Here is a 114,439-nt window from a genome sequence, read left to right as displayed (position 1 = left end):
CGGGCATTTTCATGGTGGCGGCCTGATGCCTCTTTAATGGCTTTTCCACTGCCATTGCCTGATCGTGAGCATCAGGACCGTCGTAACGAGTCTGGCTGTGCTCGCCGTATTGGAGATGATGAGGAGGATTTTTCTCATCTTGGAGAGTACCGGCCGGGGGATACACCACGGCAGATCGCCTGGAGTGTGCTGGCCCGGCGTGATGTATTGGCCAGCAAACGTTTTGCCAACCAGCCACGCGGTCAGGCCTTGCATCAACTGGCATGGCAGGACTATCCGGCAACGCTGGATGTGGAAAGCCGGCTTTCACGATTGTGCTGGCGGGTATTGCAGTGCGAAAAAACCGGCCAGCATTACCGCTTGCAATTGCCCGGTTACAAGGTGGAACCACAGCCGGGGCAGCGCGAGCAAGCATTGGCGGCATTGGCTGAGTTCAGGTTGCCGGTATGAGGCTGGCCCGGTTCCGGCAGGGGGAAATGGCGGTATTGCTGGCGCTCGCGCTGGTGATGCTGCCATTGTTGCTGCATCTCCCCCTTTGGCTGCCTTTGCTGGTGCTGACCATGCTGCTGGTTCGTGGCTTCTTGCTGCAGCGCCAGTACCAGCTGCCATCGTTGTGGCTGTTATTGCCGCTGCTGGGTTTGTCGATAGGCGGCTTATGGCTGAATCTGAACACCCTGATCGGACGTGAGGGCGGGGCTGCCTTGCTGATTCTGTTGCTGGGATTCAAGAGTTTCGAATCGCGTCAGCAACGCGATTGGCAAGTACTGTTGGCACTGGGTTTTTTCCTGGCTGCCATTCCACTGCTGTTTGACCAGTCCCCGTTGTCCGCACTGTGGCTGATTGTCAGTCTGTTGGCACTGACCTGGGCCATGCTGCGACTGGCCGGAGGTGTAGTACAAGGGACTGCTGGCATGGCAGTGCAGGCTTTGCTGCTGTCCCTACCGTTGATGCTGGTCCTGTTTGTGGTGATGCCGCGCCTGCCTGGGCCGCTGTGGAGCATGCCGCATGAACAGCATATTGCCAGCACCGGGCTGTCTGACAGCATGGAGCCTGGCAGTATCAGTCAGTTGGTACAGCAACAAGAGCCAGCATTCTCCGTGGTGTTTGACGGCCAGCCACCGGCACATGAGCAGCTGTATTGGCGCATCATGATTTTTGATGATTTTGATGGCCGACGCTGGCAAAGCGTACACGGCCAGACGCGGGAGCAAATACAGCTGGCAGGGGGAGAAAAGGTACGGTATCGCCTTACCGGCAAGCCTTCCCGATCACGCTTACCCCTGCTGGATTACCCGCTGGCGGCACCTGCAGAAGGAAGACTGGAGCCGGGGGGGCTGTTCAAGCTGGCTAATGATCGGGACGATGTGTTGCGTGTTTCGGGCGAGAGCCTGGTAGGCAGCCGTTACCTGAGTGAGTTGAGTCGCAGTGATCAGGACTTCTACCGTCATCTTCCCCCTGGAAACTTTGCCAGCCGACAACTTGCCATGCAGTGGCGTAGCCAAAGTAGTGACAGTGCCGGTTTTGTGCGCGAGGCCCTGTTGCACTTCCGCCTGGGGGGCTTTGCCTATACTTTGAACCCGCCTTTGCTGGAGGGTGACAACAGTATCGATGCTTTCATGTTTTCCACGCGGCAGGGTTTTTGTGAACACTACGCATCGGCCTTGGCATTCATGGCACGGGCTGCCGGCATTCCCGCCCGGGTGGTAACCGGCTATCAGGGAGGGCAGTTCAACCCGCTTGGCCGTTTCTGGCAGGTGCGCTCTTCCGATGCTCATGCCTGGGTTGAAGTCTGGCTGGCTGAACGCGGGGAATGGCTACGGGTTGACCCAACTGCGGCAGTCGCACCGGAGCGGGTCAGCCAGGATCTTGGGCGGAGTATTCCTGCAATGCAGGCCCAATTACCGGTATTTGGGAGTCGCATGCCGGCATGGATCGTGCGTGTGCAGCAGGGATGGCAAGCTGCCGGTTTTGCCTGGCAGCAGTGGATTGTTGGTTACGATGCCTCGCGGCAATTAAGTCTATACCGCTGGTTGGGACTGGGCGAGACCGTCGACAGTGCATCTGTTGTGCGAGCGCTGTTATGCGGTGTGTTGTTGGCTGGTTTGCCATTGCTGTGGTGGTGGCGCAGGGGCCCGGAAAGTTTGCCCTTGCAGGAAGGGCGTGCACGGCTGGAGCGTGCTTTGCAGCAGCAGGGTATTACCCTGTTACCCAGTGATGGCCCGCTGGATATGCTGAACAAGGCCCGGGGGCTGCCAGCGCCTGCCTATCGCGAACTCAAGCAGCTGTGCAAGGAATACGCGGTAATGCGCTATCAGAACCCGGCGTTGTCACCACAACAGGCTCGCCGATGGCTGCGCAGGGTCAGGATTTTCTCTACCAATCTGGCCAGGGGGAAATTGCGCCATGGTGGCTGAAGCATTGGTAGCCCCGGCATACCTTTGCTATTAATTGCTGGCCATCACATGAGTGGCCTACACTGCCTAAACAGAAACCCCGCCTGGTGGCGGGGTTGTTTTCCTGCATCACTGGTTCCGATGCTATAGCAGGAAGTCGCGGGAGATACCCTTGCGACGTAGAATACGACGCAGTTGCTCCAGGCCTTCGATCTGGATCTGGCGCACTCGCTCCCGGGTCAGGTTCAGCGCAGCTGCCAGTTCTTCCAGCGTGCAGATTTCATGGCCATTCAAACCATAACGGCGCTCAATCACCATACACTGCTTGTCATTCAACTGGGCCAACCAGTCTTTGACAAACTTTTCCAGCTGGTTGTTGTGGAGCTGAATTTCCGGTTCTTCATGCTGCTCATCCGGAATCGACTCACCAATCGACAGCATAGGGTCGATATCCAGCGGTGCATCCAGCGAAGCCATGCGTTCGTTCAGGTTCATCACCTTGCGCACATCTTCCACCGGTTTGCCCACCTGATGAGCAATTTCGTCCAGAGTAGGTTCACGTCCCATCTGGCTTTCCAGAAAGCGTGATGCTCGCAGATAGACGTTCAGTTCCTTGATGACATGGACCGGCAGGCGGATAGTGCGCGACTGGTTCATGATGGCGCGTTCAATGCTCTGGCGAATCCACCATGTGGCGTAGGTTGAGAAACGGAAACCTCGCTCGGGGTCAAATTTTTCCAGCGCATGCATCAGGCCGATATTGCCTTCTTCGATCAGATCGAGCAGGGCGAGGCCACGGTTGATGTAATGTTTGGCAATGTTCACGACCAAGCGCAGATTGTGCTCGATCATTTTTTGCCGGGCGTCGAAATCGCCTGTGACAACCCGACGAGCCAGTTCCAGCTCCTGGGCCGGGGTCAGCAGGGCGTTGTTTCCGATATCGTTCAGATAGATCTGAGTGACATCGGCAACTTCTTCCGTGACGCTCTGGCGCTCGGTAGCCTCTTCGGTTTCTGCTTCTGCAGCAGCCTCTTCGGCAACTTCTTCTTCAAGAACTTCCTCTTCTTCGAGGATATCGCTGTCTTGGTTCATAACTCCCCCCGCTACGGTGGCTCCTGGCAGGGGGAGATACCCCTGTTCAGGACTTGTTGTCTAGGTACTGCATCGGATCAACCGGTTTCCCGAAGCGGCGGATCTCGAAGTGCAGTTTTACCTGATCAGCATCAGTATTGCCCATTTCGGCAATCTTCTGCCCTTTCTTGACACTCTGTCCCTCCTTAACTAGTAATTGACTGTTGTGGGCATACGCTGAAAGGAATGTTTTGTTGTGCTTGATGATGATCAGCTTGCCATATCCTCTCAAGCCATTCCCGCTGTAAACAACCTTGCCATCTCCGGCTGCAATCACGCTTTGACCTGCGCGCCCGCTGATATCAACCCCTTTATTGCTGTCCGAATAACCTCGGATCACCTTGCCTTCTGTTGGCCAGGCCCAAGCAACAGCATCTTCGCTGGTTGTTGCTTGGGATTTTTCTTCAATTTTGTTCTTATTTTCCGATATTGCCGCTGGTGTACTACTGTCCTTTTTGTCGGCCTGAACTGCAGGAGCGGATGCATTGCCAGTTTTTACCGGGGCAGTTTTCTTATTGGCACTCCCTTCACTCTGCTGTGCCAATGTCTTTGCTGCGTCTTCCGTATAAGGCAGTTTCAGTGCTTTCGGGTAGTTCTTGCTACCGGTGGCAACCGGAGTTGCACTCTCAATAACTACTTTCTGTTTTGCTGGCTCCACCGCAGCACTTTCCGGCGGCTTGGCCGTAGCCAGCGGTGCCTGGCCATCCTGCGCCCCTGGAGGCGTCAGGCGTAATACCTGGCCTACCTTGATATTACTGTCCGGCAAGTTATTCCAGGCGGCAACATCTTTGTATTTCAGCCCGTTATTGAGCGAAATACGGAACAGGTTTTCGCCAGGCTGAACAATATGCGTCTTTTCTCCACTAACACTTGTTGCAGGCTTGGCAACAATGCTGCCACTACTTTTGTACGGGGTAGCCACCGCCACATCTGCAGGTGGCGTTATCGTGGTCTTGTTTGCAGTGGTGACTGCGGCAACGGGGGCCGGGCGGGCGGACTCAACCGGTGCGGCTTGTTGCGCCATACTGCTGCAGCCAGCCAGAAGGGCGGTTGTCAGCGTTGCGGCAAACCAGTGCTTTGAATGCTGTTTATGCATGCCTGTAGATTTTATATGTCAGTTAGTTGGGTTTTGTAAATTGTCAGACAGGGTATGTGTTGTGTTTTTGCAAGACTTAGTTACGACCGGGTAAGAGTGGGACGAATTTCACCGGGTCCAGCCGTGTTTTCTGCAGGCCCTGAGATGTTTTTTCCAGCAGCCATAAATACTGTTCTGTTTCACCAACCGGCATGATCAGTCTGCCACCTTCTGCCAGTTGTTCAACTAGCGCTTCCGGAATATTTCGTGCTGCTGCCGTCATGATGATGCCTTCGAATGGGGCCGCTTCTGGTAGGCCGAAATGGCCATCTCCATGTACCAGCCGGGCATGGACCAGCTTGGCGGCCCGCAAATTGCGTCTTGCTTTGTCAAGAAGCGCGCCGAGTCGTTCAATGGAATAGACTTCGGCTCCGGTCTTCAGCAGTACGGCTGTCTGATAACCACATCCGGTTCCGATTTCCAGCACCTTGCCCGGTTTACGGCCTGCCAACAGAATTTCTGTCATCTTGGCGACTGTCAGTGGTTGGGAAATGGTTTGAGCATGGCCGATGGGTAGTGACACATCGTCATAGGCACGGGTGGCCAGTGCCTGATCGACAAATAGATGGCGCGGCACGTCTGACATGGCAGTCAGCACACGTTCATCCTGTACGCCTGCCTGGCGCAGGCGTTCCACCATGCGCTTGCGGGTTCGGTCAGACAGCATGCCGTAAGCCTGGTTGTCTTGTGTCACGGATGAAGCCATGTAGTGATTCCGTCCAGTTGGCCGTATGCGGTTAAATCCAGCATCAGCGGGGTGACCGAAACATGTTTGCCAGCAATGGCGGCAAAGTCGGTGCCGGGGCCTGCATCCTGTGCACTGCCGACCGGGCCTACCCAGTATATCGTTTCCCCGCGAGGATTCTTGGCTTTGATAACTGGTTCAGCATGATGTCTGCGTCCCAGTCGTGTGACTTGCATGGATTGCAGCTGATCGACCGGGATGTCCGGGACGTTAATATTCAGCAGCACGGGTTGGGTAAGCGGCTGCAGCTGATGTCGTGCCAGCAATGCCTCAACTACGTGAGCCGCTGTGCCGAAGTGCTGGCCGCTGTAGCCTGCCAGCGAGATGGCAATGGACGGAATGCCGAGCAGAAAACCTTCGGTAGCGGCAGCCACGGTACCTGAGTAGATGGTGTCATCCCCCATATTAGGGCCATGGTTGATGCCGCTGAATATCATGTCTGGACGAAAATCCAGCAAGCCGGTTACCGCCAGATGGACACAGTCGGTTGGCGTACCGTTGACATAATGAAAGCCATTGGCCGCCTGACGTACGGTAAGTGGCCGGTCCAGGGTCAGCGAGTTGCTGGCACCACTGCGATCGCGCTCGGGTGCCACGACGACGACTTCACCATGACGTGCCAGCGTTTCTGCCAGAGTGCGGATACCGGGAGAGAAATAGCCATCGTCATTGCTGATCAGGAACTTCATGCTGTGCTTCCAGGTTGGACGCATGATTGTATCGCTGCCAAGCGGTGCTGGAAAACCTTCATGGCATGGCAGACAAAGAAAAACCCGCCGTGGCGGGTTGGTTTCGTCAGGCGTAATAGCGCTGGCTGAATTCCAGCATCCGTTCGATGGGAATGCGGGCAGCATCCATCTGCTCGGTGCTCAGATAGTCGATGCGCAGGCCTTCACCCTGTTGGGCGCGCGTTACGGCATCGATGGTGTTCATCTTCATATATGGACAGGAGTTGCACTGGCAGCCGGCATAGATCGGTGCCTGGCGCAGGTCCAGATCGGGGCGGGCCAGGCCCATGTTGTAGAGGATGCCATCTTCGGTGGCAACAAAGATCACTGCGTTGCTATCGCCCTTGAAGGCTTTCACCCAGTTGAGCATGCCGGAGGTGGAGCCGACGTAATCGGCCTTCTTCAGCACGGGTAGCGGGCTTTCTGGGTGGGCGATCAGGTATTTTTCACCGGCAGCTGCCGCGAAAGCCTCTTCCAGTGCCGCTTCGTTGAATTTGTCGTGAACTTCGCACACGGCAGACCACAAGGGCATGTCGTAGCCGTATTGGTCGTTCAGATAACCACCCATATTGCGGTCGGGCGAGAAGATGACTTTTTTGCCTTCGGCATATAGGTGGGCAATGATGTCGTCCACATTGCGACTGGTGACGATCCAGTCGGATAGTGCCTTGTGTTCTGCGCTGGAGTTGATGTACGACACATGGACGTGGTCGGGGTGGCTTTCGCGCCATGCCTTGAGCGCAGTGACGTCAGTCTGGGTGACCAGCGAACAGGTGGATCCGGCGTCCGGCAGGATCACCTCGGCCTGCGGATTGAGGATCTTGGCGGTTTCAGCCATGAAACGCACACCGGCAAACACGATGATGTCGGCATTGGCTTCTTTGGCAAACAGCGACAATTCCAGGCTATCGCCCACCTTGTCGGCCATTTGCTGGATTTCAGGCTGGGTATAGTAGTGGGCAAGGGTGACGACACGCTTCGTCATGATGGGCTGACTCCTGCTCGCCCTGCATAAGGTTGCAGGCGGCTGAATGAATATATTGCAATGCAACGTACTAGGGTTGCCAACGCGCAAGATTAGCAATATTGCAGTGCGATTACCACCTGCAAGCATGGTTACCCTCGGCGGGGGGGCGTCCGTTTTGCTATAAAATTCATTTGGTACAGGCTTGCCCGAGGTCAACATGACAATACGATGGCTGCGGCAGCATTGTGATGGCGTGTAGTTGGATACGCAATGGCAGCAGCAGCCCGTTCATGGGAAGACCGAGAGTTTTACCTTGTTGTGCATTGCACAATACTGTCGCAACATGCCGGAGTGAAAATAAATTTTCCGTGGCAAATACGTATTTGCCATACCAAATACAGCCAGCAGGCCGATGCTTGTACGGGCAGCCGGCAGCCTGTCGACACCTTGTCGCTTGAATTAACAGAACGGGAACCGCTTCCATGAGGCCTCATTACCTAACTCCGCTCTTTTCGCCGCGCACTGTTGCGGTTGTTGGTGCCAGTGATACGCCGGGGTCGATCGGCCAAGCCGTGTTTGCCAATCTGCTGGCGGGCAACTTTCAAGGCAAGCTGTTTCCAGTCAATTTGAATCACAAGGTGGTGGGGGGCATTCCTGCCGTCCCTTCGGTACGCCTGATCGAACCCGCAGTTGACATGGCGGTGGTGTGCACTGCCATTCGCACATTGCCGGCCATCATCAAGGACTGCGGCAAGAAGGGCATCAAGGCAGTCCTGCTGGCCAAGGAGTTTTCCGACAGCGAACAGCTGGAACGGGAAATCCTCAACGAATCGGTCTCGATTGCCCGGCATTATGGTATCCGTGTGCTGGGACCGAATGTATTGGGCCTGATGCGACCGGTAGCCGGTTTTAACGCGACCAATTACACCAGTAAGGTGCGGCCGGGAAACATGGCGCTGGTGTCGCAGTCCTCCGCTTTGTGTACGGCAATGCTGGATTGGGCGGACAGCAAGGGGATCGGATTTTCCAGTGTTATTTCTGTTGGTGACGCACTGGATGTCGATTTCGGTGAAATTCTGGATTACCTGGTAGCGGATAATTTTACCCAGGGTATTTTGTTGCATGTACACCACATTCACCATGCGCGCCGCTTTATGAGTGCGCTGCGGGCGGCTGCGCGTACCAAGCCGGTGGTGGTGATCAAGTCCGGTCGCTATCAGGATGATGTCACCGGGGTAACGCATTCGAGCAACCTGATTGAAAGCGGCGACGTATTTGATGCCGCATTGTCCCGCGCCGGTGTGCTGCGTGTGTCATCCATTGCCCAGTTGTTTACTGCGGCCAAGGTGTTAGCGGCCAACTTTCGGGTGAATGGCAAGCGGCTGGCCATTGTCACCAACGGCATCGGCCCGGGTGTGCTGGCCGCTGACAGCGCCTACACCAACGGGGTGGAGCTGGCCAAGCTGAGCGACGCCACGATGGAGCTGCTCAATAACGCGCTGCCGCGTAACTGGTCACATGGCAACCCGATCGACCTGATCGGTGATGCCAGCCCGGTCCGTTTCCGTACGGCGGTAAAGGCCTGTATTGATGACCCCAATGTCGATGGCGTGCTGGTGATCTTTACTCCGCAGGCTGGCACGGATCATTTGACTACCGCACAGTTGATGATTGGTTTGCAGCGCGAATCCAGCAAGCCGATGTTCCTGTCCTGGCTGGGCGATGCCAAGGTATCGGAAAGTCGTGATCTGTTTTCTAAAGCCAAATGTGCCCACTTCCGTGCCCCTGAGTACGGCATTGAAGTGTTCCGCAACCTTGCGTCTTATCAGTACAACCAGCAATTGCTGCTGCAGACGCCTGGACCGCTGGAAGGCAAGCGTGCGGCACCGGACTTGCTGCGTGCCCGGGCGGTCATTGCTGGGGCGATGGCTGAAGGGCGGACTATTTTGTCCGAACGGGAATCGAAAGAGGTACTGGCTGCCTTCCGCATTCCGGTCAATCCCACCCTGCTGGCTCGTACGGAAGACGAGGCCGTGGTGCTGGCCGAGCAAATTCACTACCCAGTCGTGCTGAAAATCGACTCACCGGACATCATCTACAAGTCCGATGTGGGTGGGGTGGAACTCAATATCAGCAATGAAGCCACCTTGCGTGCCGCCTTTCGCGGCATTCTGGAACGGGCGCACCAGGCTATGCCGGAGGCGCGTATCGACGGTATCTCTGTGCAGCCAATGCGTAAGCGCCGTTTTGCGCGCGAGGTGATGGTGGGGGTGACGCATGACAGTTCTTTCGGCCCGGTGATTACCTTTGGTGCCGGCGGTATTGCGGTGGAGGTGATGCACGACCGTGCACTGTCACTCCCGCCGCTCAACCAGTATCTGGTGGGCAGCATGATACGCAAGACGCGTATCGGACAATTGCTGGGCGCATTCAAGAATCTGCCGGCAGTGGACATGGAAGAACTGGTGGATGTGCTGCTGCATGTGTCGGAAATGGTATGCGAGCTGCCAGAACTACGCGAAATGGACATCAACCCGCTGGTAGCGGACGAGAAGGGCGTGATTGCACTGGATGCGCGCATCATCGTCGAGCCCTTGAAGCCGGATGTGAAACGCTACGGTCATATGGCCATCATGCCTTACCCCATGCATATGGTGCGTAGCGCCACGCTGACGGATGGCATGAAGGTAACTATTCGCCCGGTGCGGCCGGAAGATGCGGAAATGCAGCAGGAATTTGTCCGTACGCTGTCGGACGAAAGCCGCTACAACCGCTATATGTCCAGTATCAAGCAGCTATCCCAAACCATGCTGGTGCGCTTCACCCAACTGGACTACGACCGCGAAATGGCACTGGCCATGACGTGCGAGACAGAGAATGGTGAAGAGCAGCAAGCCGTGGCCCGCTTCATTACCGATCCGGACAACGAAGGTTGCGAGTTTGCGCTGGAAGTGGCGGACAAATGGCAGGGCAAGGGTATTGGCTACATCCTGATGAATGCCTTGTTTGATGCCGCCCGTGAGCAAGGGCTGACCGTGATGCGCGGTGAAGTGCTGGCCGGCAACAAGGGCATGCTCAAGCTGATGCACAAACTGGGCTTTACCGTGGAAACCCATCCGGAAGACCGGGCGCTGACCATCGTGACCAAAATCCTCTAAGCCAGCGGGATGTTCGTCGCAGGCAGATTGCAGACACACGGTGTGGTTTTTTTCGTCAAACTAAGCGGCTTCGGCTGGCTGATAATGGATGGCCGGGGCAGCGGGCGTATTAAGCGCTTGCAAGATAAGGGAAAAGTGCCATAGAATCGTGGGCTTTTCTACGATACCGTATTTATCTAAGGACAATCGACAATGGTAGTGATTCGTCTGGCACGTGGCGGCGCCAAGAACCGTCCGTTCTACAACATCGTGGTGACCGATTCCCGTAACCGTCGTGACGGTCGCTTCATCGAGCGCGTTGGCTTCTACAACCCGGTAGCTAACGAGAAGGAAGAGCGCGTGCGCCTGACTTCCGATCGTCTGAACTACTGGATCGGCGTTGGTGCTCAGGTTACCGACGCTGTAGCCAAGCTGCTGAAAGAGCAGAAGGTTGCTGCCTAATCGTTCGTTGACTCAACTAACGGACTAAGGCGCATGCGCAAAGAAGATCTCGTCATGATGGGGTTTGTGCGTGGCGCCTTCGGTATCAAGGGTTGGATCAAGGTCCAGGCCGATACCGAATACGCTGACGGTCTGTTTGACTACCCGGTCTGGTGGCTGGGCAAGGATGACAGCTGGAAGCCGTACACATTTGAAAACGGGGCAGTGCAGCCCAAGGGCTTGTCCGTCAAGCTGCAGGGCATTGAAGATCGCGACACGGCGGAAGCCCTGCGTGGTTTGCAAGTTGCCGTTCCCCGTAGTGAATTGCCGGAAGCTGGCACTGACGAATATTACTGGTCCGATCTGATCGGCCTGTCTGTCGTCAACCAGCAAGGCGTGGTGCTTGGCAAGGTGACCGAATTGATGGAAACCGGTGCCAACGACGTATTGGTGGTAGAAGGTGAACACGGCCAGCGGCTGATTCCCTTCGTTGGCCAGTTCGTACTGGATGTCAGTCTGGCCGAGGCCCGCATTTCAGTCGACTGGGGCCTGGATTACTGATGCATATCGATGCTATCACGCTGTTTCCGGAAATGTTCGATGCCATCGCCCGCTTTGGTGTAAGCCAGCGGGCGCTTGATCTGGGCATTTGGGATTTCCAGAAATGGAATCCACGCGATTTCACCCATGACAACTACCGCCGTGTGGACGACCGTCCTTATGGTGGTGGGCCTGGCATGCTGATGCTGATCGAACCGCTGGAAGCTGCCATTACGGCAGCCAAGGCACGTCAGCAGGCAGCAGGTGTCAATGAGAGCCATGTGATCTATCTGTCACCGCAAGGGCGTGCCTTGTCGCACGAGAAAGCGGTTGAGCTATCCCGTCGTCCCGGTCTGATTGTGCTGTGCGGCCGTTACGAAGGGGTGGATGAGCGCTTGATCGAGCGCCAGGTGGATGAGGAAGTTTCCATTGGCGACTACGTGTTGTCCGGTGGCGAGCTGCCGGCCATGGTGCTGATGGATGCAGTCATCAGGCTGCTTCCTGGTGTTCTCAATGACGCCCAGTCTGCTTATGAAGATTCATTTGTGAACGGACTCCTTGATTGTCCGCACTATACCCGACCCGAAGACTATCAGGGCATGCGGGTGCCGGATGTGCTTATGTCCGGAAATCATGCACTGATTGCTAAATGGCGACTCAAGCAGGCACTGGGAAGGACGTGGCAACGTCGCCCGGAGCTGTTGCAGGGCCGCACTTTGACAAAACAGGAATCTCGGCTGCTGGCAGAGTACCAGCAGGAACAAGATATCCGTAAAAAACCGGAGTAACACATGGATCTGATCCAGAAACTCGAGCAAGAAGAAATCGCCCGCCTGGGCAAAACCATCCCGGAATTCGCTCCTGGCGATACCGTTGTGGTGAATGTCAAGGTAAAGGAAGGTAACCGCGAACGTCTGCAGGCTTACGAAGGCGTTGTTATCGCCAAGCGTAACCGTGGTCTGAACAGCTCTTTCATCGTGCGCAAGATGTCCGCCGGTGAAGGTGTTGAGCGTACTTTCCAAACCTACTCCCCGCTGGTGGCTTCCGTTGAAGTGAAGCGCCGTGGTGACGTACGTCGCGCCAAGCTGTACTACCTGCGTGGTCGTACCGGCAAGTCCGCACGTATCAAGGAAAAACTGCCGGCTCGCAAGCAAGGCTGATCCTGATACCGTCAGGTATGATGAAAGCGCAAGGTTTACGCCTTGCGCTTTTTTTATGTCCTCCGCCAGGAAATGCAGCATGAGCACCGAAAGCATAGACCGGTTTCTGGATCACCTGTGGCTGACCGACGGCCTGTCTGCCAATACGCTTGCAGCCTATCGGCGGGATCTGGCCAAGCTGCAAAAACAGCTGCAGATCGGGGACTGTACGCTGGAGGAGGCAAATCACGCCCAGCTGCAGCAGGCGCTGCTGGAGGGCGTGGAGCGGGAGAAGCCAGCCACGCGCGCCAGGCAGCTGTCCTGTCTGCGGCGCTATTACCAGTATTTGCTCAGTAGTGGCCAGCGCACTGACGACCCCAGCCTGCATCTGGATAATCCCAGGCTTGGGCAACGCTTGCCCAAAACCCTGTCAGAAGGGCAGGTCGAGCTATTGCTGCAGGCACCCGATGTTGAAACGCCGCTGGGTTTGCGCGATCGGGCCATGTTCGAAGTGCTGTACGCAACCGGCTTGCGCGTGTCCGAACTGGTGGGGCTGACGCTGCAGCAACTGGACATGGTGACGGGCCTGATCATCACCCGAGGCAAGGGCAATAAGGAGCGGATGGTGCCGCTGGGCGAGATTGCCCTGGACTGGCTGGAGCGCTACTTTCGAGAAGCCCGCGCCTTGCTGCTGGCCGGAGCGCAATGCGATGCGGTATTTGTCACCCAGCGCAAAGCTGGCATGAGCCGGCAGATGGCCTGGCGTCTGATTGCCGGCTATGCCCGTCAGCAGGGCTTGCCACCGGTTGGGCCGCACATGCTGCGGCATGCTTTTGCCACGCACTTGGTCAATCATGGTGCCGATTTGCGCGTGGTGCAGCTATTACTGGGCCACTCGGATATCTCCACCACACAAATCTACACCCATGTCGCCCGCGAACGGCTCAAGCAGCTGCACGCCCAGCATCATCCACGTGGTTGATGTTGTACTTGGCAAAAGAAAACGCCCGCATCTGCGGGCGTTGTACGCTAAGGCGCGCTATACGTCTTATGCCGGTTCTGCGGCCAGGGGCTCGGTATCAAACTGAAGCTCGACGACATCCTGATCATTGATGTCGACAGTGACTTCGCCACCATTGGCCAGGCGGCCAAACAACAGCTCATCTGCCAGCGCCTTGCGGATGGTGTCCTGAATCAGCCGTGCCATCGGACGAGCTCCCATCAGCGGGTCGAAGCCGCGCTTGGCGAGGTAGGCGCGCAGCGCATCGGTAAAGTGGATTTCCACTTTCTTGTCGCTGAGCTGGTGCTCAAGCTGCATCAGGAACTTGTCCACCACCTGCATGATGATCTGCTCATCCAGCATCTTGAAGGAGATGGTGGCATCCAGCCGGTTGCGGAATTCCGGGCTGAACAGGCGTTTGATATCCGCCATTTCATCACCGGTTTCCTTGGACTGGGTAAAGCCCAGCGTCGGCTTGGACATGGTCTCGGCCCCGGCGTTGGTGGTCATGATGATCACCACATTGCGGAAATCCGCCTTGCGCCCGTTGTTGTCCGTCAGTGTGCCGTGGTCCATTACCTGCAGCAGTACGTTGTAGATGTCCGGATGCGCTTTCTCGATTTCGTCCAACAGCAACACCGCATACGGATGCTTGTTGATGGCCTCGGTCATCTGGCCACCCTGTTCAAAGCCGACATAGCCCGGTGGTGCGCCGATCAGACGGCTTACTGCATGGCGTTCCATGTACTCCGACATGTCGAAGCGGAGCAGCTCCACACCCAGTACATAGGCTAACTGCTTGGCCACTTCGGTCTTGCCCACCCCGGTGGGCCCGGAGAACAGGAAGGAGCCGATGGGCTTGTGCGGATTACCCAGTCCGGAGCGCGTCATCTTGATGGCAGTGGCCAGGCTTTCAATTGCCTTGTCCTGACCGAACACCACGTTCTTCAGATCACGCTCAAGATTCTTCAGCACATTCTTGTCGTCGCTAGAGACAGTTTTTGGCGGAATGCGTGCAATCTTGGCAACAATCTCTTCAATTTCTGACTTATTGATCACCTTTTTCTGTCTGGATTTAGGCAGAATCTTCTGTGCCGCTCCAGCTTCATCAATCACGTCAATTGCCTTGTCTGGCAGGTGGCGGTCATTGATATAGCGGGCGGACAGCTCGGCAGCGGTAGTCAGTGCCGACTGGGTGTACTTCACGCCATGGTGTGCCTCGAAACGTGATTTCAGACCCTTGAGAATTTCGATGGTCTGCTCCACCGTCGGCTCGGCAACGTCGATTTTCTGGAAGCGCCGCGACAGGGCGTTATCTTTCTCGAAAATGCCGCGATATTCGTTATACGTGGTGGCACCAATGCAGCGCAGGCTGCCGTTAGATAGCGCCGGCTTCAGCAGGTTGGACGCATCCAGCGTGCCGCCAGAGGCTGCACCAGCACCGATGAGAGTGTGAATCTCATCGATAAACAGGATGGCGTGCTCGTCCTCGGTCAACTGCTTGATAACAGCCTTCAGGCGTTGTTCGAAGTCGCCACGGTATTTGGTACCCGCCAGCAGGGCACCCATGTCCAGCGCATACACGGTTGCCTTGGACAAGACATCGGGTACCTCGTTGTTGACGATGCGACGCGCCAGACCTTCAGCAATGGCCGTCTTGCCCACACCGGCCTCACCCACCAGCAAGGGGTTATTCTTGCGGCGGCGGCACAGGATCTGCACGGTACGTTCCAACTCAAGCTCACGGCCGATCAGTGGGTCGATCTTGCCGTCACGGGCTTGCTGGTTGAGGTTCTGGGTGTAGTTCTCCAGAGCCCCACCCGGTCCGGTAGCCTGTTCCTCACCATCGGACTCATTATGTTGGTCGCGCGGTTCCGGCGGATGCTGGGGCGAGCGCTGCTTGGTGATGCCGTGCGAAATGAAATTGACTACATCCAGCCGCGAAATACCCTGCTGATGCAGGTAGTAGACAGCATGGGAGTCTTTTTCACCGAAAATAGCCACCAAAATGTTGGCGCCGGTCACTTCTTTCTTGCCAGAGGACTGGACGTGCAGGATGGCACGCTGAATAACACGCTGGAATCCCAGCGTGGGCTGGGTTTCGACTTCGGTTTCCCCCGGAACGGTCGGCGTGTGTTCGTCGATGAAGTCGCCCAGCTGTTTTTTCAGCTGGTCGAGATTGGCCCCGCAGGCCCTTAAGACATCGGCGGCGGAGGGATTGTCTATCATGGCAAGCAGCAGATGCTCCACGCTGATGAACTCGTGGCGCTTGCGCCTGGCGTCCATGAATGCCATATGCAGGCTTACTTCAAGCTCCTGGGCAATCATCAGTTTTCCTCCATTACGCACTGAAGCGGATGCTGGTGTGCTTTGGCAAATTGCGACACCTGTTCAACCTTGGTGGCAGCCACGTCTTTGGTATAAACGCCACACACGCCGTGACCTTGCGTATGGACTTGTAGCATGACCTGAGTAGCCTTTTCCCGGTTCATGTGGAACAACTGTTGCAACACTTCCACCACAAATTCCATTGGGGTGAAATCATCGTTCAATAACAATACCTTATACATTGGGGGAGGGGTGGTCCTCACCCGAGACACCTCTTTGACGGCGTCATCGCTGAACTGCGTGGACATGTCGACTTTCAGTTAAACCACGGTTTACTTCAATTTTGGCTCCCCCCGACTTTTTTTCAAGGGGCATGTGTGAATTCCTTTTGCACTTGACGCTATCACAATGGTTGCGTAGAAATGCAGTCAGGTGCTTGGCTTAGCTGTTTGGCATTTGCGGATGAGCCGCAATGGGCAGCAAGCTTTAAGTTAGTCGGCCTCACCAGCCATCGTCAATCAAGGAAGTAACATGTCAATTGGTACCGTTAAGTGGTTCAACGACGCTAAAGGCTTTGGCTTTATTACCCCGGACGAGGGTGGTGAAGACCTGTTTGCCCATTTCTCCGCCATCAATATGCAAGGCTTCAAGACCCTGAAAGAGGGTCAACGTGTAAGCTTTGACATCGTTAGTGGCCCGAAAGGCAAGCAAGCGTCGAACATCCAAGCAGCCTAATCAGGCTGAGGATGTGCCAGGATTGCCAGGTACGCTGACCTGACCGGTCAACATACCGACAGCTTCAAACAGAATCCCGCCAATCGGCGGGTTTTGTTTTTTCAGGCACTGTTGCTGACACAGGATGTTGCTGTGGCAGGGCGCAGCAGTTGCATCCAAAGTGCCAGCAGAGTTACTCCCCCCACCAGTGACAGGCACAGCCAGGGCAATGCCGGCCATTGCCACTGGCGTGATATGTCCAGCAGCCAGCCCCCGCCGACATAGCCCAGCGCCCCCCCTAGTGCCAGCCCGAGCCTGCTGCAACCCAGATAACTGGCACGTGCCTGCGGGCGGGCCAAGCTGGCAACATAGGTTTCCCGTGCGGGCTCCATGATGATGGAGCCAAGAAAGAACAGGCCTAGCACGGTAAATGCCGCCAGCGGATGTGCCACATTGCTCATGATGGCCAGGCTCAGGCTCATCAGGCCAAGCCCGATCAGCATGCGCTGTTCGCGGCGCAGATGACGTTCCCCCCAGCGTGCCAGTGGGTAGAGCAGGCTCAGCGACAAGCAGGTTTCTAGTGTGTACATCCAGCCTACGGCCTGGTAGCTGCCGGTGAGCTGCTTGATGGTGACCGGAACCAGCAGCATGACTTGTACGGCCAGCATGTAATAGCCACTCAGGGTCAGGACAAAGCGCATGTAGCTGCGATCTTGCAATACCACGCGCATGGATTGCCAAGGTGAGGATTTGCCACTGGCAACCCGGTAGGGAGGCAGTAACAGGGCATTGACCAGCGCGGCCAGCACAAACATCGCCGTACCTGCCAGGCCAACCCAACGGAAGTCGAACTGTAAGAGCCAGGAGCCCAGCAACGCTGCGGCCACGGCGCCGGCACTGTCTTGCATCATCAGGATGGCGTAGAAGTGTGGACGCTCACGCGCCAGTACCAGTTTGGCCACCAGGGCGGTGCGCGGTGGGTCGAACAGGGTGCCACCCAGCCCGGATAGCAGGCAGGATAGGTAGAGCAGCCAGGGTGAATGAGCGAGTGCCATGCAGGCAAAGCCAGCAGCGCGCATCAGCATGCCGCAGACAATCAGCGGTTTGGCCCCAAAGTGGTCTGCCAGCGACCCGCCAAACAGTCCCAGTCCCTGTTGCATGAACTGTCGCAGGGCCAGGGCCAGCCCGACGATGCTGGCGCTCCATCCTAGCTGATCGACAAAATGCAGGCTGATCAGTGGGAAAACCATGAAGAAACCGAATATCACCAGCAGGTTGTCCAGCAGGATGAATGCCTTGCCCAGTCGGCGTGCACGCTGTGCGGATGCCATGTTATCTCCTCATTCGAACAGCATTCTAGGAAGGCATCCTGCTATTATGTAAGTCTATTTCTCGTAATATTTCATATGTGATTTTATTATGTCTGTTGCCTTGTCTGATCTGGAATTGCTGCTGGATGTGGCCGAGCTGGGCAGCTTCAGCCAGGCTGCTGCCAAGCGAGGCTGGTCACAGCCGCAGGTTAGTCAGCGTATTGGTTTGCTGGAGCAGCACTGGGGTGTCAGCCTGTTTACCAGGCACCGGCGCGGGGCGGTGGCGACCAACGCCTGCCAGGCCTTTCTGGATGCGGCCCGTCAGTCGGTAACCGCTTACCGGCAAGGACTGGAAACCATGCAGGGGACGCCTGCGGTGCCACGTATCCGTCTGTCCTGCCTGCCATCACTCACCTCACCGGTATTCGGTCCTTTGCTGATGAAGCTGGCGGATGCAGCCATGGAAATTCGCTGTGGAACCGATCACTCTCAGCAGATCATGCAGGATTTGCTGACCGGCCAGGTTGAGGTGGGGTTTGTGCTGAAATGTCCGGCAATGGCAGGGATTCAGATGGAATTGCTGTGGCGTTCGCCAATTGTTCCGGTGGTGGCTGCCAACCACCCGCTAGCGAGCTGCGCCGGGGCATTGGCACTGGCTGATATCGCCAGGCATCGCATTGCGCCCCAGTTTTGGGGGGATGAGTGCGAGAGCCTGATCCAGCAGATTCGCATGTTGCGGCAGCTGCCCAGCCCGATACACGCGGTGCAACCGGCATCTGCCGCACGCGAGCTGGTGTTGCGTCATGGTTTTGTGTCGTTCATGCCGGAGTTGTCGATCAAGGCTGATTTGCAGGATGGCACGCTGGTTCGCCTGTGTGTACCAGAACTGCCGGCCTGGCATTGGGAGGTGATGATGGCCTGGCGAGCGGGCAAACGGGTGGATGCGGCCAAGGCGCAGGTGCTGGAGGCGGCGCGGGCACTGGTGGTTGGTTGAGGCGAACAAGGCCCGCTTAGCGGGCCTTGCTGGGTTGTCGCGAGCTGAGGGTTTACATGCGGGCAATCATGGCATCGCCGAACTCCGAGCAGGACACTTCGGTAGCGCCGTCCATCAGGCGGGCAAAGTCGTAAGTCACCTGCTTGTCGGCAATGGCCGCTTCCATGGATCTGATCACCAGATCCGCCGCTTCCACCCAGCCCAGATGGCGCAACATCATTTCCGCCGACAGAATCAGCGAGCCCGGGTTGACCTTGTCCAGCCCCGCATACTTGGGTGCCGTGCCGTGGGTGGCTTCAAAGCAGGCGTAGTGGTCGGAGATATTGGCACCTGGTGCAATGCCGATGCCGCCGACTTGCGCGGCCAGGGCATCGGAGATGTAGTCGCCGTTGAGGTTGGTGGTGGCAATCACATCGTATTCTGCCGGGCGCAGCAGGATTTGTTGCAGGAAGGCATCGGCAATGGCGTCCTTGACGATGATTTCGCGACCGGTTTTCGGATTATTGAAGCGGCACCACGGGCCACCATCAATCGGCTCGGCACCGAATTCACGCCGGGCCAGTGCGTAGGCAGTATCCCGGAAGTTGCCTTCGGTAAACTTCATGATATTGCCCTTGTGGACGATGGTGAGGCTCTTGCGGTCGTTGTCTATGGCGTATTGCAGCGCCGCACGCACCAGCCGTTCTGTCCCCTCTACCGAGATGGGCTTGATGCCGATGCCGGAGCTGTCTGGGAAGCGGATTTTCTTTACGCCCATTTCATTCTGCAGAAAGGCAATTACCTTTTTGACGGCATCGGAACCCGCCTGCCATTCGATACCGGCGTAGATGTCTTCGGTGTTCTCACGAAAGATCACCATATTGACCAGTTCTGGCTGCTTGAGCGGTGAGGGAACACCCTGGAAGTACTGCACCGGGCGTACGCATTGGTACAAATCCAGCTCCTGGCGCAGGGCGACGTTGAGTGAGCGGATGCCACCGCCAACCGGCGTGGTCATCGGCCCCTTGATCGATACCGAATATTCTTTCAGCGCGTCGAACGTTTCCTTGGGCAGCCATTCATCCGGGCCATACAGGCGGGTGGACTTTTCCCCGGCATACACTTCCATCCAGTGAATCTTGCGGGCCCCGCCATAGGCTTTGTCTACTGCGGCATCAATCACCTTGATCATCACCGGGGTGATGTCGATGCCGATGCCGTCGCCTTCGATGAAGGGAATGATGGGGTTGTTTGGAATGGGCTGGCCGGGGATGATTTTCTGTCCTGCTGCTGGAACCTTGATATGGGACTCACTCATTGTTGTTCGCTCCTTGTCTCAGGGAAGGGGACTGCCGTGATCCGCAGTACATGCCACTTACTCAGCCTAGACCGAAGTGGCATGCTTGCCGCAGAGGATCTGACAATTATTTTTGTAAATCGTTGATTTGAGGCGGGGAGAACAAAAAAAGCGCCAGGACGAATCCTGGCGCTCTGGTGGTAAGGCTGGTTTGTGCAAGCTGCTGCTGGTTTAGGCCTGGGCGGCTTTCAGAGCGGCATTGAAGGTGCTGCTCGGGCACATTACCGCCTGGCACTTGGCGGCATCCGGCAGGTAGTAGCCGCCGATATCGGCCGGCTGGCCCTGTACTGCTTTCAGTTCGCTAATGATTTGCGCTTCGCTGTCGGCCAGTTGCTTGGCCAGCGGGGCAAACTGAGCTTGCAGTTCGGCATCTTCAGTTTGCTCGGCCAGTGCTTCTGCCCAGTAGCTGGCCAGGTAGTACTGGCTGCCACGGTTGTCCAGCTCGCCAGTGCGGCGTGACGGCGACTTGTCGTTGTCCAGCAGCTTGCCAGTGGCGGCATCCAGCGTCTTGGCCAGAATCTTGGCCTTGTTGTTGCCGGTCTTGATGCCCAGTTCTTCCAGCGACACGGCCAGGGCCAGGAATTCGCCCAGCGAATCCCAACGCAGGTGGTTTTCTTCCAGCAGTTGCTGTACGTGTTTCGGAGCCGAACCACCAGCACCGGTTTCGTACATGCCACCACCGGCCATCAGCGGCACGATGGACAGCATCTTGGCCGAGGTGCCCAGTTCCATGATGGGGAACAGATCGGTCAGGTAGTCACGCAGGATGTTGCCGGTGACCGAGATGGTGTCCAGACCACGGGCAACGCGTTCCAGGGTGAAACGCATGGCGCGGACTTGCGACATGATGTGGATTTCCAGGCCGCTGGTGTCGTAATCCTGCAGATAGGTTTCCACCTTCTTGATCAGCTCGTTTTCGTGCGGACGGTACGGGTCCAGCCAGAAGACTGCCGGCATGCCGGAGTTACGGGCGCGGGTTACTGCCAGCTTCACCCAGTCGCGGATCGGTGCGTCTTTCACCTGGCACATGCGCCAGATGTCGCCAGCTTCCACGTTCTGGCTCAGCAGGATTTCGCCGGTAGCCAGGTCAACGATATTGGCCACGCCGTCTTCGGCGATTTCAAAGGTTTTGTCGTGCGAGCCGTATTCTTCAGCCTTCTGCGCCATCAGGCCAACGTTAGGCACGGTACCCATGGTTTTCGGATCGAAGTTGCCATGCCATTTGCAGAAGTTGATCATCTCCTGATAGATACGGGCAAAGGTGGATTCCGGCATCACGGCCTTGCAGTCGGCCGGTTTGCCATCGGCACCCCACATCTTGCCGCCGTTACGGATCATGGCCGGCATGGAGGCATCGACAATCACGTCGTTGGGCGAGTGGAAGTTGGTAATGCCCTTGGCGGAGTCCACCATGGCCAGACGCGGACGGTGTTCCTGGCAGGCGTGCAGGTCGCGGATGATTTCTTCGCGCTTGGTGGCAGGCAGGGTCTCAATCTTTTCGTACAGATTGGCCATGCCGTTGTTGACGTTGACGCCCAGCTCTTCAAACAGTTTGCCGTGTTTCTCAAAGGCATCCTTGTAGTAGATCTTGACGCAGTGGCCAAACACGATGGGGTGGGACACCTTCATCATGGTGGCTTTTACGTGCAGCGAGAACAGGATGCCGGATTCGCGGCAGTCTTCCATTTCCTGCTCGTAGAAGTCGCACAGCGCCTTCTTGCTCATGAACATGGAGTCGATGATCTCGCCAGCTTGCAGGGTAAGCTTGGGCTTGAGCACGATGGTTTTGCCACTCTTGGTGGTCAGTTCCATCTTCACGTCACGTGCCTGGTCCAGCGTCATGGACTTTTCGCCATGGTAGAAGTCGCCATGGTGCATGTGGGAAACATGGGTTTGCGACCATTGCTTCCATTCACCCATGGAGTGCGGGTGCTTCTTGGCGTAGTTCTTCACCGCCAGCGGGGCGCGACGGTCGGAGTTGCCTTCGCGCAGCACCGGGTTTACTGCAGAACCCAGACACTTGGCATAGCGGGCCTTGAGCGCATTGTCGGCGTCCGAGGAGGGCAGTTCCGGGTAGTCAGGCAGGGCGTAGCCCTTGGATTGCAGTTCCTTGATGCAGGCGATCAGTTGCGAAACCGAAGCACTGATGTTCGGCAGCTTGATGATGTTGGTGTCCGGGTCCTGGGTCAGCTTGCCCAGGGTGCTCAGCGTATCCGGTACTTTTTGTGCATCAGTCAGGTATTCGGGAAATTCAGCCAGTACGCGGGCTGCTACGGAGATATCTGCCGTTTCAACATGGATGCCGGCGGTGCCGGTAAAGGTGCGGATGACTGGCAGGAAGGCGCTGGTGGCCAGCGCAGGTGCTTCGTCGGTCAGGGTGTAGATGATGGTCGGCTGTTCCGAAGGCATTGCTCTATCTCCAATGATTATTTTGACGTCAGAACGACTGCGCGAGGCGGCTTTCGCACACCGGGGGATGTTCCGCTAGGCGCGTGTAAAGGCACTGCATAAGGCGGGCGGCTTGCCGAACTGCATTAAGCAGCCTGTGCGTGGCAGCGCGGCCCGTAGACTTGCGGGTGACTTTTCGGAAGTGAATTATACCCCTCAAATGTTCGTACTGTTTGTAAGTATCCGAACTTTGCCATCCCGGCGAGATAAACAAGTGTTCGAATGTGAATTTTTCGCACCGGTGCTGTGAGCTGCAGTCCACAGCATAGTTCCAGCCGCTGTGCTTTGCTGTCCTCCTTTATTGCAGCAGATGGCCAGCAGCGGGCATGTGGTGGCATGACCGCAACCTTCACTCCTTGTTATCATCTGGCGCATTATATTTTTCTGCATGGTCTGCCTGAAATGCCCGAGCTTATTCTGTTCAACAAGCCCTATGGGGTGATTTGCCAGTTTTCCCGGCATGAGCTGCACCCGACATTGAAGGATCACATTACCATTCCCGGCATTTATCCGGCAGGCAGGCTGGATACGGACAGTGAAGGCTTGTTGCTGCTGACCGGGGAAGGTGCTTTGCAGCACCGTATCAGTGATCCGCGCTGGAAACTGCCTAAAACCTACTGGGTACAAGTGGAAGGCCGGGTGACTGAAGAGCAGCTGGCCGCATTGCGTGCAGGTGTCGATCTGGGTGACTTCATCACCCGCCCGGCGCAGGTACGTCAGATAGACCCGCCGGCCCTGTGGGAGCGCAAGCCGCCGGTGCGGTTTCGCAAGACCGTGCCGGATTGCTGGCTGGAAATCATCATCAGTGAAGGCAAGAACCGTCAGGTGCGCCGCATGACCGCCAAGGTGGGGCTGCCTACCCTGCGGCTGGTACGTGCAGCCATCGGGCCGTGGCAGCTGGGTGACATGCAGCCGGGCGAATTGCGCAGCCTTGAAGTGCGTCTTGAAGATTTACCGGCACTGTCCCATGCTGAGCGTCTGGGCAAACCCTCAGCAGTGGCAACGGCAAAAACGGCGTCCACAGCAGGCAAGCCGCGCCCGCAGGCCTCTTTCCGTTTTGCGCGCAAGAACAAGCCATGATGCATGCCGGCCTGTTCTGTCGCTAAGGGGGCGGGTGCAACTGAGCGTGGCAAATATGAGGCCGCAGCATGCAGATTCCCGAGTACTACAACCCGGTAGCCCGCGATATGGCACAGGCGCTGGTCGATGGCTTTGACAAGCACTACCGCCTGTTTCGGGCCTGTAACCAACAGGCCAAGGCCCTGTTTGAACAGGCAGACTGGCAGGGCGTGCAGCAAGCCATCCGCGACCGTATCCAGTTTTACGATGAGCGGGTGCTGGAAACCGTTGCCCGCCTGCACCACGAGTTTCATGCTGATCTGCTGGATGATGAAATCTGGCAACAGGCCAAGCTCTACTTCATTGGCCTGCTGACCAATCACAAGCAACCGGAGCTGGCGGAAACCTTCTTCAACTCGGTGTTCACCCGTATGCTGCACCGGGATTACTTCAACAACGATTTCATCTTTATCCGGCCAGCCATTTCCACCGAGTATATTGAGTCCGACCCGCCCTGTTACCGCAGCTATTACCCTGCCAGTCGCAGCATGCGGGCGGTAATGCGCAACATCATTCTGGATTTTGGCTGGCGTCGACCCTTTGCCCATCTGCGGCACGATCTGGCGCTGCTTATGCGCAGTATCGCTACCTTTTTTGATGGCCATTGGCCTGTGGCAGAAGCCAACCTGCAAATCCAGGTACTGTCGTCTGCTTTTTATCGTAACAAGACCGCCTATATTTTTGGCAAGGTGATCAACGGAGGCATCAGCTATCCGTTTGCCATTCCGGTATTGCACGATGCGGCCGGGCGCTTGTATCTGGATACCGTGCTGCTGGAACCATGGCGTATTGGCGTGCTGTTTTCCTTCAGCCGGGCTTATTTCCTGGTGGAGATGGAGGTTCCTTCCGCGTATGTGCAGTTTCTGCGCAGCATGCTGCCCACCAAGACCAAGGCAGAGCTGTATACCATGCTGGGTTTGCAGAAACAGGGTAAAAACACGTTTTACCGTGATTTCATGCAGCATCTGCAGCATTCCAATGACCAGTTCATCATCGCCCCGGGTATCCGTGGCCTGGTGATGCTGGTATTTACCCTGCCGTCCTATCCCTATGTGTTCAAGTTGATCAAGGACGTGTTTGGCGGCCCCAAGGAAGTCGACCGCGAGACGGTAAAGCGCAAATACTGGCTGGTGAAACAGCATGACCGTGTCGGGAGAATGTCGGATACGCTGGAGTTTTCCAATGTGGCTTTTCCGCGCAGCCGGTTTACTGCCGAGCTGATCGAGGAACTACGCACGCTGGCTCCATCCATGATGGAGGAGGGAGAGGACAGCATTATCATTCGCCACCTGTATATCGAACGGCACATGAAGCCGCTGAACATGTATTTGATGCAGTGCGACGATGCGGAAAAGGAGCGGGTGATTCGCGATTACGGCCTGGCAATCAAGGAGCTGGCCTCCGCCAATATCTTCCCTGGAGACATGCTGTTCAAGAACTTTGGCGTGACGCGCTACGGGCGGGTGATTTTCTATGATTACGATGAAATCGAGTACATGACCGACTGCAATTTCCGCAGCATTCCGCCGGCCCCCAATCCGGAGATGGAGATGTCGGGCGAGGTATGGTATCCGGTGGCCCGCAATGATGTGTTTCCCGAGGAGTTCGGCACCTTCCTGTTGGGCGATCCACTCGTGCGCAAGACCTTCCTCAAATATCACCGGGAACTGCTGGAGCCAGGCTTCTGGCAACAGCGTCAACAGCGCATCAGGGACGGGGTGATCGAGGACTTTTACCCCTATCCCGAGGAAATGCGTTTTGCCAATATATGCACAGCTACACAGCGGAAAAGTTGATTGTCCAAGGACATGACCAGACTGCGGTTAAATGTCTTGGCAGAATACAGAAAGGGAAGCCGAAGCTTCCCTTTTGCTTTGCGTGGTGGCGAGAGACAGACCCCGGGGTTAATGGGCTGCAGCAAGAGGCAGGGCTGGCAGTTGGGACTCGAAATAGGCCAGTGGCCCGGCGGATGTAATGCCGATACAGAAACAGTCGTCATTCCAGCGCGGGGAGGGCGACTCGCAGGTGTGCAGCAGTTCGAACAGGGTTTTTGCCTCGTTGAACAGGCTGCGCAGCGCCGGACTGTTGTTCAGCCACAGCTGGATCTGCTTGGCCTGCGGGTGCCGCCCGCGCAATTGCAGCCTGCCTGTGGCATCGCTAGCCAGGCAGATGGCAGGCGGAATGTGGATGCCGCGTGTTTGCAGATCCTGCTGGACGAGCAACCCGACGTTGCCCAGCAGGGTACGCGCCTGCAATGACAGATTATCGGCAAGGGTAGGGTTGCGTGCGCTGGCCATGGTGGGCTGGATGTAAGGTTGTGCGCTGGGGGACTCGGTCAGTGGCATGGTTTTACTCCCTGTAAAGTGAATACCTTGATGGTAGAAGGCGATACGGGAATGGGAGTCTGATGATTGGCTGGGAATTTTCATTTTGATTGATGGTAAATTCCTTGCCGCATGCCGAGACGACAGCGCGATGCTCAATAGCAAACAGGGAGACCGAAGTCTCCCTGTTCTGGTTTTGCACGGGGTACTACTGATCAGGAAGAGCGCGTACTGCAAATGTGGTCCTCGAAATACGCAATCGGACCGGCACTGGTCAATCCAATATGGAAGCAGGATGATTCGGGGAAGGTTTCACCTGCGGATTCCGTGGCACGAATGATTTCAAACAAAACTTCAACTTCTTTGAACAGGCTGGAAACGCTGGCATTACTGGCAAGCCAGGTCAGGATGTCATCGGCCTGCGGATGATTGTTTTCCAGTGTCAGGCTACAGCCGGGGCAGCTGACCAGACTGATGGCCGGGGGCATGCTGATCTGACGGACTGCCAGTTCTTCTTCCGCCAGGGTGGCGAAACGCGACAGTTGCTTTGAAGCTCTTTCACGAATGGCTTGAAGGGATATGCTGCCATCATCTCCAGTATGACCAAACAGACGAATCAAGCCCGGATTGCTGGCAGTGCTCTGCGACGACATGATTGTTACTCCTGTTCTCTGGTTGTCATGATTTTTTCATCATAGAAGACAGCGGGGATTTTGCTGAATCATTTCAGCACTTTTTTCACTTGATAGAGAAAGTCGAGCGCCTGGCGCGGTGTCAGCGCGTCCGGGTCCATCTCCTCCAGCATGTCTAGTGCCGGATGGGGCTCTATTTCCACTGCCGCAGTCATGGTGGCCGGGGCGGCAAACAGGTCGGGTTGAACACGTGCGGCAGACTGGTTTTCCAGCTCCACCAGGTAGCGTTTTGCTTCGCGGATGACCTTGGGCGGCACGCCTGCCAGCTGGGCTACAGCCAGGCCGTAACTCTGGCTGGCCGGGCCTTCGTCCACATGGTGCATGAAGACGATGCGGTCCTTGTGCTCGACGGCGGACAGGTGGACATTGGCCACCGCCGGGTATTGTTCTGCCAGGGTGGTCAGCTCGAAATAATGAGTGGCAAACAGGGTATAGGCCTGGCTCTTTTCAATCAGCGCCTTGGCAATGGCCCATGCTAGGGCAAGGCCGTCGAAGGTGGAGGTTCCCCGGCCCACTTCGTCCATCAGCACCAATGACTGGGCGCTGGCGTTGTTTAAGATATTCGCCGTTTCCGTCATCTCTACCATGAAGGTGGAGCGGCCACTGGCGAGGTCGTCGGAGGCACCGATACGGGTGAAAATGCGGTCGATCTGGCCGATGACGGCACGGTTGGCGGGGACAAAGCTGCCAATATGCGCCAGCAGGGTGATGAGTGCATTCTGCCGCATATAGGTGGATTTACCGCCCATATTGGGGCCGGTAATCAGCAACAGTTTGCGGCTGTCGCTCAGACGGGTGTCGTTGGCAATGAAGCGTTCCACTTCGGCTTCCACTACCGGGTGGCGACCTTCGATGATTTCCAGCCGGGTGTCGTTGACGAATTCGGGCTCGACATAATTATTGCTGCTGGCGCGTTCGGCAAAAGCGGCCAATACGTCCAGCCCGGCCACGGCCTGGGCAATCAGCTTGAGGTCGGGAATGGACGGCGCCAACTGATCCAGCAATTGCTCATAAAGCTGTTTTTCCAGCGCCAGCGAGCGGTCTTGTGCGGACAGTGCCTTGTCTTCGAACGCTTTCAGCTCTGGCGTGATGTAGCGCTCGGCATTTTTCAGGGTCTGGCGACGGCGGTAGTCGTCCGGCACCTTGTCGCCCTGGGCGCGGGATACCTCGATGTAAAAGCCGTGCACGCGGTTGAATTCCACCTTGAGGGTGGTGATGCCGGTGCGTTCTTTTTCCCGGGCCTCCAGCGCCAGCAGGAAGTCGCCACAGTCGGTCTGGATGGCGCGCAACTCGTCCAGGTCAGCATTCAGGCCGTGGTTGATCACGCCGCCATCACGCAGGAAGGTGGCGGGTTCGGGCAGAATGCTGGCGCTCAGCAGGGCTTCAACCGGGGAGTTATCTGGCAGCAGGCGTGCCAGTTCGCCCAGTAGCGGGGCATCCAGACTGGCAGCCAGCTGCTTGGCTCCTGTCAGGGCCTTGAGTGAGTCGCGCAGGGCGGCCAGGTCGCGCGGGCGGGCGCTGCGCAAGGCAATGCGGGCGGTGATGCGTTCGATGTCGGCCACTTCGCGCAGCTGGGCGTGGATATCCTGATGTACCGGCAGCAGTGCGCGCACTGATTCCAGACGGCGTTGCAGCTTGCCGTGCTGGCGGATGGGGTGGTGCAGCCAGTGGCGCAGCAGGCGGCTGCCCATGCTGGTGGCGCAGGTGTCCAGCAAGGACGCCAGGGTGGGCGACGGCTCGCCGCGTATGGTTTCGGTCAGTTCCAGATTACGGCGGGTGGCGGCGTCCATGCGGATCAGCTCGCCAGCGTCTTCCACCGCCAGTTGGGCAATGTGGGCCGGGTTCACGCTTTGGGTGGATTTGACGTATTCCAGCAGCGCACCGGCGGCACCCACTGCCACTGGCAGGGTGTCGGCACCAAAACCGGCCAGATCATGCGTGCCAAAATGGCGGGTGAGCGCCAGTTGGGCGGAGTCGTGGTCAAACTGCCAGGGCGGCAATTTTTTGCGCGGGCAGCTCACCTGCTCGAAGATATTCAGGCCGTTGTTGTCCGGGAATACCAGCTCGGCTGGTTTCAGGCGTTCCAGTTCGCTGGCAAATTCTTCCACGCTGGTTTGCATGATCTTGAATTCACCGCTGGCCATGGATAGCCAGGCCAGGCCCAGCGTGCCCTTGTGCATGTTGACCGCCAGCACCAGGTTGTCGCGCTTGTCGTCCAGCAAGGCGGCATCGGTCAGCGTGCCGGGCGTGACGATGCGCACCACCTTGCGCTCCACCGGGCCTTTGGCCAGCGCCGGGTCGCCAATCTGTTCGGCAATGGCAACTGACTCACCCATTTTTACCAGCCGGGCCAGATACCCTTCGGCAGCGTGGTAAGGCACACCGGCCATTTTGATGGGGTTACCGCCGCTGCTACCACGGGTGGTCAGGGTGATATCCAGCAGGCGGGCCGCTTTTTCCGCATCCTCATAGAACAGCTCGTAGAAGTCGCCCATGCGGTAGAACAGCAGCTTGTCGGCATGCTGACTTTTAAGGGAGAAATACTGGGCCATCATTGGCGTGTGCTGGGGCGTGCTCATGCGCGTGGTGCTCTTGTTGGTGCCGTGGGTGTACAGATGACAACGCCCCGCAAGGCGGGGCGTTGAAGCAAGCCGCCGATTTTACCGTAGCCGTGGGGCGGTGTCAGGACGCTGTTGCCCGCGCACATGCTGCAGTCGTGGTGGTATTGGCCGTTTTTGGCAGCCCTTGTCGTTGTTGCGCCTAGTGCATGGCGGTTTTTGTCATGCTTGCGTCACTTGGGCTCAGGATAATTTGCCGGTTTTGCCTTCTGATGGAGGCCCGCATGACTATTTCACGCGGCTGATGAAAAAACTGCAAACAAGGGCTGGCGCAGCCTGCGGCGCAAGCTAGTATGTTGGATGGATCTGCTGCCTGATGGTGATCCTGCCCCATGTAGCGCTGCCCGCTTACTCACTCTGATGGAGATAACCGATGTCCCAACTGCAAGCCCGTCCTGGCTGGCCTTATCCTGCACTGCTTGCCCACCGTGGCGGTGGTGTGCTGGCACCGGAAAATACCGTGGCCGGCTTTCGTACCGGATTGGCCTATGGATATCGGGCGGCGGAATGTGATGTGAAACTGTCGGCCGATAATGTGTGCTTCCTGCTGCATGATGACAGTGTGGATCGCACCAGCAATGGCCGGGGCCTGGCCGCCGAGCTCAATATGGCACAGCTGGCATTGCTTGATGCCGGTAGCTGGAAGGGCGCGGCATTTGCTGGCGAGGCATTGCCCAGCTTTGCCAATGCGGCGGCCTGTTGTCGGGCGCATGGCATGCTGTTGAATGTGGAAATCAAGCCCTGTCCGGGGCGGGACGCAGAAACCGGTCGCATTGTCGCGCAAGAGGCCGCGCGCTTGTGGGCCGGTGCGGCGGTGCCGCCGCTGTTGTCATCCTTCAGCTTCGAAGCCTTGCAGGCTGCGCAGCAGGCAGAACCGGGACTGCCCCGCGCCTGGCTGGTGGAGGAGATTCCGGCCGATTGGCAGGACAGATTGCAGCAGCTGGACTGCATTGCCCTGCATTGTGATCACACCGCCCTGAGCCCGGCGTTGGCTGCAGCGATCAAGGCGGCAGGTTACCAACTGCTGTGTTACACGGTAAATAACGCGGCAAGGGCGCGTGAAATCATGGCCTGGGGGGTGGACAGCGTGTGTACCGACCGGCTGGATTTGCTGCAGCCAGCGCAATGGCTGGTGGAGTGACACGGCATGGCTGCTGATCTGGTGGAGTGGCTGGGCCTGTTGGCCGGGTGTCTGACAACCGTGTCCTTTTTGCCGCAGGTTTGGCTGGTATGGCGCAAGCGCTCGGCCAGCGATATCTCGCTGGGCATGTATCTGCTGATGTGCAGCGGCGTGGCCATGTGGCTGGGCTATGGCTTGCTGATTCATTCCCGACCGGTGGTATTGGCCAATGGCCTGACCCTGTTGCTTAGCGGTGCGGTATTGGTGATGAAGCTGCTGTTTGACTGGCGTCGGCGTGATCTGTTGGCAAAGCAGCCGGGGACGATCTAGAAGCTGGTCATTTGCAGGGCTTCTTCACGGCTGAAGTACTTGCGGAAAATTTTCAGCAGCGTGCCATCCCGGCGCATGTTGTTAATCAGTTCGCGCCAGCGTTCCTGTTGTTCCGGGGAAATGGTTTTTTTCGACATGATCAGCCCGTGCGGAGTTGGCTGGTCGTTGGTTTCCAGAATGCGGACCAGTTTGCTGACCTGGTATTTTTCCAGGTCGGAATAATCAAAAGGCTCGATGATGATGGCCTGGGTACGGTCCTGGCGCAGGTTCTGGTAGAGCATGTCGTAATCGTAACTCCCCACCAGGCGGCCGTTACGGTCCAGCTTGTCCACCAACTGGTTGATGGTGTCGCTGTAGCGGAAGCTGAGGATGCCCCCCAGCTTTATATCGCTGCGGCTGTCGAACTCGCTCAGGCTCTGGATGCCACTATCCTTGCGCACGATCAGGCTGAACTTGTCGGCAAAATACCAGGCAAAGGCGGCGTAGCGTTCCCGTTCTTCATTGGTGATGCCGGACAGGCTGAAATCAAGGCTGCCGACTTCCAGCAATTTCCAAATGCGCGAGCGTGGCAGCAGGCTGACTTCCACCCGGCAACCACTGCGTTTGATAAGTTCATCCGCGACATCCTTGTCGATACCGGTACGCGTGCTGGCGTTGTACAGCAGGCCGTGTTCGTGCAGCGCCAACGTGTAGCTGCGGCTGCAGTCAGGGCCGGCAGCCAGCACCATGGCGGGAAGGCTCAATAACACGAGCAGGCAGTAGCGCAGGGACGGTAAAAACATAGGAACTCCGCTGGCATAAACTGTTGTCAGAATAGCAGATCAACAGAATATCCGGATGTTTGACGACTAAACGGCGTGAAGCGCGCAAAAAGTGGCGTCAGTGCCGGGCATATGCCAATCAGTGTGACAAAACCGTGCAGCTATTGCCTTGAGGCAGGGAAGGGCAAACCTGGGTAGAGCAGCGGTTGTCACCATGAAAAACGGCAGCCTGTGGGCTGCCGTTTTACGTGTGCTCAATTCCAGATTACTTGTTCAGGTGCGGCGCGATGGTAGCCAGCAGCTGGGCCAGAACCTTGGGGTTGGCGGCCACGATGTCGCCGGATTCCATCCATTCTTGCTCGCCAGTCAGGTCGGTGACGATACCACCGGCTTCCTGCACGATCAGGCTGCCCGCTGCAATATCCCACGGCTTCAGGTTCATTTCCCAGAAACCATCCACACGACCGCAAGCCACATTGCACAGGTCGAGCGAGGCAGCGCCTTCGCGACGTACGCCGGCAGTTTTGCCCAGCACGTCTTTGAGCATGCCCAAGTATTGGTCGATATAGCTTTGGTCGGATACCGGGAAACCGGTGGCGATCACGCATTCATTCATCATGAAGCGCTTGGAAACACGGATGCGGCGGTCGTTGAGGAAAGCGCCAACACCGCGCGAGGCGGTAAACAGATCGTTACGGCTAGGGTCGTACACCACGGCTTGCTGCACTTGGCCCTTGTGTGCCAGCGCGATGGAGATGGCGTATTGCTGGTGGCCATGCAGGAAGTTGGTGGTGCCGTCGATGGGGTCGATGATCCATTCGTATTCGGAGGAGCCCACGCCTTTGGCACCGGACTCTTCTGCTAGAATGGCATGCTTGGGATACGCCTCGAGAATCATGTCCACGATGGCCTGTTCGGCAGCGCGGTCCACGTCGGTCACAAAGTCATTGTGCTTTTTCTTCTCAACACGAATGGTATCGAGGTTAAGCGACGCACGCTGGATTACGCTGCCAGCGCGGCGGGCGGCTTTAACCGCGATATTGAGCATCGGATGCATTGACGGCCTCTAGAACGGATAGCAGATGCCAGCCAACATGGCTCGACATCTGTCAGTAACAATCTGGGTTAAGGAACAAAAAAAGCCGGCGCGAGCGCGCGGGCTTTTTGATATGCCCGCCATTTTAATGTGAAACTGCTGATGAATAAACCCCAAGTACCTGATTTTCTGAAAAACATTCGCGTGGTGTTGGCCAGACCCAACCATCCGGGCAATATCGGCTCGGCCGCACGGGCGATGAAAACCATGGGTTTGACCCGTTTGTATCTGGTTGAGCCCAAAGTGTTTCCCAGCGACGAAGCCAATGCGCTGGCCTCTGGCGCGGTGGATGTATTGGAACAGGCCACCGTGGTATCCAGCCTGGCCGAAGCGCTTAGCGACGTGACCGTGGCCTGTGCGCTCACCAGCCGCCGTCGCGAGCTGACCACGCCGCTGTCCACCCCGCGCGAAACCACGCCGGAACTGGTGGCCCGCGCCCGTGATGGCGAACAGGTGGCGCTGGTGTTTGGCAATGAAACCTTCGGCTTGTCGATTGAAGAAGTGGAGCAGTGCAACCGGCTGGTCACCATTCCGGGCAATCCGGATTACTTCTCGCTCAACCTGGCCATGGCGGTGCAGGTGATGACCTACGAGCTGTTCAGTCATACCGGCGTTGACGTGGAATACCTGCGGCCGGAAAGTGAAACCGCCAGCCTGGGCGAGGTGGAAGGCTTCTGCCAGCATCTGGACCAAACCATGGATGCCATCGGCTACTACCGCCGCCGCAACAGCGAACGGCTGATGCGCCGCATGCGCGCACTGTTCAACCGGTCCGGCATGTTGCGCGACGAGGTGGACATCCTGCGCGGCCTGATGAAGCAGATTCAGCGCGTGGCAGACGGCCATGAGCACGACGGCGAGTCCTGAGCGCAGTTTTTATCTGCCTTACACGCAGCCGGCGCTGCGTGATCTGGCGTTTTTGCTGACCGCCCCGGCCCCCTGGGATAGCGGCAGCAATCTTGCGCCGCAGCGGCTGCTGGGCCCGGATGGCCTGGCAATGCTGGCGGCGCTGGAGCACGACCCCGCTCCGCTGCATGCCTGGCTGGTCGCCCAGCCCAGCCGCCGTTTGGGTCACTATGCCGAACGGCTGCTGGCCTTCTGGTTTCATCTGGCACCCCATATCGAGCTGGTGGCAGCCAATTTGCCGGTGTGCGATGCCGGTGGCCGTACGGTGGGAGAGTTCGATTTCCTGATTCGGCTGGATGGCGAACCCCTGCACGTGGAAACCGCCAGCAAATTCTATTTACAGCTTGGGCGTGGCCCGGACACCCTGATTGGCCCCAGCCTGCGGGATGCCTGGCTGCTCAAGGCTGCCAAATTACAGGCGCAGCTGCGCCTGGCACATCACCCCGCTGCCAAACGGGTGCTGCCCGCCGATTTTGCCAACTGTGCCAGTCAGGCCAGGCTGGCCGGCTGGTTCTTCTACTCACAAACATGGGCACCGCAGCCGCCACTGGCTGTTGATCAGCTGCAAGGCTGGGTCAGCCCGGTGTGGCAGGACTGGCCCAGTTGCAGCCCAGCCTCGCGCTGGATATGGCTGCCCCGCTTGCAGTGGCTGGCTCCGGCACGTGTAAGGGAAGATGCCGTGCGCGAGCAGCACAGTCTGCGCCAGGAGCTGTTGCAGGCCGTGGTGCCGCAATTGGTGGCCGAGCTGCTGCCGGTGGGGGATGGTTACTGGGAAGAGGTTGCGCGCGGCTTTGTGGTGCCAACCGGCTGGCCGGAGCAGGCTGGCTTGCAGCAGCTCCTGGCCAGCATTGCCGGGTGCAGCCTCACATGAAGCAGTTGCTGATTGTGCATGCCAGCCAGACTGGCCACACCCTGCAGCTGGTTGAGGCCTTGTGTCGGCCCTTGCTTACGCTGTCGGCAGTGTTGCAGCTGCGCAGCATGCCGGCACAAGAGGCCACGCTGGATGACTTGCTGAGTGCCGATGGCATCGTGCTGGCAACGCCGGAAAATTTTGGCTATATGGCGGGCAAAATGAAGGATTTTTTCGACCGCACCTTTTACCCGGCACAGGAGCTTACTGCGGGCTTGCCCTACTTGATGCTGGTGTCGGCGGGGACGGATGGGCAGGGAGCAATTCAGTCCATGCGCCGCATTGCCACCGGCTATGGCTGGAAAGAGGTATTACCGCCGGTGCTGGCCTGCGGCGAAATCACGGCAGAGCATGTGGCGGCGGCGGAGCAGCAGGGGGAATACCTGGCTGCCGGCATGCTGATTGGCACGCTGGTAGGTGCGGTCAGCACACTGTCGCCAAAAGGTGTAGGTCTTCCGGTGAATGGTCGGTTCTTGCCCGAAGAGGCAAGATGCAAAAAGGGCGATGCGCCGCTTGCCGCAGCCATCGCCCCTGGAATGCACTGCCTGCTTACACGCCGTTGGCGTGGGTGCAGCCGGAAATCAGGTCTTTCAGTGCATCTGCCTTGATCAGCTGGATGTGCTTGTGGTCCACGCTCAGCCAACCTTGCTGCTGGAATTTCGACAGGGTACGGCCGACGGTTTCCAGCTTGAGGCCCAGGAAGCTGCCGATTTCTTCACGGCTCATCCGCAGGATGAAGTCATTGGCAGCAAAGCCACGGGTGGACAGGCGCTGGGACAGGTTCAGCAAGAAGGCAGCCAGACGTTCCTCTGCCTTCATGTTGCCCAAGAGCAGCATGACGTTCTGGTCACGCACGATTTCGCGGCTCATCAAGCGGAAAAAGTGATGCTGCAGGCTGGGGATGTCACGGCCCAGGCTTTCCATGCGGCCAAATGGCAGTTCGCATACTTCGCTGTCTTCCAGCGCGATCGCATCGCAACCGTGGACATTGGAGGAAATACCGTCCAGGCCCATGAGTTCGCCTGACATCAAAAAGCCGGTTACCTGCTCGCGGCCATCCTGGCTGGCGACGCTGGTCTTGAAGAAACCAGTGCGCACGGCAAACAGCGATTTGAATGTCTCGCCGCTGCGAAACAGGTACTCGCCGCGCTTAAGGCGGCGGCTCTGACGGATCACGGCATCCAGCTGCGTCATTTCGTCGCGGTTCAGCCCGATGGGCAGGCAGAGTTCGCGCAGGCTGCAGTTGGAGCAGGACACCTTCAGTGCGTGCAGAGTGTGTTGGTTTTGGTCTGACATCGAGTGTTTTGTACAACCCTGTAAAGAAGCTTGACCCTTGTCAAAGCGGAATTCACACGTTTTCCGCAAATTTACCAGTCCACCTGACGTTTGACTATCAATACCCGACGACATGCACACCACCCATCCGTTTTCGCCTACCCACTGTGAGTTCGACCGAGAGTTGATCGAACGTCTTGATGGCTCAGGCCCAAGATACACTTCTTACCCGACCGCAGACCGGTTTACCCCGGCGTTTGGCGAGAAGGACTATAAACACTGGCTGAAGCAACGCCACCTTGGCATGCATCAGAACGCAATATCATTGTACGTTCACATACCGTTCTGTAACACGGTTTGTTACTACTGCGGCTGTAACAAAATCATCACCAAGGATAAAACCCGCGCCGACCGCTATCTCGACTATCTGGAAAAAGAGATCAAGCTGGTTGCCGCCGCGCTTGGCTGCCGGGAAAAACTCATTCAGCTGCACTTTGGTGGCGGCACCCCCACCTTCCTGTCCGACGAGCAGCTGGACCGGTTGATGGCCATGCTGCGCGCGCACTTCGATTTTTTGCCGGAGGGAGAATATTCCATTGAGATCGACCCGCGCAAGGTCGGTCGCGAAACCGTGCATCATCTGGCGCGCCTGGGTTTCAACCGCATGAGTGTGGGCATTCAGGACTTTGATCCGCAGGTGCAGCAGGCGGTTAACCGGGTGCAGAGCGAAGAGGAAACGGTAGCGGTAATCGATGCCGCTCGCGAGGCCGGTTTCAAATCGGTCAGCGTGGACCTGATCTACGGCCTGCCACTGCAAACCCGTGAATCGCTCAAACGCACGCTGGACAAGGTGATTGCCATTGGTCCGGATCGTCTGGCGCTGTACAACTATGCCCACCTGCCCACCGTATTCATGCCGCAACGGCGTATCAACGAAGCTGATCTGCCGCTGCCCAGCACCAAGCTGGATATCCTGCAGGATGCGGTGAAGAGCCTCGCCGATGCTGGCTATGTCTTTATTGGCATGGATCACTTTGCCAAACCGGAAGACGATCTGGCCATTGCGCTGCGTCAGGCCCGTCTACAGCGCAATTTCCAGGGGTATTCCACCCATGCTGATTGCGACATGATTGGCTTGGGCGTGTCCTCCATCGGTAAGGTTGGCCCCTGTTACAGCCAGAACGAAAAAGACGTGGACAGCTATTACGCTGCCCTGGATGAAGGCCGTTTGCCGGTGATGCGCGGCATGGTGCTGGATCAGGATGACATCCTGCGCCGTGGCATCATCCAGGCGCTGATGTGTCGTTTCTCCTTGTCGGTAGAGGCAATCGAACAGGTGCACGGCATTAATTTCGCCGATTATTTTGCGGCCGAATTGCCTGCCATCCGTGAATTCCACAAGCAGGGTCTGCTGACTTTTGATGGTGACTTCCTGATGGTGGAACCCAAGGGGCGCTTCCTGATCCGCAATATCGCCATGCTGTTTGATCGCCACTTGCGCGAGCGGGAAACCAAGGCACGTTATTCGAAGACAATTTGATGTAGTGGTCCCTGTTTTCCAAGGGGAATCCCTTAAAAAAAACAGGAAAAAAAGCCCGCTTCTAGCGGGCTTTTTGTTTGGAAAGTGATGGTTTTTTACAACACATTACGATTGATGACCAATGTCATCGATAGGGCTTGGCTGCGATGGCTGTTCTTTAGGCTGGCGATGCAGGCGAATGATGGCCTCGCCGGTGGGGCTGGCGATGATGTGGCGCAGGGTGTAGCCGTCCAGGGTGCTGAAAAATGCCTGCATTCCTACATCCAGCAGCGCTTTCAACTGGCAATCCTGCCGTAGCGCGCAAGGCGGCTCGGCGCAGTCGATCAGCGGCGCATTGCCTTCCAGCACCCGGATGATCTGCCCCAGGCGGTAATGCTCCGGGGGCTGGGCCAGTGCCAGGCCGCCACCCTTGCCACGGCTGTTGTTCAGCCAGCCTTGCTGGCCCATGAAATGCACCACCTTCACCAGATGATTGCGCGATACGGCAAAGCGTTCGGCAATCTCGCTGATGGTGACCGGCTGGGCACGGTCGCGGTGCGTCAGATACATCAGCACGCGCAGGCCAAGATCGGTAAATCGGTTCAGTTGCATGGGGCGAAAAGGAGGGGTGGACAGTGCCGCGCAGGATACTCCGCACGGCGCTGCCTCACAATGCGCGATGACAAGCAAATTGTCATGCAGGCCAGTTGCCTGGCGTGGTTGGCTCAGTCGGCTGCCATGGCGTTGGAGCCGAATACTTCCATATGAATGCGGTTGGCCTGTACCCCGGCATCACGCAACTGGCGGCGTTGCTGCTGCATGAAAGCCACCGGGCCGCACAGGTAGTAGTCGGCATCCTGCTGCAGCGCGTGCGCCTGAATGGCGGCGGCATCGATACGGCCAGCGCGGTCGAAATCCTGGCCGGCTTTTTCGCTGGCCGACGGGCTTTCATAGAACACGGCCTGTTGCAGCTGCGGGTAGCGCTGTACCAGCTCGCTGACTTCCTGTTTCATGGCATGTACCTGGCCATGCCGCGCGGCGTGCAGATAGCGGATGGGACGCTGGCTGCCGCTTTCCACCAGATGCTTGAGCATGGACAACAGCGGGGTTTGGCCTACCCCGGCGCTGATCAGCACCACCGGGGTATCGCGATCCTGATGCAGCACAAAGTCACCGAACGGCGGCGAAACCTGCAGGATGTCGCCTTCCGCCAGCTCGGCATGCAGCTGGCCGGATACCTTGCCCGCCGGTGCATCCCCCTGGGCGACTTCACGTTTTACCGAAATGCGCAGCCAGTCCTTGCCCGGTGCGTCGGACAGGCTGTATTGACGCGGCTGGCTCAGGCCCCACTCGGGAATGAAGCGCTGCACCGACACATACTGGCCCGGCTGGAAGTCGGGTAGGGCTCCACCATCAGCGGCCTGCAGGTAAAACGAGGTGATCTCAGTGCTTTCCTGCTGCTTTTTCACCACGCGGAACGGACGCCATCCGCTCCAGCCGCCTGGCTGGGTGGCTGCGCGCTGATACAGGCTGTTTTCCAGATTGATCAGCAGCTCAGCCAGTTGCTGATATGCGGCAGCCCAGGCATTGAGCAGGCTGTCCGGGGCGGCTTCTTCACCCAGCACTTCGCGGATGGACGCCAGCAGATGCTTGCCAACGATGGGGTAGTGCTCGGCACGGATGCCCAGGCTGACATGCTTGTGTGCCACGCGCTCCAGCACTGGCAGCAGTACTTCAGGGGCGTCGATATGCTCGGCATAGGCAGCCACGGCCATGGCCAGTGCCTGCTGTTGCTGACCGGCATGCTGGTGACCCTGGTTGAAGATGTTTTTCAGTTCCGGGTTGTGCTGGAACATGCGCTGGTAGAAGTGGCTGGTTAGCAGCACGCCATGCTGCTTCAGGACGGGGGCGGTGGATTTGACGAGCTGGCGGATTTCGCTACTGAGCATGGTTGATCCTTAATGTGTATGTAAAATACATTTTATTGGACGAATTTGATGTGTCGTCACAATGCGTTGGGGAAATTAAAGTGTATTTTTAATACATTTTATACGGTGTGAAGTCACACTGGCAAGTACTGCTTATTAACCCTACGGCAGGGCTGGATTTGTCTGTTGCGATGCGAAATCGTGCCGCTATAAACAAACAGTGCGCTTTACCGAATGACCGCTGTTTTGCTTGTTGCCAAGGAGTTTTGCATGCTTCGCTATTGTTCACGCCGGATGCAGCGTTTGAGCTATCCCGCTCGTTTTGCCCTGATTGGTGCCGTATTTGTTGTTGCGCTGGCTTATCTCACTTACGGGCTGTATCGCAGCAATCAGGACAGCGTGGACTTTTCCAGCAAGGAGCGTTTGGGTGTGCAGTATCTGCAACCAGCCATGTCCTTGCTGCTGGCTATTGAGCAAGCACAGACATCCGCAGCGAGCGGGGCAAAGGTAGCCGACGCCTTGCAACAGCAATGGCAGACGCTGCAGCAGACACATCGCGCATTGAATGCGCAGTTACAGCTGGATACCGGCTGGTCGGCCCTGGAGGCGGCCTGGCAAAAGCTGCAGGCCGCGCCACAGCCGGCAAATTATCAAGCCATGGCCAGCCGCCTGTTGGAGCTGAGCAGCATGGCCAGCGACCAGTCCAATCTGACGCTGGACCCGGATATCGATACCTTTTACCTGATGGATATCCTGACCGTGCAGTGGCCTGTCTGGCTTACCCATACCACGCAGGCCAACGGTTTGCTGCAAGTGTCAGCCGGGCAAGCCCTGCCTGCCGCCGCACGGGACCAAGCCCTGGGACTGGCACCGCAGATCAGCGAGAGCCTGAAGAACATGCAGCATGATCTGGCAAAGGCCATCGCGTATAACGCCAGCCTGAAATCCGTCTTTGCCGGCCTGGATGACAAGCTGACCGCACAGGCCGGGGTGAATGCGGCAGAACTGGCCAAGGCCATCGGTGGACAGGCTTACCGCCCCGCCGGTTTGCAGGCAGCCAGCCTGGATGTTGCCGGGCAGTTTCAGCAATTGGCGCTGACCCAGCTGGGCAGCCTGCTGGATGCGCGGATTGCAGGCATCCAGTGGCAGAGAGATCGGTATCTGATTTGTGCCGGTCTGGCCTTGCTGGTGTCGAGCGGTCTTTTCATCGCGCTATACATGTCGATTACCGCACAACTGGGTGGCGAGCCATTTTATGTGCAGGAAATCGTGGAGCAGATTGCCATCGGGCGGCTGGATACCAGCATTACCCTGCAGGAGAATGACGACTCCAGCCTGCTGGCTGCCATCCGCAAGATGCGCAATCAACTGCGCGCAACCGTGAGCCAGCTGGTGCAGACCTCGCAGCAACTGGACGGTGCTGCCCGCGACGTAGCGGAGGGGGCCAGCCTGGTAGCCAGCAGCAGCGACCGCCAGTCCGAAGCGGCTTCCAGCATGGCTGCTGCGGTGGAACAACTAAGCACCAGTCTGTCGATGAGTGCCGAGCGTTCTGTTGAGGCCAATGCCCTGTCGCGCTCGGCGGTGGCCGAATCAGGTAGTGGTACCCAGGTTATCCAGGGTGCCGGGCGCAGCATGCAAAGCATTGTGCGTGAAATCTCGACCGTATCGGAAACCATCCAGGAACTGGGTAAACAGTCGGAATCCATTGTCGGCATTGTGGATGTGATTCGTGATGTGGCGGATCAGACCAATCTGCTGGCCCTTAATGCCGCCATTGAGGCGGCACGGGCGGGGGAGCAGGGGCGCGGCTTTGCCGTGGTGGCCGACGAAGTACGCAAGCTGGCCGAGCGCACGGCCCACTCCACCACCGAAATAGGTGGCATCGTGCAGCAAATCCAGCACACGGCGCGGCAGGCGGCGGGCAATATGCAAACCGGCATGCAGACGGTGGAAACCGGCCAGCAACATGCACAGGAGGCGGGCGTGGCCATTGTGTCCATCCAGCAGCAGATTGATCAGGTACAGCAGGCGGTGGCAGAAATCCAGATGGCGTTGAATGAGCAAAGTCATACCAGTCAGGTGCTGGCAAAAAATGTGGAGCAGGTGGCGCAGATGTCGGAGGAGAACAGCCGGGCAATGAAGGGAACGGCACAAACCGTGGGGCAGTTGAAGGGCTTGTCCGAACAGCTAAGTACGCTGGCCGGGAGCTTTACCGTGTAATCAGGCTGGGCTGAACAAAGTGAAAGGCCGCTGGGAAGCGGCCTTTGTCATGCTGGGGTGGCAAGAAAAACTGCCCGGTGCATCATCATCATCCCGGATGGATTCGGCAGCCAGGGCTGGCGGGTACTGATCAATCCAGTCCAGCTCATCCAGTTCGGCCAACATGGCCTGACGTGCGTTCTGGCGCAGGCCGGAACGGCTGCTGCGGTGGGCGCCGCCCTTTTTCAGCAAGGGCGAGCAGGCGTAGGGATTACGCGGTTTCAGAGTGTGCATATTCAATCTCCTTGAAGGCGACTGCAGTGCAGCCACTGCATGGCATTGTAGAAACTGCGGCGGCACAGTCAAGCGCCGCATTAGCTTTTCACGCTATCAATGTGCGGCAGGCACGCTGGCAGTCGGCCAGGGAAAATCCGCCGTCCCCATCAGCCGTACCGCTTGCTGGCCCGCAGTGAAATAGGCCGCTTGCGAGCGTGGTAATGGTGCGCGGCCACGAATGGCATCGGCCAGCTTCTCCGCCATCATGATGACCGGCGCATTGAGGTTGCCGGTGGTAACGCGCGGCATGATGGAGGCGTCCACCACCCGCAGGCCCTCCACGCCATGCACCAGCCCGTCCTTGTCCACCACCGCCATGTCGTCGTAGCCCATCTTGCAGGTACAGGACGGGTGCAGTGCGGTTTCGGCATGTTCGCGCACAAAGGCGTCGATTTCGGCATCGCTCTGAATCTTCATGCCCGGCTTGATTTCCTCGCCACGGAATTCGTCAAACGCTTGCTGGGCGATGATTTCGCGGGTCAGCCGCACCCCGGCGCGGAATTCCTGCCAGTCCACCGCATGCGCCATGTAATTGAATTGCAGCAGCGGTTTGACGCGCGGGTCGCGGCTGGCCAGCCGCACAAAGCCGGTGCTGGGCGAGCGCATGGAGCCGACATGGCATTGGAAGCCGTGTGCCTTCACCGGATTGCTGCCGTCGTAATTCATGGCCAGCGGAATAAAGTGGTATTGCAGATTGGGCCAGGCAAACTCGGTGCTGCTGCGGATGAAACCGCCCGCCTCAAAGTGGTTGGTGGCCCCCAGGCCGGTGCCGTTGAGATACCACTCCACGCCGATGGGCGGCTTGTTCCACCATTGCAGTGCCGGGTAGATCGACACCGGCTTGGTGCAGTGGTATTGCAGATACATTTCCAGATGGTCTTGCAGGTTCTCGCCCACACCGGGCAGGTGTACCACGCTGCTGATGCCATGCTGCTTGAGCTGGTCGGCATTGCCCACGCCGGAGCGCTGCAGCAGCTGCGGGCTGGCAATCGCCCCGTTACAGACAATCACCTCGCGTCGCGCCTCGGCCTGCTGCAAGTTGCCGCCTTGCAGATAGCTCACGCCTACTGCGCGGTTACCGGCAAAGCGGATCTGGTCGGCCAGCGCGCGGGTTTTGACGGTCAGATTGGCGCGGGGCCGGGCCTGATCCAGATAGGCCAAGGAGGTACTGCACCGCCTGCCGTCTGGCGTGGTGGTGCGGTCCATCGGCCCGAAGCCTTCCTGACGATAGCCGTTGAGGTCGTCGGTGCGCGGGTAACCAGCCTGCTCGCCCGCCGCGATAAAGGCCTGATACAGCGGGTTGTTGTCCGGTCGTGGCGTGGTGACATGCAGCGGGCCACCTGCGCCGTGAAAGTCATTCGCCCCCTTGTCGTAACTTTCCGCCTTGCGGAAATAGGGCAGGCAGTCCAGATAGCTCCAGTTTTCCAGCCCCGCATTTTCCGCCCAGCCGTCAAAGTCCAGCGCATTGCCACGGATATACACCATGCCGTTAATCAAGGACGAGCCTCCCAGCCCCATGCCCCGGCCCTGGGTCATCACGCGGTTGCCCATGTGCGGCTCCGGCAGCGTGGTGTAGGCCCAGTTATAGGTGGTGCCTTGCAGTGGGTAGGCTAGCGCGGCGGGCATCTGGGTGCGCCAGTCCAGCCGCCAGTCCGGCCCGCCGGCTTCCAGCAGCAGCACGCTGACATCGGCATCTTCGGTGAGGCGGGCAGCCAGCACACAACCGGCAGAACCGGCCCCGACGATGATGTAATCGAACTGTTGCGACATGGGTGCTCCTTACGACGGAAGGTTCAGACAAGACAAGGGCAGGCCGTGAGGTCTGCCGTTATCGTGTGGATGACAGGGTGAGCCGCCTGGCGTGTTAGCGCGGCGAACAAAATAGCGCAGCGTCCCTGGTGCAACGCAGCAACAGGGTTTTTGTTAGCCGCGCTTGCTCAGGCGTAAGGACTGGCCACCCCGGTCAACTCCACATACACGCTCTTGCGCTGGGTGTAGCAATCGATGGCGGTGAGGCTGTTTTCATAGCCCAGGCCCGATTCCTTATAGCCGCCAAACGGCATTTCAATCGGCGTGATGTTGTAGTTGTTGATCCAGCACACCCCGGCTTGCAGCTTGGCCACCACGCGGTGCGCACGCGCCAGGTCGCGGGTGAACACCCCTGCCGCCAGCCCCAGCCGGGTGGCATTGGCGCGCTGAATCACTTCGGCCTCGTCGTCGAATACCAGTACCGACATCACCGGGCCAAAGATTTCCTCGCTGACAATGCGCATATCGTCGCGGCACTGGTCAAAAATGGTTGGGGCGATGAACCAGCCAGCCTCACAACCCGGCACGATCACGCGCTGGCCACCAGCGGCCAGCACCGCGCCTTCGCTCTGGCCGATGTCGATGTACTTGAGCACGCTTTGTGCATGGCTGGGCGAAACCTGCGCACCCACCTGGGTGTCCGGGTGCATCGGGTTGCCAATCTTCAACAGCGCGGTGCGCTCCTTCAGCCGCTGCATGAAGGCGGCGTGAATGCCGCGCGCCACAAACACGCGGGTGCCGTTGGTGCAGATTTCGCCCTGGGTGTAGAAGTTGGCCAGCATGGCGGCGGACACTGCCTGTTCGATGTCGGCATCGTCAAAGATGATCAGCGGCGACTTGCCGCCCAGCTCCATGGTGACGCGCTTGAGCGTGCTGGCGGCGTCTTTCATGATGGCTTTGCCGGTATCCACCGAGCCGGTAATCGACACCTTGGCCACGCGTTCGTCGGCAATCAACTGCCGCGCCACGGCAGAGCTGCCCTGAATCACGTTGAACACGCCATCCGGCACGCCTGCTTCGCTGTAGATTTCCGCCAGCAGGGCTGCGCTCATCGGCGTCATGCCCGAGGGCTTGTAGATCATGGCATTGCCACAGGCCAGCGCCGGGGCGGATTTCCAGCAGGCAATCTGGATGGGGTAGTTCCACGCGCCAATGCCCAGGCACACGCCCAGCGGCTCGCGCCGGGTATAGGCAAATGCGCCCTTGAGCTGAAAGTGCTCGCCGTGAATCCCGGCGGCCATGCCGGCAAAGTATTCGATGCAATCCGCGCCGGACAGCACATCCACTGCCTCGGCTTCCTGAATCGGCTTGCCGTTATCACGCACTTCCAGTTCGGCCAGCTCGCGGTTACGCGCCCGCAAAATGCCTACCGCCTTGTTCATGATGCGGCCGCGTTCGGCACCGGTCATCTCGCTCCATACGGCAAAACCGGCCTCGGCGCTCTTGACTGCCAGTTCGGCCTCGGCGGCACCAGCCTGCTGCACCTTGCACAGCAGTTCGCCATTGGCCGGGTTGAAATTGTCGGCCAGCGGCAGCGCCGGGTTATCCAGGTAACGACCGCCGATATAGCTTTTCAGGATGCCATCTTGCACGTTGTCTTCCTTGTATTCTGGGTGGGGCATTGCCCGTGATGCCGCTTATTGAGCCACGACGGCAGACGCCTTGCGTGTCAAAAGCCGACATGGGGGCAGATTGTGGCGACATGCCATCGCCGGTACTCGGGTGGATTGATGATGGATGGATAGGGCGAGCGCGGTCAATGCGCGCTGCAAACCCCGCGTTGAGCATTGGCTGTCGGTGACATCAGGCGGTCGGGTTGGCGCGTGGCTGCTCCGCCGCCTCTGCCCGCCACGCCTGTTTCTCCGCTCGTTTTGCCAGTTGCTGGTGGCAGGCCGCCGCCAGGCGCAGCAGCTCGCCATTACGGCTGGCACTGCCGTCCGGCCCGGCAATGTGTTGCGCCAATGCCTGCAAGGGCGTGGCGCTGCTATTGAGTACCACCAGACGGCCATGGGCATGGCGGCGCGGGTGGGTGGCGGTGTAGTTGAGTGTCAGCAGCCAATGGCTGTGTTGCCAGTCGCTGCCGTGTTCCAGCACCGCTTGCAGTACGGCATGGCTGATTTGTTGTCCGGCCTCGGCGGCCATGGCCAGCGCCTGTTCCCAGCGCGGGGCATTGGGTGGCAGTTGCTGCAGGGCGGGTAGCACCTGTTGTTGCAGCCAGTGTTGCAGTTGGCGGGCGGCGGGACGTTTGCTTTGTTGCAATGCGCGTTGCAGGGCGGGTGCTGGCCAGCCGCATTGCGGGCTGTCGTGTTGCGGTAGGGTGAGGGCGCAGCCGGGGTAGTCGGCCAGTTGCTGTTGCAGCTGGTGGCGCAGGCGGGGTGGGGTGAGGGCGAGGATGTCGTCGGCCAACAGGCAGCAGTGGCCGTGGTGCAGCAGCACCCGGACGGGTTTGCCTTGGTAGTACAGCGTCAGGTGCGGGGGTGATTGGGGAGTGGTCATGATTCAGGCTCCAGTTGATATTAGAGGCTGCATCACCGACGTCGCCAAACGCGGGTGGCAGGCCAAAGCAGGGTTGGCGAACCGGAACTGGCACCGGCAGACCGATGAGGTCTCCCCACTTGGCCCGCCATAAACATTACGGACACAAGCTAAAGAAGCCGCGTAATGCGGCCTCTTAATGCCAGTTACAAGACAGGTCGCTAAACCTGGAAGCGTTTGAAAACGCAACTGGTCAAGGCTAATCAGCAGCACTGGCGCCAGCAAGACTAGAGGGGAGAGGAAACACTGGCAAGAGGTGCAGGTAAGGGGATTGAATCCGCTGCGCGGATGATGTTTTGTGTTGCCGCTTCCGCGCGGCAGGCGGGAAAGAGGGCTTGCGTGGCCAAGCCCTCCTTCACCTCCCAGGCCACCCCGGCAAGCATGGCCTGCGGCTACCCGACAGGCCCCGACCGGGCCGAGGCGCGCCTGAACTCGCGATTTGCTAACGTCAAATCGCTCAAACAGGGCAGGCGCTTAATACCTCGCCCCGGCCACCCGTCGGCATGCTTGATGGGGACAGGGGTGGTATCGGTACCGTGGTTGATTTTTGAAAGACAAACGGCATCGTTGCTGTTTTAAATCAGCAATAGAAACAGCATGTGGTAGCAGCAGCTGGCAAGTTGCAGCAACAAACTCAGCGTGGCCCCACTCCCGTCAGCGCGAGCCGACGCAGACGTGCCGCCCAAGGTGTTAAGCGGTCGGCTGTTCGCAGCGGCGCGACGTTAGCGCGCCGCAAGTTCCGGCCGCGCCCATGATGTGTAAAAAATTGTGGTGCGGCTGTGGCGGGAGTTCGACGTGCTAAAGATGGTTACAGCAGGTTTTCTTCGTGTTCGGTGTATCTGTTCTTGGTAGGACTAAGTGCAGGTATGACATTTCTTGCTGTATAGACTTTTCGTTTATTTCGCTTGTTTCGTTTATTTCGTTTTTGTATAGTTGATATGTAGTGGCTCAGCCTTGGTCAGGGTCAGACATGACCCATGTGGTGGCAACTGAGCGCGCCGTGCTACTCATGGTTTTCCAAGCCATATGTCAATCCTGCAAACCGCTCACCCGAGGAGTCTTTATCATGAACACAATGGTGGTAAGCACTCTGCCTAACGAGACCGATACTTTGCTGGCCAAGGAAAGTGCTCGCCAGCTTTCCCAATACCTTGGCAGTCTGGAAGAAGCCCGGATGATTCGGGTTATCGACCAGGCTGGTGAGCATGAGGCGGTGCAGATACCCACGGTAGCTTATCGTCTGCTGGTCGATATCCTGGAGCAAATGGCACAGGGGCATGCTGTCAGCCTTATCCCGGTTCATGCGGTGCTGAGTACGCAGGAGGCTGCGGATTTGCTCAATGTGTCTCGTCCGTATTTGGTCAAATTGCTTGATGCCGGGACAATTCCTAGCCACAAAGTGGGTAAGCATCGGCGAGTGCACTATCAGGATCTGTTGCAGTACAAAAGACAGAATCAAGCCTTACGTTTACAGGTATTGGATGCGCTGGTGGCCCAGGCGCAAGAGCTGGATATGGGTTATTGATGTGAGTGGTTTTGCTGCGGTTTATGATGCATGCGTCCTGTATCCGGCTCCTTTGCGAGATTTGCTGATGCAGTTGGCACAAACGGATGTGTTCCAGGCGAAGTGGTCAGAGCAGATTCATGAAGAATGGACCAGAAACCTGCTGGCCAGACGACCAGACATCCAGCCTGCCCAATTGCAGCGTACCTGCATGCTGATGAATCAGGCTGTGCAGGATTGTCTGGTTACTGGCCATGAATATCTGGTGGATGGCCTGACCTTACCGGATGTTGATGACCGCCATGTACTGGCGGCCGCGATACATAGCCGCAGCCGTGTCATCGTGACATTCAATCTGAAAGATTTTCCTGTCGATGCCTTGGTTGAGCATGATGTGGAAGCACAGCATCCTGATACATTCATCATGCAATTATTCGATTTGAATCCGACCTTGGTATTGGCTTGCGTCATGGCGTGCAGGGCGCGTCTGAAGAACCCGCCAAAATCAGTAGAGGCCTATCTGGACATTTTGCTTCAGCAGGGCTTGCCGCAGACAGTCGCGCGTTTGTCCCATTACAAGCATGTGCTTTAGCCCAGATCAGCGTTTCCATCTTTAGCATGGGTGGTGATACGTACATCCGGAAACCACAGCGCGGTCCAGCGGGCGGTTTTGTCGCTGCTCTCCAGCCGCTTGGGTGATACGGATACGGGAGTGCCAAGTGCTTCTGCCTGCTGTAGCACCGCGCAATTCACCGTGCCATACAGGCGCTTGCCATCCTGATACAACACGCCAATCAGCACGCCGCAGCGGGTGCACAACAGGAAGTTGGCCATCTGGCTGCCGTGGCGGTATTTGCCCATGCAGGCTGTGTCGCGTACATCTATTTGCAAGCGGCCATGCGGGTCGGACAGGTAGGACGCGCCGTGCTTGCGGCAGAAGTCGCAATCACATGCTCTGGGCGCATAGCTGTCAGGCGGTTGTGTCAGATCAATGGAAACGTGGATGTTGCCGCAATGGCAGGCACCGGTCAGTTGAACCATGGTTTCCTCCGTCAAATACCGGGTTTGTCCTGTTGGCGTGTTTGCGTTGTACGCCGGTTTCAGTGCTTGTTCATCATGTTGCGCAGGTATTCATTTACATCACGCAAGTCCTGCACCGTCCACGCGTGCGGGGCGAGTTTGATGCCATTTTCCCGCAGGGTTCTGGGAATCAGATCGCCATTGGGACGCAGGACAATGGAGGAGACAATCAGGCCGGGATAATTGGCCAGGCGCTGCTGAAAGGCTGTTGTTGTCAGATCCGGGGTGGGCGGTGTGCTTTTGTGGGCCAAGGGCCCGTTGCCTTTGGCGTTTTCGCCATGGCAAATGGCACAGCGGCTCTGGTAAAGGTTTTTTCCGTTCCGGATATCGGCAAAGGCGGATGCGGTTAGCAGTGACAGCATGGCTGCCAACGCCATTAGGTATTTTTTGCTGGGCACCGGGCATCCCTCACGGGGTGTTTTGCTGGTTTGCATGGCGGCGTGTTGCGGGCGGGGAGGGGCATTATCGTGCGGAGTCCGGCTTAAGCAAGAAGGTTTTCTTGTGCCGGGCGTCGCGTTCTTCCACTTCGGCATTCTGCATCAGGGCGGATGATTGCAGGATGGGGCCAACCACGGCAAACAGCCGTTCTGCATCCGGGCCAAGCAGGTAAAGAAAGCCTTCGTTGCCATCCAGATGAAATTCGGTTTCGCCGAGTTCTCCCACCTGGGCGCGCTGTAGCGCCCGTTGCAGTTTCTTTTCCAGCTGGTGCATCCGTGTGCTGTCTTCAGGATAGAAATCAAACCTGACTGTGATGGCCAGTGGCGGGCTGGCGGTGTGCGCTGTTGCGGCATGGGCCATGCCTGCAGAGAGCAGGGCTGTGGCAAGCAGGGTGCGCCATCGCTGTTTCAATAGGTTTGCCATAAAGTCCGCATGATCAAAATGAATGCAATACCGCGCAGCGCCACCGGGGGATGGGGCGATGCACGGGTGAAGCGCTCATTTTAGCACAATGTCATTTGTGATGTGCCTGCGTGCCGTGGCAGTGATGCTGGGGAAAACGGCGGCGGTAGCCGGTGTGCGTGTATTGCACCGGATGGCCGCCGTCTTTTGCTTCTGCTTGCTCAGCGGGTGCCTGGCCTGGGCTGTCGCTATTGTGCCGCTATCCAGCCAGGCGGATTTTTAGCGCAACACCACCGTGCGGTTGTCATTGAGGAACACCCGGCGTTCCAGGTGGTAGCGCACCGCGCGGGCCAGCGCCTGGCATTCCATGTCGCGGCCAGTGGCTTGCAGGTCTTCCGGGGTGTAGGCGTGGTCTACCCGGTCCACCACTTGTTCGATGATGGGGCCTTCGTCCAGGTCGTCGGTGATGTAGTGGGCGGTGGCACCAATCAGTTTCACCCCGCGCTCGTGTGCTTGCAGATACGGGCGTGCGCCCTTGAAGCCGGGCAGGAAGGAGTGGTGGATGTTGATGGCGCGGCCGGACAGGCGGGCGCAGGTGGCGCTGGTGAGCACTTGCATGTAGCGCGCCAGAATCACCAGCTCCGAGCCGGTTTCCTCGATCAGCGCCAACAGCGCGGCTTCCTGCGCGGCCTTGTTGGCCGGGTCTAGCGGCAGATGGTGGAAGGGCAGGCCGTAGGCTTCGGCAATCGGGGCCAGATCGCGGTGGTTGGACACTACGGCGGTGACGCTCATGTCCAGGTCGCCCATTTTCTGGCGGTATAGCAAGTCGTTCAGGCAGTGGTCCAGCTTGGACACCATGATCATCACCCGCGCCTGTTCGCGCCGGTCCTGCAGTTGCCAGCGCAGGTCCTGGTAGTGGCTGCGCATGTCCTGCATGCCTTGGTGCAGGCGCGCCGGGTCGAATATTTCGGTTTGCGGGTGAAACACACAACGTACAAAAAAACGCTGGCTGACGGCATCGTCAAACACGGCCAGTTCGTCGATATAACAGCCTTGCGATTCCAGCAGGGCGGAGAAGCGGGCCACCTGACCGGAGGCGCTGTGGCAGGTGAAGCTGAGGATGTAGGACGGTGCGGTGGCTTTCATGAGCGGTCTTCCCTTGTAGTACGGCGGGCGTGTTGCCTGCGGTGTGTGCGCTAACCCTAAGGCCTGGCTGCTTGGCTGACTGGCCCTAAAACGTCTGCTTTACGTCCATTTCAGACATGTGACGGAGTGTCGTGTCTGGGCAAGTGCTTGTCCTTTTCAGCCAAACGGCTTGGGGCTCAGGTCTGGAGAATGGGCCTTGTCCGAATACATCCACCCCGCTGGAGCCGCAGATGGCAAACCGATACTCCCTGTGGAGCCTGATCAAGAACGGGCTCAAGCATCATGAAAGCTGGCAGCCGGCCTGGAAGAGCCCGCAGCCGAAGAAAAACTACGACGTGATTATCGTCGGCGGTGGCGGCCACGGCCTGGCCACGGCGTACTACCTGGCCAAGGAGCACGGCATCAAGAATGTGGCGGTGCTGGAGAAGGGCTATCTGGGCGGCGGCAACACCGCACGTAACACCACCATCATCCGTTCCAATTATCTGTGGGATGAGGCGGCGCACTTGTACGAACACGGCCTGAAGTTGTGGGAAGGGCTGTCGCAGGACCTCAACTTCAACGTGATGTTCAGCCAGCGTGGTGTGATGAACGTGGGCCACACCCTGCAGGACATGCGCGACATCGAACGCCGCGCCAATGCCAACCTGCTCAACGGCGTGGACGCGGTGGTGATGACGCCGCAGGAAATCAAGGACATGGTGCCGCTGATCGACATCAGCAACCGCACCCGCTACCCCATCATGGGGGCCAGCTTCCAGCCGCGTGGCGGCGTGGCGCGGCACGATGCAGTGGCCTGGGGTTTTGCCCGTGGCGCGTCCGAGCTGGGCGTGGACATTATCGAGCAGTGCGAAGTCACCGGCCTGATCATTGAAGGTGGCCGCATCAAGGGCGTGAATACCAGCCGGGGCGACATCATGGCCGATCGCGTGGGCTGTGTGGCGGCAGGTAACTCCTCGGTACTGGCCAAGATGGCCGGGCTGCGCCTGCCGCTGGAAAGCCACCCCTTGCAGGCCTTTGTGTCCGAATCCATGAAGCCCTGTATCGACACCGTGGTGATGTCCAACGCCGTGCACGGCTATGTCAGCCAGTCCGACAAGGGCGAGCTGGTGATCGGTGCCGGTATCGATAGCTATCTGGGCTATGGCCAGCGCGGCAGCCCGCATGTGATCGAGCACACCGCCGCCGCCATCATCGAGATGTTCCCGTCCTTCTCCCGCGTGCGGATGAACCGCCAGTGGGGCGGCATTGTGGATGTGTCGCCGGACGCCTGCCCCATCATCAGCAAAACCCGCATCCAGGGCCTGTATTTCAACTGTGGCTGGGGCACCGGCGGCTTCAAGGCCACGCCGGGCTCGGGCAATGTGTTTGCCCACACCATCGCCCATGACGATCCGCACCCGCTGAACCGCGCGTTCTCGCTGGACCGTTTTGCCACCGGACATCTGATCGACGAGCACGGCGCAGCAGCCGTGGCTCACTAGGGAGAGGCTCATGTTGATCATTACCTGCCCGTACTGCCAAGAGGCGCGGGAAGAAGAAGAATTCAGCTATGCCGGGGAAGCCTTTATCGCCCGCCCGGCGGTGCCGGAAGAAGCAGACGACGCCACCTGGGGCGATTATGTGTTCCACCGCAAAAACCCGCGTGGCTGGCACTGGGAGCAATGGCAGCACGTGGCTGGCTGCCGCAAGGTGTTTGCGGTAAAGCGTCACACCGTCAGCTATGAAATTGCCGGTTCGTGGACGCTGGCCGACGGCAAGGCACTGTATCTGGAGGAACAAGCATGAGCGGCTATCGCATTCATCGCCCCGGCGAGCGCATCAATCGTCAGAAACCGCTGAGCTTTGTCTTCGACAATGTGCAGTACAAGGCATTTTCCGGTGACACCCTGGCCTCGGCCCTGCTGGCCAACGGCGTGCGCCTGATTGGCCGCAGCTTCAAGTATGGCCGTCCGCGCGGCATCGTCGGCTTTGGTGCCGAAGAGCCCAATGCGCTGATCCAGCTGGAAACCGGCGCCCATACCGTGCCCGACCTCAAGGCCACGCAAGTGGAGCTGTACCAGGGCCTGCTGGCGGGCAGCACCACCGGCTACCCCTCGCTGGATTTCGACCTCAAGGGCCTGTTGGGCAAGTTTGGCCGCTTCATGCCGCCGGGCTTTTACTACAAGACCTTCATGGAGCCGGTGAAAGCCTGGCCCTTCTATGAAAAATTCATCCGCAAGGCCGCTGGCTATGGCCACGCCCCGACCGAAGCCGACCCGGAAAGCTACGACCACCTGCATCATCATATTGATGTGCTGGTAGTGGGCGGCGGTGCGGCTGGCCTGTGGGCGGCCACGCTGGCAGGCCGTGCCGGGCTGAAAACCCTGCTGGTGGATGAGCAGGCCGAAATGGGCGGCTGGCTGCTGACCGAGCGGCGCAGCCGCATCGACGGCCTGTCCGGCATGGACTGGGCAGCCCAGCGTCTGGCCGAGCTGGCCAGCCTGCCGAATGTCACCGTGCTGCCGCGTACCACTGCTTTTGCCCTGCACGATCTCAATCTGGTACAGGCGGTAGAACTGCTGCAAGACCACCTGCCGCTGACCGAGCGCAATGCCGCGCTGCCGCGCCAGCGTTTGCACAAGATCCGCGCCCATCAGGTGATTCTGGCCAGCGGTGCCATCGAACGCCCGCTGGTGTTCGGTTACAACGACGTGCCGGGCGTGATGACTGCCGCCGCCGGTCACAGCTATCTCAACCGCTACGGCGTGGCCGTGGGCCGCGAAGTACTGGTGCAAACCCAAAACGATGCCGCTTACGAAGCTGCGCTGGACCTGGTGCTGTCCGGCGTCAAGGTAACGCTGGCCGATGCCCGTCAGGGCGGGGCGGCGGCATGGCGTCAGCAAGCGCTGAAGAGCGCCGGTGCCGAACTGCTGCTGGGCCATGGCATTGTCAAGGTGCTGGGCGACAAGAGCGTCAGCGGCGTACAGCTGGTGAAGCTGGATGGTCGCAATAATCAGGTAGTCGGCTCCGGCCCGCGCCTGAGTGTGGATACCGTGCTGTCTTCCGGCGGCCTCACCTCCACCGTGCATCTGTTCTGCCACAACGGTGGCCGACCGGTGTGGAATCAGCAGCAGCTGTCCTTTGTCTGCCCGGATGAAGGCCGCGAAAACATTGCCTGCGTCGGTGCCATCACTGGCCGCTGGGAGTTGTCCGACGCACTGAGCCAGACCCACGCTGCCGTGGCTACCCTGCTGCTGGGCCATGGCCGTGGCAGCACCGGCAAGGCCCCGGCTGTCGCCCATGAAGAAGTGGCCGCGCCGCGTGCCATCTTCCGCCTGCCGGACGGCAAGCCGGAAGGCCATGGTGCCAAGGCCTTTGTCGATTACCAGAACGATGTGGCGGCTGCGGACATTCACACTGCCATCCGCGAAAACTACCGCTCCATCGAGCACGTCAAGCGCTATACCGCGCTGGGCTTTGGTACCGATCAGGGCAAGCTGTCCAATATCAACGGCTTTGCCATTGCCGCCGAAGCACTGGGCAAACCCATCGCCGAAGTAGGCACCACCACCTACCGTCCGTCCTACACCCCGGTCACCTTCGGGGCGCTGGCCGGGCCCCACGTGGGCGAAACCTTCGATGCCCGTCGCTACACCGCCATGCATGCCAGCCATGATGCGCGCAAGGCCGAGTACGAAGTGGTGGGCCAGTGGCTGCGCCCGTGGTACTTCCCCAAGGCGGGCGAGGACCTGCACGCTGCGGTGAACCGCGAATGCCTGGCCACCCGTAACAGCGTGGGCGTGATGGATGCCTCCACCCTGGGCAAGATCGACGTCAAGGGCCCGGACGCACGTGAATTCCTCAACCGCATCTACAGCAATGCCTGGAGCAAGCTGGACCCGGGCAAGTGCCGCTACGGCCTGATGCTGGACGAAAACGGCATGGTGATGGACGACGGTGTGACCGCCTGCCTGGCAGACGACCACTTCCACATGACCACCACCACCGGCGGCGCGGCGCGGGTGTACAGCTGGCTGGAACGCTGGCACCAAACCGAATGGCCGGAGCTGAAAGTCCGCTTCACCACCACCACCGACCACTGGGCCACCGTGGCCGTGGTGGGGCCGAACAGCCGCAAGGTGCTGCAAAAGCTGTGCAGCGACATCGATTTCGACAAGGACGCCTTCAAGTTCATGGATGGCCGCAGCGGCACCGTGGCCGGGCTGCCAGCACGGGTGTTCCGCATCAGCTTCTCTGGTGAGCTGGCCTACGAAATCAACGTGGATGCCAACTACGGACGTTATATGTGGGAAGAAGTGATGAAGGCGGGTGCCGAGTTCGACATTACCCCCTACGGCACCGAAACCATGCACGTGTTGCGCGCCGAGAAGGGCTTCATCATTGTGGGTCAGGACACCGACGGCTCGATGAGCCCGAACGATCTGGCCATGAGCTGGGCGGTGGGCATGAAAAAGCCGTTCAGCTTCCTCGGCAAGCGTTCGCTGCTGCGTGCACACACTGCCGGTGAGGGCCGCAAACAGCTGGTGGGCCTGCTGCCGCTGGACCCGAAAGTGGTACTGGCCGAAGGCGCGCAGATTCTCAGCAATACCGATGACACGGTGCCGGCTGCCATGCAGGGCCATGTCACCTCCAGTTATCACAGTGCCTTCCTGGGCCGCTCCATTGCCATGGCGGTGTTGAAGGATGGCAGCAAGCGTGAGGGCGACACGGTGTTCGTCTGGGCGCATGGCAAGAGTGTGCCAGCGCAGGTGGTGTCGTCAGTGTTCGTGGACAAGGAAGGGGTGCGTCAACATGCCTAAGCAAGGTTTCCAACCATTCATGGAGTCGCCGCTCCAACACTTCAAGCTGGATGCCGAGGCGCAACCGCGCCGTGCCGATGGCCGCATCTGGTGTAACGAACTGCCGCACCTGGGCTATGCCGTGCTGCGTGGCGATACCGCCGAAGCCGGTTTTGCCGAACTGGTGCAGCAAGTCACCGGCTTGGCCCTGCCGCTGCAGGCCGGGGCAGTCAGCCAAGGCCCGCAAGGCGTACTGATGTGGACCTCGCCGGACGAATGGCTGCTGGTGAGTCACCGTCAGCGTCTGGCCGACTGGACTGCACAGCTGGATGCCGGTTTTGCCGCGCAACAGCTGTTTGCCCAGACGGTGGATTCCAGCGGCGGCCTGACCCTGGCCTGGCTGGGTGGCACCGAGCACATCACCGTGCTGCGCCACCTGGGGGTGTACGACTTTGAATCCATCCCGCAAGGCCACATGGTGAGCACCGTGCTGGGCAAGGCCACGGTACAGGTGATTCGCCTGGATACCGACGGCGTGTTTGTGGTGTTCCGCCGCAGCTTTGCCGACTATGTGTGGCGTCTGCTGCGCCGCGCCGCCCAGCCTTACGGCTTTGCCGTGTGCCAGCTGGAAGCGCGTAGTGACCATCCGCTGTTTGCCCAGCTGGCTGCGCCCAGGCCCAGTCTGATTCTGGCCTGATTCTGGCCTGAAACCACGCCGGTTCCTGCCCCACGGGCAGGGCCGGTTTTTGTTGTCAGCCCGGTCCCCGTCCTTATGTTTCCTTCAGGCATCTTTGCTTAGCCAGTGTGGCGGCGGTGTTTGTCCTGTGCCGACCGGCTGGTCGGTATGGGGCAAATACCTGTCGCAAGCGCTGAACAGCAGCGGCAGCGTCTCCGGCACCATGCATGCAATGGCGGACAGACTTGGCCATTTTGCTCAGGAGAGAAGCATGCACTTCAAATCATATCGAAGTCGATCCGGCTTGATCGGGAGCCAGCATGACTGATCGTGCCGAGCAGCAAGTGTTGTTCAAGGTGATTCTGGCCGCCTCGGTTGGCAATTTTGTCGAGTGGTTCGACTTTGCCGTCTATGGTTTCCTGGCTACGGTAATTGCCCAGCACTTTTTTCCGGGTAGCAGCGCCGACATCAGCCTGCTGAAAACCTTTGCCGTATTCGCGGTGGCGTTTGCCTTCCGGCCACTGGGCGGCATTGTGTTTGGCATGCTGGGCGACCGCATTGGCCGCAAGCGCACGCTGGCCATCACCATCTTGCTGATGGCCGGTGCCACCACGCTGATCGGCCTGCTGCCGGACTACGCCCGCATCGGGCTGGCCGCGCCCGTGCTGCTGACGCTGGCGCGCTGCGTGCAGGGTTTTTCTGCCGGTGGCGAATATGCCGGGGCCTGCGCCTATGTGATGGAACATGCGCCCAGCCATCACCGCGCCCGTTATGGCAGCTTTTTGCCGGTGTCCACTTTTTCCGCCTTTGCCTGCGCCGCCGTGCTGGTGTACGGGCTTAACCAGTGGCTTAGCCCGCAGGCGCTGGCGGAATGGGGCTGGCGGTTGCCTTTTCTGATTGCCGCGCCGCTGGGGCTGGTGGGCTGGTATCTGCGTAACCGGCTGGCGGAAACCCCGGCCTTCCAGGCGCTGGAGCAGCGTCAGCAAACCGAGCACGCGCCGCTGCGCCAGGCCTTTGCCAGCCATGGCCGATCCATTGCCTGGCTGTCGGCTTTTATCTCGGTGACGGCGCTGTCGTTTTATACCTTCACCACTTATCTGAGCACCTATTTGCAGCAGGTGGCGGGCATGAGCCGTGGCAATGCCCTGCTGGTGTCGGTGCTGTCCCTGCTGTTTGCCGCCGTGTTGTGTCCGCTGGCCGGGCGCTACTCGGACCGGGTAGGGCGGCGGCGCAGCATGGGTACGGTGTGCGTGTTGATTGTGCTCACCATCTTTCCCTCGTTCTGGCTGGCACAAAGCGGCCAGCTGTGGCTGGCGGTGCTGGGCGGCATGTTGCAGGCCTTGCCAGCGGTGCTGTCCGGCGTGGTGACGGCGCCTTTGCTGTCGGAAAGTTTTCCTACCCGCATCCGTTATACCGCCGGGGCCATCAGCTACAACCTGGCCTACACCATTTTTGGTGGTACTGCGCCGCTGATGGCGACCTGGCTGATTGATGTGTCCGGCAGCCATCTGGCACCCGCCGTTTATCTGATGCTGATTGCCTTGTTTGCGCTGGCAGGCGGCTTGCGCCTGCCGGAAACCGTGCACGTGCGGCTGGCCGAGGTGTCCTGAGCCGCTGGTTGTTAATTCATCTTTTTCGGGAGTATTTGCATGACGACGCTACATCAGGACGCCCTGGTCATCGACGGGCTGATCATCGCCAAATGGAGCCGCGAGGTATTTGACGACATGCGCCGTGGCGGCCTGTCGGCGGCCAACTGTACCGTGTCGGTATGGGAAGGCTTTCAGGATACCGTGGGCAATATCGCGGACATGAAAAAGCAGATTCGCGATTACAGCGACATCCTCACCCTGGTGCGCACCACGGAAGACGTGCGCCGCGCCAAGGCCGAGGGCAAGACCGGCATCATCCTGGGTTTCCAGAATGCCCACGCCTTCGAGGACAACCTGGGTTATATCGAAGCCTTTGCCGACATGGGCGTGCGCGTGGTGCAGCTGTGCTACAACACGCAAAACCTGGTGGGCACCGGCTGCTACGAGCGCGATGGCGGCCTGTCCGGCTTTGGCCGCGAAGTGATTAATGAGATGAACCGCGTGGGCATCATGGTGGATTTGTCCCATGTGGGCGGCAACACCTCGCGCGAGGCCATTCTGGAATCCAAAAAGCCGGTGTGCTACTCGCACTGCCTGCCCTCCGGCCTGAAAGAACACCCGCGCAACAAGAGCGATGAAGAACTGCGCTTTATTGCCGACCATGGCGGTTTCATCGGCGTCACCATGTTCCCGCCCTTCCTCAAGCGCGGTATTGAAGCCACGGTGGACGACTATGTCGAAGCCATGGACTACATCATCAACCTGGTGGGTGAAGACTGCGTGGGCTACGGCACCGACTTCACCCAGGGCTACGACAAGGGCTTTTTCGACTGGATTACCCACGACAAGGGCCGTCATCGCCGCCTGACCAACTTTGGCACCATTCTTAATCCGGAAGGCATCCGCACCATCGGCGAAACGCCCAATCTGACCGCTGCCATGGAAAAGGCGGGTTGGTCCGAAGGCAAGATCCGCAAGGTGCTGGGTGAAAACTGGCTCCGTGTATTTGCAGACGTCTGGGGGTGTTGAGCCTTGAGCGGGGTTGCAAGACCCCGCTTTTTTATTCTTTTGCCACATGGTGCCCGGCCTGTGCCGGGCTGCCGTTTACAACGAGAACGCCGGGCTGCCTCATGCCGACCCAGGTGCCGTGCTGTAACGGAAGCGGGCTGACAACACGGTGCCATGATGGCACCGCACCCGCTCTGTGATGTTCATCCTTGATTCAACCTGTCTATCTTTGGAGAACGCAATGCTGAAACGTCATTTTCTTGCCCTGCTGCTGGCCGGTGTGGCCCTGCCATTCTGTAGCCAGGCGGCTGACAAGCCCACCATCAAGATCGGCTATGTAGAGGGTTGGTCTGATAGCGTAGCCACCACCAATGTGGCCGCCAACATCATCCGTAACAAGCTGGGCTATCCGGTGGAAATCGTGCCGGTGGCAGCGGGCATCATGTGGCAGGGGGTGGCGCGTGGCGACCTGGACGCCACCCTGTCGGCCTGGCTGCCCACCACCCACGAGGCGTATTACAGCCAGTTCAAGGACAAGGTGGTGGACCTGGGGGTGAATTATCCCGGTGCCAAGATCGGCCTGATCGTGCCTGATTATGTAGCCGCCCATTCCATTGCCGACCTCAACGCCAACAAGGCCGCTTTCCAGGGCCGTATCGTCGGCATTGACGCTGGTGCCGGGGTGATGAAGAAAACCGAAGAAGCCATCAAGAAATACCAGCTGGACTACACCCTGCTGCCCAGCTCCGGTACCGGCATGGCAGCTGAGCTGGCCCGCTCCATCAACAGCAAGAAGTCCATTGCCGTCACCGGCTGGATTCCGCACTGGATGTTTGCCAAATGGAAGCTGCGCTTCCTGGAAGACCCGCAGAAGGTGTACGGCGATGCCGAGCATGTGGATAGCGTGATCAACCCCGGCCTGACCGCCAAGGCGCCGGATGTGGTGGCCTTCTTCAAGAAATTCCGCTGGAAGCCGGAGGAAATCGGCAAGGTGATGCTGGATGTGGAAAACGGTGCCAAACCGGCAGCCGCAGCCGACAGCTGGGTAAAGGCCAACGGTGCCAAGGTAAACGAGTGGACGCACTGATAACGGCCTGAATGGCGACAGCCCGCTGCCTGGTTCATGGCGGCGGGCTGTTGGCTTCTGTACTGCGGTTAAAGCTGCTGTTGCAAATCAGTGTCATCAACGTTGAGGTGTGCTGGTGGCTGCCCGTCTGGCGGGTACAGAAAGGGGGCTTCCTGATCGGATGCCGGCGCTTGGGACTGATGAGCATGCTGGTGCAGCCAGTTTTCCAGCAGGGGCCAGATTTCGTTCTTGGCATTTTTTGATAGCAGCAGCCGTTCGTGGCTGTAATCTTCCACAAAGCCTTGTGCCTGACTGCACAGCACATAGCGCTTGCTGGTGCTGCCAAAGCTTTCCAGCAAACGGCGGCAGCCATCTGGCGGTGAAATGAAGTCATCGCCGCCACCGGCCAGCGCCAGCACCGGCAGGTTCTGCCTGTCTAGTGCGGCCAGGTAATCAAAACCATCCTTGCCCTGCATCAGGCCTTGCAGATTCCACTTGCACCATTGACGCAGCAGGCGGCTGCTTTCCGCTTCGGTAGCCAGTGGCATCCAGCCACTGGCAATTTGCCGGCGCAAGGGTAACAGCCAGGAAATCAGGCGAATCTTTTGCTGCATGACCCAGCTGCGCTGCTGGCTGCTTGCCTGGGCGGCCAGCATCAGCAAACCAGCCAGCCGGGTGCAGCTTGCCGGCTGTCTGGCCAGCCACATGCTGGCGATCACCGCACCGGCAGAATGCCCAAGCCAGAATGGCCGCAGTGGCCCGCAGTTTTCCTCCACCACCCGCATGATGGCCGGGACATCCTGACTGGCCAGGGTTTCAAAGTCGAAGGCAGTACGGGGCTGATCGCTGTGGCCATGGCCGCGCCAGTCAAACAACCAGCACTGCCAGCCACGTGCCGCCAGGTGGCTGGCCAGCGGGGCGCAGCTGCGCTGCGTGGTAAAGGTGCCATGGGCAAGAATCAGGGGCGGGCTACCCCTGTCCCCCATGCGGCTGAGAAACAGGCGGGTGCCGTCGTTGGTAATGGTATGCATGGTGATGGACCGGGTTAGTGACAAAGAGAAGGACGGCGGCGAGCCGCCCGGTTTTCATGACCGTTGAATATGCCCCGATTGGCAGCCAGCTTGGACTGGCCGAATTTGCAGGCAGCGGGCCGGTCTGCAGCACACGGCGCAGCGCTGCGGCGATACAGCCTCAGCGCAATGGCCAACCCGCAGCCAAGCGCAGTAAACAGGATGGCGTCGGACCGCGCGACACCGGCAATACCACAGGCTGCCAAGCCATGTCTGGTGGTGTTTGCTGCTTTCCTGTCATTTGGAAGCGTTGGGCCATGGTGTATTGCTTAGCGCTACGGTCATGGCTTGTCCGGGAGCGACCGCCTGGTCGGTATGGGGCAAATACCTGTCGCAAGCGCTGAACAGCGGATAAAGGGTGTCCGGCAACATGCATGCAATGGCGGACAGACTCGCCCATCTTGCTCAGGAGAGTGGCATGCAACCTCAACTTCCCATCGACGTAGACGCAGACACCGGCGTCTGGAGTACCAACGGCCTGCCCATGCTGTATGTGCCGCGCCATTTCTTCATCAACAACCATCTGGCCATCGAAGCGGCACTGGGCCGCCGCGTATATGCCGATTCGCTGTACGAAGCCGGTTATCGTTCCGCCCACTTCTGGTGTGGCAGCGAAGCGCAAACCCACGGCCTGAAGGGCATGGAAGTGTTCGAACACTATCTGTCGCGCCTGTCGCAGCGCGGCTGGGGCCAGTTCAGCTTTATCGAGGCGGACGAAGTGACCGGCAATGCCAGCATCCGCCTGGACAACTCCTGTTTTGTGCTGGCCCAGGGCGTGGCCGGTGCGCCGCAGAGCGAACACATGGCTTGTTATCTGTTTGCTGGCTGGTTTGCCGGTGCCATGGACTGGGTGGGCGAAAACCTGGGCCATGACTACCGCACCGTCAGCCGCGAAAGCCAGTGTGCCGGCCTGGGTGCCGACTACTGCATTTTCACCGTTCATCCCTTGTAAGCCGGGAGTCGTCCCATGCGCTATCCGCACCTGTTTGCGCCCATTACCCTGAACAAGCTGACGCTGCGCAACCGCGTGGTGAGCACCGCGCATGCCGAGGTGTATGCCGAGCCGGGCGGCCTGCCCGGCGACCGTTACATCCGTTATTACGAAGAAAAGGCCAAGGGCGGCCTGGGCCTGGCTATTTGTGGCGGTTCCAGCCCGGTGTCCATCGACAGCCCGCAAAGCTGGTGGAAATCGGTGAATCTGGCCACCGACGCCATCATCGACCCGCTGGCGCGGCTGGCCGAGGCCATGCACCGCCACGGTGCCAAGATCATGATCCAGGCCACCCACATGGGCCGCCGCTCCAGTTATTACGGCGAGCACTGGCCGCATCTGGTCAGCCCGTCCGGCATTCGCGAGCCGGTACACCGTGGCAATGCCAAGGTGATCGAGCAACATGAAATCCGCCGCATCATTGCCGACTTTGCCCAGGCTGCGCGCCGGGTAAAAGCCGCCGGGATGGACGGCATCGAGATTTCCGCCGCCCACCAGCATCTGATCGACCAGTTCTGGAGCCCGCGTACCAACTTCCGCACCGACGAATGGGGCGGCAGCTTTGAAAACCGTCTGCGCTTTGGCGTGGAAGTGCTCAATGCCGTGCGTGAGGAAGTGGGGCCGGACTTTTGCGTCGGTCTGCGCATGTGCGGCGACGAATTCCACGAAGATGGCCTCAGCCACGACATGTTGAAGGACATTGCGGCGGCCATGTCGGAAACCGGCCTGATCGACTACCTGTCGGTAGTGGGTTCCGGGGCGGATACCCATAACACCCTGGCCAACTGCATGCCGCCGATGGCCTTGCCACCGGAGCCGTTTGTGCATCTGGCTGCTGGTATCAAGTCGGTATCGAAAGTGCCGGTGATGCACGCACAAAGCATTCGCGACCCGGTGCAGGCCGAGCGCATTCTGGCCAGCGGCATGGTGGACATGGTGGGCATGACCCGCGCCCATATTGCCGACCCGCATCTGGTGATCAAGATTCGCGATGGCAAGGAAGACCAGATCCGCCAGTGCGTAGGTGCCAACTACTGCATCGACCGCCAGTATCACGGCCAGGACGTGCTGTGCATCCAGAATGCCGCCACCAGCCGCGAAGCCACCATGCCGCACGACATTGCCAAGGCGGACAAGCTGCGCAAGGTGGTGGTGGTAGGTGCTGGCCCGGCAGGCTTGGAAGCCGCCCGCGTGGCGCGCGAGCGTGGCCATGAGGTGGTGCTGTTCGAGAAGCAGCCGCAGGTGGGCGGGCAGATCGTACTCGCGGCCAAGGCCCCGCAGCGTGAGCAGATGGCGGGCATCGTTCGCTGGCTGGACATGGAAACCCAGCGTCTGGGCGTGGATCGCCGTCTGGGCGTGGCTGCTGACAAGGCGATGATTCTGGCGGAAAAGCCCGACATCGTGGTGCTGGCCACCGGCGGTATTCCCTATACCAGCCAGGTGCCGGACTGGGGCGTGGCAGAGGGCGTGGCGGTCAGCAGCTGGGACATCCTGTCCGGCAAGGTGGAGCCGGGCAAGAATGTGCTGGTGTATGACGCCGTCAGCACCCAGGCCGGTTTCGGCGTGGCCGACTTCCTGTCCAGCCGTGGCAGCACGGTGGAAATTGTCACCCCGGACGTAAAAGTGGGCGACGACACCGGCGGCACGACTTTCCCGATCTTCTATCGCCGCCTGTACGCACAAGGCATCATCCCCACCCCCAATTTCTGGCTGGACAAGGTGTATGCCGAGGGCGACAAGAAAATCGCCGTGCTGCGCAACGAATACACCGAAGCGCTGGAAGAACGGGCGGTGGATCAGGTGGTGATTGAAAACGGCATCCTGCCCAATGACAGCCTGTACTGGGACATGAAGGAGCAGTCGAAAAACCAGGGTCAGACCGACGTCCACACCCTGTTTGCCTCGCAGCCGCAGCCGTCCTTGTCGCAGCCGCTGGCGGCGGGCGAGTTTTTGCTGTTCCGCGTGGGTGACTGCATTTCCATGCACAACATCCACGGTGCCATCTACGACGCCCTGCGTCTGGTGAAGGATTTCTGACATGAGCTTCTCCCTTGCCCATGCCCTGACCGGACTGTTCTGGCTGGGTGCTCTCCTGCTGCTGGGTGGCCTGGCCAGACGCGCCAGCCTGTGGCAGCAGGGGCGCAGCGCCAGCGTGTCCTGGCTTGGCCTGTTTGCCATGCCCAAGCGCTATTTTGTCGATATCCACCACGTGGTGGCGCGCGAGCCCGCCGTGGCCCGCGCCCACGTGGCGGCCGCCGGTGGCGGCGTGGCCATCCTGCTGCTGTCGGCGCTCAACTACGGCCTGATGCTGTACCAGGGCTGGCTGGATGTACTGCTGGTGCTGATGGCGGCGGTGATGCTGCTGGGCGCGCGCATGATGCAGGCGCGTCGCCTGCAAGCGCCGCCACGTCTGTCGCAAGGCCGCTGGCAAGTGCTGCCCGCCCGTCTGCGCCTGTTTGCGCTGGGCAGTCTGCTGGCCGCCGGTTTGCTGTTTGCCGGTCCGCAGCTGGGCATGGCCGGGCAGCTGATTGCGGTGGTGGCGCTGCTGATGCTGGCGCTGGGCGGTGCCGAACTGGCACTGGGCATTGGCCTCGGTTGGCCGATGAAACATGCGGTGGCCGGTTTGCTGCATCTGGCCTTTCACCCGCGTGCCGAACGCTTTGCCGGTAAATCCTCCGACCTCAAGCCGCTGAATCTGGCCGCTGGCGAGCTGGGCGTGGCCAAGGTGGAGGACTTTGCCTGGAACCGCCTGCTGTCCTTTGATGCCTGTGTGCAGTGCGGCAAGTGCGAGGCCGCCTGTCCGGCCTATGCTGCCGGTCAGCCGCTCAACCCGAAAAAGCTGATCCAGGACATGGTGGCGGCGCAAAGCCGTGGCACCGACCCGGCCTATGCTGGCAAACCGCATCCGGGCCGTGAGTCCGCCGTAGTGGTGAAGCCGGGCGAGGACATCGTCGGCAGCGTGCTGGCGGCGGAGACGCTGTGGTCCTGCACCACCTGCCGCGCTTGTGTGGAAAACTGCCCGATGCTGATCGAGCATGTGGACACCGTGGTGAGCCTGCGTCGTCACGTCACCCTCAGCCGTGGCGAAGTGCCGGGCAAGGGCAGCGAGGCGCTGGCCAATCTGCGCAATACCGACACCGTGGGCGGCTACCCGCTGGCGGTGCGTTACCACTGGGCGATTGATCTGGACCTGCCGGTATTGCAGCCGGGCGAACAAACCGAATGGCTGCTGCTGGCGGGTGAGGGCGCATTCGACATGCGTTACCAGCGTGCGCTGCGCGCCCTGGTGAAAGTGCTGAAAGCTGCTGGCGTGAAAGTGGCGGTACTGGGCGCAGCCGAGCGCGACTGCGGCGACGTGGCGCGCCGTCTGGGCGACGAAGCCGGTTTCCAGCGGCTGGCCCAGGCCAATATCGCCACGCTGGCGCAATACCGTTTTGAGCGCATCGTCACGCCGGACCCGCATGTATTCCACTGCCTGGCCAATGAATACCCGGCCTTCGGTGGCCAGTTTGAGGTATGGCACCACAGCAAGCTGCTGGAACACCTGCTGGCACGGCGTGCCATTCCGCTGAAGGCCGATGCCACGCCGCTGCCTGCGCTGACCTTCCACGACCCCTGCTATCTGGGCCGTTACAACGATGGCTTCAATGCGCCGCGCAATGTGCTGAAGGGCATTGGCATCAAAGTTGTCGATATGCAGCGCTCTGGCCGCGACGCCCGCTGCTGCGGCTGGGGTGGTGGCGCGGCCTTTACCGATATTCCCGGTCAGCGTCGTATTCCCGACATGCGCATGGACGACATCCGTGAAACCGGCACCGGCCGGGTAGCGGTGGCCTGCCCCAATTGTACGGCCATGCTGGAAGGCGTGGTGGGTGAGCGGGCCGATGTGATCGAACTGGCCGAACTGGTGGCCGAACGCCTGGCCTGAGGCGGGCCGGGGCCGAAGCACAGGCTTCGCCCCGTCCGCTGCTGCTTACAAGGAGAAAGTGATGGATTTTTCTACCCAGGCCATTCCGCGCATTGACCCGCGTCGCCCGTGGGTGCTGGGGCCCAGCGGCCTCAAGCGCATTGTGCTGGGCGATGACAGCGGCAGCCGCGATGCCGCCATGCTGGCCCACGGCCCGGCCCACAAGCCGCTGCGCAGTAACGGGCCGTTCAGCCAGCGCCTGCTGGTGGTGGCCCATGCCGAACGTGGCCAGTTGGATGATGCGGCGCGCGAAGCCATTGCCGCCGCCGCCATTCTGGCGGGCAAGGATGGCGAAGTGCTGGCCTTGCTGTACGGCATGGAAGGCGCTGCGCCGGAAGCGCTGGCCGAACTGGCAGTGGACCGCGCGCTGACCATGGCCGACCCCGGCTACGCACCGGAACAAAAACTGGCCCTGCTGCAACAACTGTTGCAGCAGGAAGGCCCGCACACGGTGCTGTTTGCCGACCGTGGCGAGGACGCCGACCTGGGCCGCCGCTTTGCCTGTCGCGCCCGGCTGTCGGTGGTGACCGATGTGGTGGAAATCGCCGCCGATGGCGTACGCCGCCGCCAGCCCGGTGCCGGTTTCAGCCTGCGCGAACGCGCACAAGTGCTGTTGCTGGCGCGTGGTGTGGCCGAAGCCAAACTGCCCTTTGTCGGCAAGGGCGAACCGCTGCAAACCGCTGCCCTGCCTTCCATCCGCGAGCAGGTGCAGGACCTGGGCAGTGCCGCCAGTCCGGCTTCCGAGCTGGCGCTGGAAGAGGCCGATCTGATTGTCTCGGCTGGTAATGGCGTCAGCAATGTGCCGGGCTTTCTTGCGCTGGCCGAGGCATTGGGCGCTGCGGTGGGGGCTTCCCGCGTGGCGGTGGACGATGGCCGCTTTACCCGCGACAAGCAGGTGGGCGCCACCGGCAAAACAGTACAGGCCAGTGCTTATATCGCGCTGGGCATTTCCGGTGCGGTACAGCATCTGCAGGGCATCAAGTCCTGCCGCCATGTGATTGCGGTGAATCTGGATGCCGCCGCGCCGATGATCAAACGGGCCGACCTCAGCATCATCGACGACTGTCAGTCCTTCATCAGTGCGTTTGAACAACTGGTGCGGCGCGAGCGTAAGGAGAAGCAGCAATGAAAATAGCCGTTCTGGTCACCCCCGCCGTCCATCCGGTCAGTGGCCGTCCCTGTGCCGGTGAGGCCGATCTGGCCGCCCTGGCCTTGGCGCAGCGCCTGCCCGGTCAGCTGCAAGTCTGGTATGCCGGTGCCGCCGACGATGCCGCGCTGGCCGATTATCTGGCACGCGGTGCTGACAATATCCACAGCCTGAGCCTGCGCCCGGACAGTGATGTGCTGTCTGCGCTGGGCACGGCCTTGCAGGGTGTGGACATGGTGTTGTGTGGCGCGCGTTCCGGTGGGGGTGATGGTTCCGGCCTGCTGCCTTACCAATTGGCCGAGCAACTGGGCGCAGCCTTGCTGCCGGATGTGCTGGATCTGTCCAAATCCGACCAGCAATGGCAGGCGGTGCAGGCGCTGCCCAAGGGCGTGCGGCGCAGCTTGCAGGCCAGCCTGCCGCTGGTGGCCAGTGTCAACCCGCGCGCGGCCGCCGCGCCGGGCTGGAGCTATGCCCGGCTGCAACAGGGCAAGATCAAGCGCAAAGCCGCCACTGGCGCGGCTTTGGCCCCGGTGGTGCTGGAACCTGCCCGTCGCGCACGCGCGCTGGTGGCCGCCAGCAAGGTCAGCGGTCATGCCCGTATGCAGGGGGCGATTGCCGGGGGCGATGGCAAGGCTGCCGGGGTGGTCGTAAAACAGGGTGATTCTGTCGAGAAAGCGCAAGTTGTGCTGGATTACCTCAGGCAACATCAGCTCGTCGATTTCTGACAACAACCCCGCAGCATCCGACCAGCACCCCACCCACCGGCTAGCAGGATGCCTGAGCAAAAACTTGTTTTGGAGATGAGTGAAATGCAAGAGAGCGCCATTAGCTTCCAGCCGGTACACAAACTGCGCGAGCTGGTTGCCCGCCGCCAGCCGGGGCATAGTCTGGAAGCCCCGTTTTACAATTCGCAGGAAGTGTTTGATGCCGACCTCAAATACATCTTCCAGCGCCATTGGCTCTACGTGGCGGTGGCGGCGGAGATCCCGGAGCCGGGCGACTACGTCACTGTGGAAATCGGCAAGGAACCCATTCTGATCCTGCGTGACGACGACATGCAGATCAAGGCTTTCCACAATGTCTGCCGCCACCGTGGCTCGCGCCTGTGCGCCGATGAAAAAGGCTCGGTGGGCAATCTGGTCTGTCCGTATCACCAGTGGACCTACAACCTGGCCGGCAAGCTGATTTTTGCCGACCACATGCCCGAAGGCTTCGACCTGACGCACCACAGCCTGAAGCCGGTGCATCTGAAGAATCTGGAAGGTCTGCTGTTTGTTTGCCTGGCCGATGAGCCGCCCGCCGACATCGACCAGATGCTGGAACAGATGGGCCCCTATATCGCCCCGCACCAGATTGAAAACACCAAGGTTGCCGCCCAGATCGACATCATCGAGGCGGGCAACTGGAAGCTGACGATGGAAAACAACCGTGAGTGCTATCACTGCACCGGCAACCATCCCGAGCTCACCATCTCGCTGTATGCCTACAGCTATGGCTTTGCCCCCAAGGCGGAACTGGCGGCGGGCCTGGCCAATTACGAAAACATCGTCAAAGACAGCCATGCGCGCTGGGAGTCCTGTGGCCTGCCGTCGGCGGAAATCGAAAAGCTGTCCGACGTATCGGGCTTTCGTACCATGCGTATGCCGCTGGACCGCAAGGGCCAGTCGCAAACCATGGACACCGGCGCAGCCTGTAAAAAGCTGCTGGGCGACATCAAGGATGCCGATTCGGGTGGCCTGTCCTTCTGGACTCAGCCCAACTCCTGGCACCATTTCATGGCCGACCACATCGTCACCTTCACCGTCTTGCCGCTAAGCCCGGACACCACGCTGGTACGCACCAAGTGGCTGGTGCACAAAGACGCGGTGGAAGGCGTGGATTACGACGTAGCCAACCTCACCCACGTGTGGAACGCCACCAACGGTCAGGACCGCCATCTGGTGGAAGAGTCGCAGGTGGGGGTGAATAGCTCCTCCTACCGTCCTGGCCCGTACTCGCCGTATACCGAAGAACTGGTGGAAAAATTCACCAGCTGGTATGTCGGCCGCCTGGAAGCGGGGCTGGAGCAGGGTTGATCCGGTTTTCAGCTTAGTAAAACGTAGTAAACGGCAGGCTGCCTGGCGCAGCCTGCCACTTATAGACGCGTTAACAAAACCGTGTAGAGAACCCGAGCCAAGGCGCGCCGTTGCAGACAGTACATGAAGTACGGCAAGGCAGCGCAACGCTTGCGCGGGGTTTTGTTATAGGGTCTTACAGCAACAGCCCGCCAACGGGCGATCAGCCAGCCAGCAAAGGAATCGCCATGAGCAGCGCCAGCACACATCCGCATATCCACCCCCAAGCGGACACCCACCCCCAGCCCGCCGATCTGCCGTGGTGGCAGCCGGGTGAAGACAGCACGCTGGAGTGCGTGCAGGTGCGTGAGGAAACCCACGACGTCAAAACCTTTGTGTTCCGTGCCGATCCGCCGCGCCGTTTTCATTACCAGCCCGGCCAGTTCATCACGCTGGAACTGGACATCGGTGGTGAGAGCGTCAACCGCTGCTATACCCTGTCCTCCAGCCCCACCCGGCCAGACCGGGTCAGCATCACGGTCAAGCGCATTCCCGGCGGCGTGGTTTCCGGCTGGTTGCACGAGGTGCTTCGTCCCGGCATGCAGCTGAACGTGCTGGGGCCGTCCGGTGAATTTACCTATGTACGCCATGCCAGCACGCCGTATCTGTTCTTGTCCGCTGGCAGCGGCATCACGCCGTTGATGTCGATGAGCCGGGCGCTGACCGACCTGTCCAGCGGTGCTGATATCGTATTCGTGCATAGCGCGCGCTCGCCGCGCGACATCATTTTCCGCAAGGAACTGGCGCAGCTGGCCAGCAGCCATCCCACCTTCAGTCAGGCGATTGTCTGTGAAAACCGTCAGGGCGAGCCGGAATGGCCGGGTTTTACCGGCCGACTGGACGCCTCGCGTCTGCTGCACATGGTGCCGGACTTGATGGCGCGCCAGGTGTTCTGCTGCGGCCCGGCCCCGTATATGGCCTCGGTGCGGCAAATGCTGCAGGACTGCGGCTTTGACATGCAGCACTACCACGAAGAAAGCTTCAATTTTGCCGAGCTGGCCGCCGCCGCGCCGGATGAGGCGGTGGACGAAATATCCGCCAGCTGCGAGGGCGGCGGTTTCAATGTGCACTTTGCCAAGATGGGTGACGATTTGTCGGTCGCACCGGGGCAAACCGTACTGGCCGCCGCGCTGGCCAAGGGCATGCGCCTGCCCGCCTCCTGCACCCGTGGGGTATGTGGCACCTGCAAGACCAAATTGCTGGAAGGCAAGGTGGACATGCAGCACGAAGGCGGTATCCGCCAGCGTGAAGTCGACCAGGGCTATTTTCTGCCTTGCTGCAGCAAACCGCTGAGCGATCTGGTGGTGGACCGCTGATTGTCCGAGCGCTGATTTCCCCTCGGCCTGCTTCCCCGGCAGGCTGCTCGTGTGGCTCCCTTGATGCCTGCTTGTCGTTTCGGCAACAGGCATTTTTCTTGCTTTATATCTTTTAAGTAGGGAAAAAGCCTGCGCTTATGCGATTGGTGCGCTGCATCAGGAAAATACACTGTATTAACAGAATGAGCTGATTGTTTATTGCTGTTTTTTTACGACAGCCATGAACGGTGCTCAGGCTGTCGCAAGGGGTGGCTAAAGGCCTGATTTTACTGAGGGGGATGAAGAATTGTCATTTTTCGACCGGATGTCGTTTCAAGACAGCTTGGCGTCGGAATGTAGTTATTTTCAATACCACTAACTCCCTATCGTAATCCTTGATTTACATTAAATATTCTTCGAAAGCGTTGGCGGTGAAACGGGTGGTTGTTGTTGCAGCGCAAGGTGCTGCCTGCCACGTCCGGACCGGTGGGCAACGGCCATGGGGAATAGATGACCGCAGTCTGCCAGCGATGCCTGGCACGCATGTTTAGATGTCCCGGAACAACGCACGTCGTATCTGGGTAGACCACAGTCCCGGCCCGGCAGCATGGCTGCCATGCCGGACACGATGGAAGACAGCCAGCCGCACCAGATTTCAGCACTGCCGGACAGCGCAGGGAATGAAGCAGGCGACAGGATTGGTCCAGCGTGCGATCGCTACGAAGGAGAAGAGACAATGCAGTCGGCCAAGATAGTGGTGAAGAACCTCTACAAGGTTTTTGGAGGCAAGTCCTCGGATGTCATGCGCATGCTGAAGTCTGGCACGCACAAAGATGAAGTCTTCAAGCAGACCGGCAGTGTGGTCGGCGTGAACGATGTGTCGTTTTCCGTGCAGGAGGGTGAAATCTTCGTATTGATGGGCCTGTCCGGTTCCGGCAAATCCACGCTGATCCGCCTGATCAACCGCCTGATGGACCCCACCGACGGCCAGATCATCCTGGATGGCCAGGACATCACCAAGCTCAATCACAAGCAACTGGTGGATTTGCGCCGCCGCGACATGAGCATGGTGTTTCAGAGCTTTGCCCTGATGCCACACCGCTCGGTGCTGGATAACGCGGCTTTCGGGCTGGAAATTTCCGGGGTAGACCGCAAGACCCGCGAAGCCCGTGGCATGGAAGTCCTGGAACAAGTGGGCCTGGCCCCGTTTGCCCACAAATATCCGCACGAACTGTCCGGTGGCATGCAGCAGCGTGTCGGCCTGGTGCGTGCGCTGGCGGTCAACCCCTCGCTGATGCTGATGGACGAAGCGTTCTCGGCGCTGGACCCGCTCAAGCGCTCGGAAATGCAGGACATCCTGCTTAAGCTGCAGCGCGAGCAGCGCCGCACCATTTTCTTTGTGTCGCACGATCTGGAAGAGGCGCTGCGCATCGGCACCCGCATCGCCATCATGGAAGGCGGACGGCTGGTACAGGTGGGTACGCCGCAGGAAATCATCGAAAACCCGGCGGACGACTACGTGCGCAACTTCTTCAAGAGCGTGGATACCTCGCGTTATCTGCAAGCCAAGGACCTGATCGAAGTGGCCAATCCGCCGCACTCGGGCCGCCCCGGCCTGCATGTGCCGCCGTCCTGCAGCCTGCCGGATGTGTTGCAGCAGTTGCTGGGCCAGACCGAACCCTTGCAGGTGCGTGACGATCAGGGCCAGTGCCTGGGCCTGATTACGCCCAGCAGCGTGCTGAGCAAGATCTCCCAGCACCGCCTGCAAAGCACCGCCACCAACTGAACCGGACAACTGGCAAACCGTGCCGTCCCTGGGCCGCCGTGTCGGGATGGTGCGTGAGCCGCACCGAAGGAGTACGCCGTCATGGCTGATATCAGCACGCAAGACATGTTGCCGATTGGCGACTGGGTCAACAAGGTCATTCATTTCATGCTGGACCACAACGCCGGGGCCTTTGACGCCATCGGCAACACCATCGACTGGTTTGCCACCATGGTGGAATTCCTGTTGCTGGGCATTCCGCCGCTGGCCATGGGCGCAATTTTTGCTTGTGTAGGTTTCTGGCGGCTGGGCTGGAAGTTTGCCCTGTTTGTCTGCGCCGCGCTGGGCTTGATCTGGGCCACCGGCTTTTGGGGGCAAACCATCGCCACGCTGGCGCTGACCCTGTCTGCCACCTGCGTCAGCCTGATGCTGGGGGTGCCGGTGGGCATCTGGTGTGCGCGCAACAAGCTGGTGGGCATGCTGGTGCGCCCGGTGCTGGATTTCATGCAAACCATGCCAGCCTTTGTTTACCTGATTCCGGCCGCCATGTTCTTTGGCCTGGGCCGGGTACCGGGGATTCTGGCCACCGTGGTGTTTGCCGTGCCACCTGCTGTGCGCCTCACCAGCCTGGGCATCCGCATGGTGAACAAGGAGCAGGTAGAGGCGGGCAACGCCTTTGGCTGTACCTCCTGGCAGCTGTTGTTCAAGGTGCAGCTGCCCATCGCGCTGCCATCCATCATGGCCGGGGTCAACCAGACCATCATGATGGCGCTGTCCATGGTGATCATTGCCTCCATGGTGGGGGCCGGTGGCCTGGGTAACGATGTACTGGCCAGTATCCAGCGGCTGGATGTGGGCCTGGGCTTTGAAAGCGGCCTGGCGGTGGTGCTCTTGGCCATCATTCTGGACCGCATTACCGAGAGTTTCGGCCACACGCCCACCACGCGTGCGGCAGAGCAGGGCAGTTAGACCCTGCAACAGCAAACAGGCCGGATGGCAAGCATCATCCGGCCGATGCAAGACAACACAAAACCATTCAACACACATCACCTACCGAGGTCACCATGGGTCCACAACAAATCGCTTCGTTGTCGCATATTGGTTTCCTGCTGCTGGACAAGTTCTCCATGATTGCGTTTTCCAATGCCGTGGAACCGCTGCGCATGGCCAACTATCTGTCACGCAAGAAGCTGTACCGCTGGAGCCTGCTGTCGGCCGATGGCCAACCGGTGGCCGCCAGCAACGGGCTGGAGCTATCGCCCATTACCGCCCCCGAAGCCCCGCAGCAATACGACATGCTGATTGTCTGTGGCGGCTGGCAGGTACGTGATGCTGTGGACGACAAGGTGTTGTCCATCATCCGCCGCTTTGCCGCCCAGGGCGTGCCGCTGGGGGCCATCTGTACCGGCACGTTTGCCTTGGCCAAGGCCGGGGTTCTCAATGGCTACCGCTGTGCCATCCACTGGGAAAACCTGCTGTCCATCAGCGAGGAATTCCCCAAGACCAAGTTCACCTCCGACCTGTTTGTACTGGATCGCGACCGCTTTACCTGTAGTGGCGGCACGGCGCCGCTGGATTTCATGTGTCACCTGATTCGCCACAAGGGCGGCAAGAGCCTGGCGGCGGATGTGTCCGAGCAGTTTATCGTTGACCGCCTGCGCGACAATGGCGACCGCCAGCACATCCCCTTGCTGGCGCGCATCGGCACCGGCCACGAAACCCTGGTGGATGCGGCGCTGTCGATGGAAAGCAATATCGAAAACCCGCGCTCGCTGGAAAACCTGGCCGACGAACTGGGCGTGTCGCTGCGCCATCTGGAGCGCCTGTTCAAGCGCTATCTGAATACCACCCCGGCGCAGTATTACCTGGACTTGCGCCTGCGCCGCGCGCGCGAATTGCTGCTGCAAACCAATATGAGCGTGATGGAAGTCACCGTAGCCTGTGGTTTTCTGTCCTCATCGCATTTCTCCAAATCCTATCGTGGCTTGTTCGGCTATCCGCCCAGCCGCGAGCGGCAGCAGTATCTGGTGGACTCTGCTGTCATCGCCTGAGCCTGGTGGCTGCCGGGCGGCAAAACCGGCAGCCGGCCATGGCGGCCAGTGCTGTTACTCCTTGCAGTGCTGGTTTTTTTTCTACGGCGCTTTCTTGCAAATCGCGGTCGTGCTGGCGCAAGTCCGGTTACGGCTTCATGGCACTCTTGCCATGTGTCAGATCCTGGTTATCCACACATTCATGGCTGTTCTGCCTGCGGCACGGCGCGGCAATCCTGTCGATGGCTTCATCAAAATATTTATACGGGAGTGGTGTAATGAAAATTCGCAAGCTGATGCTGGGTACGGTATTGCTGGCTGCCTGTGGCAGCGCGCTGGCCAATGACCCGGCGCAATGCCGCAATGTCCGTTTTGCCGATGTAGGCTGGACCGACATCGCCGCCACCACCGGCATGGCCAGCGTGGTGCTGGAAGGCCTGGGCTACAAGCCCACTACCACCATCGCCTCGGTGCCGATTACCTTTTCCGGCATCAAGAGCAAGCAGATCGACGTGTTTCTGGGTTACTGGAACCCGTCCATGACCCCGGTGATCGAGCCCTTCGTCAAGGCCGGCCAGATCAAGGTGCTGGACACCCCCAACCTGGTGGGTGCCAAGTACACGCTGGCGGTGCCGGACTATGTGGCAGCCGGTGGCCTGAAGGATTTCAAGGACATTGCCAAGTTCAAGGACAAGCTGGACGGCAAGATCTACGGCATCGAACCGGGTAATGACGGCAATTTGCTGATTGACGGCATGATCAAGAAAAACCAGTTCAATCTGGCTGGTTTCAAGATGGTGGAATCCAGCGAAGCCGGCATGCTGGCCGAAGTGGAACGCTCCATCCGTCAGAAAAAGTGGATTGTGTTCCTAGGCTGGGAACCGCACCCGATGAACGTGAAATACAAGATGGCCTACCTGACCGGCGGCGACGACGTGTTCGGCCCCAATCTGGGTGAGGCCAAGGTGTTTACCGCCATCAGCCCGGATTACGAAACCCGCTGTCCCAATGTGGGCAAGCTGCTGCATAACCTGCGCTTTACCACCTCCGTGGAAAACCGTGTGATGGGCCCGATCATGGACAAGGTGAAGCCGGAAATCGCCGCGCGTGACTATCTGAAAAAGAACCCGGACATCCTGAAAACCTGGCTGGCCGGTGTCACCACCCTGGATGGCAAGCCTGGCCTTGCCGCAGTGAACAAGGCACTGGGTCACTGATTTAATCGGTAGCGCACCTTTGAAAGCCCCGGCTCCGGTCGGGGCTTTTTGCTGGGGAGGCTGGTGTGCGGCCTATGGCAGCTCCGACCTTTGTTCTTATCATCCCGTTCGCCGCGCGGAAGCGGCATGTGAATCATCATTCGCGCGAGCGGATTTAACTTTTAAAATCAAAGGAAAAGGCAACTTCGCGGGTCTCGTCCCGCCGTCGAGGTACTTTACTTTTGCTTCGCCAAAAGAAAGTACCCAAAGAAAAGGCTACCCGCAGCGCGTCGAATTCCCGCCGCAGCCGCACCGCCCAAGGCGCGGCTGAACTCGCACCGTGCTAGCGTCACGGTGCTCAAACATGCAGCCGCTTAACACCTTGGGCGGCACGTCTGCGTCGGCTCGCGCTGACGGGAGCAGGTTTCGTTGGTACGGTCTTGCGATAACGGATCACTGTTTGGACCGTCACCAATACAGGTCAAGATTTTCTCCATGCCAACGTGCTAGCATGACTGGTATCGGCCAGGAGCGGACATGCATAACTTTCAACTACTCGGCAGCTGAATGGCCGGTATTTATCGAAGAGCTGCCATGAACGATAGCATCAGGCGCGCGCGGCAACGCACGTCGGCTGCATTTGATGTTAGATCGCGTCTAAGAGCCACGGGCCTTTGCGCTCCTACGGTTTTTGAATTTTGCTTTCTATGCAGAATGATAAATTAATTATTGGGGAAGGGTTTCCAAACATAGGGATTTTTGGAGAACTGGAATGTTTCAATTATGTTAATGCGACTTTTCTCAAGGACTAAAAATGTTTGCCCATGACTCGGCTTGGTTCCTTCATAGGTAACGATGGCGAGTATCCCAACTTTTCTAAGCTCGTCTGCGGCCGGTTTGTCGCCGAGTTTGTTTCTGAGGGTCTGGTAGATTACATGTGCATCAAATGCGCTTTCAATTTTTTGGAAGATTTTGCTGATGCGCAATTTGGTGCATTGATTCATTTTTGAAACGGGTACATCAAGGTGAAGGATTTCCTCTTCGGTCAGTTCTAGTTTCACCTCATAAAGATATCCGGCACCATCGCGGAAGTTAATATATTCTGAAAAATATTCACCACCTTTTCTATGTTCTGCAAAATAAAATCCCCAGCCTAATGAATCACCCTCGCCGGATTTTATTTCATTTTCAGAGAATTCTGTAAAATAAGATCTTCCACCATGCCATGCATGCACTGTTTATCCTCTTTTAAGTCCGTGGCAATGCTATGAATTTTCTCGGTGTTTAACGCATAGAGTCAGGTGCGCGCGGCAACGCGCGTCACCTGCATTTAAATGTTAGGCCGCGCCCAAGAATCACAGGCCTTTTATCCTAATTTTGTGTTAGCGTTTTTTGCTAAGTGCAATAGATTTTAATTCAACAGAAACTGTGTCGCCAAAGCTTGATGCATATGCATGACAAACTTCAGTCCACTGGTCGTTTTTAAAGAAAGACAGAATGATTAATTTTAACCTCTGATAGGAAATATGTAATTTATCATCAAACTCTCTCTCAAATTCATGCCAATTTATTTTTTCTGATTTTTGGAGTTTTTCGTCAAATTTCTCAAAAATATCATGAGCTAAGTCTAGATTTTCCTCAGACCAGTTGAAACTTACAACTAAAGATGCAATTGGATTCTCGTTAAAGTCAATGGATTCGGCAAGAAGTTTTACATGAAACTCAAGTTTGCTAAGCCGGTTCGCAATATTTTCCATTATGCTTTCCCATCAAGTTTGAATACTTTTGAATTGACCTCGGAGAGGACTTCCTGAATCAAGGACTGTGCCTGGAACGGATCAACCGGAGGTGTTGATTTTTTAATTTCGTAGGATTTTAGAAGATTTTGAGCATCTACGACCTTTTGTCGAATAACAGAATTATTACCGTTGAGAACATGTGAGCTGAGCACGTGATCGAAGTGCGGCCAAATCCTTTCTAAGGCCTCATTGATTCTAAAGCCGCGTGGAATATTAGTGAGATCACGGGGAAGTTTTCGCACTTCTTCCTGGCATCTATATAGTGATTCTGTGACCCGCATGAGTGAAACCTTCTCTACGTCAACCTTTATCTGGTCTGAGTAATTTTTCGCTTTCTTTGCCTGCTCTAGAGTAAATATGGCACCCCCAATGGTTATGATGGCACCGCAAATTGTAATTATACTATCTGGTGTCAAGATATTTCCTTTGTGAACGCTAAATCTGGTGATACACCGAGAAAGTGCTGTCGTCTAACAGTGTTTATACGGACCGCGACGTCCGAATAAAAATTGATATTGCGACCAGCCATTATTATATCCAAACAGCATGTTTTTCAAGCGATTTTACATGCCCATGTCCGTATAACAACCCTCAACTTCCCTGGCGTCATTGCCATTCCTGGCCCGCTCGGTCACTAGCTCACTCGATAGCAGCAGACGTAGCCGATTCATAGGAAGGAATCGCCTCCAAGCGGCAGCTTCGTTACTGAATGCGGTTGTTTCGTAGTTGTGAAAGTGAAGAGCCGCAGTGGGTCGTAAGCAGAAATCTATTTGGTAGCATCCGAAATCGTCTTATCTACTGAATTCCCCACCGCACCAACGCGCCAACCGGTCCCGTCAAGCATGCCGACGGGTGGCCGGGGCGAGGTCTTAAGCGCCTGCTTTGTTTGAGCGATTTGACGTTAGCAAATCGCGAGTTCAGGCGCGCCTCGCACCGGACGGGACCTGTCGGGCAGCCGCAGGCCATACGATGCGGCTAGCTTTTCCCGTAGTGGGGATCTTTGGCCAAGCAAAGATCCCTTTCCCGTCCGCTGCGCGGAAGCGGCAACACAAAACATCATTCGCACAGCGGATTCAAACCCCTTACCTGCACCACATGCCAGTGTTTCCGTGCCCCTCTACCCTTGCTGCTGCCAACAACGCTGATTAGCCTTACCCGGTTGCGCCACTAGGCGCAATCAGGTTTGGCGACCTGTATATCTAGTTGGTGAAATTGGAGATCAGCCCCATGACACAAAACTCACCATCAGCCATTCCCCCACCCCTTACCCTGTCCTACCTCGGCAAACTCATCCGCCTCCACATCCACCACCACACCTGCTGCCTGCACGGCGATGACATCCTCCAGCTATTCGGCCCACGCCTGCGCCATCGCCTGCAACACATCCTCCAACAACATCCCTGCTGTAAACACCCACCACACGACAGCCCGCCACAATATTGGCCGGAAAACACCCTGCAACAGGCCCTGCGCCAAATCCATCGCCCCGCTACACAACGGCTGTACCACTGGCTGAACCGCCAAATCCTCCCCGCGCTGCAACAACGGCCAAGCGACGCACCACGCCACGACCAGGCATTGGCAATGGCCGCCGAGGCCGGGCAGCAGATCAGCCATGCGGTATTACGTGCGGTACTGGAACAGGGACAAGGCTGGCAGCACGGCCATTGGCTGCTGAAACTGCATTTCACCCCCAACCACGCCAGCCGCCATGCCCATGGCCGACTGGTGGCGCTCAACAGTCAGGCCACGCCTTTGCAGGCATTGGCCCAGCACATTGCCGCGCCGGATGGTTTGCCCAGCAGCAATGCCGAGCTATTGCGACTGGCGGAAGCTTGCCATCAGCTATTGGCCAGACGGATGAACAAACAGGCGTGGCGGGTGGAGGCGGCAGAGGGCAGGGGACCAACGCCAAACTGAAACCGGGCAGCTGCAGGCCATGCTTGTTGGTGGCCTTCGCGGTGAAGGAGGGCTTGGCCACGCAAGCCCTCTTTCCCGTTCGCCGCGCGGAAGCGGCAATGCAAAACATCATCCGCGTGAGCGGATGCTTGTCCTTTGTGCATCAAGAAAACCATCGAAAAGCAAAGACAAAAACAACTTCGCGGGTCTCGCCCCGCCGTCGAGGTACTTTACTTTTGCTTCGCCAAAAGAAAGTTCCCAAAGAAAAGGCGACCCGCAGCGCGTCGAATTCCCGCCCCAGCCGCACCACTCAGGGCGCGGCCGGAACTTGCGGCGCGCTAACGTCGCGCCGCTTCGGACAGCCGACCGCTTAAAACCCTGAGCGGCACGCCTGTGTCGGCTCGCGCTGACGGGACTGGGCCAGCTCCGACAGAGGTTTTAATTAAAAGACAGGCCGGGTGACTTCAGGGGAAAGTGCGCAGAAATGGACGCAGCCCGAAACCATCAGAAACCACCGCACCGACGCCACCCTTGTCCCCATCAAGCATGCCGACGGGTGGCCGGGGCGAGGTATTAAGCGCCTGCCCTGTTTGAGCGATTTGACGTTAGCAAATCGCGAGTTCAGGCGCGCCTCGGCCCGGTCGGGCCCTGTCGGGCAGCCGCAGGCCATGCTTGCCGGGGTGGCCTGGGAGGTGAAGGAGGGCTTGGCCAGGCAAGCCCTCTTTCCCGCCTGCCGCGCGGAAGCGGCATGTAAAACATCATCCGCGTGAGCGGAGGCAAATAAGCACCGCACCGACGTCGCACCATTTCCCGTTCGCCGCGCAGAAGCTGCAATGAAAGCCTGCCCACCACCGGTTCTATACATAAAACCCCATGATTACACTGGTTTTTTTGTGTGGGTCAACCGTGGCAAACAGACGCTATCCACCGCAAAGTTGTCGTATTTGTTCAAGTTGCCCATCACCCACTCCCTTACCTTAAGGTGGGCCGCCAGCCATGGCTGGCGCAGGCTCCCCCCGGAGCGGGGCGCGCTCCGATGCAGTGGCAGTGAGGAGACAACAATGACGGGAAACCGCGGCGTAGTTTATGTAGGGCCAGGCAAGGTAGAAGTGCAGTCCATTCCCTTTCCCGAGCTGGTGTCCCCCCTGGGGCGCAAGCTGGGCCATGGGGTGATCCTGAAAGTACTCAGCACCAATATCTGTGGCTCGGACCAACACATGGTGCGTGGCCGCACCACCGCGCCTTCCGGCCTGGTGCTGGGGCATGAAATCACCGGCGAGGTGATCGAACTGGGCAGCGATGTGGAAACCCTGCAAAAGGGCGACATTGTATCGGTGCCGTTCAATGTGGCGTGCGGTCGTTGCCGCTGCTGCAAAGAACAGCACACCGGTGTGTGCCTGTCGGTGAACCCGTCCCGCGCTGGCGGAGCCTATGGCTATGTGGACATGGGCGGCTGGGTGGGCGGGCAGGCGGAATACGTGATGGTGCCGTATGCCGACTTCAACCTGCTGAAATTCCCCGACCGCGATCAAGCCATGGCCAAGATCCGCGACCTGACCTGCCTGTCCGACATTCTGCCCACCGGTTATCACGGTGCGGTATCGGCAGGTGTCGGCCCCGGCAGCACGGTGTATGTGGCTGGCGCAGGCCCGGTAGGGCTGGCCGCTGCGGCATCGGCCCGCTTGCTGGGCGCGGCAGTGGTGATTGTGGGGGATGTGAACCCGGCGCGGCTGGTGCATGCGCGGGCGGTGGGTTTTGAAACCGCCGATCTGTCGCAGGACGCCACGCTGGCCGAGCAGATTGCCGCCATTCTGGGTGTGCCGGAAGTGGATTGTGCGATTGATGCCGTCGGTTTCGAGGCGCGTGGTCATGGCCATGCCGGGTCGCAGCAGGAAGCCCCGGCCACCGTGCTCAATTCGCTGATGGAAGTCACCCGCGAAGCCGGGCGCATTGGTATTCCCGGCCTGTATGTGACCGACGACCCCGGTGCCAAGGACGAGGCCGCACGCCGTGGCAGCTTGTCGGTACGTCTGGGCCTGGGCTGGGCCAAATCCCACGCCTTCTTCACCGGCCAAACCCCGGTGATGAAGTACAACCGTGCGCTGATGCAGGCCATTTTGTGGGACCGCATCAATATCGCCGAAGTGGTGGGCGTGGAGCTGATTACCCTGGATCAGGCCCCGCAGGGTTATGCGGCTTTCGATGGCGGTGCACCGAAGAAATTCGTCATCGACCCACATCTGCAATTGCTCAGCGCGGCCTGACACCGGACTCACCATCACGGAGTATTTGCCCAAGCGGCAGCTAACGCTAATTGGGCATTGCAGTGCGCTGCCAGACGGCGCAATCTTGCCGTCTGGCAGTCAAACAGCCTGTTTTCAAGCAGGGCTCACGCGCAGGACCACACGCATGAACACACAACAACAAGAGACACTCCAGCAACTGCTGCAGCAATACCGGGACCTGCCCGGCGGCCTGCTGCCGTTGCTGCACGCCGTACAGGATGCACTGGGCCATATTCCGGCGGATGCCATCCCTGACATTGCCCGCCGCATGAACCAGAGTCAGGCCGAGGTGCATGGCGTCATCGGCTTCTATCACGATTTCCGCACCACCCCACCCGCCGCGCACAGCCTGCGCCTGTGCCGCGCCGAAGCCTGCCAGAGCATGGGTTCCGAGGCGCTGGCCGCCCAGCTGCGCACGCAACTGGGGGTGGACGATCACGGCCACACTGCCGACGGCCAGCTGGAGTTGCGCCCGGTGTACTGCCTGGGCGCCTGTGCCTGTGCCCCGGCCTTGCAGCTGGATGGCCAGTTGCACGCGCGCGTCACCCCGGAACAACTGACTGCCCTGTTGGCATCCTGTAGCAAGGAGGGTTCATGCTGACCCTGTATATCCCGATGGATTCGGTCGCCTGCGCCGTGGGCGCAGATGCCGTGGCGGCGGAGTTTACCGCTGAAGCGGCGCGCCGCAAGCTGGACATCAATATTGTGCGCACCAGCTCGCGCGGCCTGTTCTGGCTGGAGCCGCTGCTGGAAGTGGACACCCCGCAAGGCCGTGCCGGTTATCGCGAAGTCAGCCCGGATCAAGTCGCCAGCCTGCTGGATGTGGATCTGGCCGCCAATGGCGATCACCTGTTGTCAGTCGGTCTGGTGGAGCAACTGCCTTATCTGAAAACCCAGCAGCGCCTGCTGTTTGCCCGCGCTGGCATCACCAGCCCGCTGTCGCTGGAACATTATCTGGCCCATGGCGGTTATCAGGGGCTGGAGCACGCGGCGCGGCTGAGCCACGACGAAATCGTGGCCGAGGTGCTGGAATCCGGCCTGCGTGGCCGTGGCGGTGCGGCTTTCCCGGCGGGCATCAAGTGGCGCACCGTGCGTCAGGCCCAGGCCGAGCAGAAATACGTGGTATGCAATGCCGACGAGGGCGATTCCGGCAGCTTTGCCGACCGCATGCTGATGGAGGGCGACCCCTTCCTGCTGATTGAGGGCATGACCATTGCCGGGCTGGCGGTAGGTGCCAGCCGGGGCTACATCTATGTGCGTTCCGAATACGCCCCGGCCATTGCCGTGCTGCGTCAGGCGATTGATATTGCCCGCGCCCATGGCTATCTGGGTGAGGATGTGGCCCACGGCGGGCATGAATTTGAGATTGAAGTGCGCGAAGGTGCCGGGGCTTATATCTGCGGCGAGGAAACCTCGCTGTTGGAATCGGTAGAAGGCCGCCGTGGCACGGTTCGCGCCAAGCCGCCACTACCGGCTTTGCAAGGCCTGTTCGGCCAGCCCACTCTGGTGCACAACGTGCTGTCGCTGGCCTCGGTGCCGCTGATCATGTCGCGCGGGGCCAGCTGGTATCGCAATTTCGGCATGGGCCGTTCGCTGGGCACCATGGCTTTCCAGCTGGCAGGCAATGTACGGCGTGGCGGGCTGGTGGAGCGGGCGTTCGGTTTGACCTTGCGTGAGCTGGTGCACGACTACGGCGGCGGTACCGCCAGCGGCAAACCGGTAAAAGCCGTACAGCTGGGCGGCCCCTTGGGCGCGTGGATTCCACCGTCGCAGTTTGATACCCCGCTGGATTACGAAGCGCTGGCTGCCATTGGTGCCATGCTGGGCCACGGTGGCGCGGTGCTGTGCGATGACAGCTTGCACCTGGGGCAGATGGCACGCTTTGCCATGCAGTTCTGCGCCGAGGAATCCTGCGGCAAATGCACGCCCTGTCGCATCGGCTCCACCCGTGGGGTGGAAGTGATCGACCGCCTACTGGCCGCACCGGATAGCGCCGAGCGCCAGCGCCAGCGCGCGCTGCTGGATGATCTGTGCGACACCATGCAATACGGCTCTTTGTGCGCGCTGGGCGGCATGACGCCGTTCCCCGTGCAAAGTGCCATGCGTCATTTCCCGGCCGATTTCGGGCTGGAACCACAGGAGAAAGCACAATGAGCTGCCAATGCGGAGCAGGTGCATCCTGCAACAAGGACATGGGCACGCCGGCACGCGCCGGTGAGGCCAGCATCACCCTCACCATCGACGGCCAGAACATCAGCGTGCCGCCGGGTACTTCTGTCATGCACGCGGCGGCGCTGCTGGACACCGCCATTCCCAAGCTGTGCGCCACCGACAGCCTGGAGCCGTTTGGCTCCTGCCGCATGTGCATGGTGGAAATCGACGGCCATCGCGGCTATCCGGCTTCCTGTACCACCCCGGTATCGCCCGGCATGGTGGTGCGTACCCAAAGCGACAAGCTGGCCAAGCTGCGCCGGGGCGTGATGGAGCTGTATATCTCCGATCATCCGCTGGACTGCCTTACCTGTAGTGCCAATGGCAATTGCGAGCTGCAAACCGTTGCCGGGCAGGTGGGCCTGCGTGAAGTGCGCTATGGCATGGACGGGGCCAACCATCTGCAGGACAAGAAAGACGTTTCCAACCCGTATTTCGATTACGACCCGTCCAAGTGCATCGTGTGCAACCGCTGCGTGCGCGCCTGTGAAGAAACCCAGGGCACGTTTGCGCTGACCATTGCCGGGCGCGGTTTCGATTCCCGTGTCAGCCCGGCAGGCGGGGCGGATTTTCTTGGTTCGGAATGCGTGTCCTGCGGGGCCTGTGTACAGGCCTGCCCGACTGCCACGCTGATGGAAAAGAGCGTTATCCAGTGGGGCCAGCCGGAACGCAGCGTTATCACCACCTGCGCTTATTGCGGCGTGGGCTGCTCCTTCCGTGCCGAACTCAAGGGCAATCAGCTGGTGCGCATGGTGCCGGACAAAAACGGCCAGGCCAATCATGGCCACTCCTGCGTCAAGGGCCGTTTTGCCTGGGGCTATGCCACCCACCCGGACCGCATCACCAAGCCGATGATACGCAGCAGCATCGACGAGCCGTGGCAGGAAGTCAGCTGGGAAGTGGCGCTCAATCATGCTGCCAGCGAATTCCGCCGCATCCAGCAACAATATGGCCGCGACGCGGTGGGCGGCATCACCTCCAGCCGCTGCACCAATGAAGAAACCTATCTGGTGCAAAAGCTGGTGCGCGCCGCCTTTGGCAATAACAATGTCGACACCTGCGCCCGCGTCTGCCATTCGCCCACCGGTTATGGCCTGAAACAGACGCTGGGCGAATCCGCCGGTACCCAAAGCTTCGATTCGGTGATGCAGGCCGATGTGGTGCTGGTGATCGGCGCCAATCCCAGCGACGCTCACCCGGTGTTTGCCTCCCAGCTCAAGCGCCGCCTGCGCCAGGGCGCGCAGCTGATTGTCATCGACCCGCGCCGTATCGATCTGGTGGACGCCATCCACGCCCGCGCTGCCCACCATCTGGCGCTGCGCCCCGGCACCAATGTGGCCATGCTCAATGCGCTGGCCCATGTCATCGTCACCGAAGGGCTGCTGGACGAAAACTTTGTCGCCGCCCGTTGCGATAGCGAAGCTTTTGGCCACTGGCGGCATTTTGTCGCCCAGCCGGAACACGCACCGGAAGCCATGGCCGACGTATGTGGTGTAGCTGCGGATGACATCCGCGCCGCCGCCCGGCTGTATGCCAGTGCGGACAATGCCGCCATTTATTACGGCCTGGGCGTGACCGAACACAGCCAGGGCAGTACCTCGGTGATGGCGATTGCCAACCTGGCCATGGCCACCGGCAATATCGGCCGCGAAGGCGTGGGGGTGAACCCGCTGCGCGGTCAGAACAATGTGCAGGGCTCCTGCGATATGGGCAGCTTCCCGCACGAATTCCCCGGCTACCGCCATGTGTCGGACGACATGGTGCGCGCCGAATTTGAACAGGCCTGGGGCGTGTCGCTGCATAACGAACCCGGCCTGCGCATTCCCAATATGTTCGAAGCCGCACTGGATGGCAGCTTCAAGGCGCTGTACTGCCAGGGCGAGGACATCGCGCAGAGCGACCCCAATACCCAGCATGTCACCGCCGCGCTGTCGGCCATGGAATGCGTGGTGGTGCAGGATATTTTCCTCAACGAAACCGCCAAGTTTGCCCATGTGTTCTTGCCGGGCAGCTCCTTCCTGGAAAAGGACGGCACCTTCACCAATGCCGAGCGCCGCATCTCGCGCGTGCGCAAGGTGATGGATCCGCTGGGCGGCAAGGCCGACTGGGAAGTCACCGTGGCCCTGGCCCAGGCCTTGGGCTATGCGATGGACTACAGCCATCCGGCAGAAATCATGGACGAAATCGCCCGCCTGACGCCCACCTTCAACGGCGTCAGCTATGCCGCGCTGGACCGCCATGGCAGCCTGCAATGGCCATGCAATGCGGCAGCGCCGGATGGCACGGTCACCATGCATATTGGCGAATTCGTACGCGGCAAGGGCCGCTTCATGATTACCCGCTATGTGCCGACCGAAGAACGTGTCAACAGCCGCTTCCCGCTGTTGCTCACCACCGGGCGCATCCTCAGTCAGTACAATGTGGGCGCGCAAACCCGCCGCACCGACAACGTAGCCTGGCACGAGGAAGACCGGCTGGAAATCCACCCCGCCGATGCCGAAAACCGTGGCATTGTCGATGGCGACTGGGTGGGCGTGGCCAGCCGTGCCGGCCAGACCGTACTGCGCGCCAAGGTGAGCGAACGGGTGGCCGCCGGGGTGGTGTACACCACCTTCCACTTCCCGGAATCCGGGGCCAATGTCATCACCACGGATAATTCCGACTGGGCCACCAATTGCCCGGAATACAAGGTAACGGCAGTGGAAATCATCAAGGTCAACCAGCCGTCGGAATGGCAACAACGCTACCGCCATTTCAGTCGTCAGCAACAGGAGCTGCTGCGGCAAGGCCGTGGGGAGGAGGTGCAATGAACCCGTCACACCTGGTGAAGATGGCTAATCAGATCAGCGACTTTTTCAGCGCCGATTGCAGCGAGGAAGAAGCCGCCGCCGAAATCGCCAGCCATCTGCAACGTTTCTGGGCCCCGGCCATGCGTCAGCGGCTGGCGCAGGCGGTAGAGCAGGGCGAGGCGCAAGACTTGCGACCGGCGGCCTGCCTCGCCGTACGCAAGTTGGCATTGCCGACAGCACAACACTAAGCAATAAGGGATGCGCGACAGCATGCTGCGCATCCCGATCTTGTCCTGCCCGGCCACTCTTCCCCTCCGTGCTTTTGCACCAGCCTGCCCGCCAAGTAACAAAACTTGTCATTCCCCCGTGCTGCAGTATGCTGGGGGAACAGACTGCCCCTCACGCAGACAGCGATGAACTTTCATATTGTCTGCGTAAGCTAAGGCAGCACAGGACGGGACGCATGCCATCATTCAGTATTTTCAAGCCCTTCTCTTGCCCGTATTCGTGGCGTATCTGGCTGTTGGCACTGCTTTGCTTGCCAGGGCTGGCCCATGCGCAGGCGGGAGATCAGGTCATCCGTTACTACCCCGGCGGCAGTATTTACACCTACCGTTGGGACTTGCTCAAGCTGGCGCTGGATCATGTGGAGAAGCTGGATCATCACCACTACGAACTGGTGCCGCTGAGCGAAAAGGTTACGCAATGGCGTGCCGAACAGCTGCTGATCTCGGGCAAGGTGGATGTGCTGGCCTTTGCACCCAATAGCCAGCGGGAGCGACTGCTACAGCCGGTGCGCATGGACATCCTCAAGGGCATCATCGGCTACCGGGTGTTTTTTGTGCGCAAGGATGATCTGCCCATCTTCAAGGGCATGAATCCGCAGCAATTCCGTACCGGTGTCCGGCTGGGACTCAATAGCCAGTGGGCCGACTACCCCATCATGAAGAACAACGGCTACGAAGTGCTGGCATCCATCGGCTATGAAAGCCTGTTCGAGATGCTGGCCGCCGGTCGTTTCGATGCATTTCCGCGCGGGCTGAACGAGGTGGGCAGTGAAATGCGGGAGCAGTTGCCCCACTATCCCGGCCTGACGCTGGAAAAAACCAAGGCCATCTACTTTCCCTTTCCCGTGTATTTCTGGGTGAGCAAGGAAAACACGCCATTGGCCAAACGTGTACTACAGGGCCTTAAACTGGCCGAACGCGATGGCAGTTTCAAGGCGCTGTTTCTGCGGCATCACGCGGAAGCCATCCAGTTGTTGGCCGACAATGGCTGGCAAACCACGCAGATCGCCAATACCGAATTACCGCCCGGTAATGTCAAACCGGATACCAGCTGGTGGTGGAAGCGGCGCTGAGCAGCTTGGTAGTAATAGCCAAGTCTGTTAAATGTATTCTATAAAGTGGTTAATCTGCGCGGGATGTGTGTGTGGTCAACTACAGTACGCCATACATTATCAGGCAGAAGTAAAAAAATATTGATGTATTGGCAATGAATGGCAACCATAACAGCCACTTGTTTTTGATTTGTATGGGTCGCCATAACATTAACAAAGCCAGTCCTGCTGCGATGATGTCAAATATTGCCCAGCCATAATAAATGACTATCTCCAGGTATTTTTTGAAGTGGTAATATTGAGGCGGATAAGGAAATTGCTCGAAGAGTAGAAAGACCCTATGGTAGTCTGGTGTTTTGTCGAATGGTGATAGTATATTATACAGCCCGCCCACTGTGATAATAAGAAACAGATAAAGGCTGAGCAACAATTTTAATCCATGTAGCAGGCTAGCTTTAATGTTATATCTATTTTTGATCATGGCCTAATTCCGTTCTAACCGGCTGCGGTGGTAGTCTTGTCCATCGGGTAGGTGCTTGTAACGCACCTCCAGCAACATATCCTTCCCATAGCGCTGGAAATATTCTGCAAAACTGTCCATGTTATTGGTCAAATCAACACATCCCGCTGAGCCCGGAAATTCTCCGCCATGAATGGTAAAGCCATGACGGCCATGCACATTAGTATGTGTCTGAGGAATCAATGCTATTCGTTGTTCACCCCATGCTGTCCTACAGCCAGGCCATTTCCCCAGTTTCAACTGAAGCCAACCAGAAAAACAGATCAAGCGACTAAATGAGTCTGTTCCTTCCCAAGTATAAAACTCACTCTGTTTAAGCAGATAGGAGCCTTCAGGAATCGGCCCTTTATCTCTTAGGCTTTGAAACCTGGGCGACCAATAGCCTTCACGCCCAGAATACGCGGTCCATTTTTTTCTTGGCCGGCTTCTTGCCAAAACAGAGTTTCACCATCGAACAATAAGCTGGCCTGCCTGCGCTGCCATTCCCTGAAATGCTCCTCCACCTTCATCAGGTCAAACAGTTCCTGATCCGTGAAACGGTTAGTATCACCATGCAGTCTATGGCGGGCTTGCTCTCGCAGTGTTCTCATAAAGGAATGATCATTACGCAAGCGATACACGTCCATCGACAGCCTCCTGATTCATTCCATGAGTGATCATCAAAAGCAAAACACCGGCAAGTTGCCGGTGTTTGTCTGTATCAATCAGCGCTGCGGCATGACGTCGCGCGGGATAATGGCTCCGCTGTGGGCAATCACGGCTGCTGACAGGCGATGGGCAAAGGCTGCGGCCTGGGCGGGGGGATAGCCCAATACCCGGCTGGCCAGATAGCCGGCGGCAAACGAATCACCAGCTGCCGTGGTATCCACCACTTGTGGTACGGCAGTGGCCAGTACCTCTGCCCGCAAATCAGCACTGGCCAACAGGCATGGTTCACCGCCGCGCTTGATCACCACTTCCTTGCAGCCCAATGCCAGTGTGCGTTGGGCGACGGTTTCTGCATCTTCCTTGCCATACAGTGCTTGTTCATCGTCCAGCGTCAGCAGGGCGATATCGGCCAGGGCCAGGACGGTTTCATGTCCTGCACGCGCTTGTGCGGATGTCCAGAGCGAGGGGCGGAAGTTGTTGTCAAACCAGATTTTGCCGCCATCCTGGGCGAAGTCACGCAGGGCATCCAGCAGGCGTTGTCGCTCGCGGTCGTTGAACAGGGCCAGCGAAATTCCAGACAGGTAAACCGCCTGAAGCTGTGCGGTGTGCAGCAGGCTGGAAAAGTCGATGCCGGAAGCAAAGTAATGGCGCGCGGCACTGTCGTTGCGCCAGTACAGGAAGCTGCGCTCGCCATGGGCATCGGTTTCCACCATGTACAGACCGGGCAGTTTGCCTGGCAGGATGACGATGTGGCTGACATCCACACCTTCGGCTTGCCAGTCCGCCAGCAGCTGACGGCTGAGACTGTCCTGTCCCATGCCGGTCAGATAGCGCACCTGATGGGGGCTACCCGCCAACACGCGCGCCAGATAAATGGCAGTGTTCAGGGTATCGCCACCAAAGCGGCGTTGTAGCGGCTGACCGCTCAGTTCGATCATGCCTTCACCAAGGCAGGCAATATGCATGGTGCTGTCTTTCCTGTGAGGGGATGCATGGGCCGTTGTCATGCAGACAACGGCCGGCCGGAACCGGGTTTAGGGCTTCTTGTAGGCGATACAGTCTACTTCCACTTTGCAGTCAATCACCATGCTGGCCTGCACGCAGGCGCGGGCAGGCGGATGTTCGCCAAAATACTGCAGGAAGACCCGGTTAAAGGAGGCAAAGTCGCGCGTGTCATCCAGCCAAACGCCGCAGCGTACGACGTGCTCCGGGCCGTAACCGGCCTCCTTGAGGATGGCCATGACATTCTGCATGCACTGGTGTGACTGCGTGACGATGCCGCCTTCAATCACTTCGCCATTGATCATTGGTGTCTGGCCGGAGACATACAGCCAGCCGTCGGCGGCTTGCACTGCACGGGCAAAGGGCATGGTCTGGCCACCGGTACCACCGGCAATGCCATAGCGTTTCAGATCGCTCATGATGGGTTCTTTCTATGTTCAGGGGGTGGGAGAGCAGGGGAAGGTGGTGCGGATGTCGCGGGTACGCGGCAAAAAGCGTCCGGCACGTGCGCCAGTCGGGGCGGTGTGTTGCCAGCTGAGGGTGCCATTTACCCAAACTGCGACAATGCCCTGGGCCGCCTGGATGGGAGACTGGAAGCTGGCAGTGTCATGAACGGTGGCTGCATCAAACAGCACCAGATCGGCCCAGTAGCCGAGGCGGATCAGACCGCGCTCATCAATGGCAAAGCGACTGGCGGATAGCCCGGTCATCTTGTGAATGGCGGTTTCCAGGCTGAACAGCTGGCGTTCGCGGCAATAGTGGCCCAGCACGCGGGGAAATGCGCCCCACAATCTGGGGTGCGGCAGCGGGTCTTCCGGTAGACCATCCGAACCCACCATGGTGAGCGGGTGGCTGAGAATGCGTTCGACATCGGCAGGGTCCATGCCGTGATACACCGCGCCTGCCGGTTGCAGCTTGCGCGCAGCATCCAGCAGCGGCAGCTGCCATTGCGCGGCAATGGCCTGCAGGGTTTGGCCGGCCATTTCCGGGTGCGGGGTGGACCAGGTGATGAAAATCTCGAAGTCGCTGGTGACCTGTTTCAGGTCTAGCGTGGAGGAGCTGGCGGAGTAGGGGTAGCAATCACAGCCTACTTGTTGGCGTCCGGCTGCGGCCTCCAGTGAAGCCAGCAGTTGCGGGCTGCGTCCCCAGTTACCTTTGCCAGCGCATTTCATGTGCGACACGATGACCGGGCTGTTGGCATGGCGGCCTACTTGCCAGGCTTCTTCCATGGCATCCAGCACGGGTTCGAATTCGCTACGCAGATGGGTGGTGTAGATGCCGCCGAAGTTGGCGAGCTCGGCGGCCAGTTGTTCCACTTCGTGACTGTCCGCACTGAAGGCCGAGGCATAGGCCAGCCCGCTGCTCAGGCCCAGTGCACCATTTTGCAAGCTGTCGGCCAGTTGCGCGCGCATGGCGCTGATTTCATCTGCGCTGGCACTGCGGTCCAGCCGGTCCAGATGATTGCTGCGCAGGGCGGTATGCCCGATCAGCGCGGCCACGTTGACCGCCGGTTCGGCCTGTTCGACGGCTGCACGGTAGTCGGCAAAGCGGGGGTAGCGGAAGGCTTCACGCGGGCCGAGCAGATTCATCGGATCGGGTGGCTCACCCTTCAGGCTGACGGGCGATGCACTGATGCCACAGTTGCCGACAATGACGGTGGTGATGCCCTGGCTGAGCTTGGGCAGCATCTGCGGCTGGCGGATCACCATGGTGTCATCGTGGGTGTGGACGTCGATGAAGCCTGGTGCCAGGGTGAGGCCCTGGCCGTCAATTTCATGATCTGCTTGTACCTGATGGGCTTCGCCAATAAAGGCGATGCGCTGCTGGCGGATGCCGACATCAGCGATAAAGGCTGCTGCCCCGCTGCCATCAACAAGCGTGACCTGGCGAATCAGGGTATCCAGATGGTGCATGAGGATTCTCCGGAAGGCTCCCGGCTACATGCAGGCAAGCGCGTGCTGCCAAGCCGGGAGAACAGGGTGGTGAGTCTGGCTCAGAGCAGTTGGGCCAGTCCCAGCGTCAGGGCAAAGGCCACGACAGAAATCAGTGTTTCCAGCACGGTCCAGGTTTTCAGGGTCTGCACCACGGTCATGTTGAAATACTCTTTTACCAGCCAGAAGCCGCCATCGTTGACGTGGGACAGAATCAGCGAGCCGGCACCGGTGGCCAGCACCAGTAGTTCCGGATGCGGATAGCCGCTGGCCATGGCAATGGGGGCGACAATCCCGGCGGCGGTGGTCATCGCCACGGTGGCCGAGCCGGTAGCTACCCGCATCAGCACGGCCAGCAGCCAGCCCAGCAACAGGGGGGAGAGCTGGAATTCTGCCGACAGCGCAATGATTTCCTTGGTGACGCCGGTTTCAATCAGGATGCGGTTAAGACCACCACCGGCACCCACCAGCAAGGTGATGGCGGCGGTGGGGGCCAGGCATTCATTGGTGAATTTGAGAATGTCGTCACGGCTGAAGCCGCGAGCCAGACCCAGCGTCCAGAAGCTGACCAGGGTGGCGATCAGCAAGGCAATCACCGAGTTGCCGATGAATTGCAGCAGGCCGTTCATGGCACTGCCTTTTTCAGTCAGCACATTGGCCCAGCCGCCCAGCAACATCAGGAATACCGGCAGCAGGATAGTGAAAATGGTGATGCCAAAACCGGGTAGTTCACGCGGTGTGGCTTCGCGTTCGGTAAATTGGCTGGCAATCGGGTTTTCTGCTGGCAGATCAATGCGCGGGGCGATGAATTTGGCAAACAGCGGTCCGGCGATGATGGCCGTGGGCACGCCGACGATGATGGCGTAGAACACGGTTTTGCCAACCTGTGCACCATATTCGCCTACGGCCAGCATGGCAGCCGGGTGCGGTGGCTCCAGGCCGTGCACCACTGACAGCCCGGCCACCATGGGCAGGCCAACCAGCAGCATGGAGACGCCAGCACGCTTGGCTACGGTGAAGGCAATCGGAATCAGCAGGACAAAGCCCACTTCGAAAAACAGCGGCAGGCCGCAGACAAAGGCGATGCACACCATGGCCCAGTGGGCGTTCTTCTCGCCGAATTTGTCGATCAGCGTCAGGGCAATGCGTTCGGCACCGCCGGATTCGGCCATCATCTTGCCCAGCATGGTGCCCAATGCCACCACCAGCGCGATATGGCCCAGCGTTTTGCCTACCCCGGTTTCATAGGCGGCCATGATGTCTTTGGCTGGCATTTGCGCCGCCAGGGCCAGGCCGATGGAAACCACGGTCAGCACGATGAAGGGGTTGATGCGGTAACGGGCGATCAGCACTACCAGCGCGATGATGGCGATGGCGGCATACAGCAGCAACTGGCTGCCCAGGACTGGCGTCATGTACTTCTCCTTTTTGATGCGGGGCTATGCCGCCCCCGTGCATGGCAGGGGCGGTCGTGCGGGGGATTCAGAACAGGGTTTCCACTGCACCGGTAACATTCAAGGCGTCGTCCACCAGCAGCAGCTGGCGCCATTTGTCGAAGGTGAGGCAGGGATGGGATATCTCGAAAGCCAGCATGTCGCCCACTTGCAGGTCGGCATCGGTGGGAATGCGCATGAAGGCGTGCTGGTCCATCATGGTGCTGACAATCCAGTCGGCAGGAGCGGCCGAAGGCTGCTGGTCGCGTCCGGGACGGAAGTGCAGGGAAACCTGCGGCAAACCGGCATCAAAGGCGGCATCACGCTTACCCAATGCGATGATGGCGCGGCCATCCTCCGGCACGGACTGTACGTAAGCCCATAGTTGCAGTGCCGGTTGCAGGCTGCTGCCCATATCGCGGGCGATGGGGTTATTGCTGTGGATGCGCTGTTCGGCATGACGGTAGATGCCGACATCGTGGGTGAGGTAGCAGCCGGGACGGAGCAGGATATTGACCGGCTGTCCTGGATCGAAGCCGGAAAACGTGTCGGCCACCACGTCGTACCAGGCCGAGCCGGCCCCGGTGAGGATGATGTCTTCTTCGACAAACAGGCCGGCGGCTGCATGTACGCGGGTTCGGGCCAGCACGAATTGCAGGAAGGCGCGGATATCGGCCTCCTGCTGCAGCACGCCTTCATAAACTTCCACACCAATCAGGCTGAGTGATTGCGGCCAGCGGGCAATGGCGGCCAGCACGGCTTCTTCCTGTTGCGGGGAGCGGATGCCGGTGCGCCCGCCTTCCACACCGTATTCCAGCAGGATGCGCAGGCGTTGACCTGCCGCTGCAAAGTACTGGCCCAGTGCATCGACATTGGCGGCTGAATCCACAATGCAGCAGAAGCTGAAGCCGGGATCTGCCTGTTGCAGGCGGGAAATGATGGCCATATTTCCCTTGCCCACCAGTTGGTTGGCCAGCAGTACACGCCGTATACCGTGCATCCAGGCGGCCTGGACCTGTGGTGCGGTAGCCAGGGTAATGCCCCAGGCACCATGATCCAGTTGCAACTGGAACAGCGCCGGGCTCATGGTGGTTTTGCCATGCGGTGCCAGCTTTACACCGTAGCGCTGCATGAAATCCTGCATCCAGTGCAGATTGTGCTGGATGCGGCTCTGGCGCAGTACGGCGGCAGGCAGGCTGACCTCTTCGCGCAAGATGTTCCAGCCCAGGCTGGCAACATCCTGCAGGGAGCAGGAAGCGGGACTTTCGCCCAGTCCCTTGGTGGCCGTATTCAGTTGTGTTTCCCGGAGTGGATGCTCTGCCATGGGTGTGTTCTCCTCGCCATTGCTTTTAAAAAACACAGCGAGTGAGGCAATGCCCGGGGGGATGCTGGCACGGCTGGCCAGCATGCTGCTCGCTGTGGGTCTGTACCGGGTGCTGCATGATTGCGCACGGCAGGAGGGCAGACTTTCTAACAAGCAAGGTGGGCTGGCATCTGGCCAAAAGGATGTACCTTCTAGCCCTTCCCGACAGGTGAAACTGCGGTTTATCCACTCAGCTACGGTTTCCCGCAGGCATGAGTCATTGAAAAGACGGGATTTTTCCAGCGTGAATCAGGTGGCGATGGGCTGTGGCGATGCGACTGCTGGTGGAATACGAATGGCAGGTGCTGGCTGGCTGAGGCGTAAATGACGCATTGCGCAATACATTACGCCCTGTCGGGAAGGGCTATCGCAGGTGGATGCGATAGCCAACGGGGCAGGGCCAGCGGGATCAGCTGTTGATCAGGCTGGCAACCTTGGTGGTGATGATGTCGACCGCCGGGTCGTTGGCACCGTGCGGCAGAATGACATCCGCAAAGCGCTTGGTGGGTTCGATGAACTGGTTGTGCATGGGGCGCACGGTGGCCAGATAGTGTTCGATCACATGGTCGGCACTGCGGCCACGCTCGCGGATATCGCGTTGCAGACGGCGGATGAAGCGTACGTCCGGGTCGGTATCCACAAAGATTTTCAGCGACATCATGTCGCGCAGCGCGGCATCGTATAGCGGGAACAAGCCCTCAATCACGATGACGGGTGCCGGTTTCACCGTGATGGTTTCGGCGGCGCGGGTGTGATTGGTGAAGTCATACACTGGCATCTGGATGGCCCGTCCTGCCAGCAGGTCTTCGATGTGCTCAATCAGTAGTGGCCAGTCAAAGGCATGGGGATGATCGTAATTGGTGGCCAGGCGCTGTTCGAAGGTCAGATGGGCCTGATCCCGGTAGTAGTAGTCCTGCACGATAACGGCTGCCATGTCGGGGCCAATGGTTTCCAGTACCTTGGCGGTCACCGTGGTTTTGCCGCTGCCGCTGCCGCCGGCAACGCCAATGATGAACGGGGTGGTCATGCTGTAAACCTCTTGCTGCGCGAAGGCATGAAAAAACGCGCCATTCTAATGAGTTATGGCGCGTTGTTCCATCAGGAATGCGGCATTTTCGGCCTATTGTGCTTCAGCCTGGGCAGCGGCATGCCATTCTTGCATGGCCGGGAGCTGCCGCATGTGCCTGGCATAGTCAGCGGCTAGGCCTGGCAGGGCAATGTGGTAGCTGGCAAAGCGCCACACCACCGGGGCAAAAAAGGCATCGGCAATGGTGAACTGGCCAAACAGGAAGGGGCCATTTCCTTGGTATTGCTGACGCAGGTTGTCCCACAGGCTGGTGATGCGGTCGATGTCTGCCTGCGCGGCTGCGCTGGGGACAAAGCTGGCTTGGTTGCTGCATACATCCATCGGCAATTCGCTGCGCAATGCCTGAAAACCGCTATGCATCTCGGCCACGGCAGAGCGGGCGATGGCGCGGGTGGGGATGTCGTCCGGCCATAGTCCGGCAGCGGGGAAACAGTCAGCCAGGTATTCGCAGATGGCCAGGCTGTCGGCAACGTGCAGTTGCTGGTCGATCAGCAGTGGTACCTTACCCGCTGGATTACAAGCGAGAATGCGCGCCTTGCTGTCGCTGGCGGTGAGGTCGATGTGCTTTTCCTCGAAGGGCTCGTCCAGCATTTTCAGCACCAGCCAGGGGCGCAGCGACCAGGAAGACAGATTCTTGTTGCCGATGATCAGGGTAAACATGGTTCAGGCTCCATGACGATACCGCCTTGCACCGGCGGCAGAGTAGGGGGATGAGCCATCTTATAGCAGGCTGTCATGGGCAGCCAGCCTGGTGGGGGTAAGGAGTGGGGGGAGGATGAAGAAACCCGGCATGGCCGGGCTTTGCGATGCTATCGGCGGGTACTTGGCGCCGTTAACAAAATAGCGTAGCGCTCCCTGGAGCAAGGAGGCGCAACGCAGCAGCAGGGTTTTGGTGAGCGGTGCTTATTCTGCTTCGTCGATCCAGGCTTGCTGAATGGCTTCCAGCACGCGCTCGCCGCCACGGCTGTGGTCGTCGTTGAAATCGGGCAGGCTGACCACCCAGTTGTGCAGGTCGACAAAGCGCACGGTCTTGGGGTCGACATCGGGGTAGGTTTCCACCAGTTCGATGGCGATGTCGTTAACGTCGGTCCATTTCATCTTGTTCTCCTACGTGCGGTGCGACTGCATCCAGCCCGGTGAACGGGCGGATGATCAGGTTTTAATGGTGTTCGCGGGCGTGGTTGATGGTGTAGCGCGGAATCTCCACCACCAGGTCTTCCTCGCCAATCACCGCCTGGCAGGACAGGCGCGACTGGGATTCCAGCCCCCAGGCCTTGTCCAGCATGTCTTCTTCCAGCTCGTCTGCTTCGCTCAGCGAATCAAAGCCCTCGCGCACGATGCAGTGGCAGGTGGTGCAGGCACAGGACAGCTCGCAGGCGTGTTCGATTTCGATATCGTGTTCCAGCAGTACTTCACAGATGTTCTTGCCGGTTTCGGCGTCGTCGATCACTGCGCCTTCGGGGCAGAGGTCGGCGTGGGGCAGCACAATCAGGCGTGGCATGGGTTGTCCTTATAGCTCGGCAATGTTCTGGCCCTTGAGTGCGCGCTGGATGTTGCGGTCCATGCGGCGGGCGGCAAAGTCTTCGGTGGCCTTGTTCAGGCGGTGGGTGGCCTGGTTGACCTGCAGCGTGGTCTGGCTGGTGACGGCAGCTTGCAGTTGGTTCAGTACCAGGCGGATGGCGGCGGTTTCGTCGGCGGATAGCAGGTCGCCGTCAATCTGCAAGGCGGTGAGGGTGGCATCGCGCAGGCTGTCGGCATCGACAATGGCCTCACGCAGTTTGCGTGCCTCGATATCGTCCTGCACATGGGCCAGCGAGTCGCTCAGCATCTGGCTGATGGCGTCGTCGGACAGACCATACGACGGTTTTACCTCGATGCTGGCTTCCACGCCGCTGGTCATTTCGCGGGCAGATACCGCCAGCAGGCCGTCGGCATCCACCTGGAAGGTGATGCGGATGCGGGCGGCACCGGCCACCATCGGCGGAATGCCGCGCAGCACAAACTGCGCCAGGCTGCGACAGTCGGCCACCAGTTCGCGCTCACCTTGCAGCACGTGGATGGACATGGCGGTCTGGCCATCCTTGAAGGTGGTGAATTCCTGCGCACGCGCCACCGGGATGGTGCTGTTGCGCGGGATGATCTTTTCGGTCAGGCCACCCATGGTTTCAATGCCAAGGGATAGTGGAATCACGTCCAGTAGCAGCCATTCATCCTCGCCTTTGTTGCCAGCCAGCACATTGGCCTGGATGGCGGCACCGAGAGCAACCACCTTGTCCGGGTCCAGATTGGTCAGCGGCGGCTGGCCAAAGAAGTCGGCCACGGCTTTCTGGATATGCGGCATGCGGGTGGCACCGCCTACCATCACCACGCCCTTGACGTCGGCGGCGCTGATGTCGGCATCGCGCAGCGCCTTGCGTACCGGTAGCAGGGTTTTCTCCACCAGCGTTTTGGTGATCTGGCGGAAGGTGTCCTGGTCCAGCGTCAGGTCGATAGCGTGGCCATCGGACAGCAGGGCGGTGATGCGGGTGTCGTTGTGCTCGGTCAGCGCTTCCTTGGCTTCGCGGGCGCGGGTCAGCAGCAGGCGGGTATCCTGGGCCGACAGGCCGTGCAGATCGGCCTGTTCCAGAATCCAGCAATACACGCGGTGGTCGAAGTCGTCACCGCCCAGGGCGGAGTCGCCGCTGGTGGCCAGTACTTCAAACACGCCACGGGTGAGCTTGAGAATGGAAATGTCGAAAGTGCCACCGCCCAGGTCGTACACCACATACGTGCCTTCGGCACCGTTATCCAGGCCGTAGGCAATGGCGGCAGCGGTCGGTTCGTTCAACAGGCGCAGTACGGTAAGACCGGCCAGACGGGCGGCATCCTTGGTGGCCTGGCGTTGGGCATCGTCAAAATAGGCCGGTACGGTAATCACCGCGCCAGTCAACTCGCCGCCCAACGCGGCCTCGGCACGCTGCGCCAGCTGGCGCAGGATATCGGCGGAGACTTCAACCGGGCTTTTCACGCCAGCGGCGGTGTGCAGTTGCACCATGCCGGGGGCGTCGACAAAACGGTAGGGCAGGCTGCCGGCATCCTTGAGATCGGACAGGCCCCGGCCCATGAAACGCTTTACCGACGTAATGGTGTTGTGCGGGTCATGGTTCTGCTGGCGCTGGGCGTCGTGGCCCACCGTGGTGCTGCCGTCTTCCTGGTAGCGCACTACGGAGGGCAACAGGCTGCGACCGAATTCGTCGGCCAGCACGGTGGCAGAGCCGCTTCTTACTGTGGCCACCAGCGAATTGGTGGTGCCAAGGTCGATGCCTACTGCCAGGCGGTGCTGGTGTGGTGCGGCGGACAGGCCGGGTTCGGCAATTTGTAGTAGAGCCATGACGGAATCTTTATTGTTGTCGCGTGAGCGGTAACATCAGGTGCACAGGGATGGCGACCTAGCCCAGCAGGGTTTCGATGGCGTCGCCGATTTCCTGGTCGAGTTTTTCCAGAAAGCGCAATTTTCGCACCATCAGGGCGGCGGCGTCCAAATCTCCCGCTGCATCCAGTGCCGTGGCCAGCTCGGCCACCAGTGCGCGGTTTTCCTGACGCAAGCTGGCCGACAGGGCTTCCAGGGCTTCTACCTTGCCGGCATCGCGGGCTTCCTCAATGTTTTCGCGCCATTCCATCTGCGCCATCAGAAAATCCACCGGCATGCTGGTATTGGTTTCTTCCTGGGTGTCGCGGCCTTGCAGCGACAGCAGATAACGCGCCCGGCGCAGCGGCGATTTAAGCGTCTGGTAGGCTTCGTTGACGCGGGTGGCCTGCATCAGCGCCATGCGTTTTTCGGCATCGGGGCTACTGGCATAACGGTCGGGATGCACGGTAGCGGCTGCAGCACGCCAGGAGTGTTCAAGTTGCTGGCTATCCAGCACAAAGCGGCGCGGCAGGCCGAACAGCTGAAAGAAATCCTGGGAGAATTCGGTAGTCATGGCCTTGGGCTACGGGACTGCAGGGTGGCAACCGGGCCGCCGCTGGTGGCAGCCCGGCTCAGGGAACGACAGAGGGCGATCAGACGTTGAAGCTTTCGCCGCAACCACATTCGTTTTTCACGTTGGGGTTGTTGAACTTGAAGCCTTCGTTCAGCCCTTCCTTGGAGTAATCCAGTTCGGTGCCGTCCAGATAGGCCAGGCTCTTGGCATCGGTAAACACGGTTACGCCATTGCTTTCGAAGGTGATGTCGTCGTCGGTGGCGGCATCAACAAACTCCAGCTTGTAGGCCATGCCGGAGCAACCGGAGGTTTTCACCCCCAGGCGGATGCCCAGGCCCTTGCCGCGTTTGGCAATGAACTGGCTGACGTGATTGGCTGCACTTGCCGAAAGGGTGATGGCCATGTCTGCGCTCCTTACTTGCCGTGTTTTTGCTTGTAGTCGCTCACTGCGGCCTTGATGGCGTCTTCGGCCAGGATGGAGCAGTGGATCTTCACCGGCGGCAACGCCAGTTCTTCGGCAATGGCAGTGTTCTTGATCGCCATCGCTTCATCCAGCGATTTGCCCTTGACCCATTCGGTTACCAGGGAAGACGAGGCAATGGCGGAACCACAGCCGTAAGTCTTGAATTTGGCATCTTCAATCACACCGTCGGCGTTTACCTTGATCTGCAGCTTCATTACGTCGCCACAGGCCGGTGCACCCACCATGCCGGTGCCTACCGTGTCATCACCCTTTTCGAAGGAACCCACGTTGCGCGGGTTTTCGTAGTGATCCATCAACTTGTCGCTGTATGCCATGGTTCTCTCTCCTGCTGGCGGAAGCGCGGCTGTCTTGAGCCGATCGCTCCCGCAAAATCATTGATAGTTCAGTGAGCGGCCCACTGTACCGAATTCAGGTCTACGCCTTCCTTGAACATTTCCCACAGCGGGGACAGTTCGCGCAATTTGCCGATTTTATCTTTCAACAGCGCAATGGCGAAGTCGATTTCAGCTTCGGTGGTGAAGCGGCCCAGGGTAAAGCGGATGGAGCTGTGGGCCATTTCGTCGTTGCGGCCCAGGGCGCGCAGCACGTAAGAGGGCTCCAGCGAGGCCGAGGTACAGGCCGAACCGCTGGAAACCGCCAGGTCCTTGATGGCCATGATCAGGCTTTCACCTTCAACAAAGTTGAAGCTGACATTCAGGTTGTGCGGTACGCGCTGGTCGATGTCGCCGTTGATGTACACCTCTTCCATGTCCTTGATGCCGTTCCACAGGCGGTCGCGCAGCATGCGGATGCGCTCGCTCTCGCTATCCATTTCTTCGCGTGCCAGGCGGAAGGCTTCGCCCATGCCGACAATCTGGTGCGTCGGCAGGGTGCCGGAGCGGAAACCGCGCTCATGGCCACCGCCGTGCATCTGGGCTTCCAGGCGTACACGCGGCTTGCGGCGGATGTACAGCGCGCCAATACCCTTGGGGCCGTAGGCCTTGTGGGCGGACAGGCTCATCAGGTCCACCTTCAGCACATTCATGTCCATCTTCACCTTGCCCGGCGCCTGGGTGGCGTCGACATGGAAGATGATGCCTTTTTCGCGGCAGATTTCACCGATTTGCGGAATGTCCTGGATCACGCCGATTTCATTGTTGACGTACATCACCGACACCAGGATGGTGTCCGGGCGGATGGCGGCCTTGAATTCTTCAATGTCGATCAGGCCGTTTTCCTGCACCCCCAGATAAGTTACTTCAAAGCCCTGGCGTTCCAGCTCGCGACAGGTATCCAGCACCGCCTTGTGCTCGGTCTTGACGGTGATGATGTGCTTGCCCTTGCTCTTGTAGAACTGGGCGGCACCCTTGATGGCCAGGTTGTCGGACTCGGTGGCACCGGAGGTCCAGACAATTTCCTTCGGGTCGGCATTCAAAAGCTTGGCCACTTCTGCCCGCGCATTCTCTACCGCCTCTTCTGCCGTCCAGCCAAAGCTGTGGCTACGCGATGCCGGGTTGCCGAATTGCTCGGTCAGATAGGGAATCATCTTGGCGGCAACACGGGGATCAACCGGGGTAGTGGCTGAATAGTCGAGGTAGATGGGAAGCTTGAGCTGACTCATTATCAATTCTCCGGGGATGCGGTGCGCTTACAGTGCGCTGGAGGCGGAGGCAGTCGCACGGGGGCTGCTTTCGCGCTTGTCCTGCATTACATTGTTTTCTTTGGACGCGGTTTCCTTGGCGCGCTGCTTTTCAACCAAGCTGCCCAGGGTAACCTTGGCAAGATAGTCGAAGATGGTGGCGTTCAGGTTGGTCCACAAGTCGTGGGTCATGCAGCGGTGGTTGTCATGACAGTTTTCGCGACCGCCACACTGGGTGGCATCAACCGGCTCGTCTACGGCGGCAATGATGTCTGCCACGGAGATTTCGGACGGGATACGGGCCAGGGTGTAGCCGCCGCCTGGGCCGCGCACGCTGTCTACCAGTTCGGAACGGCGCAGTTTGCCGAACAGCTGTTCCAGATAAGAAAGGGAAATGCTCTGGCGCTCGCTGATGCCAGCCAGGGTCACCGGGCCATTGGCTTCGCGCATGGCCAGATCCAGCATGGCGGTTACCGCAAAGCGGCCTTTGGTGGTGAGACGCATGATCTTGAACTCCGATGGGTGGTTGGGATGATTATACCCAATTCCCGACTAAATTTGTCAACTATTAACAGCAGGGGGTCGACAAGTCTGCTCGCTGCCCCGGATTGACCTGCGGCGTGGGGCTGGCAAATGGCAGCAAAGTTGAGCATTTTACTAGGTTTATCAGTGGTCGGGGGGTTTAATTACAGGACAAAACCGGGCTTGGTGTATGATTCAAGCAAACGCCCGTTTACATGGGTGCCATCACAGGTGCCGCCTGTTGCATGCAAGGATTGTGTTATCCGGCCTGGCCGGATGTGGCAGCCTGCCAGCAGCGGTGTCTTTGTCAGAGAGAGACAGGGAAAATGAAGAAAGTGGTCATCAGCGGGTCCGGTTTGTTTACGCCGCCGCATGCAGTCAGCAATGAAGAGCTGGTCGTTGCCTTCAATCAGTATGTTGCTGGCTGGAATGCGCAGCACGCTGCCGACATTGCCGCCGGCACGGTGACGGCGCTGGCGGAATCCAGCGCCGAATTCATCGAGAAGGCATCCGGTATCAAGCAGCGTTTTCTGATGAATAAGGACGGTGTGCTCGATCCGACACGCATGACGCCTTATCTGCCGGAACGCAGCAATGACGAATTGTCCATCCAGGCCGAAATGGGCGTGGCTGCTGCGACTGCTGCACTGGCACAGGCGGGCAGGACCGCAGCTGATATCGACATGGTGCTGGTGGCTTGCTCCAATATGCAGCGTCCCTATCCGGCGGTGTCCATTGAAATCCAACAAGCGCTGGGCGTGCAGGGCTATGCCTTCGATATGAATGTGGCCTGCTCATCTGCCACCTTTGGCATCCAGACTGCGGTGAATGCCATCCAGAGCGGCCAGGCGCGCGCCGTGCTGGTGATCAGCCCGGAAATCTGCTCGGCTCACCTTAACTTCCGCGACCGCGACAGCCATTTCATTTTTGGTGATACTTGCACCGCACTGGTGCTGGAAGCTGCCGAGTCGGCCATCTCGTCCGAGCAGTTCGAGATTCTGGGTACCCGTCTGGCCACGGTGTTTTCCAACAATATCCGTAACAACTTCGGCTTCCTCAATCGCTGTGACGCGCAGGGGATTGGCCAGGTCGACAAATTGTTTGTGCAGCAGGGCCGCAAGGTGTTCAAGGAAGTGTGTCCGATGGTGGGCGAACATATCGTGCAGCATCTGGAGCAACTGGGCATCCTGCCGCAACAAGTGGGCCGCTTCTGGCTGCATCAGGCCAATCTGGCGATGAATCAGCTGATTGCCCGCCGCGTGCTGGGCCGTGATGCCAGCGAGCAGGAAGCCCCGGTGATTCTCGATCGTTACGCCAATACCAGCTCGGCTGGCTCGATCATTGCTTTCCATCTGTGCCGCGATCGCCTGGAACAAGGCGATATCGGTGTTATTTGTTCGTTTGGCGCCGGTTACTCGGTTGGCAGTGTTGTGGTGAAAAAGTGCTAGTTTTCTGCTGACAACTGCTGTGTATGCGCAATAAATGATCAGAAATGAGAGGGGGGTGCTTGTCAAACTGCCCCTCTCTGCATAATGTATCCGACCAAAGCTGCCCACAAGGCGCTTCAGAAGATCGGACACTCGATAAAAATCACGAAGTCTGTACAAAGGAAAAGGAAAGAACTCATGCAAGCTGCAAAGAAAATGCTGCTGGCCGCCGGCCTGATCGCCTCGGCCTCGATGGCTGCACAAGCTGCAGGAACGCTCGTATATTGCTCTGAGGGTAGCCCGGCCGGTTTCGATCCGGGTCAGTACACTACCGGCACCGACTTTGATGCCTCTGCCGAAACCGTATTCAACCGTCTGGTGCAATTCCAGCGCGGTGGTACCAAAGTGGTGCCGGCGTTGGCCGAAAAATGGGACGTGGCCGCCGATGGCCTGTCCTACACCTTCCATCTGCGCAAGGGTGTGAAGATCCAGACCACGGATTACTTCAAGCCGACGCGGGATTTCAATGCGGACGACGTGGTATTCACCTTCGATCGCATGCTCAACAAGAACAACGCTTTCCGCAAAGCTTATCCGACCGAATTCCCGTATTTCACCGATATGGGCATGGATGAAAACATCACCAAGGTCGAGAAGCTGGACGCTAATACCGTCAAGTTCACCCTGAAGAGCATCGACGCAGCCTTCCTGCAGAACCTGGCGATGAGCTTTGCCTCCATTCAGTCGGCGGAATATGCCGATAAGTTGCTGAAGGCTGGTACCCCGCAGCTGCTGAATCAGCAGCCGGTGGGCACAGGGCCTTTCATCTTCAAGCGTTACCAGAAAGATGCGCAGATCCGCTTTGCCGCCAACAAGCAGTATTGGGACAAGGTTGATGGCCCGAAAGTGGACAATCTGGTATTTGCCATCACTACCGACCCGTCCGTGCGCTATCAGAAGCTGAAGGCTGGAGAGTGCCAGGTTACGGCCTACCCGCGACCGACCGACATCGCCGCGATGAAGGCCGATAGCAAGCTGAACGTGATTTCGCAGGCTGGCTTCAACCTGGGCTATCTGGCCTACAACGTGAAGCACAAGCCGATGGACAAGCTGGAAGTGCGTCAGGCGCTGGATATGGCCGTCAACAAGAAAGCCATTATCAATGCGGTATACCAGGGCGCTGGCCAGGCTGCCACCAACCCGATGCCGCCTACGCAGTGGTCTTACAACAAGAGCCTGAAAGATGCGCCGTACAGTGTGGAAAAAGCCAAGGCACTGCTGGCCAAGGCCGGTTACCCCAATGGCTTTGACATCACCCTGTGGGCGATGCCGGTACAGCGTCCGTACAACCCCAATGCCAAGCTGATGGCCGAAATGGTACAGGCTGACTGGGCCAAAATTGGCGTCAAGGCCAAGATCACCACCTATGAATGGGGTGAGTACATCAAGCGCGCCAAGGCGGGCGAGCACGATGCCATGCTGATTGGCTGGACGGGTGACAATGGGGATCCGGACAACTGGCTGGGCACCCAGCTGGGCTGCGAAGCCATGAACGGCAACAACTTTGCCAAGTGGTGCTACAAGCCGTTTGAAGACCTGCTGCAAAAAGCCAAGCGCACCACCAATGTGGCCGAGCGCACCAAGCTGTATATGAAGGCACAGGAAATCTACAAACAGCAGCTGCCTTACACCACCATTGCCCACTCCACCGTGGTGCAGCCGATGTCCAAGTCGGTGGTTGGCTTCAAGGTCAGCCCCTTCGGCCTGAACTCCTTCTATGGCGTCAGCCTGAAGTAATCCTGTTTGCTTCCCAACGGGGAAGTGACTGATATCGGGGGCGCAAGCCCCCGATGTTTTGCATGGAGCACGGCACTATCTTTACGTCAGATAAAGAAATGCTGTTACCGGTGAAACCGGCCGGGAGTGTCTGTCAGAAGGAATGCAGTAAAACGGAAACAGCGGTGGCGTGCGAGCGCGGACTGGCAGGCTTGACCTGTATCAAAGGCGTGGCCCTGGGCGGATGTTATTGTCTACTCCGTCGAGGCGAAGGCGTGGCTGATGTAGGTGGGTGGTTCAGCCGGCGTCTTCTGCCCGACACCTTTCTTCCGTTTTTCTGCGCTGTCCTCCCGCTTGTTTCTCCTTATCGTTTCCATGACATTCCCATCCATGATCTGGGTCTGAAATAACGGTGTCCGTCTGCCATGCTGTAAAGCAGGCCGGATGCACGGGAGAAGTGCGTATGTTGTCTTTCATTTTCCGTAGACTGGGTTTGCTGATTCCCACGTTCTTCGGCATTACCTTGCTTACCTTTGGCCTTATCCGCATGATCCCCGGCGACCCGGTGGAAGTCATGGTGGGTGAGCGCACGCTAGACCCGCAAATGCACGCGGACGCCATGCACCGCCTGGGGCTGGACAAGCCGCTGTACGCGCAATATGTCGACTACATCAGCAATTTGCTGCACGGCAATCTGGGTGAATCGCTGGTGACCAAAACCAGCGTCTGGGCCGAGTTCAAAACCCTGTTTCCAGCCACGCTGGAACTGGCATTGGCTGCCATGGCCTTTGCCGTGGTGTTCGGCCTGTTGGCCGGGGTGACTGCTGCCATCAAGCGCGGCTCCATCTTCGACCATGGCGTGATGGGCATTTCGCTCACCGGCTTTTCCATGCCGATTTTCTGGTGGGGCCTGATCCTCATCATGTTCTTCTCGGTCAAGTTGGGTTGGACACCGGTTTCCGGTCGGCTGGATCTGGCCTATGACATCACGCCGCGCACCGGTTTCATGCTGATTGATACCTGGCTGGCCGAAGCGGCCGATCCATCCGCTAATGCCGGTGCCTTCAAGGATGCGCTGATGCATCTGATTCTGCCGGCTATCGTGCTGGGTACCATTCCGCTGGCGGTGATTGCGCGGATGACCCGTTCCTCCATGCTGGAAGTACTGCGTGAAGACTATGTGCGCACCGCACGGGCCAAGGGCCTGTCGCCGGCGCGGGTGATCTTTGTGCATACCCTGCGCAATGCGCTGATTCCGGTGCTGACGGTGATTGGCCTGCAAGTGGGTACGCTGATGGGTGGTGCGGTGCTGACCGAAACCATCTTCTCCTGGCCCGGTATCGGCAAATGGCTGATCGACGCCATCAGCCGCCGCGACTACCCGGTGGTGCAAAACGGCATCCTGATTGTGGCCACGCTGGTGATCATCACCAACTTCATCGTGGACATTCTGTACGGTGTTGCCAACCCGCGCATCCGTCACGCCAAATAACGCTTGCAGGTACCGTCATGACTAATGCAAACATGCAGAACGCTGCTGTGCCCGCCGACGATGTGGCACTGAGCTATCCCTCGCCACTCAAGGAGTTCTGGCAGGGCTTTTCGTATAACAAGGGCGCGGTTGCCGGCCTGATCTTCATGAGCATTGTGGTGCTGTGCGCCGTACTGGCGCCGCTGGTGGCACCGTACAGCCCCATCGAGCAATATCGCGATCACCTGCTGACACCGCCGGCCTGGCTGGATGGTGGTTCCAGCGCCTTCCTGCTGGGAACGGATGAACTGGGCCGCGACATCCTGTCGCGTCTGATCTACGGCGCACGCCTGTCGCTGTTCATCGGCCTGTGTTCCGTGCTGCTGGCCATGGTGCCCGGCGTGGTGCTGGGCCTGTTGGCGGCTTTCTTCCCCAAGGTGCTGGGCGGGGTGATCATGCGGGTGATGGACATCATGATGGCCTTGCCGTCCTTGCTGCTGGCGGTGGCCATCATGGCCATCCTGGGGCCTGGCCTGATGAATGCCATGATCGCCATTGCCACGGTGTCCTTGCCCGCCTATGTGCGCCTGACCCGTGCCTCCGCCATGACCGAGCTGAACCGCGACTACGTCACCGCCTCGCGCGTGTCTGGTGCCGGTCTGTTCCGTCTGATGTTCAATACCGTGCTGCCCAATTGCATGGCGCCGTTGATCGTGCATGCCACCATGAGCTTCTCCTCGGCCATTCTGGAAATCGCCGCGCTGGGCTTTCTGGGTCTGGGCGTGCAACCGCCTACGCCGGAGTGGGGCACCATGCTGGCATCCGCCCGTGATTACATCGAACGTGCCTGGTGGGTGGTGTCGCTGCCTGGTCTCACCATTTTGCTGTCGGTACTGGCCATCAACCTGATGGGTGACGGCCTGCGCGATGCGCTGGACCCGAAACTGAAGCGCGCCGCCTGAGGAGGGATGTATGAGTCTGCTGGAAATCAAGAACCTCTCGGTGGAGTTCGGTTCGGAAAAAAATCCCTTCCGCGCAGTGGAAGGGCTGGACCTCACGGTCAATCAGGGCGAAATCGTCGGCATTGTCGGCGAATCCGGTTCGGGCAAGTCCGTCACCATGATGGCCATGATGGGCCTGCTGGAAGGGCAGGGCCGTATTGTGGCGGATACCCTGCAATTTGATGGCAAGAACCTGCTCACCATCTCGGCGCGCGAGCGTCGCAAGATTGTCGGCAAGGATATCGCCATGATCTTTCAGGACCCGATGACCTCGCTCAACCCCAGTTACACCGTGGGTTACCAGATCATGGAAGTACTAAAAATCCATCAGGGCCTGCGTGGTGCCGCACTGAAGCAGCGCGCGCTGGAGCTGATGGAAATGGTGGAAATCCCGGCGGCGGCCAGCCGGTTGAATGCCTACCCGCACCAGTTGTCCGGCGGTATGAGCCAGCGCGTGGTGATTGCCATGGCCATTGCCTGTAATCCCAAGCTGCTGATTGCCGACGAGCCCACCACCGCCCTGGACGTTACCATCCAGGCGCAAATCATGGACTTGCTGGTCAATCTGCAAAAAAGCCAGAACATGGCGCTGATCATGATTACCCATGACCTGGCCGTGGTGGCTGAAGTGGCGCACAAAGTAGCGGTGATGTATGCCGGGCAAGTGGCCGAGATGGCCAAGGTGCCGGGCATTTTCCGCACCCCCACCCACCCGTATACCGAGGCGCTGCTCAAGTCCATTCCGGAACACAGCAAGGGCGCGCATCGCCTGTCCACCCTGCCTGGCATCGTGCCGGGGCAGTACGACCGGCCCAGCGGCTGCCTGTTGTCTCCGCGCTGTCCCTATGTTCAGGACAAGTGCAAGGCCCAGCGACCGGGCCTGACCGCCATTGACGGTGGCGTTGTACGCTGCCACTACCCGATTACGGCCAAGGAGGCATGATGAGTACCGTATTGCAGGCACGGGACCTCACCCGTTATTACGATGTGGCCCAGGGTTTTCTCAAACCGGCTGCGCAGGTCAAGGCGCTCAACGGCGTATCGTTTGAATTGCAGGCTGGCAAAACGCTGGCGGTGGTGGGCGAATCCGGCTGTGGCAAGTCCACGCTGGCACGCCAGCTGACGTTGATCGAGCCGCCGACTTCCGGCTCACTGCTGCTGGAGGGCCAGGATGCCGCCACGGCGGGCAAGGCGGAACTGAAAGCCATGCGCACCAAGGTGCAGATGGTGTTTCAGAACCCCTACGCCTCGCTCAACCCGCGCCAGAAAATCGGCACCCAGCTGGGCGAGCCGCTGGCCATCAATACCAGCCTGTCGGCCAGCGAACGCGAAGAACGCGTGCGTGCCATGATGACGCGCGTTGGTCTGCGTCCGGAACATTACTACCGCTACCCGCATATGTTTTCCGGCGGCCAGCGCCAACGTATCGCCATTGCCCGCGCCATGATGCTCAATCCCAAAATCGTGGTGGCGGATGAGCCCACCTCGGCACTGGACGTTTCCATCCAGGCCCAGGTACTCAACCTGTTCATGGATTTGCAGGAAGAGTTCAATACCGCCTATGTGTTTATCTCGCACAATCTGGCGGTGGTGGAGCACGTGGCGGATGACCTGATGGTGATGTATCTGGGCCGCGCCGTGGAGGTTGGTGCCAAGGGCAAGATTTACGCCCGGCCGCTGCATCCTTATACTCAGGCGCTGTTGTCGGCCACGCCTTCCATTCACCCGGAAGATCGCCGCATCAAGATCAAAATCCAGGGTGAATTGCCCAGCCCGCTCAATCCGCCCTCTGGCTGCACTTTCCACAAGCGCTGCCCGTTTGCCGATGCGCGCTGCCAGCAGGAAGTGCCGCAACTGCGTGCGCTGGATGCGCGCATGATTGCCTGCCATCACGCAGAAAACATCAATAGCTGATCCATTCCGGTGCATCGCGCATGCCAAAGGCCGGCTTGATGTCGGCCTTTCTTGCTTCTTGCACCAGAATGTTCTGCAATCATGATGTAAATGACGCAAAACCCTACTGTTATGCCGCATTTTTGGCGCACTGCAACAAAAATGCCTTTACCCTCCCACTACTGCACGATACAGTCGCCATGGCACACACATCCAAAGGAAAACGAGAAGTGAAAAGAGCCGTGTATGCCGGAAGTTTCGACCCGGTCACCAACGGTCACTTGTGGATGATTCGCGAAGCCGTAGAGCTGTTCGACGAACTCATCGTGGCAGTCGGCGTGAACCCGGAAAAACACTGTACCTTCAGTGTGGATGAGCGCGTGGACATGCTGCGTGCCGTTACGCGTGGCTTCAGCAAGCTGCGGGTCGATGTATTCGAAAACCAGTTTCTGGTGAATTACGCCCAGAGCATTGGTGCCAACTACATCATTCGCGGCATTCGTACCGCCAGCGACTACGAATACGAACGCACCATGCGTTATATCAACTCGGACTTGCACCCGGACATCACCACCATCTTCCTGTTGCCGCCACGGGAATATGCCGAGGTGTCATCCACCATGGTCAAGGGCCTGGTTGGCCCGCGTGGCTGGCAAAACATGATCCGCCAGTACCTGCCCGAGCCGGTGTATCGCAAGCTGATTGCCATGTACCAGCCCGAATAGGTAGAGGCAGCAACTTGCTGACACGCGCGCCGGTGGCTTATGCTGGCGCGCGTTTGTTTTTGTCCGAACAGAATGATTTAGCCGGCAGCGCCATCACGGTAGCTGCTTTCAAGGAATGCTATGGTCGACGTCTCCGCTTTTGCCAATCGGCTGCAGAAAAACTACAAGCACTATGCCAAGTGGGCCGCACGCCAGGGGCTGGATGCCTGGCGTGTCTACGACAAGGACGTACCGCAGTTTCCGCTGGCGGTAGACCTGTATGGCGACCGGGTGCATCTGCAGGAGTACGATACCGGCTGGGAAATGGAAGACGAGGTCTATCAGCAATGGATAGCCGCCATCATTGCAGCCATCGCAGAAGTAACCGGACGCGATGAATCCGCCATCACCCTGAAAAGCCGCCGTCGCCAGAAGGGTGTCAGCCAGTACGAAAAAGTGGGCAAGCTGGGCGATGACTTCATCGTGCAAGAGTTTGGCCAGCGCTTCATCGTCAATCTGGATGCCTATCTGGACACCGGCCTGTTTCTTGATCACCGCAACACCCGCAAACGCGTGCGTGAAGAAGCTGCAGGCAAGCGCTTTCTCAATCTGTTTGCCTATACCGGCAGCTTTACCGTCTACGCCGGTGCCGGCGGTGCCGTCAGCTCGGAAACCGTCGACATGTCCAATACCTATCAGGACTGGTCGCGCCGCAACTTCGAGCTCAACGGACTGGACCTGGCCCGCCATCAACTGGTGCGTGCCGACGTGTTCCAGTATCTGGAACAAGCGGTAGACGAGGGTGAGCAGTTCGACCTCATCGTGATGGACCCACCCACCTTCTCCAACTCCAAAAAAATGCAGGACATCCTGGACGTCCAGCGCGACCATGTCTGGCTCATCGACTACGCCATGGCGCTGCTGGCACCGGGCGGTACCTTGTACTTCTCCAATAATCTGCGCAGCTTCGTGCTGGACGAACGTCTGGCCGAGGACTATCACATCCGCGACATCAGCGGGCAGTCCGTGCCGGAAGACTTCCGCAACCGCAAGATCCACCAGTGCTATCAACTGAAAAAGAAAGCCAGCTGACATGCCACAAATCATCATGCAATACAGCAGTGGGCTGCAGCTGGATGTCCCAGCCACTTTATTGGCCATCAACCAGGCGCTATTGGCTAGTGGCCAGTTTCAGGCTGCGGATATCAAAAGCCGTGCCATCGCGCTGGATGACTGGCTGACCGGTACCGAAGCGGGTACTGACCCCTTTGTTCATCTGCAGCTGCACATTCTGACTGGGCGTGATCTGGCTACCCGCCAACGACTGTCCTCCAGCCTGCTGCCGGTATTGCAGCAGCACGTGTCAGGGCCAGCGGGGACCCAGTTGTGTGTGGAAATCTGCCAGATGGAAAAAGAAAGTTATAGCAAGCTGGTGCTGTAAAGCGTATCGCACACTATATAAAGAGATAACTAAGGCCCACTCACAAAGTGGGCCTTAGTCTTGTTCGGGATAGCCAGTCGCAATCAGCCTGATTGCTACAAACCATGGTGACGGCACTTGCAAATGCCGCCGCCAGTCCCATCTCTGCTGCTATTACTTATTTGCGGTGTCGCAACACCGGAAGGGAGTGCCACATGGCCACCATCAATATTACCGGTAGTACATTTAATGAAACCGTCGACAAGGGCGGCATCGTCATTCTGGATTTCTGGGCTGAATGGTGTGGTCCGTGCAAAATGTTTGGCCCTACCTTCGAAGCGGCTGCGCTCAAGCATCCCGACATCGTGTTCGGCAAAATCAACACCGAAGAAGAACAAGAACTGGCCGCCCACTTCCAGATCCGCTCCATCCCCACGCTGATGGCTCTGAAGGACGGCATCATCGTGTTCAACCAGGCTGGTGCCATGATGCCGGCGCAGCTGGAAGAGCTGATCAAGGCGTTGCGTGATCTGGACATGGAAAAGGTCAAGGCAGATATCGCCGCACAAGAAGAATGATGACCGTGCCTTAACGCACTTCATGCAAAAAGCCCGGCCTAGCCGGGCTTTTTGCTGCCTGTGCCAGCACCGAGGCCAGCTTTTTGTACTAGCCAGCTGCTTTTCCAGCCCAGACTCAAGCCGCCTTTAATAGGATAGCGCGCCACTGCAGCCAGATTGTAATAAAACCCGCATTTCATAAAGCATTGCCGCTCAGTGACTTAGCGTGTGCTGGGCCGGATTTTCAGCAAATCGTGCAGTTTTTCTCGCACAAAGTGTTGACGAGGGAGGGGTGGGGCGGTATAGTTCGCCTCCTCAGCAGACAACGCAGCGACGGAAACGAAACGCAGCGACCTGCACCGCTCTTTAAAAAACAGAATAACCGATAGGTGTGAGTGCTTGGCGAAAGCCAAATACTTGCACTGCAAGACAAGAAATACTTGTTATTTTCTTTGATCTTGCGTGCCAGAAAATTTGCTATGAGATTGAACTGAAGAGTTTGATCCTGGCTCAGATTGAACGCTGGCGGCATGCTTTACACATGCAAGTCGAACGGTAACAGGGAGCTTGCTCCGCTGACGAGTGGCGAACGGGTGAGTAATGCGTCGGAACGTGCCGAGTAGTGGGGGATAACTATCCGAAAGGATAGCTAATACCGCATACGCTTTGAGAAGGAAAGCAGGGGATCGTAAGACCTTGCGCTATTCGAGCGGCCGACGTCTGATTAGCTAGTTGGTGAGGTAAGAGCTCACCAAGGCGACGATCAGTAGCGGGTCTGAGAGGATGATCCGCCACACTGGGACTGAGACACGGCCCAGACTCCTACGGGAGGCAGCAGTGGGGAATTTTGGACAATGGGCGCAAGCCTGATCCAGCCATGCCGCGTGTCTGAAGAAGGCCTTCGGGTTGTAAAGGACTTTTGTCAGGGAGGAAATCCCTAAGGTTAATACCCTTGGGGGATGACAGTACCTGAAGAATAAGCACCGGCTAACTACGTGCCAGCAGCCGCGGTAATACGTAGGGTGCAAGCGTTAATCGGAATTACTGGGCGTAAAGCGTGCGCAGGCGGTTGTGTAAGTCTGATGTGAAAGCCCCGGGCTCAACCTGGGAACTGCATTGGAGACTGCACAGCTAGAGTGCGTCAGAGGGGGGTAGAATTCCGCGTGTAGCAGTGAAATGCGTAGAGATGCGGAGGAATACCGATGGCGAAGGCAGCCCCCTGGGATGACACTGACGCTCATGCACGAAAGCGTGGGGAGCAAACAGGATTAGATACCCTGGTAGTCCACGCCCTAAACGATGTCAACTAGCTGTTGGGGGTTTGAATCCTTGGTAGCGTAGCTAACGCGAGAAGTTGACCGCCTGGGGAGTACGGCCGCAAGGTTAAAACTCAAAGGAATTGACGGGGACCCGCACAAGCGGTGGATGATGTGGATTAATTCGATGCAACGCGAAAAACCTTACCTGGTCTTGACATGTACAGAACTTTCCAGAGATGGATTGGTGCCCGAAAGGGAGCTGTAACACAGGTGCTGCATGGCTGTCGTCAGCTCGTGTCGTGAGATGTTGGGTTAAGTCCCGCAACGAGCGCAACCCTTGCCATTAGTTGCTACCATTTAGTTGAGCACTCTAATGGGACTGCCGGTGACAAACCGGAGGAAGGTGGGGATGACGTCAAGTCCTCATGGCCCTTATGACCAGGGCTTCACACGTCATACAATGGTCGGTACAGAGGGTAGCCAAGCCGCGAGGTGGAGCCAATCTCATAAAACCGATCGTAGTCCGGATCGCACTCTGCAACTCGAGTGCGTGAAGTCGGAATCGCTAGTAATCGCAGATCAGCATGCTGCGGTGAATACGTTCCCGGGTCTTGTACACACCGCCCGTCACACCATGGGAGTGAGTTTCACCAGAAGTGGGTAGGCTAACCGTAAGGAGGCCGCTTACCACGGTGGGATTCATGACTGGGGTGAAGTCGTAACAAGGTAGCCGTAGGGGAACCTGCGGCTGGATCACCTCCTTTCTAGAGAAGGCGATTGTCAAGTACTCACAGCCTATCGGTTATTC

The 114,439-nt window shown here is 58.9% G+C and carries 104 protein-coding genes and 1 rRNA gene (1 of these 105 cut by a window edge); 58 read left to right on the top strand and 47 right to left on the bottom strand.

From position 1 onward, the window contains the following. Nucleotides 1–450, top strand: the 3' portion of a protein-coding gene (locus ACODR9_RS15235; protein ID WP_488810282.1) for a DUF58 domain-containing protein. The gene continues 501 nt to the left of window position 1, outside the view; only the last 450 of its 951 coding nucleotides appear in the window; its start codon lies off the left edge, out of view; its stop codon occupies nt 448–450. Then, on the top strand, nt 447–2,414 hold the full coding sequence (locus ACODR9_RS15230; RefSeq protein ID WP_488810281.1) for a transglutaminase TgpA family protein: 1,968 nt from the start codon (nt 447–449) through the stop codon (nt 2,412–2,414). Before ACODR9_RS15235 ends, ACODR9_RS15230 begins: the two co-directional genes overlap by 4 nt. A 123-nt stretch (nt 2,415–2,537) precedes the next feature. On the opposite strand, the gene rpoS is transcribed toward ACODR9_RS15230, so the two are convergent. From rpoS to nadA, 5 genes are all read right to left on the bottom strand, one after another. Then, nucleotides 2,538–3,485, bottom strand: a complete 948-nt coding sequence (rpoS, locus tag ACODR9_RS15225) for an RNA polymerase sigma factor RpoS (protein ID WP_488810280.1) — start codon at nt 3,483–3,485, stop codon at nt 2,538–2,540. Nucleotides 3,486–3,531: 46 nt separating this feature from the next. Further along, nucleotides 3,532–4,620: a peptidoglycan DD-metalloendopeptidase family protein gene (locus ACODR9_RS15220; RefSeq protein ID WP_488810279.1), complete on the bottom strand. Its 1,089-nt coding sequence runs from the start codon at nt 4,618–4,620 to the stop codon at nt 3,532–3,534. Between the two features lie 76 nt (nt 4,621–4,696). Next, nucleotides 4,697–5,365, bottom strand: a complete 669-nt coding sequence (locus ACODR9_RS15215) for a protein-L-isoaspartate(D-aspartate) O-methyltransferase (RefSeq protein ID WP_488810278.1) — start codon at nt 5,363–5,365, stop codon at nt 4,697–4,699. Continuing rightward, a complete protein-coding gene (surE, locus tag ACODR9_RS15210; protein ID WP_488810277.1) occupies nt 5,350–6,093 on the bottom strand; it encodes a 5'/3'-nucleotidase SurE in 744 nt (247 codons plus the stop codon). Before surE ends, ACODR9_RS15215 begins: the two co-directional genes overlap by 16 nt. A gap of 106 nt (nt 6,094–6,199) precedes the next feature. Beyond that, nucleotides 6,200–7,117 (bottom strand): quinolinate synthase NadA, encoded by a 918-nt coding sequence (gene nadA / locus ACODR9_RS15205; protein ID WP_488810276.1) that lies wholly within the window; start codon nt 7,115–7,117, stop codon nt 6,200–6,202. 464 nt (nt 7,118–7,581) lie between these two features. Between nadA and ACODR9_RS15200 the strand changes: the two genes are divergently transcribed. From ACODR9_RS15200 to xerD, 6 genes are all read left to right on the top strand, one after another. Next, nucleotides 7,582–10,257 (top strand): bifunctional acetate--CoA ligase family protein/GNAT family N-acetyltransferase, encoded by a 2,676-nt coding sequence (locus ACODR9_RS15200; protein ID WP_488810274.1) that lies wholly within the window; start codon nt 7,582–7,584, stop codon nt 10,255–10,257. A 192-nt stretch (nt 10,258–10,449) separates the two neighbouring features. Beyond that, nucleotides 10,450–10,698, top strand: a complete 249-nt coding sequence (rpsP, locus tag ACODR9_RS15195) for a 30S ribosomal protein S16 (protein WP_045846601.1) — start codon at nt 10,450–10,452, stop codon at nt 10,696–10,698. 33 nt (nt 10,699–10,731) lie between these two features. Further along, nucleotides 10,732–11,238: a ribosome maturation factor RimM gene (gene rimM, locus ACODR9_RS15190; protein ID WP_488810272.1), complete on the top strand. Its 507-nt coding sequence runs from the start codon at nt 10,732–10,734 to the stop codon at nt 11,236–11,238. Further along, nucleotides 11,238–12,005, top strand: coding sequence for a tRNA (guanosine(37)-N1)-methyltransferase TrmD (gene trmD / locus ACODR9_RS15185; protein WP_488810270.1), 768 nt, complete (start codon nt 11,238–11,240; stop codon nt 12,003–12,005). The genes rimM and trmD overlap by 1 nt, the downstream gene beginning before the upstream one ends. Before the next feature lie 3 nt (nt 12,006–12,008). Continuing rightward, nucleotides 12,009–12,377 (top strand): 50S ribosomal protein L19, encoded by a 369-nt coding sequence (gene rplS, locus ACODR9_RS15180; protein WP_045846598.1) that lies wholly within the window; start codon nt 12,009–12,011, stop codon nt 12,375–12,377. A 79-nt stretch (nt 12,378–12,456) separates the two neighbouring features. Continuing rightward, nucleotides 12,457–13,338 carry a site-specific tyrosine recombinase XerD gene (gene xerD / locus ACODR9_RS15175; protein ID WP_488810268.1) on the top strand — a complete coding sequence of 294 codons (882 nt, stop codon included), beginning with the start codon at nt 12,457–12,459 and terminating at the stop codon, nt 13,336–13,338. 66 nt (nt 13,339–13,404) lie between these two features. Here the strand turns inward: xerD and clpA are convergent, their stop codons facing one another. Together clpA and clpS are read right to left on the bottom strand one after the other, a co-directional pair. Next, entirely contained in the window at nt 13,405–15,684 is a 2,280-nt protein-coding gene (gene clpA, locus ACODR9_RS15170; protein WP_488810267.1) for an ATP-dependent Clp protease ATP-binding subunit ClpA, read from the bottom strand. Further along, nucleotides 15,684–15,992, bottom strand: coding sequence for an ATP-dependent Clp protease adapter ClpS (clpS, locus tag ACODR9_RS15165; protein WP_159874964.1), 309 nt, complete (start codon nt 15,990–15,992; stop codon nt 15,684–15,686). Before clpS ends, clpA begins: the two co-directional genes overlap by 1 nt. A gap of 223 nt (nt 15,993–16,215) precedes the next feature. On the opposite strand from clpS, the gene ACODR9_RS15160 reads away from it, so the two are divergent. Continuing rightward, the gene (locus ACODR9_RS15160) at nt 16,216–16,419 is read left to right on the top strand and encodes a cold-shock protein (RefSeq protein ID WP_045846595.1); all 204 of its coding nucleotides are present in this window, start codon (nt 16,216–16,218) and stop codon (nt 16,417–16,419) included. 101 nt (nt 16,420–16,520) lie between these two features. Here ACODR9_RS15160 and mdtH read toward each other — a convergent pair whose 3' ends face one another. Further along, nucleotides 16,521–17,729 carry a multidrug efflux MFS transporter MdtH gene (mdtH, locus tag ACODR9_RS15155; protein WP_488810265.1) on the bottom strand — a complete coding sequence of 403 codons (1,209 nt, stop codon included), beginning with the start codon at nt 17,727–17,729 and terminating at the stop codon, nt 16,521–16,523. Between the two features lie 88 nt (nt 17,730–17,817). Here mdtH and ACODR9_RS15150 point away from each other — a divergent pair, with 88 nt between their 5' ends. Then, nucleotides 17,818–18,702: a LysR family transcriptional regulator gene (locus tag ACODR9_RS15150; RefSeq protein WP_488810263.1), complete on the top strand. Its 885-nt coding sequence runs from the start codon at nt 17,818–17,820 to the stop codon at nt 18,700–18,702. Nucleotides 18,703–18,754: 52 nt separating this feature from the next. Here ACODR9_RS15150 and icd read toward each other — a convergent pair whose 3' ends face one another. Continuing rightward, nucleotides 18,755–19,999: an NADP-dependent isocitrate dehydrogenase gene (gene icd / locus ACODR9_RS15145; protein WP_488810261.1), complete on the bottom strand. Its 1,245-nt coding sequence runs from the start codon at nt 19,997–19,999 to the stop codon at nt 18,755–18,757. 210 nt (nt 20,000–20,209) lie between these two features. After that, nucleotides 20,210–22,447, bottom strand: a complete 2,238-nt coding sequence (locus ACODR9_RS15140) for an NADP-dependent isocitrate dehydrogenase (protein WP_488810260.1) — start codon at nt 22,445–22,447, stop codon at nt 20,210–20,212. A gap of 441 nt (nt 22,448–22,888) precedes the next feature. Here ACODR9_RS15140 and ACODR9_RS15135 point away from each other — a divergent pair, with 441 nt between their 5' ends. Together ACODR9_RS15135 and aceK are read left to right on the top strand one after the other, a co-directional pair. After that, nucleotides 22,889–23,566 (top strand): pseudouridine synthase, encoded by a 678-nt coding sequence (locus ACODR9_RS15135; RefSeq protein ID WP_488810259.1) that lies wholly within the window; start codon nt 22,889–22,891, stop codon nt 23,564–23,566. 68 nt (nt 23,567–23,634) lie between these two features. Beyond that, a complete protein-coding gene (aceK, locus tag ACODR9_RS15130; protein WP_488810258.1) occupies nt 23,635–25,401 on the top strand; it encodes a bifunctional isocitrate dehydrogenase kinase/phosphatase in 1,767 nt (588 codons plus the stop codon). A 108-nt stretch (nt 25,402–25,509) separates the two neighbouring features. Here aceK and ACODR9_RS15125 read toward each other — a convergent pair whose 3' ends face one another. From ACODR9_RS15125 to mutS, 3 genes are all read right to left on the bottom strand, one after another. Then, nucleotides 25,510–25,950 (bottom strand): hypothetical protein, encoded by a 441-nt coding sequence (locus ACODR9_RS15125; protein ID WP_488810257.1) that lies wholly within the window; start codon nt 25,948–25,950, stop codon nt 25,510–25,512. Nucleotides 25,951–26,144: 194 nt separating this feature from the next. Further along, complete coding sequence (locus tag ACODR9_RS15120; protein ID WP_488810256.1) at nt 26,145–26,582, bottom strand: hypothetical protein; 438 nt, start codon at nt 26,580–26,582, stop codon at nt 26,145–26,147. A gap of 68 nt (nt 26,583–26,650) precedes the next feature. Further along, nucleotides 26,651–29,200 (bottom strand): DNA mismatch repair protein MutS, encoded by a 2,550-nt coding sequence (mutS, locus tag ACODR9_RS15115; protein ID WP_488810255.1) that lies wholly within the window; start codon nt 29,198–29,200, stop codon nt 26,651–26,653. 412 nt (nt 29,201–29,612) lie between these two features. On the opposite strand from mutS, the gene ugpQ reads away from it, so the two are divergent. Both ugpQ and ACODR9_RS15105 read left to right on the top strand, forming a co-directional pair. After that, the gene (gene ugpQ / locus ACODR9_RS15110) at nt 29,613–30,380 is read left to right on the top strand and encodes a glycerophosphodiester phosphodiesterase (protein WP_488810254.1); all 768 of its coding nucleotides are present in this window, start codon (nt 29,613–29,615) and stop codon (nt 30,378–30,380) included. 6 nt (nt 30,381–30,386) lie between these two features. Continuing rightward, nucleotides 30,387–30,689 (top strand): SemiSWEET transporter, encoded by a 303-nt coding sequence (locus tag ACODR9_RS15105; protein ID WP_488810252.1) that lies wholly within the window; start codon nt 30,387–30,389, stop codon nt 30,687–30,689. Here the strand turns inward: ACODR9_RS15105 and ACODR9_RS15100 are convergent. Together ACODR9_RS15100 and ACODR9_RS15095 are read right to left on the bottom strand one after the other, a co-directional pair. Beyond that, entirely contained in the window at nt 30,686–31,471 is a 786-nt protein-coding gene (locus tag ACODR9_RS15100; protein ID WP_488810250.1) for a substrate-binding periplasmic protein, read from the bottom strand. The genes ACODR9_RS15105 and ACODR9_RS15100 overlap by 4 nt on opposite strands. Nucleotides 31,472–31,715: 244 nt before the next feature. Beyond that, entirely contained in the window at nt 31,716–32,507 is a 792-nt protein-coding gene (locus ACODR9_RS15095) for an inositol monophosphatase family protein (protein WP_159874977.1), read from the bottom strand. A 141-nt stretch (nt 32,508–32,648) separates the two neighbouring features. Here ACODR9_RS15095 and ACODR9_RS15090 point away from each other — a divergent pair, with 141 nt between their 5' ends. The 3 genes from ACODR9_RS15090 to ACODR9_RS15080 are packed head-to-tail and all read left to right on the top strand — an operon-like array spanning nt 32,649 to nt 34,970. Further along, nucleotides 32,649–33,413 carry an RNA methyltransferase gene (locus ACODR9_RS15090; RefSeq protein ID WP_488810248.1) on the top strand — a complete coding sequence of 255 codons (765 nt, stop codon included), beginning with the start codon at nt 32,649–32,651 and terminating at the stop codon, nt 33,411–33,413. Then, entirely contained in the window at nt 33,391–34,323 is a 933-nt protein-coding gene (locus ACODR9_RS15085) for a DUF1853 family protein (RefSeq protein ID WP_488810247.1), read from the top strand. The genes ACODR9_RS15090 and ACODR9_RS15085 overlap by 23 nt, the downstream gene beginning before the upstream one ends. Further along, the gene (locus ACODR9_RS15080) at nt 34,320–34,970 is read left to right on the top strand and encodes a flavodoxin family protein (RefSeq protein ID WP_488810245.1); all 651 of its coding nucleotides are present in this window, start codon (nt 34,320–34,322) and stop codon (nt 34,968–34,970) included. Before ACODR9_RS15085 ends, ACODR9_RS15080 begins: the two co-directional genes overlap by 4 nt. Here the strand turns inward: ACODR9_RS15080 and fnr are convergent. Next, nucleotides 34,912–35,658, bottom strand: a complete 747-nt coding sequence (gene fnr / locus ACODR9_RS15075) for a fumarate/nitrate reduction transcriptional regulator Fnr (RefSeq protein ID WP_488810243.1) — start codon at nt 35,656–35,658, stop codon at nt 34,912–34,914. The two genes, ACODR9_RS15080 and fnr, sit on opposite strands and share 59 nt — an antisense overlap. A 112-nt stretch (nt 35,659–35,770) precedes the next feature. On the opposite strand from fnr, the gene hemN reads away from it, so the two are divergent. Beyond that, nucleotides 35,771–37,177, top strand: a complete 1,407-nt coding sequence (hemN, locus tag ACODR9_RS15070) for an oxygen-independent coproporphyrinogen III oxidase (protein ID WP_488810242.1) — start codon at nt 35,771–35,773, stop codon at nt 37,175–37,177. A gap of 105 nt (nt 37,178–37,282) precedes the next feature. Here hemN and ACODR9_RS15065 read toward each other — a convergent pair whose 3' ends face one another. Both ACODR9_RS15065 and hmpA read right to left on the bottom strand, forming a co-directional pair. Continuing rightward, entirely contained in the window at nt 37,283–37,768 is a 486-nt protein-coding gene (locus ACODR9_RS15065) for an RrF2 family transcriptional regulator (RefSeq protein WP_488810241.1), read from the bottom strand. A 113-nt stretch (nt 37,769–37,881) separates the two neighbouring features. Further along, a complete protein-coding gene (gene hmpA, locus ACODR9_RS15060; protein ID WP_488810239.1) occupies nt 37,882–39,105 on the bottom strand; it encodes an NO-inducible flavohemoprotein in 1,224 nt (407 codons plus the stop codon). 249 nt (nt 39,106–39,354) lie between these two features. Here hmpA and ACODR9_RS15055 point away from each other — a divergent pair, with 249 nt between their 5' ends. Continuing rightward, a complete protein-coding gene (locus ACODR9_RS15055; protein ID WP_488810238.1) occupies nt 39,355–41,304 on the top strand; it encodes a methyl-accepting chemotaxis protein in 1,950 nt (649 codons plus the stop codon). Here ACODR9_RS15055 and ACODR9_RS15050 read toward each other — a convergent pair whose 3' ends face one another. The 4 genes from ACODR9_RS15050 to ACODR9_RS15035 form a co-directional block, all read right to left on the bottom strand. Beyond that, nucleotides 41,305–41,577: a hypothetical protein gene (locus tag ACODR9_RS15050; protein ID WP_488810237.1), complete on the bottom strand. Its 273-nt coding sequence runs from the start codon at nt 41,575–41,577 to the stop codon at nt 41,305–41,307. 96 nt (nt 41,578–41,673) lie between these two features. Beyond that, nucleotides 41,674–43,389 (bottom strand): choline dehydrogenase, encoded by a 1,716-nt coding sequence (gene betA / locus ACODR9_RS15045; RefSeq protein ID WP_488810235.1) that lies wholly within the window; start codon nt 43,387–43,389, stop codon nt 41,674–41,676. Nucleotides 43,390–43,556: 167 nt separating this feature from the next. Beyond that, nucleotides 43,557–45,050 carry a betaine-aldehyde dehydrogenase gene (gene betB, locus ACODR9_RS15040; protein ID WP_488810234.1) on the bottom strand — a complete coding sequence of 498 codons (1,494 nt, stop codon included), beginning with the start codon at nt 45,048–45,050 and terminating at the stop codon, nt 43,557–43,559. Between the two features lie 181 nt (nt 45,051–45,231). After that, nucleotides 45,232–45,924: a BRO-N domain-containing protein gene (locus ACODR9_RS15035; protein WP_488810233.1), complete on the bottom strand. Its 693-nt coding sequence runs from the start codon at nt 45,922–45,924 to the stop codon at nt 45,232–45,234. 1,105 nt (nt 45,925–47,029) lie between these two features. Between ACODR9_RS15035 and ACODR9_RS15030 the strand changes: the two genes are divergently transcribed. Continuing rightward, entirely contained in the window at nt 47,030–47,488 is a 459-nt protein-coding gene (locus tag ACODR9_RS15030; RefSeq protein ID WP_488810232.1) for a helix-turn-helix domain-containing protein, read from the top strand. Further along, a complete protein-coding gene (locus tag ACODR9_RS15025; protein WP_488810231.1) occupies nt 47,445–48,059 on the top strand; it encodes a VapC50 family PIN domain-containing toxin in 615 nt (204 codons plus the stop codon). The genes ACODR9_RS15030 and ACODR9_RS15025 overlap by 44 nt, the downstream gene beginning before the upstream one ends. Here the strand turns inward: ACODR9_RS15025 and ACODR9_RS15020 are convergent. The 4 genes from ACODR9_RS15020 to purU form a co-directional block, all read right to left on the bottom strand. Further along, nucleotides 48,056–48,508, bottom strand: coding sequence for a GFA family protein (locus ACODR9_RS15020; RefSeq protein WP_488810230.1), 453 nt, complete (start codon nt 48,506–48,508; stop codon nt 48,056–48,058). The two genes, ACODR9_RS15025 and ACODR9_RS15020, sit on opposite strands and share 4 nt — an antisense overlap. A 59-nt stretch (nt 48,509–48,567) precedes the next feature. Further along, nucleotides 48,568–48,909: a c-type cytochrome gene (locus ACODR9_RS15015; RefSeq protein ID WP_488810228.1), complete on the bottom strand. Its 342-nt coding sequence runs from the start codon at nt 48,907–48,909 to the stop codon at nt 48,568–48,570. Between the two features lie 100 nt (nt 48,910–49,009). Further along, the gene (locus tag ACODR9_RS15010) at nt 49,010–49,396 is read right to left on the bottom strand and encodes a hypothetical protein (protein ID WP_488810227.1); all 387 of its coding nucleotides are present in this window, start codon (nt 49,394–49,396) and stop codon (nt 49,010–49,012) included. Between the two features lie 270 nt (nt 49,397–49,666). Then, a complete protein-coding gene (gene purU, locus ACODR9_RS15005) occupies nt 49,667–50,533 on the bottom strand; it encodes a formyltetrahydrofolate deformylase (protein ID WP_488810225.1) in 867 nt (288 codons plus the stop codon). Nucleotides 50,534–50,763: 230 nt separating this feature from the next. Between purU and ACODR9_RS15000 the strand changes: the two genes are divergently transcribed. The 7 genes from ACODR9_RS15000 (at nt 50,764) to ACODR9_RS14970 (ending at nt 59,677) form a co-directional block, all read left to right on the top strand. Next, nucleotides 50,764–52,017, top strand: coding sequence for a sarcosine oxidase subunit beta family protein (locus ACODR9_RS15000; RefSeq protein ID WP_488810223.1), 1,254 nt, complete (start codon nt 50,764–50,766; stop codon nt 52,015–52,017). A 10-nt stretch (nt 52,018–52,027) separates the two neighbouring features. Continuing rightward, nucleotides 52,028–52,321, top strand: coding sequence for a sarcosine oxidase subunit delta (locus ACODR9_RS14995; RefSeq protein WP_488810221.1), 294 nt, complete (start codon nt 52,028–52,030; stop codon nt 52,319–52,321). Then, nucleotides 52,318–55,335: a sarcosine oxidase subunit alpha family protein gene (locus ACODR9_RS14990; RefSeq protein ID WP_488810220.1), complete on the top strand. Its 3,018-nt coding sequence runs from the start codon at nt 52,318–52,320 to the stop codon at nt 55,333–55,335. Before ACODR9_RS14995 ends, ACODR9_RS14990 begins: the two co-directional genes overlap by 4 nt. Nucleotides 55,336–55,354: 19 nt before the next feature. Beyond that, complete coding sequence (locus tag ACODR9_RS14985) at nt 55,355–56,011, top strand: sarcosine oxidase subunit gamma (protein WP_488810219.1); 657 nt, start codon at nt 55,355–55,357, stop codon at nt 56,009–56,011. 299 nt (nt 56,012–56,310) lie between these two features. After that, nucleotides 56,311–57,600 (top strand): MFS transporter, encoded by a 1,290-nt coding sequence (locus tag ACODR9_RS14980; RefSeq protein WP_488810217.1) that lies wholly within the window; start codon nt 56,311–56,313, stop codon nt 57,598–57,600. Nucleotides 57,601–57,639: 39 nt separating this feature from the next. Further along, nucleotides 57,640–58,611, top strand: coding sequence for a dipeptidase (locus ACODR9_RS14975; protein ID WP_488810216.1), 972 nt, complete (start codon nt 57,640–57,642; stop codon nt 58,609–58,611). Between the two features lie 220 nt (nt 58,612–58,831). Next, nucleotides 58,832–59,677, top strand: a complete 846-nt coding sequence (locus tag ACODR9_RS14970) for a glycine betaine ABC transporter substrate-binding protein (protein WP_488810215.1) — start codon at nt 58,832–58,834, stop codon at nt 59,675–59,677. Nucleotides 59,678–59,745: 68 nt separating this feature from the next. Here the strand turns inward: ACODR9_RS14970 and ACODR9_RS14965 are convergent, their stop codons facing one another. Continuing rightward, nucleotides 59,746–60,687, bottom strand: a complete 942-nt coding sequence (locus ACODR9_RS14965; RefSeq protein WP_488810214.1) for an alpha/beta fold hydrolase — start codon at nt 60,685–60,687, stop codon at nt 59,746–59,748. A gap of 457 nt (nt 60,688–61,144) precedes the next feature. Between ACODR9_RS14965 and ACODR9_RS14960 the strand changes: the two genes are divergently transcribed. The 11 genes from ACODR9_RS14960 to ACODR9_RS14910 all read left to right on the top strand — a co-directional run bounded on the left by ACODR9_RS14960 (nt 61,145) and on the right by ACODR9_RS14910 (nt 75,252). After that, nucleotides 61,145–61,678: a DUF5943 domain-containing protein gene (locus ACODR9_RS14960; RefSeq protein ID WP_159874999.1), complete on the top strand. Its 534-nt coding sequence runs from the start codon at nt 61,145–61,147 to the stop codon at nt 61,676–61,678. 15 nt (nt 61,679–61,693) lie between these two features. Then, nucleotides 61,694–63,754 carry an oxidoreductase gene (locus ACODR9_RS14955; protein ID WP_488810213.1) on the top strand — a complete coding sequence of 687 codons (2,061 nt, stop codon included), beginning with the start codon at nt 61,694–61,696 and terminating at the stop codon, nt 63,752–63,754. A 1-nt stretch (nt 63,755) separates the two neighbouring features. After that, entirely contained in the window at nt 63,756–65,645 is a 1,890-nt protein-coding gene (locus ACODR9_RS14950; RefSeq protein ID WP_488810212.1) for a DUF3483 domain-containing protein, read from the top strand. A 61-nt stretch (nt 65,646–65,706) separates the two neighbouring features. Next, complete coding sequence (locus ACODR9_RS14945) at nt 65,707–66,813, top strand: FAD-binding protein (protein ID WP_488810211.1); 1,107 nt, start codon at nt 65,707–65,709, stop codon at nt 66,811–66,813. Then, nucleotides 66,810–67,556, top strand: a complete 747-nt coding sequence (locus ACODR9_RS14940; RefSeq protein ID WP_488810209.1) for an electron transfer flavoprotein subunit beta — start codon at nt 66,810–66,812, stop codon at nt 67,554–67,556. The genes ACODR9_RS14945 and ACODR9_RS14940 overlap by 4 nt, the downstream gene beginning before the upstream one ends. An 84-nt stretch (nt 67,557–67,640) precedes the next feature. Continuing rightward, entirely contained in the window at nt 67,641–68,906 is a 1,266-nt protein-coding gene (locus ACODR9_RS14935) for an aromatic ring-hydroxylating oxygenase subunit alpha (protein WP_488810208.1), read from the top strand. A 227-nt stretch (nt 68,907–69,133) separates the two neighbouring features. After that, nucleotides 69,134–70,261, top strand: coding sequence for an FAD-binding oxidoreductase (locus ACODR9_RS14930; protein ID WP_488810207.1), 1,128 nt, complete (start codon nt 69,134–69,136; stop codon nt 70,259–70,261). A 715-nt stretch (nt 70,262–70,976) separates the two neighbouring features. Then, nucleotides 70,977–72,026 carry a quaternary amine ABC transporter ATP-binding protein gene (locus tag ACODR9_RS14925; protein ID WP_488810205.1) on the top strand — a complete coding sequence of 350 codons (1,050 nt, stop codon included), beginning with the start codon at nt 70,977–70,979 and terminating at the stop codon, nt 72,024–72,026. An 81-nt stretch (nt 72,027–72,107) separates the two neighbouring features. Then, entirely contained in the window at nt 72,108–72,974 is an 867-nt protein-coding gene (locus ACODR9_RS14920; protein ID WP_488810204.1) for an ABC transporter permease, read from the top strand. Between the two features lie 95 nt (nt 72,975–73,069). Beyond that, entirely contained in the window at nt 73,070–74,056 is a 987-nt protein-coding gene (locus ACODR9_RS14915) for a GlxA family transcriptional regulator (protein ID WP_488810203.1), read from the top strand. 257 nt (nt 74,057–74,313) lie between these two features. After that, the gene (locus ACODR9_RS14910) at nt 74,314–75,252 is read left to right on the top strand and encodes a choline ABC transporter substrate-binding protein (RefSeq protein ID WP_488810202.1); all 939 of its coding nucleotides are present in this window, start codon (nt 74,314–74,316) and stop codon (nt 75,250–75,252) included. Nucleotides 75,253–75,953: 701 nt separating this feature from the next. On the opposite strand, the gene ACODR9_RS14905 is transcribed toward ACODR9_RS14910, so the two are convergent. The 3 genes from ACODR9_RS14905 to ACODR9_RS14895 form a co-directional block, all read right to left on the bottom strand. Further along, on the bottom strand, nt 75,954–76,466 hold the full coding sequence (locus tag ACODR9_RS14905) for a hypothetical protein (protein ID WP_488810201.1): 513 nt from the start codon (nt 76,464–76,466) through the stop codon (nt 75,954–75,956). Between the two features lie 147 nt (nt 76,467–76,613). Next, a complete protein-coding gene (locus tag ACODR9_RS14900) occupies nt 76,614–76,988 on the bottom strand; it encodes a DUF1878 family protein (protein WP_488810200.1) in 375 nt (124 codons plus the stop codon). Beyond that, a complete protein-coding gene (locus ACODR9_RS14895) occupies nt 76,988–77,446 on the bottom strand; it encodes a hypothetical protein (protein WP_488810199.1) in 459 nt (152 codons plus the stop codon). Before ACODR9_RS14895 ends, ACODR9_RS14900 begins: the two co-directional genes overlap by 1 nt. 811 nt (nt 77,447–78,257) lie before the next feature. Between ACODR9_RS14895 and ACODR9_RS14890 the strand changes: the two genes are divergently transcribed. The 8 genes from ACODR9_RS14890 to ACODR9_RS14855 all read left to right on the top strand — a co-directional run bounded on the left by ACODR9_RS14890 (nt 78,258) and on the right by ACODR9_RS14855 (nt 87,574). Beyond that, nucleotides 78,258–78,950 (top strand): hypothetical protein, encoded by a 693-nt coding sequence (locus ACODR9_RS14890; protein ID WP_488810198.1) that lies wholly within the window; start codon nt 78,258–78,260, stop codon nt 78,948–78,950. A 98-nt stretch (nt 78,951–79,048) separates the two neighbouring features. Beyond that, nucleotides 79,049–79,303, top strand: coding sequence for a hypothetical protein (locus ACODR9_RS14885; protein ID WP_488810197.1), 255 nt, complete (start codon nt 79,049–79,051; stop codon nt 79,301–79,303). Between the two features lie 687 nt (nt 79,304–79,990). Beyond that, a complete protein-coding gene (gene fdhA, locus ACODR9_RS14880; RefSeq protein ID WP_488810196.1) occupies nt 79,991–81,193 on the top strand; it encodes a formaldehyde dehydrogenase, glutathione-independent in 1,203 nt (400 codons plus the stop codon). 145 nt (nt 81,194–81,338) lie between these two features. Continuing rightward, complete coding sequence (locus ACODR9_RS14875; protein WP_488810195.1) at nt 81,339–81,815, top strand: formate dehydrogenase subunit gamma; 477 nt, start codon at nt 81,339–81,341, stop codon at nt 81,813–81,815. Beyond that, nucleotides 81,809–83,368, top strand: coding sequence for a formate dehydrogenase beta subunit (locus tag ACODR9_RS14870; RefSeq protein ID WP_488810193.1), 1,560 nt, complete (start codon nt 81,809–81,811; stop codon nt 83,366–83,368). Before ACODR9_RS14875 ends, ACODR9_RS14870 begins: the two co-directional genes overlap by 7 nt. Then, nucleotides 83,365–86,235 (top strand): formate dehydrogenase subunit alpha, encoded by a 2,871-nt coding sequence (gene fdhF, locus ACODR9_RS14865; protein WP_488810192.1) that lies wholly within the window; start codon nt 83,365–83,367, stop codon nt 86,233–86,235. Before ACODR9_RS14870 ends, fdhF begins: the two co-directional genes overlap by 4 nt. Then, on the top strand, nt 86,232–86,462 hold the full coding sequence (locus tag ACODR9_RS14860; protein ID WP_199103144.1) for a formate dehydrogenase subunit delta: 231 nt from the start codon (nt 86,232–86,234) through the stop codon (nt 86,460–86,462). Before fdhF ends, ACODR9_RS14860 begins: the two co-directional genes overlap by 4 nt. A gap of 215 nt (nt 86,463–86,677) precedes the next feature. Continuing rightward, nucleotides 86,678–87,574: a substrate-binding periplasmic protein gene (locus ACODR9_RS14855; RefSeq protein ID WP_488810190.1), complete on the top strand. Its 897-nt coding sequence runs from the start codon at nt 86,678–86,680 to the stop codon at nt 87,572–87,574. A 463-nt stretch (nt 87,575–88,037) separates the two neighbouring features. On the opposite strand, the gene ACODR9_RS14850 is transcribed toward ACODR9_RS14855, so the two are convergent. From ACODR9_RS14850 to iscR, 17 genes are all read right to left on the bottom strand, one after another. Then, the gene (locus ACODR9_RS14850) at nt 88,038–88,508 is read right to left on the bottom strand and encodes a tlde1 domain-containing protein (protein ID WP_488810189.1); all 471 of its coding nucleotides are present in this window, start codon (nt 88,506–88,508) and stop codon (nt 88,038–88,040) included. Continuing rightward, nucleotides 88,427–88,699, bottom strand: coding sequence for a hypothetical protein (locus ACODR9_RS14845; RefSeq protein WP_488810188.1), 273 nt, complete (start codon nt 88,697–88,699; stop codon nt 88,427–88,429). Before ACODR9_RS14845 ends, ACODR9_RS14850 begins: the two co-directional genes overlap by 82 nt. 78 nt (nt 88,700–88,777) lie before the next feature. Continuing rightward, nucleotides 88,778–89,686: a sugar kinase gene (locus ACODR9_RS14840; RefSeq protein ID WP_488810187.1), complete on the bottom strand. Its 909-nt coding sequence runs from the start codon at nt 89,684–89,686 to the stop codon at nt 88,778–88,780. Nucleotides 89,687–89,755: 69 nt separating this feature from the next. Continuing rightward, a complete protein-coding gene (locus tag ACODR9_RS14835; RefSeq protein WP_488810186.1) occupies nt 89,756–90,142 on the bottom strand; it encodes a RidA family protein in 387 nt (128 codons plus the stop codon). A gap of 18 nt (nt 90,143–90,160) precedes the next feature. Beyond that, complete coding sequence (locus tag ACODR9_RS14830; RefSeq protein WP_488810185.1) at nt 90,161–91,636, bottom strand: N-acyl-D-amino-acid deacylase family protein; 1,476 nt, start codon at nt 91,634–91,636, stop codon at nt 90,161–90,163. An 80-nt stretch (nt 91,637–91,716) separates the two neighbouring features. Next, nucleotides 91,717–93,069 (bottom strand): GntT/GntP/DsdX family permease, encoded by a 1,353-nt coding sequence (locus ACODR9_RS14825; RefSeq protein ID WP_488810184.1) that lies wholly within the window; start codon nt 93,067–93,069, stop codon nt 91,717–91,719. Between the two features lie 67 nt (nt 93,070–93,136). Beyond that, the gene (locus ACODR9_RS14820) at nt 93,137–94,411 is read right to left on the bottom strand and encodes an amino acid deaminase (RefSeq protein WP_488810183.1); all 1,275 of its coding nucleotides are present in this window, start codon (nt 94,409–94,411) and stop codon (nt 93,137–93,139) included. Nucleotides 94,412–94,859: 448 nt separating this feature from the next. Next, nucleotides 94,860–95,477, bottom strand: coding sequence for a uridine kinase (udk, locus tag ACODR9_RS14815; RefSeq protein ID WP_488810182.1), 618 nt, complete (start codon nt 95,475–95,477; stop codon nt 94,860–94,862). Between the two features lie 93 nt (nt 95,478–95,570). Then, complete coding sequence (locus ACODR9_RS14810; RefSeq protein ID WP_488810181.1) at nt 95,571–96,197, bottom strand: glutathione S-transferase family protein; 627 nt, start codon at nt 96,195–96,197, stop codon at nt 95,571–95,573. A 243-nt stretch (nt 96,198–96,440) separates the two neighbouring features. Beyond that, nucleotides 96,441–96,635: a Fe-S cluster assembly protein IscX gene (gene iscX / locus ACODR9_RS14805; RefSeq protein WP_178972234.1), complete on the bottom strand. Its 195-nt coding sequence runs from the start codon at nt 96,633–96,635 to the stop codon at nt 96,441–96,443. 61 nt (nt 96,636–96,696) lie between these two features. Next, nucleotides 96,697–97,038 carry an ISC system 2Fe-2S type ferredoxin gene (gene fdx / locus ACODR9_RS14800; RefSeq protein ID WP_488810180.1) on the bottom strand — a complete coding sequence of 114 codons (342 nt, stop codon included), beginning with the start codon at nt 97,036–97,038 and terminating at the stop codon, nt 96,697–96,699. A gap of 9 nt (nt 97,039–97,047) precedes the next feature. Next, nucleotides 97,048–98,907: a Fe-S protein assembly chaperone HscA gene (gene hscA, locus ACODR9_RS14795; RefSeq protein ID WP_488810179.1), complete on the bottom strand. Its 1,860-nt coding sequence runs from the start codon at nt 98,905–98,907 to the stop codon at nt 97,048–97,050. A 58-nt stretch (nt 98,908–98,965) separates the two neighbouring features. Continuing rightward, a complete protein-coding gene (gene hscB / locus ACODR9_RS14790) occupies nt 98,966–99,499 on the bottom strand; it encodes a Fe-S protein assembly co-chaperone HscB (RefSeq protein ID WP_488810178.1) in 534 nt (177 codons plus the stop codon). 79 nt (nt 99,500–99,578) lie between these two features. Then, the gene (iscA, locus tag ACODR9_RS14785; protein WP_488810176.1) at nt 99,579–99,902 is read right to left on the bottom strand and encodes an iron-sulfur cluster assembly protein IscA; all 324 of its coding nucleotides are present in this window, start codon (nt 99,900–99,902) and stop codon (nt 99,579–99,581) included. Nucleotides 99,903–99,913: 11 nt separating this feature from the next. Then, on the bottom strand, nt 99,914–100,297 hold the full coding sequence (iscU, locus tag ACODR9_RS14780) for a Fe-S cluster assembly scaffold IscU (protein WP_045848182.1): 384 nt from the start codon (nt 100,295–100,297) through the stop codon (nt 99,914–99,916). Between the two features lie 68 nt (nt 100,298–100,365). Continuing rightward, nucleotides 100,366–101,583, bottom strand: a complete 1,218-nt coding sequence (locus ACODR9_RS14775) for an IscS subfamily cysteine desulfurase (RefSeq protein WP_488810173.1) — start codon at nt 101,581–101,583, stop codon at nt 100,366–100,368. A 27-nt stretch (nt 101,584–101,610) separates the two neighbouring features. Then, nucleotides 101,611–102,105 carry a Fe-S cluster assembly transcriptional regulator IscR gene (iscR, locus tag ACODR9_RS14770; RefSeq protein ID WP_159875031.1) on the bottom strand — a complete coding sequence of 165 codons (495 nt, stop codon included), beginning with the start codon at nt 102,103–102,105 and terminating at the stop codon, nt 101,611–101,613. 344 nt (nt 102,106–102,449) lie between these two features. Here iscR and ACODR9_RS14765 point away from each other — a divergent pair, with 344 nt between their 5' ends. The 11 genes from ACODR9_RS14765 to ACODR9_RS14715 all read left to right on the top strand — a co-directional run bounded on the left by ACODR9_RS14765 (nt 102,450) and on the right by ACODR9_RS14715 (nt 114,395). Beyond that, nucleotides 102,450–103,571 carry a beta-ketoacyl-ACP synthase III gene (locus tag ACODR9_RS14765; protein WP_488810171.1) on the top strand — a complete coding sequence of 374 codons (1,122 nt, stop codon included), beginning with the start codon at nt 102,450–102,452 and terminating at the stop codon, nt 103,569–103,571. 177 nt (nt 103,572–103,748) lie between these two features. Continuing rightward, nucleotides 103,749–105,347, top strand: coding sequence for an ABC transporter substrate-binding protein (locus ACODR9_RS14760; RefSeq protein WP_488810170.1), 1,599 nt, complete (start codon nt 103,749–103,751; stop codon nt 105,345–105,347). A gap of 442 nt (nt 105,348–105,789) precedes the next feature. Next, nucleotides 105,790–106,818, top strand: coding sequence for an ABC transporter permease subunit (locus ACODR9_RS14755; protein ID WP_488810169.1), 1,029 nt, complete (start codon nt 105,790–105,792; stop codon nt 106,816–106,818). Nucleotides 106,819–106,835: 17 nt separating this feature from the next. Beyond that, on the top strand, nt 106,836–107,759 hold the full coding sequence (locus ACODR9_RS14750) for an ABC transporter permease subunit (protein ID WP_488810168.1): 924 nt from the start codon (nt 106,836–106,838) through the stop codon (nt 107,757–107,759). Between the two features lie 10 nt (nt 107,760–107,769). Next, nucleotides 107,770–108,741 (top strand): ABC transporter ATP-binding protein, encoded by a 972-nt coding sequence (locus tag ACODR9_RS14745; protein ID WP_488810167.1) that lies wholly within the window; start codon nt 107,770–107,772, stop codon nt 108,739–108,741. Then, on the top strand, nt 108,741–109,712 hold the full coding sequence (locus ACODR9_RS14740) for a peptide ABC transporter ATP-binding protein (RefSeq protein WP_488810165.1): 972 nt from the start codon (nt 108,741–108,743) through the stop codon (nt 109,710–109,712). Before ACODR9_RS14745 ends, ACODR9_RS14740 begins: the two co-directional genes overlap by 1 nt. 179 nt (nt 109,713–109,891) lie before the next feature. Further along, nucleotides 109,892–110,416 (top strand): pantetheine-phosphate adenylyltransferase, encoded by a 525-nt coding sequence (gene coaD / locus ACODR9_RS14735; RefSeq protein WP_159875035.1) that lies wholly within the window; start codon nt 109,892–109,894, stop codon nt 110,414–110,416. A 120-nt stretch (nt 110,417–110,536) separates the two neighbouring features. After that, nucleotides 110,537–111,487, top strand: coding sequence for a class I SAM-dependent methyltransferase (locus ACODR9_RS14730; RefSeq protein WP_488810162.1), 951 nt, complete (start codon nt 110,537–110,539; stop codon nt 111,485–111,487). Nucleotide 111,488: 1 nt separating this feature from the next. Further along, nucleotides 111,489–111,836 carry a 5-carboxymethyl-2-hydroxymuconate Delta-isomerase gene (locus tag ACODR9_RS14725; protein WP_488810161.1) on the top strand — a complete coding sequence of 116 codons (348 nt, stop codon included), beginning with the start codon at nt 111,489–111,491 and terminating at the stop codon, nt 111,834–111,836. Between the two features lie 194 nt (nt 111,837–112,030). Continuing rightward, entirely contained in the window at nt 112,031–112,393 is a 363-nt protein-coding gene (trxA, locus tag ACODR9_RS14720; RefSeq protein ID WP_488810159.1) for a thioredoxin, read from the top strand. Between the two features lie 466 nt (nt 112,394–112,859). Continuing rightward, a 16S ribosomal RNA gene (locus ACODR9_RS14715) occupies nt 112,860–114,395 on the top strand. Nucleotides 114,396–114,439: the final 44 nt, after the last annotated feature.

The sequence above is a fragment of the Aquitalea sp. FG25 genome (genome assembly GCF_057809375.1).
The sequence above is the reverse complement of the archived record's forward strand: the minus strand, read 5'-3'. Positions and strand labels throughout refer to the sequence as shown.

Excerpts from the sequence above, each read along its gene's own strand:
- ACODR9_RS15230 (WP_488810281.1), top strand. The coding sequence starts at position 447 with ATGAGGCTGGCCCGGTTCCGGCAGGGGGAAATGGCGGTATTGCTGGCG.
- rpoS (WP_488810280.1), bottom strand. The coding sequence starts at position 3,485 with ATGAACCAAGACAGCGATATCCTCGAAGAAGAGGAAGTTCTTGAAGAA.
- ACODR9_RS15220 (WP_488810279.1), bottom strand. The coding sequence starts at position 4,620 with ATGCATAAACAGCATTCAAAGCACTGGTTTGCCGCAACGCTGACAACC.
- ACODR9_RS15215 (WP_488810278.1), bottom strand. The coding sequence starts at position 5,365 with ATGGCTTCATCCGTGACACAAGACAACCAGGCTTACGGCATGCTGTCT.
- surE (WP_488810277.1), bottom strand. The coding sequence starts at position 6,093 with ATGAAGTTCCTGATCAGCAATGACGATGGCTATTTCTCTCCCGGTATC.
- nadA (WP_488810276.1), bottom strand. The coding sequence starts at position 7,117 with ATGACGAAGCGTGTCGTCACCCTTGCCCACTACTATACCCAGCCTGAA.
- ACODR9_RS15200 (WP_488810274.1), top strand. The coding sequence starts at position 7,582 with ATGAGGCCTCATTACCTAACTCCGCTCTTTTCGCCGCGCACTGTTGCG.
- rpsP (WP_045846601.1), top strand. The coding sequence starts at position 10,450 with ATGGTAGTGATTCGTCTGGCACGTGGCGGCGCCAAGAACCGTCCGTTC.
- rimM (WP_488810272.1), top strand. The coding sequence starts at position 10,732 with ATGCGCAAAGAAGATCTCGTCATGATGGGGTTTGTGCGTGGCGCCTTC.
- trmD (WP_488810270.1), top strand. The coding sequence starts at position 11,238 with ATGCATATCGATGCTATCACGCTGTTTCCGGAAATGTTCGATGCCATC.
- rplS (WP_045846598.1), top strand. The coding sequence starts at position 12,009 with ATGGATCTGATCCAGAAACTCGAGCAAGAAGAAATCGCCCGCCTGGGC.
- xerD (WP_488810268.1), top strand. The coding sequence starts at position 12,457 with ATGAGCACCGAAAGCATAGACCGGTTTCTGGATCACCTGTGGCTGACC.
- clpA (WP_488810267.1), bottom strand. The coding sequence starts at position 15,684 with ATGATTGCCCAGGAGCTTGAAGTAAGCCTGCATATGGCATTCATGGAC.
- clpS (WP_159874964.1), bottom strand. The coding sequence starts at position 15,992 with ATGTCCACGCAGTTCAGCGATGACGCCGTCAAAGAGGTGTCTCGGGTG.
- ACODR9_RS15160 (WP_045846595.1), top strand. The coding sequence starts at position 16,216 with ATGTCAATTGGTACCGTTAAGTGGTTCAACGACGCTAAAGGCTTTGGC.
- mdtH (WP_488810265.1), bottom strand. The coding sequence starts at position 17,729 with ATGGCATCCGCACAGCGTGCACGCCGACTGGGCAAGGCATTCATCCTG.
- ACODR9_RS15150 (WP_488810263.1), top strand. The coding sequence starts at position 17,818 with ATGTCTGTTGCCTTGTCTGATCTGGAATTGCTGCTGGATGTGGCCGAG.
- icd (WP_488810261.1), bottom strand. The coding sequence starts at position 19,999 with ATGAGTGAGTCCCATATCAAGGTTCCAGCAGCAGGACAGAAAATCATC.
- ACODR9_RS15140 (WP_488810260.1), bottom strand. The coding sequence starts at position 22,447 with ATGCCTTCGGAACAGCCGACCATCATCTACACCCTGACCGACGAAGCA.
- ACODR9_RS15135 (WP_488810259.1), top strand. The coding sequence starts at position 22,889 with ATGCCCGAGCTTATTCTGTTCAACAAGCCCTATGGGGTGATTTGCCAG.
- aceK (WP_488810258.1), top strand. The coding sequence starts at position 23,635 with ATGCAGATTCCCGAGTACTACAACCCGGTAGCCCGCGATATGGCACAG.
- ACODR9_RS15125 (WP_488810257.1), bottom strand. The coding sequence starts at position 25,950 with ATGCCACTGACCGAGTCCCCCAGCGCACAACCTTACATCCAGCCCACC.
- ACODR9_RS15120 (WP_488810256.1), bottom strand. The coding sequence starts at position 26,582 with ATGTCGTCGCAGAGCACTGCCAGCAATCCGGGCTTGATTCGTCTGTTT.
- mutS (WP_488810255.1), bottom strand. The coding sequence starts at position 29,200 with ATGAGCACGCCCCAGCACACGCCAATGATGGCCCAGTATTTCTCCCTT.
- ugpQ (WP_488810254.1), top strand. The coding sequence starts at position 29,613 with ATGTCCCAACTGCAAGCCCGTCCTGGCTGGCCTTATCCTGCACTGCTT.
- ACODR9_RS15105 (WP_488810252.1), top strand. The coding sequence starts at position 30,387 with ATGGCTGCTGATCTGGTGGAGTGGCTGGGCCTGTTGGCCGGGTGTCTG.
- ACODR9_RS15100 (WP_488810250.1), bottom strand. The coding sequence starts at position 31,471 with ATGTTTTTACCGTCCCTGCGCTACTGCCTGCTCGTGTTATTGAGCCTT.
- ACODR9_RS15095 (WP_159874977.1), bottom strand. The coding sequence starts at position 32,507 with ATGCATCCGATGCTCAATATCGCGGTTAAAGCCGCCCGCCGCGCTGGC.
- ACODR9_RS15090 (WP_488810248.1), top strand. The coding sequence starts at position 32,649 with ATGAATAAACCCCAAGTACCTGATTTTCTGAAAAACATTCGCGTGGTG.
- ACODR9_RS15085 (WP_488810247.1), top strand. The coding sequence starts at position 33,391 with ATGAGCACGACGGCGAGTCCTGAGCGCAGTTTTTATCTGCCTTACACG.
- ACODR9_RS15080 (WP_488810245.1), top strand. The coding sequence starts at position 34,320 with ATGAAGCAGTTGCTGATTGTGCATGCCAGCCAGACTGGCCACACCCTG.
- fnr (WP_488810243.1), bottom strand. The coding sequence starts at position 35,658 with ATGTCAGACCAAAACCAACACACTCTGCACGCACTGAAGGTGTCCTGC.
- hemN (WP_488810242.1), top strand. The coding sequence starts at position 35,771 with ATGCACACCACCCATCCGTTTTCGCCTACCCACTGTGAGTTCGACCGA.
- ACODR9_RS15065 (WP_488810241.1), bottom strand. The coding sequence starts at position 37,768 with ATGCAACTGAACCGATTTACCGATCTTGGCCTGCGCGTGCTGATGTAT.
- hmpA (WP_488810239.1), bottom strand. The coding sequence starts at position 39,105 with ATGCTCAGTAGCGAAATCCGCCAGCTCGTCAAATCCACCGCCCCCGTC.
- ACODR9_RS15055 (WP_488810238.1), top strand. The coding sequence starts at position 39,355 with ATGCTTCGCTATTGTTCACGCCGGATGCAGCGTTTGAGCTATCCCGCT.
- ACODR9_RS15050 (WP_488810237.1), bottom strand. The coding sequence starts at position 41,577 with ATGCACACTCTGAAACCGCGTAATCCCTACGCCTGCTCGCCCTTGCTG.
- betA (WP_488810235.1), bottom strand. The coding sequence starts at position 43,389 with ATGTCGCAACAGTTCGATTACATCATCGTCGGGGCCGGTTCTGCCGGT.
- betB (WP_488810234.1), bottom strand. The coding sequence starts at position 45,050 with ATGCCCCACCCAGAATACAAGGAAGACAACGTGCAAGATGGCATCCTG.
- ACODR9_RS15035 (WP_488810233.1), bottom strand. The coding sequence starts at position 45,924 with ATGACCACTCCCCAATCACCCCCGCACCTGACGCTGTACTACCAAGGC.
- ACODR9_RS15030 (WP_488810232.1), top strand. The coding sequence starts at position 47,030 with ATGAACACAATGGTGGTAAGCACTCTGCCTAACGAGACCGATACTTTG.
- ACODR9_RS15025 (WP_488810231.1), top strand. The coding sequence starts at position 47,445 with ATGCGCTGGTGGCCCAGGCGCAAGAGCTGGATATGGGTTATTGATGTG.
- ACODR9_RS15020 (WP_488810230.1), bottom strand. The coding sequence starts at position 48,508 with ATGGTTCAACTGACCGGTGCCTGCCATTGCGGCAACATCCACGTTTCC.
- ACODR9_RS15015 (WP_488810228.1), bottom strand. The coding sequence starts at position 48,909 with ATGCTGTCACTGCTAACCGCATCCGCCTTTGCCGATATCCGGAACGGA.
- purU (WP_488810225.1), bottom strand. The coding sequence starts at position 50,533 with ATGAAAGCCACCGCACCGTCCTACATCCTCAGCTTCACCTGCCACAGC.
- ACODR9_RS15000 (WP_488810223.1), top strand. The coding sequence starts at position 50,764 with ATGGCAAACCGATACTCCCTGTGGAGCCTGATCAAGAACGGGCTCAAG.
- ACODR9_RS14995 (WP_488810221.1), top strand. The coding sequence starts at position 52,028 with ATGTTGATCATTACCTGCCCGTACTGCCAAGAGGCGCGGGAAGAAGAA.
- ACODR9_RS14990 (WP_488810220.1), top strand. The coding sequence starts at position 52,318 with ATGAGCGGCTATCGCATTCATCGCCCCGGCGAGCGCATCAATCGTCAG.
- ACODR9_RS14985 (WP_488810219.1), top strand. The coding sequence starts at position 55,355 with ATGGAGTCGCCGCTCCAACACTTCAAGCTGGATGCCGAGGCGCAACCG.
- ACODR9_RS14980 (WP_488810217.1), top strand. The coding sequence starts at position 56,311 with ATGACTGATCGTGCCGAGCAGCAAGTGTTGTTCAAGGTGATTCTGGCC.
- ACODR9_RS14975 (WP_488810216.1), top strand. The coding sequence starts at position 57,640 with ATGACGACGCTACATCAGGACGCCCTGGTCATCGACGGGCTGATCATC.
- ACODR9_RS14970 (WP_488810215.1), top strand. The coding sequence starts at position 58,832 with ATGCTGAAACGTCATTTTCTTGCCCTGCTGCTGGCCGGTGTGGCCCTG.
- ACODR9_RS14965 (WP_488810214.1), bottom strand. The coding sequence starts at position 60,687 with ATGCATACCATTACCAACGACGGCACCCGCCTGTTTCTCAGCCGCATG.
- ACODR9_RS14960 (WP_159874999.1), top strand. The coding sequence starts at position 61,145 with ATGCAACCTCAACTTCCCATCGACGTAGACGCAGACACCGGCGTCTGG.
- ACODR9_RS14955 (WP_488810213.1), top strand. The coding sequence starts at position 61,694 with ATGCGCTATCCGCACCTGTTTGCGCCCATTACCCTGAACAAGCTGACG.
- ACODR9_RS14950 (WP_488810212.1), top strand. The coding sequence starts at position 63,756 with ATGAGCTTCTCCCTTGCCCATGCCCTGACCGGACTGTTCTGGCTGGGT.
- ACODR9_RS14945 (WP_488810211.1), top strand. The coding sequence starts at position 65,707 with ATGGATTTTTCTACCCAGGCCATTCCGCGCATTGACCCGCGTCGCCCG.
- ACODR9_RS14940 (WP_488810209.1), top strand. The coding sequence starts at position 66,810 with ATGAAAATAGCCGTTCTGGTCACCCCCGCCGTCCATCCGGTCAGTGGC.
- ACODR9_RS14935 (WP_488810208.1), top strand. The coding sequence starts at position 67,641 with ATGCAAGAGAGCGCCATTAGCTTCCAGCCGGTACACAAACTGCGCGAG.
- ACODR9_RS14930 (WP_488810207.1), top strand. The coding sequence starts at position 69,134 with ATGAGCAGCGCCAGCACACATCCGCATATCCACCCCCAAGCGGACACC.
- ACODR9_RS14925 (WP_488810205.1), top strand. The coding sequence starts at position 70,977 with ATGCAGTCGGCCAAGATAGTGGTGAAGAACCTCTACAAGGTTTTTGGA.
- ACODR9_RS14920 (WP_488810204.1), top strand. The coding sequence starts at position 72,108 with ATGGCTGATATCAGCACGCAAGACATGTTGCCGATTGGCGACTGGGTC.
- ACODR9_RS14915 (WP_488810203.1), top strand. The coding sequence starts at position 73,070 with ATGGGTCCACAACAAATCGCTTCGTTGTCGCATATTGGTTTCCTGCTG.
- ACODR9_RS14910 (WP_488810202.1), top strand. The coding sequence starts at position 74,314 with ATGAAAATTCGCAAGCTGATGCTGGGTACGGTATTGCTGGCTGCCTGT.
- ACODR9_RS14900 (WP_488810200.1), bottom strand. The coding sequence starts at position 76,988 with ATGGAAAATATTGCGAACCGGCTTAGCAAACTTGAGTTTCATGTAAAA.
- ACODR9_RS14890 (WP_488810198.1), top strand. The coding sequence starts at position 78,258 with ATGACACAAAACTCACCATCAGCCATTCCCCCACCCCTTACCCTGTCC.
- ACODR9_RS14885 (WP_488810197.1), top strand. The coding sequence starts at position 79,049 with ATGCAAAACATCATCCGCGTGAGCGGATGCTTGTCCTTTGTGCATCAA.
- fdhA (WP_488810196.1), top strand. The coding sequence starts at position 79,991 with ATGACGGGAAACCGCGGCGTAGTTTATGTAGGGCCAGGCAAGGTAGAA.
- ACODR9_RS14875 (WP_488810195.1), top strand. The coding sequence starts at position 81,339 with ATGAACACACAACAACAAGAGACACTCCAGCAACTGCTGCAGCAATAC.
- ACODR9_RS14870 (WP_488810193.1), top strand. The coding sequence starts at position 81,809 with ATGCTGACCCTGTATATCCCGATGGATTCGGTCGCCTGCGCCGTGGGC.
- fdhF (WP_488810192.1), top strand. The coding sequence starts at position 83,365 with ATGAGCTGCCAATGCGGAGCAGGTGCATCCTGCAACAAGGACATGGGC.
- ACODR9_RS14860 (WP_199103144.1), top strand. The coding sequence starts at position 86,232 with ATGAACCCGTCACACCTGGTGAAGATGGCTAATCAGATCAGCGACTTT.
- ACODR9_RS14855 (WP_488810190.1), top strand. The coding sequence starts at position 86,678 with ATGCCATCATTCAGTATTTTCAAGCCCTTCTCTTGCCCGTATTCGTGG.
- ACODR9_RS14845 (WP_488810188.1), bottom strand. The coding sequence starts at position 88,699 with ATGGACGTGTATCGCTTGCGTAATGATCATTCCTTTATGAGAACACTG.
- ACODR9_RS14840 (WP_488810187.1), bottom strand. The coding sequence starts at position 89,686 with ATGCATATTGCCTGCCTTGGTGAAGGCATGATCGAACTGAGCGGTCAG.
- ACODR9_RS14835 (WP_488810186.1), bottom strand. The coding sequence starts at position 90,142 with ATGAGCGATCTGAAACGCTATGGCATTGCCGGTGGTACCGGTGGCCAG.
- ACODR9_RS14830 (WP_488810185.1), bottom strand. The coding sequence starts at position 91,636 with ATGCACCATCTGGATACCCTGATTCGCCAGGTCACGCTTGTTGATGGC.
- ACODR9_RS14825 (WP_488810184.1), bottom strand. The coding sequence starts at position 93,069 with ATGACGCCAGTCCTGGGCAGCCAGTTGCTGCTGTATGCCGCCATCGCC.
- ACODR9_RS14820 (WP_488810183.1), bottom strand. The coding sequence starts at position 94,411 with ATGGCAGAGCATCCACTCCGGGAAACACAACTGAATACGGCCACCAAG.
- udk (WP_488810182.1), bottom strand. The coding sequence starts at position 95,477 with ATGACCACCCCGTTCATCATTGGCGTTGCCGGCGGCAGCGGCAGCGGC.
- ACODR9_RS14810 (WP_488810181.1), bottom strand. The coding sequence starts at position 96,197 with ATGTTTACCCTGATCATCGGCAACAAGAATCTGTCTTCCTGGTCGCTG.
- iscX (WP_178972234.1), bottom strand. The coding sequence starts at position 96,635 with ATGAAATGGACCGACGTTAACGACATCGCCATCGAACTGGTGGAAACC.
- fdx (WP_488810180.1), bottom strand. The coding sequence starts at position 97,038 with ATGCCACGCCTGATTGTGCTGCCCCACGCCGACCTCTGCCCCGAAGGC.
- hscA (WP_488810179.1), bottom strand. The coding sequence starts at position 98,907 with ATGGCTCTACTACAAATTGCCGAACCCGGCCTGTCCGCCGCACCACAC.
- hscB (WP_488810178.1), bottom strand. The coding sequence starts at position 99,499 with ATGACTACCGAATTCTCCCAGGATTTCTTTCAGCTGTTCGGCCTGCCG.
- iscA (WP_488810176.1), bottom strand. The coding sequence starts at position 99,902 with ATGGCCATCACCCTTTCGGCAAGTGCAGCCAATCACGTCAGCCAGTTC.
- iscU (WP_045848182.1), bottom strand. The coding sequence starts at position 100,297 with ATGGCATACAGCGACAAGTTGATGGATCACTACGAAAACCCGCGCAAC.
- ACODR9_RS14775 (WP_488810173.1), bottom strand. The coding sequence starts at position 101,583 with ATGAGTCAGCTCAAGCTTCCCATCTACCTCGACTATTCAGCCACTACC.
- iscR (WP_159875031.1), bottom strand. The coding sequence starts at position 102,105 with ATGCGTCTCACCACCAAAGGCCGCTTTGCGGTAACCGCCATGCTGGAT.
- ACODR9_RS14765 (WP_488810171.1), top strand. The coding sequence starts at position 102,450 with ATGAAGAAAGTGGTCATCAGCGGGTCCGGTTTGTTTACGCCGCCGCAT.
- ACODR9_RS14760 (WP_488810170.1), top strand. The coding sequence starts at position 103,749 with ATGCAAGCTGCAAAGAAAATGCTGCTGGCCGCCGGCCTGATCGCCTCG.
- ACODR9_RS14755 (WP_488810169.1), top strand. The coding sequence starts at position 105,790 with ATGTTGTCTTTCATTTTCCGTAGACTGGGTTTGCTGATTCCCACGTTC.
- ACODR9_RS14750 (WP_488810168.1), top strand. The coding sequence starts at position 106,836 with ATGACTAATGCAAACATGCAGAACGCTGCTGTGCCCGCCGACGATGTG.
- ACODR9_RS14745 (WP_488810167.1), top strand. The coding sequence starts at position 107,770 with ATGAGTCTGCTGGAAATCAAGAACCTCTCGGTGGAGTTCGGTTCGGAA.
- ACODR9_RS14740 (WP_488810165.1), top strand. The coding sequence starts at position 108,741 with ATGAGTACCGTATTGCAGGCACGGGACCTCACCCGTTATTACGATGTG.
- coaD (WP_159875035.1), top strand. The coding sequence starts at position 109,892 with ATGGCACACACATCCAAAGGAAAACGAGAAGTGAAAAGAGCCGTGTAT.
- ACODR9_RS14730 (WP_488810162.1), top strand. The coding sequence starts at position 110,537 with ATGGTCGACGTCTCCGCTTTTGCCAATCGGCTGCAGAAAAACTACAAG.
- ACODR9_RS14725 (WP_488810161.1), top strand. The coding sequence starts at position 111,489 with ATGCCACAAATCATCATGCAATACAGCAGTGGGCTGCAGCTGGATGTC.
- trxA (WP_488810159.1), top strand. The coding sequence starts at position 112,031 with ATGGCCACCATCAATATTACCGGTAGTACATTTAATGAAACCGTCGAC.